The sequence below is a fragment of the Anaerotignum propionicum DSM 1682 genome, from assembly GCF_001561955.1.
Taxonomy (GTDB): domain Bacteria; phylum Bacillota; class Clostridia; order Lachnospirales; family Anaerotignaceae; genus Chakrabartyella; species Chakrabartyella propionicum.
The window spans coordinates 2,479,878-2,595,220 of sequence record NZ_CP014223.1 but is presented as its reverse complement, the minus strand read 5'-3'; the positions used below and the strand labels follow the sequence as shown (position 1 = coordinate 2,595,220).

The 115,343-nt window shown below is 39.0% G+C and carries 107 protein-coding genes, 11 tRNA genes, 7 rRNA genes, 1 other RNA gene, 2 pseudogenes and 1 other annotated feature (1 of these 129 only partly in view); of the genes and pseudogenes, 111 read left to right on the top strand and 17 right to left on the bottom strand.

Annotated features, from left to right (window positions below; translation table 11 throughout):
* A protein-coding gene (gene hflX / locus CPRO_RS12215; protein ID WP_066052277.1) for a GTPase HflX crosses the window boundary here: on the top strand, positions 1 to 1,089 show its 3' portion. It extends 189 nt beyond the left edge of the window; the window shows 1,089 of its 1,278 coding nt (coding positions 190-1,278); the start codon falls outside the window, past its left edge; its stop codon occupies positions 1,087 to 1,089.
* Positions 1,090 to 1,148: 59 nt separating this feature from the next.
* Here hflX and CPRO_RS12210 read toward each other — a convergent pair whose 3' ends face one another.
* Positions 1,149 to 1,388, bottom strand: coding sequence for a hypothetical protein (locus tag CPRO_RS12210; RefSeq protein WP_066052274.1), 240 nt, complete (start codon positions 1,386 to 1,388; stop codon positions 1,149 to 1,151).
* A gap of 225 nt (positions 1,389 to 1,613) precedes the next feature.
* Between CPRO_RS12210 and CPRO_RS12205 the strand changes: the two genes are divergently transcribed.
* The 14 genes from CPRO_RS12205 (at position 1,614) to CPRO_RS12145 (ending at position 15,892) form a co-directional block, all read left to right on the top strand.
* Positions 1,614 to 2,279: an ABC transporter ATP-binding protein gene (locus CPRO_RS12205; protein WP_066054037.1), complete on the top strand. Its 666-nt coding sequence runs from the start codon at positions 1,614 to 1,616 to the stop codon at positions 2,277 to 2,279.
* A complete protein-coding gene (locus CPRO_RS12200) occupies positions 2,279 to 4,375 on the top strand; it encodes a COG1361 S-layer family protein (RefSeq protein WP_066052270.1) in 2,097 nt (698 codons plus the stop codon). Before CPRO_RS12205 ends, CPRO_RS12200 begins: the two co-directional genes overlap by 1 nt.
* Positions 4,372 to 5,703, top strand: coding sequence for an ABC transporter permease (locus CPRO_RS12195; protein ID WP_066052267.1), 1,332 nt, complete (start codon positions 4,372 to 4,374; stop codon positions 5,701 to 5,703). The genes CPRO_RS12200 and CPRO_RS12195 overlap by 4 nt, the downstream gene beginning before the upstream one ends.
* A 154-nt stretch (positions 5,704 to 5,857) precedes the next feature.
* Complete coding sequence (locus tag CPRO_RS12190) at positions 5,858 to 6,514, top strand: PrsW family glutamic-type intramembrane protease (RefSeq protein ID WP_066052265.1); 657 nt, start codon at positions 5,858 to 5,860, stop codon at positions 6,512 to 6,514.
* A 104-nt stretch (positions 6,515 to 6,618) separates the two neighbouring features.
* Positions 6,619 to 7,083: an NUDIX hydrolase gene (locus tag CPRO_RS12185; protein WP_066052263.1), complete on the top strand. Its 465-nt coding sequence runs from the start codon at positions 6,619 to 6,621 to the stop codon at positions 7,081 to 7,083.
* A gap of 14 nt (positions 7,084 to 7,097) precedes the next feature.
* Positions 7,098 to 7,394, top strand: coding sequence for a hypothetical protein (locus CPRO_RS12180; RefSeq protein ID WP_066052258.1), 297 nt, complete (start codon positions 7,098 to 7,100; stop codon positions 7,392 to 7,394).
* Positions 7,395 to 7,519: 125 nt separating this feature from the next.
* Positions 7,520 to 8,548 (top strand): sugar-binding transcriptional regulator, encoded by a 1,029-nt coding sequence (locus tag CPRO_RS12175; RefSeq protein ID WP_066054035.1) that lies wholly within the window; start codon positions 7,520 to 7,522, stop codon positions 8,546 to 8,548.
* A 223-nt stretch (positions 8,549 to 8,771) separates the two neighbouring features.
* Positions 8,772 to 9,965 (top strand): phosphoglycerate kinase, encoded by a 1,194-nt coding sequence (locus CPRO_RS12170; protein ID WP_066052255.1) that lies wholly within the window; start codon positions 8,772 to 8,774, stop codon positions 9,963 to 9,965.
* Between the two features lie 41 nt (positions 9,966 to 10,006).
* A complete protein-coding gene (locus CPRO_RS12165) occupies positions 10,007 to 10,879 on the top strand; it encodes a polysaccharide deacetylase family protein (protein ID WP_066052251.1) in 873 nt (290 codons plus the stop codon).
* A 14-nt stretch (positions 10,880 to 10,893) separates the two neighbouring features.
* Positions 10,894 to 11,643, top strand: a complete 750-nt coding sequence (gene tpiA, locus CPRO_RS12160; RefSeq protein WP_066052249.1) for a triose-phosphate isomerase — start codon at positions 10,894 to 10,896, stop codon at positions 11,641 to 11,643.
* Positions 11,644 to 11,669: 26 nt separating this feature from the next.
* Positions 11,670 to 13,217, top strand: a complete 1,548-nt coding sequence (gene gpmI, locus CPRO_RS12155) for a 2,3-bisphosphoglycerate-independent phosphoglycerate mutase (RefSeq protein WP_066052246.1) — start codon at positions 11,670 to 11,672, stop codon at positions 13,215 to 13,217.
* A gap of 202 nt (positions 13,218 to 13,419) precedes the next feature.
* The gene (gene eno, locus CPRO_RS12150) at positions 13,420 to 14,733 is read left to right on the top strand and encodes a phosphopyruvate hydratase (protein WP_066052244.1); all 1,314 of its coding nucleotides are present in this window, start codon (positions 13,420 to 13,422) and stop codon (positions 14,731 to 14,733) included.
* 185 nt (positions 14,734 to 14,918) lie between these two features.
* Positions 14,919 to 15,065 (top strand): hypothetical protein, encoded by a 147-nt coding sequence (locus CPRO_RS15415; protein WP_157881679.1) that lies wholly within the window; start codon positions 14,919 to 14,921, stop codon positions 15,063 to 15,065.
* 167 nt (positions 15,066 to 15,232) lie between these two features.
* On the top strand, positions 15,233 to 15,892 hold the full coding sequence (locus CPRO_RS12145; RefSeq protein WP_066052241.1) for a hypothetical protein: 660 nt from the start codon (positions 15,233 to 15,235) through the stop codon (positions 15,890 to 15,892).
* 70 nt (positions 15,893 to 15,962) lie between these two features.
* Here the strand turns inward: CPRO_RS12145 and CPRO_RS12140 are convergent, their stop codons facing one another.
* Positions 15,963 to 16,679: a GntR family transcriptional regulator gene (locus tag CPRO_RS12140; protein WP_066052238.1), complete on the bottom strand. Its 717-nt coding sequence runs from the start codon at positions 16,677 to 16,679 to the stop codon at positions 15,963 to 15,965.
* 279 nt (positions 16,680 to 16,958) lie between these two features.
* Between CPRO_RS12140 and spoIVB the strand changes: the two genes are divergently transcribed.
* From spoIVB to xerD, 7 genes are all read left to right on the top strand, one after another.
* Positions 16,959 to 18,224, top strand: a complete 1,266-nt coding sequence (gene spoIVB, locus CPRO_RS12135; RefSeq protein WP_066052235.1) for a SpoIVB peptidase — start codon at positions 16,959 to 16,961, stop codon at positions 18,222 to 18,224.
* Positions 18,225 to 18,665: 441 nt separating this feature from the next.
* Positions 18,666 to 19,478 carry a sporulation initiation factor Spo0A C-terminal domain-containing protein gene (locus CPRO_RS12130; RefSeq protein ID WP_066052233.1) on the top strand — a complete coding sequence of 271 codons (813 nt, stop codon included), beginning with the start codon at positions 18,666 to 18,668 and terminating at the stop codon, positions 19,476 to 19,478.
* Positions 19,479 to 19,786: 308 nt separating this feature from the next.
* Positions 19,787 to 20,719, top strand: coding sequence for a dipeptidase (locus tag CPRO_RS12125; RefSeq protein ID WP_066052230.1), 933 nt, complete (start codon positions 19,787 to 19,789; stop codon positions 20,717 to 20,719).
* A gap of 261 nt (positions 20,720 to 20,980) precedes the next feature.
* A complete protein-coding gene (locus CPRO_RS12120; protein ID WP_066052228.1) occupies positions 20,981 to 22,177 on the top strand; it encodes a pyridoxal phosphate-dependent aminotransferase in 1,197 nt (398 codons plus the stop codon).
* 48 nt (positions 22,178 to 22,225) lie between these two features.
* A complete protein-coding gene (locus CPRO_RS12115; RefSeq protein ID WP_066052225.1) occupies positions 22,226 to 22,756 on the top strand; it encodes an NUDIX hydrolase in 531 nt (176 codons plus the stop codon).
* Positions 22,757 to 22,809: 53 nt separating this feature from the next.
* Positions 22,810 to 23,385, top strand: coding sequence for a stage II sporulation protein M (locus tag CPRO_RS12110; RefSeq protein WP_066052223.1), 576 nt, complete (start codon positions 22,810 to 22,812; stop codon positions 23,383 to 23,385).
* A gap of 153 nt (positions 23,386 to 23,538) precedes the next feature.
* A complete protein-coding gene (gene xerD / locus CPRO_RS12105) occupies positions 23,539 to 24,423 on the top strand; it encodes a site-specific tyrosine recombinase XerD (protein WP_066052221.1) in 885 nt (294 codons plus the stop codon).
* A gap of 134 nt (positions 24,424 to 24,557) precedes the next feature.
* On the opposite strand, the gene CPRO_RS12100 is transcribed toward xerD, so the two are convergent.
* The 3 genes from CPRO_RS12100 to pepT form a co-directional block, all read right to left on the bottom strand.
* A complete protein-coding gene (locus CPRO_RS12100) occupies positions 24,558 to 25,136 on the bottom strand; it encodes a DJ-1/PfpI family protein (protein WP_066052218.1) in 579 nt (192 codons plus the stop codon).
* 320 nt (positions 25,137 to 25,456) lie between these two features.
* Complete coding sequence (tyrS, locus tag CPRO_RS12095) at positions 25,457 to 26,686, bottom strand: tyrosine--tRNA ligase (protein ID WP_066052215.1); 1,230 nt, start codon at positions 26,684 to 26,686, stop codon at positions 25,457 to 25,459.
* A 73-nt stretch (positions 26,687 to 26,759) separates the two neighbouring features.
* Positions 26,760 to 26,982, bottom strand: a binding site (T-box leader).
* 19 nt (positions 26,983 to 27,001) lie between these two features.
* Positions 27,002 to 28,231 carry a peptidase T gene (gene pepT, locus CPRO_RS12090; protein WP_066052212.1) on the bottom strand — a complete coding sequence of 410 codons (1,230 nt, stop codon included), beginning with the start codon at positions 28,229 to 28,231 and terminating at the stop codon, positions 27,002 to 27,004.
* A gap of 429 nt (positions 28,232 to 28,660) precedes the next feature.
* Here pepT and CPRO_RS12085 point away from each other — a divergent pair.
* The 23 genes and pseudogenes from CPRO_RS12085 to CPRO_RS11975 all read left to right on the top strand — a co-directional run bounded on the left by CPRO_RS12085 (position 28,661) and on the right by CPRO_RS11975 (position 42,990).
* Positions 28,661 to 28,746 (top strand) — tRNA-Ser (locus tag CPRO_RS12085).
* A gap of 41 nt (positions 28,747 to 28,787) precedes the next feature.
* Positions 28,788 to 28,878 (top strand) — tRNA-Ser (locus CPRO_RS12080).
* 272 nt (positions 28,879 to 29,150) lie between these two features.
* Positions 29,151 to 30,684: ribosomal RNA gene (locus tag CPRO_RS12075) — 16S ribosomal RNA — on the top strand.
* A 71-nt stretch (positions 30,685 to 30,755) separates the two neighbouring features.
* Positions 30,756 to 30,873: ribosomal RNA gene (gene rrf, locus CPRO_RS12070) — 5S ribosomal RNA — on the top strand.
* A gap of 6 nt (positions 30,874 to 30,879) precedes the next feature.
* Positions 30,880 to 30,953: transfer RNA gene (locus CPRO_RS12065), tRNA-Ile, on the top strand.
* A 25-nt stretch (positions 30,954 to 30,978) separates the two neighbouring features.
* Positions 30,979 to 31,051, top strand: a tRNA-Ala gene (locus CPRO_RS12060).
* A 199-nt stretch (positions 31,052 to 31,250) separates the two neighbouring features.
* Positions 31,251 to 34,148: ribosomal RNA gene (locus CPRO_RS12055) — 23S ribosomal RNA — on the top strand.
* A 215-nt stretch (positions 34,149 to 34,363) separates the two neighbouring features.
* Positions 34,364 to 34,481: ribosomal RNA gene (gene rrf / locus CPRO_RS12050) — 5S ribosomal RNA — on the top strand.
* Together the 16S, 23S and 5S rRNA genes with 11 tRNA genes alongside form the textbook arrangement of a ribosomal RNA operon.
* Before the next feature lie 15 nt (positions 34,482 to 34,496).
* Positions 34,497 to 34,571: transfer RNA gene (locus CPRO_RS12045), tRNA-Pro, on the top strand.
* Between the two features lie 31 nt (positions 34,572 to 34,602).
* A tRNA-His gene (locus CPRO_RS12040) sits at positions 34,603 to 34,676 on the top strand.
* Positions 34,677 to 34,686: 10 nt separating this feature from the next.
* Positions 34,687 to 34,759 (top strand) — tRNA-Lys (locus tag CPRO_RS12035).
* 7 nt (positions 34,760 to 34,766) lie between these two features.
* Positions 34,767 to 34,850 (top strand) — tRNA-Leu (locus CPRO_RS12030).
* A 6-nt stretch (positions 34,851 to 34,856) separates the two neighbouring features.
* Positions 34,857 to 34,928 (top strand) — tRNA-Gly (locus CPRO_RS12025).
* Positions 34,929 to 34,952: 24 nt separating this feature from the next.
* A tRNA-Gln gene (locus tag CPRO_RS12020) sits at positions 34,953 to 35,024 on the top strand.
* A 32-nt stretch (positions 35,025 to 35,056) separates the two neighbouring features.
* A tRNA-Gln gene (locus tag CPRO_RS12015) sits at positions 35,057 to 35,128 on the top strand.
* Between the two features lie 181 nt (positions 35,129 to 35,309).
* Positions 35,310 to 35,726 (top strand): annotated as a pseudogene (gene tnpA, locus CPRO_RS12010) (IS200/IS605 family transposase).
* Between the two features lie 281 nt (positions 35,727 to 36,007).
* Positions 36,008 to 36,454 (top strand): annotated as a pseudogene (tnpA, locus tag CPRO_RS15065) (IS200/IS605 family transposase); the annotation flags it as partial.
* A 372-nt stretch (positions 36,455 to 36,826) separates the two neighbouring features.
* Positions 36,827 to 37,573 (top strand): SDR family NAD(P)-dependent oxidoreductase, encoded by a 747-nt coding sequence (locus tag CPRO_RS12000; RefSeq protein ID WP_066052208.1) that lies wholly within the window; start codon positions 36,827 to 36,829, stop codon positions 37,571 to 37,573.
* Positions 37,574 to 37,620: 47 nt separating this feature from the next.
* Entirely contained in the window at positions 37,621 to 38,649 is a 1,029-nt protein-coding gene (locus tag CPRO_RS11995; RefSeq protein WP_066052206.1) for a TRAP transporter substrate-binding protein, read from the top strand.
* Positions 38,650 to 38,682: 33 nt separating this feature from the next.
* Complete coding sequence (locus tag CPRO_RS11990) at positions 38,683 to 39,192, top strand: TRAP transporter small permease (RefSeq protein WP_066052203.1); 510 nt, start codon at positions 38,683 to 38,685, stop codon at positions 39,190 to 39,192.
* The gene (locus CPRO_RS11985) at positions 39,189 to 40,463 is read left to right on the top strand and encodes a TRAP transporter large permease (RefSeq protein WP_082754354.1); all 1,275 of its coding nucleotides are present in this window, start codon (positions 39,189 to 39,191) and stop codon (positions 40,461 to 40,463) included. The genes CPRO_RS11990 and CPRO_RS11985 overlap by 4 nt, the downstream gene beginning before the upstream one ends.
* A 471-nt stretch (positions 40,464 to 40,934) precedes the next feature.
* Positions 40,935 to 41,291 (top strand): Asp23/Gls24 family envelope stress response protein, encoded by a 357-nt coding sequence (locus CPRO_RS11980; RefSeq protein ID WP_066052200.1) that lies wholly within the window; start codon positions 40,935 to 40,937, stop codon positions 41,289 to 41,291.
* Between the two features lie 19 nt (positions 41,292 to 41,310).
* Positions 41,311 to 42,990, top strand: a complete 1,680-nt coding sequence (locus tag CPRO_RS11975; protein WP_066052198.1) for a DAK2 domain-containing protein — start codon at positions 41,311 to 41,313, stop codon at positions 42,988 to 42,990.
* A gap of 217 nt (positions 42,991 to 43,207) precedes the next feature.
* Here the strand turns inward: CPRO_RS11975 and CPRO_RS11970 are convergent, their stop codons facing one another.
* Positions 43,208 to 43,525: a hypothetical protein gene (locus CPRO_RS11970; RefSeq protein ID WP_066052196.1), complete on the bottom strand. Its 318-nt coding sequence runs from the start codon at positions 43,523 to 43,525 to the stop codon at positions 43,208 to 43,210.
* A 272-nt stretch (positions 43,526 to 43,797) separates the two neighbouring features.
* On the opposite strand from CPRO_RS11970, the gene CPRO_RS15850 reads away from it, so the two are divergent.
* The gene (locus CPRO_RS15850) at positions 43,798 to 44,196 is read left to right on the top strand and encodes a hypothetical protein (RefSeq protein ID WP_236782352.1); all 399 of its coding nucleotides are present in this window, start codon (positions 43,798 to 43,800) and stop codon (positions 44,194 to 44,196) included.
* On the top strand, positions 44,121 to 45,839 hold the full coding sequence (recG, locus tag CPRO_RS11965) for an ATP-dependent DNA helicase RecG (RefSeq protein WP_236782351.1): 1,719 nt from the start codon (positions 44,121 to 44,123) through the stop codon (positions 45,837 to 45,839). Before CPRO_RS15850 ends, recG begins: the two co-directional genes overlap by 76 nt.
* Before the next feature lie 144 nt (positions 45,840 to 45,983).
* On the opposite strand, the gene CPRO_RS11960 is transcribed toward recG, so the two are convergent.
* Both CPRO_RS11960 and CPRO_RS15940 read right to left on the bottom strand, forming a co-directional pair.
* Positions 45,984 to 46,196, bottom strand: a complete 213-nt coding sequence (locus tag CPRO_RS11960) for a cold-shock protein (RefSeq protein WP_066052193.1) — start codon at positions 46,194 to 46,196, stop codon at positions 45,984 to 45,986.
* Between the two features lie 761 nt (positions 46,197 to 46,957).
* A complete protein-coding gene (locus CPRO_RS15940; protein WP_257721880.1) occupies positions 46,958 to 47,089 on the bottom strand; it encodes a hypothetical protein in 132 nt (43 codons plus the stop codon).
* Between the two features lie 584 nt (positions 47,090 to 47,673).
* On the opposite strand from CPRO_RS15940, the gene CPRO_RS11950 reads away from it, so the two are divergent.
* From CPRO_RS11950 to rd, 8 genes are all read left to right on the top strand, one after another.
* Entirely contained in the window at positions 47,674 to 48,534 is an 861-nt protein-coding gene (locus CPRO_RS11950; protein WP_066052185.1) for a radical SAM/SPASM domain-containing protein, read from the top strand.
* 688 nt (positions 48,535 to 49,222) lie between these two features.
* Positions 49,223 to 50,756 (top strand): 16S ribosomal RNA (locus CPRO_RS11945).
* Positions 50,757 to 50,993: 237 nt separating this feature from the next.
* A 23S ribosomal RNA gene (locus CPRO_RS11940) occupies positions 50,994 to 53,891 on the top strand.
* A gap of 215 nt (positions 53,892 to 54,106) precedes the next feature.
* Positions 54,107 to 54,224 (top strand): 5S ribosomal RNA (gene rrf / locus CPRO_RS11935).
* 88 nt (positions 54,225 to 54,312) lie between these two features.
* Positions 54,313 to 54,750, top strand: a complete 438-nt coding sequence (locus tag CPRO_RS11930) for a hypothetical protein (RefSeq protein WP_066052182.1) — start codon at positions 54,313 to 54,315, stop codon at positions 54,748 to 54,750.
* Between the two features lie 499 nt (positions 54,751 to 55,249).
* A complete protein-coding gene (locus tag CPRO_RS11925; RefSeq protein ID WP_066052179.1) occupies positions 55,250 to 56,470 on the top strand; it encodes an FprA family A-type flavoprotein in 1,221 nt (406 codons plus the stop codon).
* Positions 56,471 to 56,660: 190 nt separating this feature from the next.
* Positions 56,661 to 57,479, top strand: coding sequence for a nitroreductase family protein (locus CPRO_RS11920; RefSeq protein ID WP_066052175.1), 819 nt, complete (start codon positions 56,661 to 56,663; stop codon positions 57,477 to 57,479).
* 121 nt (positions 57,480 to 57,600) lie between these two features.
* Entirely contained in the window at positions 57,601 to 57,762 is a 162-nt protein-coding gene (gene rd, locus CPRO_RS11915) for a rubredoxin (RefSeq protein ID WP_066052173.1), read from the top strand.
* 269 nt (positions 57,763 to 58,031) lie between these two features.
* Here rd and CPRO_RS11910 read toward each other — a convergent pair whose 3' ends face one another.
* The 4 genes from CPRO_RS11910 to CPRO_RS11895 form a co-directional block, all read right to left on the bottom strand.
* On the bottom strand, positions 58,032 to 59,096 hold the full coding sequence (locus CPRO_RS11910) for a site-specific integrase (RefSeq protein ID WP_066052170.1): 1,065 nt from the start codon (positions 59,094 to 59,096) through the stop codon (positions 58,032 to 58,034).
* A gap of 464 nt (positions 59,097 to 59,560) precedes the next feature.
* Positions 59,561 to 60,640, bottom strand: a complete 1,080-nt coding sequence (locus CPRO_RS11905) for a hypothetical protein (RefSeq protein ID WP_066052167.1) — start codon at positions 60,638 to 60,640, stop codon at positions 59,561 to 59,563.
* Positions 60,641 to 60,760: 120 nt separating this feature from the next.
* Positions 60,761 to 61,189: an ImmA/IrrE family metallo-endopeptidase gene (locus tag CPRO_RS11900; RefSeq protein WP_066052164.1), complete on the bottom strand. Its 429-nt coding sequence runs from the start codon at positions 61,187 to 61,189 to the stop codon at positions 60,761 to 60,763.
* An 8-nt stretch (positions 61,190 to 61,197) separates the two neighbouring features.
* Positions 61,198 to 61,629, bottom strand: a complete 432-nt coding sequence (locus CPRO_RS11895; protein WP_066052161.1) for a helix-turn-helix domain-containing protein — start codon at positions 61,627 to 61,629, stop codon at positions 61,198 to 61,200.
* A 205-nt stretch (positions 61,630 to 61,834) separates the two neighbouring features.
* On the opposite strand from CPRO_RS11895, the gene CPRO_RS11890 reads away from it, so the two are divergent.
* The 3 genes from CPRO_RS11890 to CPRO_RS11880 all read left to right on the top strand — a co-directional run bounded on the left by CPRO_RS11890 (position 61,835) and on the right by CPRO_RS11880 (position 62,719).
* Positions 61,835 to 62,017: a helix-turn-helix domain-containing protein gene (locus CPRO_RS11890; protein WP_066052158.1), complete on the top strand. Its 183-nt coding sequence runs from the start codon at positions 61,835 to 61,837 to the stop codon at positions 62,015 to 62,017.
* 90 nt (positions 62,018 to 62,107) lie between these two features.
* Positions 62,108 to 62,311: a hypothetical protein gene (locus tag CPRO_RS11885; RefSeq protein WP_066052155.1), complete on the top strand. Its 204-nt coding sequence runs from the start codon at positions 62,108 to 62,110 to the stop codon at positions 62,309 to 62,311.
* Positions 62,312 to 62,362: 51 nt separating this feature from the next.
* Positions 62,363 to 62,719 carry a hypothetical protein gene (locus CPRO_RS11880; RefSeq protein WP_066052152.1) on the top strand — a complete coding sequence of 119 codons (357 nt, stop codon included), beginning with the start codon at positions 62,363 to 62,365 and terminating at the stop codon, positions 62,717 to 62,719.
* On the opposite strand, the gene CPRO_RS11875 is transcribed toward CPRO_RS11880, so the two are convergent.
* The gene (locus tag CPRO_RS11875) at positions 62,720 to 63,100 is read right to left on the bottom strand and encodes a hypothetical protein (protein ID WP_066052149.1); all 381 of its coding nucleotides are present in this window, start codon (positions 63,098 to 63,100) and stop codon (positions 62,720 to 62,722) included.
* A gap of 158 nt (positions 63,101 to 63,258) precedes the next feature.
* Between CPRO_RS11875 and CPRO_RS11870 the strand changes: the two genes are divergently transcribed.
* From CPRO_RS11870 to CPRO_RS11680, 40 genes are all read left to right on the top strand, one after another.
* On the top strand, positions 63,259 to 63,423 hold the full coding sequence (locus CPRO_RS11870; protein WP_159430693.1) for a hypothetical protein: 165 nt from the start codon (positions 63,259 to 63,261) through the stop codon (positions 63,421 to 63,423).
* 12 nt (positions 63,424 to 63,435) lie between these two features.
* On the top strand, positions 63,436 to 63,660 hold the full coding sequence (locus tag CPRO_RS11865) for a hypothetical protein (protein WP_066052143.1): 225 nt from the start codon (positions 63,436 to 63,438) through the stop codon (positions 63,658 to 63,660).
* 38 nt (positions 63,661 to 63,698) lie between these two features.
* Complete coding sequence (locus CPRO_RS15960) at positions 63,699 to 63,986, top strand: AbrB/MazE/SpoVT family DNA-binding domain-containing protein (protein ID WP_066052141.1); 288 nt, start codon at positions 63,699 to 63,701, stop codon at positions 63,984 to 63,986.
* Positions 63,987 to 63,999: 13 nt separating this feature from the next.
* Entirely contained in the window at positions 64,000 to 64,215 is a 216-nt protein-coding gene (locus CPRO_RS11855; RefSeq protein ID WP_066052138.1) for a YdbC family protein, read from the top strand.
* Positions 64,216 to 64,228: 13 nt separating this feature from the next.
* Positions 64,229 to 64,513: a hypothetical protein gene (locus CPRO_RS11850; RefSeq protein WP_066052135.1), complete on the top strand. Its 285-nt coding sequence runs from the start codon at positions 64,229 to 64,231 to the stop codon at positions 64,511 to 64,513.
* Between the two features lie 25 nt (positions 64,514 to 64,538).
* Positions 64,539 to 64,820, top strand: a complete 282-nt coding sequence (locus CPRO_RS11845) for a hypothetical protein (RefSeq protein ID WP_066052132.1) — start codon at positions 64,539 to 64,541, stop codon at positions 64,818 to 64,820.
* A 118-nt stretch (positions 64,821 to 64,938) separates the two neighbouring features.
* The gene (locus tag CPRO_RS15935) at positions 64,939 to 65,067 is read left to right on the top strand and encodes a hypothetical protein (RefSeq protein ID WP_257721879.1); all 129 of its coding nucleotides are present in this window, start codon (positions 64,939 to 64,941) and stop codon (positions 65,065 to 65,067) included.
* Positions 65,068 to 65,152: 85 nt separating this feature from the next.
* A complete protein-coding gene (locus tag CPRO_RS11840; RefSeq protein ID WP_066052130.1) occupies positions 65,153 to 65,710 on the top strand; it encodes a hypothetical protein in 558 nt (185 codons plus the stop codon).
* Positions 65,711 to 65,969: 259 nt separating this feature from the next.
* Positions 65,970 to 66,698 carry a rolling circle replication-associated protein gene (locus CPRO_RS11835; RefSeq protein WP_066052127.1) on the top strand — a complete coding sequence of 243 codons (729 nt, stop codon included), beginning with the start codon at positions 65,970 to 65,972 and terminating at the stop codon, positions 66,696 to 66,698.
* A 181-nt stretch (positions 66,699 to 66,879) separates the two neighbouring features.
* Positions 66,880 to 67,872: a phosphoadenosine phosphosulfate reductase family protein gene (locus CPRO_RS11830; RefSeq protein WP_236782350.1), complete on the top strand. Its 993-nt coding sequence runs from the start codon at positions 66,880 to 66,882 to the stop codon at positions 67,870 to 67,872.
* 23 nt (positions 67,873 to 67,895) lie between these two features.
* The gene (locus tag CPRO_RS11825) at positions 67,896 to 68,426 is read left to right on the top strand and encodes a Holliday junction resolvase RecU (protein WP_066052124.1); all 531 of its coding nucleotides are present in this window, start codon (positions 67,896 to 67,898) and stop codon (positions 68,424 to 68,426) included.
* A gap of 36 nt (positions 68,427 to 68,462) precedes the next feature.
* Entirely contained in the window at positions 68,463 to 68,645 is a 183-nt protein-coding gene (locus CPRO_RS11820) for a hypothetical protein (RefSeq protein ID WP_066052122.1), read from the top strand.
* Positions 68,632 to 69,021: a hypothetical protein gene (locus tag CPRO_RS11815; protein ID WP_066052119.1), complete on the top strand. Its 390-nt coding sequence runs from the start codon at positions 68,632 to 68,634 to the stop codon at positions 69,019 to 69,021. The genes CPRO_RS11820 and CPRO_RS11815 overlap by 14 nt, the downstream gene beginning before the upstream one ends.
* Positions 69,022 to 70,571: 1,550 nt before the next feature.
* Positions 70,572 to 71,069: an HNH endonuclease gene (locus tag CPRO_RS11795; RefSeq protein ID WP_236782349.1), complete on the top strand. Its 498-nt coding sequence runs from the start codon at positions 70,572 to 70,574 to the stop codon at positions 71,067 to 71,069.
* A 101-nt stretch (positions 71,070 to 71,170) separates the two neighbouring features.
* Positions 71,171 to 71,488: a P27 family phage terminase small subunit gene (locus CPRO_RS11790; RefSeq protein WP_066052104.1), complete on the top strand. Its 318-nt coding sequence runs from the start codon at positions 71,171 to 71,173 to the stop codon at positions 71,486 to 71,488.
* Positions 71,475 to 73,151 (top strand): terminase large subunit domain-containing protein, encoded by a 1,677-nt coding sequence (locus CPRO_RS11785; protein WP_236782348.1) that lies wholly within the window; start codon positions 71,475 to 71,477, stop codon positions 73,149 to 73,151. The genes CPRO_RS11790 and CPRO_RS11785 overlap by 14 nt, the downstream gene beginning before the upstream one ends.
* Before the next feature lie 12 nt (positions 73,152 to 73,163).
* Positions 73,164 to 74,351: a phage portal protein gene (locus CPRO_RS11780; protein WP_066052097.1), complete on the top strand. Its 1,188-nt coding sequence runs from the start codon at positions 73,164 to 73,166 to the stop codon at positions 74,349 to 74,351.
* On the top strand, positions 74,329 to 75,090 hold the full coding sequence (locus tag CPRO_RS11775; protein WP_066052094.1) for a head maturation protease, ClpP-related: 762 nt from the start codon (positions 74,329 to 74,331) through the stop codon (positions 75,088 to 75,090). The genes CPRO_RS11780 and CPRO_RS11775 overlap by 23 nt, the downstream gene beginning before the upstream one ends.
* 27 nt (positions 75,091 to 75,117) lie before the next feature.
* Positions 75,118 to 76,404 (top strand): phage major capsid protein, encoded by a 1,287-nt coding sequence (locus CPRO_RS11770; RefSeq protein WP_236782347.1) that lies wholly within the window; start codon positions 75,118 to 75,120, stop codon positions 76,402 to 76,404.
* Positions 76,405 to 76,549: 145 nt separating this feature from the next.
* The gene (locus CPRO_RS11765) at positions 76,550 to 76,855 is read left to right on the top strand and encodes a hypothetical protein (protein WP_066052090.1); all 306 of its coding nucleotides are present in this window, start codon (positions 76,550 to 76,552) and stop codon (positions 76,853 to 76,855) included.
* On the top strand, positions 76,824 to 77,180 hold the full coding sequence (locus tag CPRO_RS11760) for a hypothetical protein (RefSeq protein ID WP_066052087.1): 357 nt from the start codon (positions 76,824 to 76,826) through the stop codon (positions 77,178 to 77,180). Before CPRO_RS11765 ends, CPRO_RS11760 begins: the two co-directional genes overlap by 32 nt.
* Positions 77,167 to 77,520, top strand: a complete 354-nt coding sequence (locus tag CPRO_RS11755) for a hypothetical protein (RefSeq protein WP_066052084.1) — start codon at positions 77,167 to 77,169, stop codon at positions 77,518 to 77,520. Before CPRO_RS11760 ends, CPRO_RS11755 begins: the two co-directional genes overlap by 14 nt.
* A complete protein-coding gene (locus tag CPRO_RS11750; protein ID WP_066052080.1) occupies positions 77,501 to 77,983 on the top strand; it encodes a hypothetical protein in 483 nt (160 codons plus the stop codon). The genes CPRO_RS11755 and CPRO_RS11750 overlap by 20 nt, the downstream gene beginning before the upstream one ends.
* 15 nt (positions 77,984 to 77,998) lie before the next feature.
* On the top strand, positions 77,999 to 78,589 hold the full coding sequence (locus tag CPRO_RS11745) for a major tail protein (RefSeq protein WP_066052076.1): 591 nt from the start codon (positions 77,999 to 78,001) through the stop codon (positions 78,587 to 78,589).
* Between the two features lie 14 nt (positions 78,590 to 78,603).
* On the top strand, positions 78,604 to 78,996 hold the full coding sequence (locus CPRO_RS11740) for a hypothetical protein (RefSeq protein WP_066052073.1): 393 nt from the start codon (positions 78,604 to 78,606) through the stop codon (positions 78,994 to 78,996).
* Between the two features lie 38 nt (positions 78,997 to 79,034).
* Entirely contained in the window at positions 79,035 to 79,166 is a 132-nt protein-coding gene (locus tag CPRO_RS15930; RefSeq protein ID WP_257721876.1) for a hypothetical protein, read from the top strand.
* 117 nt (positions 79,167 to 79,283) lie between these two features.
* Positions 79,284 to 79,370, top strand: coding sequence for a putative holin-like toxin (locus tag CPRO_RS15840; protein ID WP_256150112.1), 87 nt, complete (start codon positions 79,284 to 79,286; stop codon positions 79,368 to 79,370).
* Positions 79,371 to 79,533: 163 nt separating this feature from the next.
* Positions 79,534 to 83,919: a phage tail tape measure protein gene (locus CPRO_RS11735; protein WP_066052071.1), complete on the top strand. Its 4,386-nt coding sequence runs from the start codon at positions 79,534 to 79,536 to the stop codon at positions 83,917 to 83,919.
* Positions 83,920 to 83,921: 2 nt separating this feature from the next.
* Positions 83,922 to 84,629 (top strand): distal tail protein Dit, encoded by a 708-nt coding sequence (locus tag CPRO_RS11730; protein WP_066052067.1) that lies wholly within the window; start codon positions 83,922 to 83,924, stop codon positions 84,627 to 84,629.
* Positions 84,629 to 85,816: a BppU family phage baseplate upper protein gene (locus CPRO_RS11725; RefSeq protein WP_066052064.1), complete on the top strand. Its 1,188-nt coding sequence runs from the start codon at positions 84,629 to 84,631 to the stop codon at positions 85,814 to 85,816. The genes CPRO_RS11730 and CPRO_RS11725 overlap by 1 nt, the downstream gene beginning before the upstream one ends.
* A gap of 2 nt (positions 85,817 to 85,818) precedes the next feature.
* Positions 85,819 to 86,121, top strand: a complete 303-nt coding sequence (locus CPRO_RS11720; protein WP_066051814.1) for a hypothetical protein — start codon at positions 85,819 to 85,821, stop codon at positions 86,119 to 86,121.
* Complete coding sequence (locus tag CPRO_RS15060) at positions 86,118 to 86,255, top strand: XkdX family protein (RefSeq protein ID WP_236782342.1); 138 nt, start codon at positions 86,118 to 86,120, stop codon at positions 86,253 to 86,255. Before CPRO_RS11720 ends, CPRO_RS15060 begins: the two co-directional genes overlap by 4 nt.
* Entirely contained in the window at positions 86,255 to 87,511 is a 1,257-nt protein-coding gene (locus tag CPRO_RS11715) for a phage tail spike protein (RefSeq protein WP_066052061.1), read from the top strand. The genes CPRO_RS15060 and CPRO_RS11715 overlap by 1 nt, the downstream gene beginning before the upstream one ends.
* Positions 87,512 to 87,523: 12 nt before the next feature.
* Entirely contained in the window at positions 87,524 to 87,823 is a 300-nt protein-coding gene (locus tag CPRO_RS11710) for a hypothetical protein (RefSeq protein ID WP_066052058.1), read from the top strand.
* Positions 87,820 to 88,131, top strand: a complete 312-nt coding sequence (locus tag CPRO_RS11705) for a hypothetical protein (protein ID WP_066052055.1) — start codon at positions 87,820 to 87,822, stop codon at positions 88,129 to 88,131. The genes CPRO_RS11710 and CPRO_RS11705 overlap by 4 nt, the downstream gene beginning before the upstream one ends.
* Positions 88,097 to 88,351, top strand: coding sequence for a hypothetical protein (locus CPRO_RS11700; protein WP_066052052.1), 255 nt, complete (start codon positions 88,097 to 88,099; stop codon positions 88,349 to 88,351). The genes CPRO_RS11705 and CPRO_RS11700 overlap by 35 nt, the downstream gene beginning before the upstream one ends.
* Positions 88,351 to 89,064, top strand: coding sequence for a C39 family peptidase (locus tag CPRO_RS11695; protein ID WP_066052049.1), 714 nt, complete (start codon positions 88,351 to 88,353; stop codon positions 89,062 to 89,064). Before CPRO_RS11700 ends, CPRO_RS11695 begins: the two co-directional genes overlap by 1 nt.
* A 98-nt stretch (positions 89,065 to 89,162) precedes the next feature.
* Entirely contained in the window at positions 89,163 to 89,924 is a 762-nt protein-coding gene (locus CPRO_RS11690; protein WP_066052046.1) for a DNA adenine methylase, read from the top strand.
* 275 nt (positions 89,925 to 90,199) lie between these two features.
* Positions 90,200 to 91,390 carry an MrcB family domain-containing protein gene (locus CPRO_RS11685; protein ID WP_066052043.1) on the top strand — a complete coding sequence of 397 codons (1,191 nt, stop codon included), beginning with the start codon at positions 90,200 to 90,202 and terminating at the stop codon, positions 91,388 to 91,390.
* A 110-nt stretch (positions 91,391 to 91,500) separates the two neighbouring features.
* Positions 91,501 to 92,361 (top strand): hypothetical protein, encoded by an 861-nt coding sequence (locus tag CPRO_RS11680; protein WP_066052040.1) that lies wholly within the window; start codon positions 91,501 to 91,503, stop codon positions 92,359 to 92,361.
* A gap of 153 nt (positions 92,362 to 92,514) precedes the next feature.
* Here CPRO_RS11680 and CPRO_RS15625 read toward each other — a convergent pair whose 3' ends face one another.
* On the bottom strand, positions 92,515 to 93,009 hold the full coding sequence (locus CPRO_RS15625; protein WP_236782346.1) for a tyrosine-type recombinase/integrase: 495 nt from the start codon (positions 93,007 to 93,009) through the stop codon (positions 92,515 to 92,517).
* A 149-nt stretch (positions 93,010 to 93,158) separates the two neighbouring features.
* A complete protein-coding gene (locus CPRO_RS15620; RefSeq protein ID WP_072743665.1) occupies positions 93,159 to 93,392 on the bottom strand; it encodes a site-specific integrase in 234 nt (77 codons plus the stop codon).
* 186 nt (positions 93,393 to 93,578) lie between these two features.
* On the opposite strand from CPRO_RS15620, the gene CPRO_RS11670 reads away from it, so the two are divergent.
* From CPRO_RS11670 to CPRO_RS11655, 4 genes are all read left to right on the top strand, one after another.
* Positions 93,579 to 94,757: an SIR2 family protein gene (locus tag CPRO_RS11670; RefSeq protein ID WP_066052037.1), complete on the top strand. Its 1,179-nt coding sequence runs from the start codon at positions 93,579 to 93,581 to the stop codon at positions 94,755 to 94,757.
* Entirely contained in the window at positions 94,750 to 96,606 is a 1,857-nt protein-coding gene (locus CPRO_RS11665) for an ATP-binding protein (RefSeq protein WP_066052034.1), read from the top strand. Before CPRO_RS11670 ends, CPRO_RS11665 begins: the two co-directional genes overlap by 8 nt.
* Before the next feature lie 138 nt (positions 96,607 to 96,744).
* Positions 96,745 to 97,188, top strand: a complete 444-nt coding sequence (locus CPRO_RS11660) for a hypothetical protein (protein WP_066052031.1) — start codon at positions 96,745 to 96,747, stop codon at positions 97,186 to 97,188.
* 74 nt (positions 97,189 to 97,262) lie between these two features.
* Entirely contained in the window at positions 97,263 to 97,907 is a 645-nt protein-coding gene (locus CPRO_RS11655) for an SMI1/KNR4 family protein (protein ID WP_066052028.1), read from the top strand.
* Positions 97,908 to 98,124: 217 nt separating this feature from the next.
* Here the strand turns inward: CPRO_RS11655 and ssrA are convergent.
* Both ssrA and smpB read right to left on the bottom strand, forming a co-directional pair.
* Positions 98,125 to 98,480: a transfer-messenger RNA gene (gene ssrA, locus CPRO_RS11650) on the bottom strand.
* A 25-nt stretch (positions 98,481 to 98,505) separates the two neighbouring features.
* A complete protein-coding gene (gene smpB, locus CPRO_RS11645) occupies positions 98,506 to 98,979 on the bottom strand; it encodes an SsrA-binding protein SmpB (protein ID WP_066052023.1) in 474 nt (157 codons plus the stop codon).
* Between the two features lie 400 nt (positions 98,980 to 99,379).
* On the opposite strand from smpB, the gene CPRO_RS11640 reads away from it, so the two are divergent.
* From CPRO_RS11640 to pyk, 9 genes are all read left to right on the top strand, one after another.
* Positions 99,380 to 100,396, top strand: coding sequence for a copper amine oxidase N-terminal domain-containing protein (locus CPRO_RS11640; protein WP_066052018.1), 1,017 nt, complete (start codon positions 99,380 to 99,382; stop codon positions 100,394 to 100,396).
* Positions 100,397 to 101,062: 666 nt separating this feature from the next.
* Positions 101,063 to 104,590 carry a pyruvate:ferredoxin (flavodoxin) oxidoreductase gene (gene nifJ / locus CPRO_RS11635; RefSeq protein ID WP_066052016.1) on the top strand — a complete coding sequence of 1,176 codons (3,528 nt, stop codon included), beginning with the start codon at positions 101,063 to 101,065 and terminating at the stop codon, positions 104,588 to 104,590.
* Between the two features lie 190 nt (positions 104,591 to 104,780).
* A complete protein-coding gene (locus CPRO_RS11630; protein ID WP_066052013.1) occupies positions 104,781 to 105,962 on the top strand; it encodes an efflux RND transporter periplasmic adaptor subunit in 1,182 nt (393 codons plus the stop codon).
* Between the two features lie 10 nt (positions 105,963 to 105,972).
* Positions 105,973 to 106,668: an ABC transporter ATP-binding protein gene (locus CPRO_RS11625; protein ID WP_066052010.1), complete on the top strand. Its 696-nt coding sequence runs from the start codon at positions 105,973 to 105,975 to the stop codon at positions 106,666 to 106,668.
* Complete coding sequence (locus tag CPRO_RS11620; RefSeq protein ID WP_066052007.1) at positions 106,665 to 107,870, top strand: ABC transporter permease; 1,206 nt, start codon at positions 106,665 to 106,667, stop codon at positions 107,868 to 107,870. The genes CPRO_RS11625 and CPRO_RS11620 overlap by 4 nt, the downstream gene beginning before the upstream one ends.
* Before the next feature lie 405 nt (positions 107,871 to 108,275).
* A complete protein-coding gene (locus CPRO_RS11615; protein WP_242946173.1) occupies positions 108,276 to 111,776 on the top strand; it encodes a DNA polymerase III subunit alpha in 3,501 nt (1,166 codons plus the stop codon).
* A 12-nt stretch (positions 111,777 to 111,788) separates the two neighbouring features.
* Positions 111,789 to 112,031 carry a trp RNA-binding attenuation protein MtrB gene (gene mtrB, locus CPRO_RS11610; protein ID WP_066052004.1) on the top strand — a complete coding sequence of 81 codons (243 nt, stop codon included), beginning with the start codon at positions 111,789 to 111,791 and terminating at the stop codon, positions 112,029 to 112,031.
* A gap of 23 nt (positions 112,032 to 112,054) precedes the next feature.
* Positions 112,055 to 113,035 (top strand): 6-phosphofructokinase, encoded by a 981-nt coding sequence (pfkA, locus tag CPRO_RS11605; protein ID WP_066054021.1) that lies wholly within the window; start codon positions 112,055 to 112,057, stop codon positions 113,033 to 113,035.
* Positions 113,036 to 113,227: 192 nt separating this feature from the next.
* Positions 113,228 to 114,997, top strand: a complete 1,770-nt coding sequence (gene pyk / locus CPRO_RS11600; protein ID WP_066052002.1) for a pyruvate kinase — start codon at positions 113,228 to 113,230, stop codon at positions 114,995 to 114,997.
* Positions 114,998 to 115,343: the final 346 nt, after the last annotated feature.

The window sequence follows — 115,343 nt, the reverse complement described above, 5'->3', positions numbered from 1 at the left end:
CCTGGTCATTACTTAGGCAAGGGCAAAATTGAAGAGCTAAAAATGATGGTGGATGCATACGGCGCATCAGGTGTTGTTTGTGATGATGAGCTTTCACCGGCACAGTTAAAGAATTTGGAAAGATTGCTGGAAACCAAAGTAATGGACAGAACAATCGTAATTTTGGACATTTTTGCAGGAAGAGCAATTTCCGGTGAAGGTAAGATACAAGTTGAGTTAGCACAGCTGAAATATCGTTTATCCCGTTTGACAGGCATGGGTGCTTCTATGTCAAGATTGGGGGGTGGCATTGGCACGAGAGGCCCAGGTGAGAAAAAGCTGGAAACAGACAGACGGTATATCAAAGACCGCATTGCTGAATTAAACAGTGCGGCAAAAGAGATTCAGACTCATCGGGAATTATTGCGAAGCCAAAGAGGAAAAAAAGGGACACCTGTGGTATCCTTGGTTGGCTATACAAATGCGGGAAAGTCTACACTCATTAACAAATTGACAGACGCAGGTGTTTTAGCAGAAGATAAGCTGTTTGCTACTCTTGACACAACTACGAGAAAAGTGGAATTGCCCAATGGTTCTGAAATTTTACTAACGGATACCGTAGGATTTATTCAAAAGCTGCCTCACCATTTGGTACAAGCCTTTCGGGCGACACTAGAGGAGTTAAAATATGCAGATATTCTTCTCCATGTGGTAGATGCATCCAATTCCAACAGACAGGAGCAGATGCAAGTAGTCTATAAAACATTGGAGGACTTGGGGTGTGGAGATACTCCTGTCATAACCGTGTTCAACAAAATGGATAGAGAGGTTGAATTGCCATTGCCAATGGACACAAAAGCGAGGGAAATTGCTCAGGTTTCCGCTTTTACCGGCGACGGGTTAAACGGAATGCTGGGTATGGTTGAAAATCTATTAAAAAGCTTTCGGAAATCTATGGTTGCCTTGGTTCCTTACACAGAAGGGGGGCTCATTGGCTGGGTTCATGGGCGATGTGAAATCATTCGTGAAGAGCATACGCCAGAAGGAGTTTTGTTAGAAGTATATGTAAATGAAGAGTCTGCAAACCGATTAGAGAAATATAAACAATAAATGAATCTCCTGGAATTTAAATTTCCAGGAGATTTTTAACAGAAAAATAGGAACACTTTTTATGTATCTGCGTTTAAAAAGAAAACAGCTTTTTCATAATCCTCTTTCTTTACATAAATTTTGTATTCTATTTGGGCTAATGTGTTTATGTCAAAGCCCCGGGAATTTGCTTGCCAAGTGTTGCCCATGGTGGAGATTGTATATTCAATTTTGTGAGCAGAAAGCAAATTTCGTATTTCTGCTTGCTTTTCTAAAGAATAGGTTATGAATAATTCTTTGCGGTTGAATATCGTAATCATAAGAATTCCCTCCTAATTTCAGGATAGCAGGTAGATGGTGGCAATGCAACCAAAATAACCAAACTGAAACCGTATTTTAAGAAAAATTTAAGCTTTCTGGTTCAATTCTGTAACAAGTATATGTTACCATTAATATTAAAAATCGACATTATTTTTTAATGTAGGGGAGTGTGAAGCTTGAGTCAAAACGTAATTCGAATTAAAAATGTAAAAAAGATTTATCAAATGGGTAAGGAACATATTCAGGCAGTGAACGGCATCAGCTTAAATATCCGACAGGGGGAAGTATGCTGTTTGCTTGGAAAGTCGGGCTCAGGCAAATCCACTTTATTAAATTTGATTGCGGGATTGGAAAAACCCTCTTCCGGTGAAATTATATTTAACAAAAAACATATAGAGCGGATGAATGAGGATCAATTGGCGGATTTTAGGCAGAAATATGTTGGTTTTGTCTTTCAGTCATACAACCTTTTGCCGACACTAACGGCGATGGAGAATGTAACATTACCACTGATTTTTAAGAATGTTCCGTTAAAAGAACGGAATGAGCGGGCAATGGAGATGTTGAAAAATGTAGGTTTGGAAGAAAGAGCCCATCATAAGCCCCATGAAATGAGTGGTGGACAGCAGCAAAGGGTTAGTATTGCCAGAGCATTTATCAATAGCCCTCAAGTGGTATTTGCCGATGAACCAACAGGGAATTTGGATACCCGCACAACATATGAAATGATGGATTTGATTACGGCAATGGCAAAGAAGAATAACCAGACCCTAGTAATTGTAACCCATGATTTGGAGCTGGCAGAGTATGCAGACAGAATTGTTATGCTCTCAGATGGAATTATAGAACGTATTGAGGATAAAACCCAGGTTGAAGGAGAGAAAGAGTGATGAGTAAAAGGTTGTTTCAAAGGGTATTTGCATTGATTATGATGTGTTCCATTGTTCTGGGGCAAACGTCAGTCATATTTGCAGATGATTTTAGCGAAAATGGTTCACCAAAAATCATAGTCGGTGGGGATGCATTGATTGAGGTTGTGGCGGGGCAGGAAAACCGTGCCACCATTCAAGTGAAAAATAAAGGTGGCGCACCGGCTGATAATGTTTATGTCAGCGTGAAGAGAAGCCCTACAGATCCTTTTCGTGTAACGATTCCAGGTGGCGGTGACGTAGGCAGCGTAGGGGCAAACGGATATCAGAATGTAACATTGGTTGTTACTTTTAATGGTGAAGTGAAAGAATCTAGTTATCCCGTTACACTGGATTTTACATACCGAAATGCCAATGACTCCACATTTACCAGCTCGGAAACAATTTATTTAAAAATGAAAGGGTTTGACAATGAACCTAGTTTTAAACTGGATGCCATGACCCTTAGTCCAGATAGTATGTCTCCCGGCAGTAGCGCAAACTTGAGCGGTAAGATTATTAATAACGGCGAAAAAGATTTGCAGGACGTTGATATTAGCTTGGAGAATTTGTCCACAGATAAAATCAGCTTGAGCGGTGGATTTAGCAGTAAGCATTTTGCAAGCATACCCATTGGGGGCAGTGCAAATTTCGCATTTTCACTTGTAGCCAGTGCAGATATGGCGGCAGGCAACTATCCTGTTTCTATTAAACTGAAATACAAAGATAAATTTGGAAAAGCTGTTGAAAAAGCACAGGATTATTATGTGAATGTAGGTGGCGTAGCAGGGCAGAAATCTCAGTTGGAGATTCGAAATATGAAAGAGCCCGGTGGCGTTTACGGTGTAAATCAGAATTTCACAGTCAGCTTTGATTTATATAACAGCGGAAAGATTTCAGCAAAAAATATTGTGGTTAAAGCAGAGCCTGTAGATGCTTCTGCGGTGGTACCCAAATCTGCAAGCGTAAAAACAATTTCTGAGTTAAAAGCAGGCGCAACAACAACCCTTTCCTTTACTTTTGCAGGTACTGCAGCGGCAAAATCACAAAATTATGCAATACAGTTTACAACAGACTATACCTCAGGTGGTACGGCGGTAACTTCCTTTAAGCAGTTTGCAGGGGTAAATGTGAGCAATCCCAGTAAGGATGAGGAAAACGCCAGCAAACCCAAGTTAATTGTAAGCAATTATGAGTGCAATCCATTGATTGTTATGGCAGGGCAAGAGTTTGATTTAAACATGGATATTTTAAATACCCATGCTACAAAAGGCGTTAAAAATATTAAAATGTTTTTAACTTTGGCTGAGGAAACCTCTTCGGACAGTCAAAAATCGGGGAATATTTTTACCCCTGTAAATAGCAGTAATACATTCTATTTTGATGCAATCGGACCAAAGGGCAAGACACAAAAGAAATTAAGATTATATGTAGTTCCTGAAGCTCAGCCCAAGACATACACTTTGACCGTAAACTTTGAATATGAAGATGCTGCTGGCAAGGAATTTACTGCAACGGAATTGCTGGGTATTAACGTAAAGCAGGTTACTGAAATGCAAGTAGATGATTTCGCAATACCTGAAACAGTGGAAATGGGTACACCAGTTGCTGTTTCCTTTGGCTATAACAATACGGGAAAGGTAACACTAAATAACGTAATGGTTAAAGTAGAAGGTGATGTTGAATGCCAAAATAAGAGCACATACATCGGCAACATGGATTCAGGTGCCGGAGAATATTTTGAAACATCATTTACACCCAACACCAGTGGGGAAGTGCCTGTGAGCATTGTGATTTCTTATGAAGATGCAACAGGGGAGCTGAAGGAAGAACGCAGAGATTTTGTATTAAATGTCACAGAACCTATGATGCCTGAAGATGCTGATAATACAAATAACGAGACAGCACCTCTGGATATGAAAAAGGTTATGATTTCTATTTCCATATTAGCACTTTTTGCAATGGGATTATTTATCTTTATTAGACGTCAGAAACAAGAACCCCAAAATACCTTTGCTGAAAGCAAAAACGATTTGGATGATGAGGATGAGGATGACAGAGAGGATATGTCTTTATGAGTACGAAGGACTTATTAGATATGGCTCTTCGTAATTTGCTGAAGCGAAAGCTCCGAACATTCCTAACGGTGCTTGGTGTTGTAATTGGTACGGCTTCCATTGTTGTAATGGTATCCATCGGGATTGGAATGAATGAGAGCTTTGCGCGTCAGCTTGAAAGTTGGGGGAGCCTGCAAGTAATTGATGTATATTCGCCCAATGGCGATGGTGGACGCTATATGCCTGACGATGATGCTGCAAAGGATGCAAAGAAAAATGGTAAGAAGGTAAAATTGGACGCAGTGGCTGTGGAATCTTTTCGCCAAATGGCTGGGGTTGAAGCCGTTTCTCCAATAAAAAATCTTTACCTGATGCTTGGCAGCGGTAAATATGTTGCTGATGCCAATATTATAGGACTTGATCCGGCAGCTATGGAGGCTTTGGGCTATAAAATTGAAAATGGACGGGCTTTAAATGGTGAGGATGTAAAATCCATTGTTGTTGGCGGCGGGGTGGAATTTTATGACCCTAAATTAAACTGGGAAATGAGAATGAATTCGGAACCACCACAGTTAGAATTGGTTGGTGATAAGGTTGAGGTAAGCTATGACTGGAGCTATGGTTCAAAATATGCCGATAAAACCATCAAATCAAATAAATTCGAAGTGGTTGGAACCATGTCTGCTGATGGCAGCAATGGCTGGAGTGTCATTATGCCAATAAAAGAGCTTGAGAAAATTGAGAAGGCACAGCAAGAATGGGAGAAAAAACGGAATGGCTCTTCCGGTGGGAGAGGACAAAAACAACAATCCCATGAGTATGAACAGGTTATGGTTAAGGTAATTGACATTAAAAATGTTCAGGCTGTGCAACAGCAGATTAAGGATATGGGCTATCGGGCTACCAGCTTATCAGATGAATTGGATGCTATGAAAGAAACTACGAAAATGCTCCGTATGGTTTTAGGGGCAATTGGTGCCATTTCATTGGTTGTTGCGGCTATTGGAATTACCAATACCATGGTTATGGCAATTTATGAAAGAACCAGAGAAATTGGTATTATGAAGGTAATCGGGGCTTCTCTTCGGGATATTAAGCTACTGTTCTTAACAGAAGCGGCATTTATCGGATTTGCCGGAGGTATTTTGGGCATTGGTGTAAGCTTTGTAACATCAAAGCTGGTTAACTTTGTAGCCATGCAGCAAGGCAGTGATATGTCATCTTCTATACCCATTTGGTTGTATATTGGTTCCATTGCCTTTGCAACGGTAATTGGTGTTCTTTCAGGATATTTACCTGCACAGCGTGCAATGAAACTAAGTGCATTATCGGCGATTAAAACGGAATAATAAAAATATCTAAAAACAAAAAGCATATAAAAACACACTATTTTTGATTATGAACAAAAAATAGTGTGTTTTTTCATGCAAAAGCTGATATCTCATGATTTTTTGGAAAGACTATGGAGGAAGAATGTCATAACAAAAAGGGATTGAATTTAAGATGTTAATCCAACTGGCTGCTGCACCGGTTTTTTTAGGACTGTTTTATATTTATGTAAGAGATAAATATGAAAAAGAGCCTTGGAGAATGCTCTTTCTTGGATTACTGTACGGTATTTACACGACTGCTGTTATTTATGCAGTAGGATTGGGATTGGAAAAAATTTTCCCCCATGTGGAGTCACCCATCTATACATCCTTTATCAGCTCAGCAGGCGTTGAAGAGGTGACGAAGTATATATTTTTGGTACTTTTAATATGGAGGAATGGTAATTTCAATGAGCCCCTGGATGGAATTGTGTATGGTGTTTTTGTTTCTTTAGGTTTCGCGTGGATTGAAAACATTATATATGTAACGCATCCCGTTATGGGTGGTTATAGCACTGCTTTTTCTAGGGCATTTCTTTCCGTCCCGGGACATGGATTATTTGGTGTGCAAATGGGGTATTATTTAGGGCTGGCTAAATTTTTCCGAGGAAAAAAACATTTTTTGCTTGCTTTTTTCGTTCCGTATTTGGTTCATGCCTTATATAATTATTTTCTGCTTGAGAAATTTTCGTTTTTCTGGATTCCTTTTTGGATATTGGAGGTTTGGTTATGGTGGTCAGCCCTCAGACACATTAAAGAGCTGGTTCGTATTTCACCTTTCCGAGAATAAAATGACACGATTTTACTGTTGGACTTGAAATAAATAGTAAAAAGCGGTATACTGATTAAAACAGAATACTTGGCAGAAAATAACACAATTACGGAGGTCAACCAGTGGTAGAAGCGGTGAGCTGTGGAGGCGTTGTTATTTATAAGTGGAAAATTCTCCTCTTATATAAAAACCAAAATGGCAGATATATGGGTTGGGTATTGCCCAAGGGCACTGTGGAAGAAGGCGAAACCTATCGGCAAACCGCTTTGCGTGAGGTAAAGGAAGAATCCGGTGCCACCGGAGAAATTATTAAATATGTGGGGAAAACCCAATATACTTTTAAAGGCAGTGAGGATACCGTAAACAAAACAGTGCATTGGTATTTGATGAGTGCCAATTCCTTTTTTTGTAAGCCTCAGAGTGAAGAATATTTCGCCGATGCGGGTTTTTATAAATTCCATGAAGCCTATCATCTGTTAAAATTTAATGACGAACGCCAGATTTTAAAAAAAGCATATTATGAGTATAGTGAAATGCGTAAGAATAAGGAATTTCTGAAACGGAAGTTTTCTGAAAAAAAAACGTAAAGGAGTAATGGAGTATGAAAAAATATTTTGAGTTAAAACCCAGTTTTGAAGATTTGAAGGATAAAATCGTAGTGTTACACAAAGAAGATGATGAAAAGAAAACATTGTTTATTGTTTTAGCAGTTCTTGCTGCTGTTTTGGCAGTAGTAGCTTTAGGCGTTGTTTATTTATTGAAAACAAAAATGGATGACGAATATGACGAGGATTGGGACTATGATTGGGACGATCTTGAAGATGAATATTGCAACGAGGATGATTGCTGCTGCACAGATAAAGATGTTGATGATTCCGTAAAGGTAGAGAAAGTATAAAGAAGATGGGGCGGCAGGTGGCCGGTATGGTTTTTACTACTGACTGCGCGCCAGCTCCCTTTTTTTCTTTTGGTTGGGACAAAAAAAATAGGATAGGACAAAAAAAGACCAAAGGAAGGTGTGACATGGAAGACAAACTGCAATTAATTCGTAAAATTGCACCTGATTTGACGGAAGAAATGATCAAAAGGTATCGTGTTTTAAAGACAGTGCGCCTTTTGCAGCCCTGTGGAAGAAGAATGGTAGTGCTTGCACTGGGTATGACAGAAAGAACGGTTCGCAGCGAAATTGAACGGTTCAGTGTGCAAAAGCTGGTTCAGGTTTCAAAGACAGGTATGGTTGTTACAGAAGAAGGCTTGGAAGTTTTAGAGGGATTGGATACAGTTTTTTCTATTATGACAGGATTATCTGTTTTAGAGGAAAAGTTGGCTTTGCTCTTAGGTGTTAAGCGTGTTCTTATTGCACAAGGCGACGCAGATGTCAGCGAGCGTAGCCGTAAGGAGATGGGGCAACTTGCCATGCGGCATCTTTTGGAAAAAACCAATGAGAAAAGCTGCATTGCCATTACCGGTGGTTCATCCATGGAGGATTTGGTGCTTGCGGCACCGGAAATGTCTAAACCTATGGCCAAAATGGTTGTGCCTGCAAGAGGCAGTATAGGCCGTAGAATGGAATTGCAGGCAGATACTTTAGCGGTACAGTTAGCTGAGAAGCTGCAGGCAGAGTATCGACTTTTGCATTTGCCTGATAATTTAAGTGAGACAGCTTTGGAGGAAATGAAAAAGCAGCCTGAAATTTTTGAAACTATACAGGAAATGGATCGGGCGAATATTTTACTTTTGGGCGTTGGCAATGCATTGGATATGGCGGAAAAACGCAGGTTGGATGAAGAGATAATGGCCAATTTAGTAAAACAGGATGCAATTGCAGAAGCCTGCGGATATTATTTTAACCGCAGTGGTGAGGTGCTTTACAGAACCCGTTCTATTGCCATTGATTTTGATCAAATCAGTAAGATGGATGAGGTTATTGTGGTTGCAGGTGGCGAGAAAAAAGCTGAGAGTATTCTAGCTGTAAGCAAAAGTATTCCAAGCGGGATATTTATTACCGACGAAGGTGCTGCGATGAAAATGCTGAGGGTTTTAGAGGCGTAGAACAGTATCAATCATTATTTACTCAGAAATTTTTAAATCATTCTGTTTTAGAGACTTACATAATGAAAACTTTAATAAATGTGGGGTTCTACAACTGAGAGTGGTGCTAATTAATATGCAATTATGGTTTAAAGAGCTCAAAATGAATTGAAAAATGAAGTTTTGGGGAAAAGTATAACATATTTGGTAGAAGCTGTTCTGTAATCAGAAAGGAGTATGAAGAATGTTAAACAAAAAATCGGTTGATGATTTACAGGTAAAGGGGAAAAGGGTTCTGGTCAGATGCGACTTTAATGTCCCATTACAGGATGGGGCAATTACTGATGAAAATAGAATAACTGCCGCTCTCCCTACAATCAAAAAGCTAGTGGAAGATGGCGGAAAAATCATCCTTTGTTCCCATATGGGCAAGCCAAAGGGAGAACCAAAGCCTGAACTTTCCTTGGCACCCGTTGCAAAAAGACTTTCAGAATTGCTGGGGAAAGAGGTTGTTTTTGCAAAAGATGATACGGTAGTAGGTGAGAATGCCAAAAAGGCTGTGTCAGTAATGCAGGAAGGCGACGTAATTTTATTGGAAAATACACGCTATCGTAAGGAAGAAACAAAGAATGAAGAATCTTTCAGTAAAGAACTGGCATCTTTGGCTGATGTTTTTGTAAACGATGCTTTTGGCAGCAGCCATAGAGCACATTGCTCTACTGTAGGGGTAACGGAATTTGTAAAGGAATCTGCAGTTGGGTATTTAATGGAGAAAGAAATTGAGTTTTTGGGAAATGCCGTGAATAATCCCCAGCACCCTTTTGTAGCAATTTTGGGTGGTTCCAAGGTTTCTGATAAAATCAATGTTATTAACAATTTATTGGAAAAAGTGGATACACTAATCATTGGAGGCGGCATGGCATATACCTTTGCTGTAGCCAAGGGCGGCAAGGTTGGAGACTCCTTGCTGGAAGTTGACAAGGTGGGTTACGCAAAGGAAATGATGGAAAAAGCAGAAGAAAAGGGCGTAAAACTATTGCTTCCTGTGGATACTGTAATTACAAAAGAATTCAAGAATGATACAGAATTTAAAACTGTTTCTGCATTGGAAATTCCCGATGGCTGGATGGGCTTGGACATTGGTGAAAAATCAAAAGAACTATTTACAAATGCAATTATGGGAGCAAAGACAGTTATTTGGAATGGACCTATGGGTGTGTTTGAATTCGAAAACTTTGCTGCCGGCACGAAGGCAGTTGCTCAGGCAATGGCGGATATTGATGCAACAACAATCATTGGTGGTGGTGATTCTGCTGCAGCGGTAAATCAGTTGGGCTTTGGGGATAAAATGACCCATATTTCCACAGGCGGCGGTGCATCATTAGAATTTTTGGAAGGAAAGGACTTGCCGGGCGTAGTAGCAGTGCAAGATAAATAAGGCTTGAAATTATGAAACGCAAGGGGAAAATATTCGCAGTGATGGTTTTATTATGCAGTTTGCTTTTTCAGCTGACTGCTTGGGGAAAAACGGTTGTTGCCATGGACTGTGTAGAAGAAGAAGAATTGATTGAACCGGCGGAGAAAATCATTTTCCCGCCGACAGACTATATTCCGGTATTGATGTATCATCATTTTGCAATACGTGATATGGGCGAGGGAAACGGCGTTGTTACCACCCAAGCCGAGTTGAGGGATCAGATTTCTTATTTAAAGAATGCGGGGTATGAAATTATTTCTCTGGAAACTTTGAATGAGCTCCTTCAGCGGGTGGAAAAAGAGAAGGTTCAAAATAGAAAAAAGGAAAAAGATGCGTTTAGCCTTGAATTGGATAAAAAATATATCTGCATCACTATGGATGACGGATATTTGAGTAACTATGAATTGGCTTTTCCTGTTTTCCAAGAATATCGTGTCCCTGCCTCTATCTTTGTTGTAACGGATAGCATTACCAATCAAACCGGATTAAGAAAATTAGACTGGCAGCAAGCTAAGAAAATGGTGGACAGCCGATTGGTTAAAATATATAACCATACAGCCAACCATGTACCTGCGGATATGGAAACGGAAGATGAATTTCTTGACCAAGTGGATAAGGGAGAGCTTGCATTGCATACGTATCTAAGGCAAGATGCCTGCAAGGCTTTGGCGTTTCCTAATGGACATTTTACCATTGAATGTCAAGAAGGCCTGAAAGAAATGGGCTTTGACTTATTATTCACGGTAGAACAAAAGGTTATTACAAAACAAACATCACGCTATGAGATTCCAAGAATTGCCGTGGAGTCCGGGTGGGATGGTGAAACTTTGATGGAAAACATAGAGCGGACGGCGAGAAAAAGCTTTGTGCCGTAAGAGAGGTGAGGTTTATGAGAAAGAAGATTATAGCAGGAAACTGGAAAATGAACAAAACGCCCAAAGAGGCGATTGAATTTTGCAGATTGATGAAGGACAAGGCTGCATCCTCTACAGTTGATGTGGTTTTTTGTGTACCTTTTGTTGATTTATACCCTGTCTTGGAAGAGTTGAAGGGCAGCGGAATTGGTGTAGGTGCCGAAAATATGCATTTTGAGGACAGCGGTGCTTATACAGGAGAGGTTTCTTCCCGTATGCTAAAAGAAATGGGCGTATCCTATGTTGTTTTAGGACACTCCGAACGTCGTCAATATTTTGGTGAGACTGACGAGATGGTAAATAAAAAAGTAAAGAAGGCTTTAGAAGTGGGTATTACTCCGATTATGTGCTGTGGAGAAACCTTGGAGCAAAGGGAAGCGGGAATTACAATAGAATGGATTCGTATGCAGGTGAAATGTGGATTACTTGGTTTGAGTGCTGAAGAGGTTGAAAAAGTTGTAATCGCCTACGAACCTATTTGGGCAATCGGTACTGGCAAGACTGCTTCTTCTCTACAGGCGCAAGAGGTTTGCAAAGCAATTCGCCAAGTTGTAGGTGAAGTTTATGGCCATGCAGTTGCAGAAAAAGTTAGAATTCAATATGGCGGCAGTGTGAGCGGTAAAAATGCTGCTGAATTGTTTGCTATGGCTGATATTGATGGTGGATTGGTTGGCGGTGCCAGCTTAAAAGAAGAGTTTCAGGAAATTGTACACTATCAAAAATAACCAAGGGAGGAAAGCAAGGTGAAAATATGGGAAAGAAAACAACAGTATTGATGATACTGGATGGCTTTGGAATGAATGAAAAAGTCGAAGGAAATGCGATTAAACAGGCAAATACGCCTGTTTTAGACGGTATTTTTAAAAAGTATCCTTTTGTGAAGGGGTATGCCAGTGGTCGTGACGTTGGTTTGCCTGAAGGACAAATGGGAAACTCTGAGGTTGGGCACTTGAATATGGGTGCTGGCCGCATTGTATATCAGGAGTTAACCCGTATTACAAAGGCCATTGAGGATGGAGATTTTTATGAGAATCCCGAGCTGCTTCATGCCATTGAACATTGCAAAAAAAATGCTTCAGCCTTACACTTATTTGGTTTAGTTTCTGATGGTGGTGTTCACAGCCATAACACCCACTTATATGCTTTATTGCGATTGGCGAAAAAGCATGATTTGGAAAAGGTTTATGTGCATGCATTCTTAGATGGAAGAGACACTCCTCCTTCTTCGGGCGCAGATTTTGCCGCCGAATTAGCGGAAAAAATGCGTGAGTTGGAGATTGGTGAATTTGCCACTGTTATGGGACGCTACTATGTCATGGATCGTGACAAACGCTGGGAAAGAGTGCAGGGAGCATATGATGCCATGGTTTTAGGGAAAGGTGTAACTGCCACAGATGCCATTGATGGAATTAAGCAGTCTTACGAAAAAGGTAAGACAGATGAATTTGTGCCACCCACAGTGATTGTGGATGAAAAGGGAATGGCAAAAGGGAAGATTGCAGACCATGATGCAGTTATTTTCTTCAATTTCCGCCCTGATCGGGCAAGGGAAATTACTAGAGCAATCTGTGACCTTGATTTCGACGGATTTAAAAGAGAAAAGGTATTGCAAGATTTGAAGTATGTTTGCTTTACAGAATATGATATTACCATACCTAATAAAGAGGTTGCATTTAAACCTCAAAAATTGACGAATACATTGGGCACATACATTTCATCATTGGGTTTAAAACAATTAAGAACAGCAGAAACAGAAAAGTATGCCCATGTCACCTTCTTTTTTAACGGTGGTGTGGAAGAACCAAATCCCAACGAGGATCGCTGGCTCGTACCTTCCCCAAAGGTTGCAACCTATGATTTACAACCGGAAATGAGTGCATATGAGGTGACGGATGGTTTAGTTAAAGCGATTCGTTCCAATGAATATGACTTAATTATTGTAAATTATGCAAATTCCGACATGGTTGGACATACCGGCATCATTGAGGCTGCTATCAAAGCCGTGGAAGCAGTAGATACATGTGTGGGTAGGGTAATGGAGGCATTATTGGAAACAGGTTCTAATATGTTTTTATGTGCAGACCATGGGAACAGTGACCAAATGATTGATTATGTGACCCAGGAACCTTTTACTGCCCATACTACAAATCCAGTGCCTTTTGTATTAATTAATTATACTGATGGCGTTGGGCTAAGAGAAGGTGGCAGATTGGCAGACATTGCGCCGACCCTATTAGAAATGATGGGCTTGACTATTCCCGAGGAAATGACGGGGAAAAGTTTGTTGATCAGTAAGTGAATATTTAAAATATAAAGGTTTCAATGGAATGCAGAATATTTGTTTTGTCAATTCCATATTAAAGTTCATATTTCAGGTAAAGTTGTTTTTTAATAATATAGTTTCGCCAAGCCTTTAAAAAGGCAAGCAAGATTATAGAAAATGTTGTGAGAACTTACATTTTCTACAAGGCGAATCAAAAAATAGAAGGAGGAAATTACGAATGAAAGGTTTTTTTGAAATTACAGATGTTTATGCAAGAGAGGTTATGGACTCCAGAGGTAACCCTACGATTGAAGTTGAGGTCATTGTTGATGACAGCATTATGGGTCGTGCTGCTGTTCCCAGTGGTGCTTCCACAGGCGCTTTTGAAGCGGTAGAAATGCGTGATGGCGGAGAGAGATTCAATGGTACTGGTGTTCAGAGGGCAGTGGATAATGTAAATGACATTATTGCGGAAGAAATCATTGGCATGAATGCTTTGGATCAAGTTTCTGTAGATAAGGCTATGATTGCTTTGGATGGTACACCCAATAAAGCAAAATTAGGTGCAAACGCAATTCTTGGTGTTTCTATGGCTGTGGCAAAGGCCGCGGCAGAAGCTTTGGATATGCCTCTATATCAGTATTTAGGTGGTTTTAACGCAAAGACCATGCCCGTTCCTATGATGAACATTATGAACGGCGGCAAGCATGCGGACAACACAGTAGATATTCAGGAATTCATGATTATGCCAGTTGGCGCACCTTCCTTCAAGGAAGCCCTTCGTATGTGTGCTGAAATCTACCATATGTTAAAGAAGGTTCTGAAAAACAAAGGTCTTTCTACAGCAGTAGGTGATGAAGGTGGTTTTGCACCTGACCTTCCCACAGCAGATGCTGTAATTGACTTGATTAAAGAAGCTGTCGATGCAACAGGGTACAAATGGGGAGAAGAAATTAAAATTGCTTTAGACCCTGCTATGACAGAATTATATGATGAAAAAGACGGCAAGTATCATTTCCCCGGTGAAAGCAAAATGGCTGGTAAAGAGATTGTTAGAACTTCTGAGGAAATGGTTGATTTCTGGAAGACATTGGCTAACAAATATCCTATTGTTTCCATCGAGGATGGTTTGGCTGAGGAAGATTGGGCAGGCTGGCAGTTATTGACCAAGGAAATGGGCGACAAGGTTCAGTTGGTTGGCGACGACCTCTTTGTTACAAACACAGAACGTTTGCAAAAAGGTATTGAATTGAAGGCAGGAAATGCCATTCTGATTAAAGTAAACCAGATTGGTACTTTGACAGAAACTTTCAATGCAATTCAGTTAGCAAACAGAAATAAAATGACCGCCATTGTTTCCCACAGAAGTGGTGAAACAGAGGATACAACCATTGCGGACATCGTTGTGGCTGTGAATGCGGGACAGATTAAGACAGGTGCGCCTGCAAGAACAGACCGTGTTGCTAAATACAATCAACTTCTGAGAATTGAAGAGGAATTGGACGATGCAGCAGAATACGCAGGTATGGATGCATTCTTTAATATAAAGTAATTTATCAGATAAGAGCAATAAGGCTTTTTATGGTGTGTAATCATAGAAAGCCTTATTTTTTTTGCGATGAGAGATGATAGAAAAGTCGATTATTGTAGAAATCTAGGTGACTAGCCAATTGAGTTGATTGGAATTTGCTATATAATGAAGGAATCAGCAAGCATGTTTCATAGAAAGGAAGAAAAATGGAAGATGAATCTGTTATTCTTATAGTTTTAGGTGTAATAATAGGCCTGTTTGCCAATAAAATTGATAGAATCGCGGGAAATAGTAAGGCCTTATCTTTGTTAAATATAATAATTCTATATGGCGTTTTAAGCAAGGATATATAATCTAACTATGCAGGTAAGTAGAAGGGGGATTTTAAGGAAATACCTGCTGATGAAGTTTCTTTCCGAAAATTTTAAGTCAAAGAAGATGAACAAATCCTAATTTGAGGTATTTTATAAAGAATGAATATTAGATTTAACAGGGCAATTATTTAAAGAGGTGGGTACATATGAAAAGAATAAAAAACTTTATTATTATTGGCTTCATAACAAGTTGTTTCACTGGTTGCACTGCAATTAAGGAAGAAGAAACCTTTGCAGAAACACAAGAAGTGCAAGAAATAACCCTACAAGAAGAGGAGAAAGTAATGGAAAACTACGCTACAGAATTTCCTGACTATGAATTTACAGGGATATTAGATGAGACTGTAGGTGATCGGCATTTTGAATCAGAAATAACACCAGTAAATATTGCCGAGAATTTGGTATTTTGTGACTATTACTATGATATTAAAGGGGAATACGACAAGCTTTCTGGGATATATGGAGATAATGAGGGGCTTAAAATTTCTGCAATTAATGAAAAGAAAAGGTTTGATGAAGGCGCCTACATGCAGGAGTATATTATTCATAGTTTATCCACATTGACAAAGGCGGATTTTAAAAGTTCGGAATATATTGAAAAGCATAGTATCACAAGTGATATCTTAAAATATCAGGTATCTACATTTGCAATTGTTCAAGCAGATATTTCTATGGTATGGTCAGAAGAGGCATTGAAAAGGGGACCACAATTGGAAAATGGGGAATATCGGAGACTTTTTCTTTGTGGGAAAAAATCTGATGAAGATAAATGGAGAATTTACGAAATATACTGGTTTGATGATTAAAAGAGAATAAAAAGGCATCCTCCCAGATGGGATGCCTTTTTGGTTTCTTCAAATAAAGATTGCTTTTCTTTTAAATCTTTTTTTCTTCTGTCTTTGCCAACATGATTTTAAATAAATCCTGCATGTCCATGTTGCCATTTCGCATAATCCACTCAATTGCACCATAAACGGGAGTTAAATGATTGGGGATGAACTCCAACAAAGCTACTTCGTTTTTATCTTTTAGCAGCTGAATAATCTCCAAATGCTGATCAAAGGATGGTTGATGCTTTGACAGGGGCATTTTGGAGAGCATAAAGATTTGAAACATTGCACCGATATTCCAGTTATTCACATAAAGCTTTGTTAGTTGTGAGTTTCCGGCAAGGGTAACAAACAGCGTATGAAAGCGTATTTCAAGTTCTGTTGCCCGATTAAAATTTTGGCTGTCAATACCTGCAAGTTCCACTGCTACTTGTTCCATTTCATCTAAAATTTCCCCAGAATAATCTATATTTTGAATTGCACCTTTCACGGCATAAAGTTCAAACATTTCACGTACTTCAATGATCTCTTTTAGCTGCTGTGGTGAAAAATCTGCAACGATGACACCCCGTCTGGGCAAAGCAATTGCCAGCCCTTGGGCAACTAGACGGTTAATAGCAGAAACAACAGGGGTTCTGCTAATTCCAAGAGAATCAGAGATTTCCTGTGTGGATAATTTTGATCCCGGTGGATATGTGCCATTTTGTATGCGTGCCCGAATTTCGCGAAAAGCGTAGTCTAACAGAGATTCCGCATGCTCCATATAGTGTACCTCTTTCTTTTTGATTTACAAATTCAATTTAAAAAACACTAAATAAAATTCAAAATGATTCTTTTTTATTATAATGCTTGAAATTCACATTGTAAACCCTAGTCATTCATCTTGACGAAAAATGTGCCAGAATGCTTCAATACTTTAAAATTGGGCTTTTGGTTTTTTTGTATTTTATAGGTTGCATAGCAAGGTTTCTGTTTGGTCAAATTAATTGTGAAGCAAAAAAAATTTTTGTTTCAAAATCAGCGGCAGTCGGGAGTGGGACTTATGTGGTTAAAAAAAGAAATAAAGCGCCGTTTATTGATACCTATTGCGGCGGTTCTGATCCCAACACTGCTCTGGTGCAGTGTAAGCTGGCTTCTGCCGAATAATTTGACACTATTAGAGGGCGAGAGAACGGAAATTGCTATGCAACTTCCTATTTCAGCCAAAACAGAGGAAAGCGTTGGCGTTTTGGGTGTTACCACAAAACCATTGGCAGACGCTTTTCATTTGTCTTTAGGTTCCTCCATTTTGGCAAATCCTATTCAGGCAGGAACAACAAAAGTAACCTTTTATTTATGTAATGCGGTGCCCATAAAAACCATAGATGCAACGGTAATACCCAAAACAATGTTAGTGCCCGTTGGCAGAACTGTTGGTGTAAGCCTTGATACAAAAGGTCTTTTAGTTCTGGGGACAGGAGAAGTAAGTGTGAATGGAAATGAAACGGAAGAGCCTTGCAGAGGTCTTTTAAAATCCGGGGATCTCCTGCTAAAAGCAAACGGAAAGGAGCTTATCAATAAAGAAACCTTTATTGATGTGGTTTCTCAAAGCAAAGGGGAAAAAATTGACGTATTACTGGAAAGAAGGGGCGAACAGAAGCATATCTCTTTATCTCCGGTATATAGTCAGACTGAACAGGCGTTTAAATTGGGCGTTTGGGTAAGAGACAGTATCCAAGGCATAGGCACAATAACCTTTTATGACCCAAAAACAAATCAATTTGGTGCATTAGGACACGGCGTTTTTGACGTTGACACCGGAGGATTGATGATTATCAAAAAAGGGACAATTATTTCTTCAGAATTGACGGATATTGTAAAAGGAAAAAAAGGTGAGCCAGGAGAACTGACGGGGATTATTGAGCGTGATAAAGAATTAGGAACGGTGAGAAAAAACACAGAAGTAGGTATCTATGGAACATTAAATCAGCCAGATGAATATAGTGGCACCGCATTGCCCATTGGATTGAGACAAGAGGTAAAATTAGGTAAAGCTGAAATTTTATCCAATATTGAGGGAGAAGATGTAATAAAATATGAAATTGAAATTGAAAGCATTGGAAAAGGAAGCGGCAAGGACATGATGATACGGGTTACAGATAAAAGGCTATTAGAAAAGACAGGTGGAATTGTGCAGGGTATGAGTGGAAGCCCAATAATACAAAATGGTCAACTGATTGGTGCTGTAACCCATGTATTGGTAAATAATCCGGAGCAAGGTTATGGAACGTTTATTGAATCTATGCTTGGGGAAATGAACAAAAAGTAAGTTTTGAAAGGTTTTTAAGAAAGGAGATATTTCTAAAGGAGAGATATCTCCTTTTTGAAACTATCTAGTCTTATTGTATAGAATTATTCCATTTTATAATTTTTTTTCAATTAGTATACCATAAAAACTACAGTAATTATTATGTAGACATCTATATACCACAACAATTATAAGTCATAATGAATAATATTTGTCAAATTTTATACTAAAAAAATATTTCATACTATTTTTCATTTTATTTTTTATTAATTAATACTCAATTGTAATTTTATAGGAATGTTTGGTGGGTAAAGTTTGACAAAAAACTTTGAAAGGTAAAAATCTTGCGAAATGTTCTCGAATACTGACGGATAATTATTTCCATGTTATAATAGTGCTTGCGGGAGAAAGGAAGGGAAGCCTTTTCTGCCGAAAACTTAATTTAAGAATGGGGGAGTCAAAATGAACGAATCAGAAAAGTTAAAGGTAGTTCTTGCAGATAGGGATGGTTTCTATTTGCAAAAACTAAAGCGTTGCTTAGAACGCAAGGGTGATATGACTGTTGTCGGTATGACGGACAGTGGCCCAGCGGTTCTAGAGATGGTTAGAAAGCTAAACGCAGATGTTGTACTCCTGGATATTCTTTTAGGAGATCGTGATGGCTTTTGGGTTTTAGAGAGTCTCAAGAAGCTAGGTAGCGATTGTATTTGTATTTTGATTTCGGCAATGGACAGCGATAAGCTGGTAAGAAGAGCAATTGGATTGGGTGCGGATTATTATATGGCAAAACCCATTCAAGGCGAGCTGTTGCTGGAGCGTATCCACCAGTTAGTAGATGGCGACAACAGAGAAATGCAAGAATCAATTGGAAGCACTAAGGAAGAAGCGTCGATATATGTGATGGAAGGCAGTTATCACAATTTAGAAGCAGATATATCGGCCACACTAAGTCGGATGGGAATTTCTGCAAGTATTAAGGGGTATCACTTTATCAGAAGAGCAATTATGATGGCGGTTGATAATGAAGAAGTTTTAATTGGTATTACAAAAGGATTGTATCCTGATATCGGTAAACTATTCAAAACCTCGGCAAGCAAAGTTGAAAGGGCAATTCGTCATGCAATTGAAAGTGCTTGGAAGAAAAATGGTCAACAGGTGTATTTTGAAGTAGTTGGATATTTGACTCCGGACAAGCCTACAAATGGACAATTTATTGCCGCTTTAACAGAATATTTCCGTATTCGTCAGAATGAGGTTTCTAAAAAAATTAGTTGATGAATATTATTAAAATCAAAGTTTTCATAGAAATTCTCAAAAATAGTTGAAAATTTTCCCTCTTTGCATTTCGCAAAGAGGGTTTTTTGTGAAGAAAAATACGAAATTATATAGCAAGGTTTAATACTTTATACCCTTTAAAATCCTTAAATAAGATTTCATAAAAAGAATTCTTTGATTAAAAATATCTGATGAATGAAAAATAATGTTAGAAATTTAATAAATTCATGGAAAAATATTACAGCGTGGTTCTTTTCTCCGCAAGTCCTACTATAACTATATAGAATAAAAAGAATGGAGATGGGAATGTGGTAGGATATGCAGATGGACATTGTGATACCATTGTGAGGCTCTGGGAGAAAAATCAGGAGTTGTTTTCTAATGACGGGCATATAGACATTGTTCGTTTAAATAAGTTTAGTGCCCCACTGCAATTTTTTGCAATTTGGCTTGATTCTAAATATCATCCAATTTCCATGCGGCAAGCTATGAAGTATATTGAATTTTATTATAGTCAGCTGCAGAAAAACTCTCGAGTAATTGGTCATATCAATAGCTTTACGGATGTGATAAAGAACAGGCTGGAAAATAAGATTAGTGCACTGCTTGCTTTAGAGGGCGGGGAAGCACTTGAGGGAGAAATTTCTGCCATTCATACTTATTATCGTTTGGGTGTTAGATCCATAACATTGACATGGAATCATAGAAATCGACTGGCTGATGGTGTGGCAGAAGAGGAGAGCCGTGGTGGGCTAACAAGGTTTGGACGACAGGTAATTGAAGAGATGGAAGAATTGGGCATGCTTGTTGATGTTTCACATCTATCTGAATCAGGGTTTTCGGATGTTGTAAAATTCGCAAAAAAGCCTTTTATTGCTAGTCACTCCAATGCACGAGCAATTTGTGATATGCCACGAAACCTAAAAGACAATCAATTGCTTAAAATTGCAGAAAAGGGTGGTGTGGTAGGTCTAAATCTGTATTCTCCTTTTATCGTGAAATATGGACAGGGTGGGATTGATGATATTTTAAGCCATATTCAACATATGCTTTCTGTTATGGGAGAAGATTTTATTGCTCTGGGCACTGACTTTGACGGGATTCACAGTACCCCAAAGGAAATAAGCGGTGTACAGGATATGGACTTGTTATTTATAAGTATTGAAAATGAATTTGGAAAAGTGGTGGCAGAAAAAATTTTTTCTGAGAATTTATTGCGTGTTTTGAAGGAAGTGTTGTAAGAAAGTGCAATAAAGCTTGAGGGGATACAAAGAGAATCTTTTTTTATATTTGATATCTAATGATCAGGAGTAAAATAAATAGGGAAAAATATTTATCATTTATTGTAGGAGTAAAATCATTAAATATCTTGCCTTTATTAATGCTTTTTGATAATATGTTTAAGAAGCTATACAAAAATTTTTTTAGAAAAAATGTTGATATTCCTTGATGAAAATTAGGATGTCCCATTATATAAATTACAATTATGAGGTGTAGAATTTATGGAATTATCAAGAAAAGCATTGTGTATCAAACCCTCAAGTACTATGGCTATTTCCTCCAAGGCCGCTCAATTAAAAGCGGAAGGTAAGGATATTGTAACATTTGGTGTAGGTGAACCTGATTTTGATACACCTGAGCATATACGTAAGGCGGGCATTGCTGCCATTGAAAGCGGGCAAACAAGATATACTGCAGCAGCAGGTATACCTGTATTGCGCCAAGCCGTATGTGACAAGCTGAAGAATGATAACGGCTTGGAATATGAACAGGCGCAGATTATCATCAGCAATGGTGCTAAGCACTCCTTGATGAATGTTTTTATGGCTATCTTAAATGACGGAGATGAAGTGATTATTCCTGCGCCATATTGGCTGAGCTATTCGGAAATGGTAAAAATTGCCGGCGGCGAACCTGTTATTATACATACAAAAAAAGAGAATCAGTTTATGATGACCAGAGAGGAATTGGAGCAAGCGTATACTAGGAAAACAAAGGCTGTGGTATTAACCAGCCCATCTAACCCTACTGGTATGGTAACATCTTATGAAGACTTAAAAATGATAGCTGATTTTGCAGTGGAGAAGGACATTTTTGTTATTTCCGATGAAATTTATGAAAAGTTGATTTATGATGAAAACAAAAAACATATCAGTATCGCATCTTTGGGTAAGGAAATCTATGAAAGAACCATTGTGATTAATGGTGTTTCCAAAAGCTATGCCATGACAGGTTGGAGGATCGGTTATGCGGCGGCCCCATTGGAGGTTGCAAAGCTTATGGGTTCTTTACAGTCTCATATGGCATCTAATCCCAATACCATTGCCCAAATGGCAACCTTGACAGCACTGAATGGTTCCCAGGATTGCGTGGAGGAAATGTGCGTTGAATTTAAAAAGAGAAGGGATTATATTTTTGAAAGAGAAGAAGCAATCCCGTTGATTCAGGCTTTAAAACCAGAGGGTGCTTTTTACTTATTTGTCGACGTTTCTCAGACATACGGCAAAAAGCATGACGGTGTGGAAATAAATTCTGCGGCTGACTTTGCCACGATTTTATTAGACAAAAAATTCGTAGCAGTTATTCCATGTGCTGATTTTGGTATGCCTGATTATATCAGACTTTCCTATGCGACCAGCATGGAATTGATTGAAAAAGGTATGGATCGCATTGCAGAAATGATTGAAGAATTGGTTTAAGTTGAAAAAAGCGTTACCTGCTTTTTCCCATAGAAAGGGGTTATTTTCATGAGCTATGAGGTATTGGAAAGTAACGAAACTTACAGAGGAAAAATACTTAGAGTAACAATTGATAAAATTGAGATGCCGGATGGAAATTCGGCTTATCGAGAAACCGTACTTAGAGATAAAAATGCGGCGGCAGTATTGCCTATTATGAATGATGGAAAGTTGCTTTTCGTGCGACAGTATCGCCATGCTTTCGGGGAAACACTTTTGGAAATTCCTGCGGGGGTTTTAAATGACTGTGAGGTATGTGAACTTTGTGTTCTGAGAGAGCTGGAAGAAGAAACAGGTCAAAAAGCCGGCAGGCTGGAGTTTGTTTGTGAATTTTATCCTTCCGTTGGTTTTTGTTCGGAGACAATCTCTCTTTATTTTGCGTATGATTTAACTCAGGGGCAGCAAAAGCTTGATCCCGATGAATTTATTGAGCTGGAAAGTTATACGTTGGATGAGGCCATGGAGATGATTCATTCTGGGCAGATAAAAGACGGAAAAACAATCGCTGCGTTGTTTGCATATAAAAGCAAGCATATTTAACGCAGACGAGCCATATCCTGTTAGCAGAGGATTGCGAGAGGAGGATGGCATTTATGGTAAAACGAAAAACATGGTTAGATAAAAGAGGACAAAAGATAATTTTTATCGTTTGTCTTTCTTTTTTGTTTGGTGTGATGGGTGGCGCAATCGCAGCGAATTTGATGGGCGCCGATGCTAAAACGGAACTATCGGGGGTGGTTCGCAATGCCATTGAAATACAGCAGACAGGCAGCTTTACCGCAACTTTTTGGAAATACCTAAAGTATGATATTATTATTTGGCTTGGAGGATGGCTGCAACTGGGGTTATTTCTATCCGGCATGGCTTTTTTACTTCGTAGCATTTCCCTAGGTTTTGCCTCAGCCATGATGATGGTTACTTATGGCTTTAAGGGAGTATGGAGTGCTATGCTCACACTTTTACCGCAAAATATTGTTTTAATCCCAGCTTATATTTTTATTATGTGTACGGCGATTTATTACCTTTTGACTTGGAATGAGGGAAAGGGCAAAAGAGGACTAAAGCGGGAACGCAGAAGAAAGCAAACGGAGTATTGCTTATTATTCGCTGCCTCCGTTATTCTAATTGCCATTGGAGCTGGGATTGAAGTGGTTTTATACCCGTTATAAACAAAGAAGCGAAGAATATTTGTGTAGTTTTTCAGCAGAAAGAATCCAGTTGGGGAAAAAAATAACGATAATTGGTTTTTTTTACAAAAAATAGTGACAACCCTCTGAAAACTAAGTATAATTAGACATACATGATAAAAAGGGGTCTTGGGCATGGAACGAGCAGTAAATGAATTTGCGAGCTACCTCAGAAATGATAAGCACTCATCTGAGAATACGGTGCTTTCTTACATAAGAGATTTGAGAGGCTTTACCGAATTTATGCGGGTATGTGGTGTGAGTGATGCGTTGATGGTGAATTATACCAACGTCATGTCATACATTTATGAGCTGCAAAGCAAGAAAAAGGCGGGAGCAACTGTATCCAGAAATATTGCTTCAATTCGTGCTTTCTATAATTATCTGATTAGGCAGGGGGCAATAACAGATAATCCGGCGGCGAATTTGGAGTTACCTAAAATTGAAAAGAAGATGCCGGGGATTCTTACATTGGACAAGGTTGAGCAGTTATTGGAGCAACCACAAGGTGTTGATCCAAAAGGAATTCGAGATAAAGCTATGCTAGAGTTGCTTTATGCCACTGGAATTCGAGTTTCAGAGTTGATATCTTTGAAAGTTTCCGATGTAAATTTGCCTTTGGAATATATACGTTGCGGGGTCGAAAGAAAGAGTCGCATTATTCCCATTGGCAGTCAAGCAAAAGCGGCACTGAGAAAGTATATTGAAAAAGGTCGCAGCAGAATGATTCTTGCGGATGACGAGGAGATGCTTTTTGTAAATTGCAACGGAAAACCAATGACAAGACAAGGATTCTGGAAAATTATAAAATGCTATGCGAAAAAAGCTGGCATTGATGAAGAAATTACACCCCATATGTTAAGGCACTCCTTTGCAGCACATTTGATTGAAAATGGTGCAGATTTAAAATCAGTACAGGAAATGTTGGGGCATTCTGATATTTCATCCACTCAAATATATGTAAAGCTAACGAATCAGAAACTAAAGAGTGTTTACGCCAAGGCCCACCCTAGGGCTTAGGTAAAATATAAGGTTTTTAGGAGTGCCGTTTAAACGGCACTCTTTTGAGTTCAATGCAATGTTATGCCAAAGGACAGAAAAAACCTCCATGTCAAAAAACTATGGAGGTTTTGTTTATTAATTTCTATATTAAATCAGATTTCAATTTTTGCACCCATAAGTTTTGCAAATTCAATTAGAATTGCAGAATCTCCAGGCCAAGCAGGTGAAGTAACCAAATTACCGTCAACCACTGCTTTATCAGCATCGACTGCAACATATTCACCACCTGCCATAGTGATATCCGGGCCAACAGCAGGGTACGCTGTTGCTTTTTTCCCTTTTAAAACATTTGCAGCTGCCAATAATTGAGGACCATGGCAGATTGCAGCTACAGGTTTATTTGCTGCGAAGAACTCTTGTACTATTTCAATAACACGAGCATTTAGTCTTAAGTATTCAGGAGAACGGCCGCCAGTGATGAACAGACCTTCGTATTCAGATGTGTTTACTGTATCAAAATTGGCCGTTAAAGCAAAATTATGGCCTCTTTTTTCAGAATAAGTCTGATCGCCTTCAAAATCATGGATTGCTGTGCGTATGATATCACCTGCTTTTTTTTCGGGGCAAACGGCATCCACTTGGTATCCCAAAACCTGCAAGGTTTGAAAAGGGACCATTGTTTCATAATCCTCGGTGTAGTCGCCTGCTAATAGTAACACTTTTTTTGCCATAAAAAATTCCTCCTTTGTTTTATTAGAACAGCATATCGCTGCACATCACGAATAAAAGGACTGTGTTATTAAGAATAGTATAATGCTATCTTATGGAAAAATCAAGAAGTGGGTAGGCTTATTCTGTTGTGGTTTACTAAAAAGTGGTCTGTTTGCGTTGGAAATCAAATTTCAAGACGGAATAAGACGGAGAGTTGAATTTCTCTATGATAAAATATTATGTTAAGGATATAAAATATACTTAAAAAGGAGCTGCCCGTTTTGGCAACTCCTTAAATAAGATAGGTTTGGTATTGAACATTGATGAAACAAGAGAAATGTTATTTTAATACAACATTATGGAAAACTTTTTTTCCTTTTTGCAACAAGAGCTTTCCGTCTGTAAATAAGTTTTCTGTTACTTTAAAATCTACATCTGTAATTGCTTGATCAGCCACTTTAACGCCACCCTGTTGTACGGCACGTCTTCCTTCGGAACGAGAAGGTACAACGCCGGTTGTGGTAAGAAGGGTTAAAATGTCCATACCTTCGGCAAAGTCAGCAGAAGATAATTCTGTTGTAGGAACGGAACCTGCAACCGCACCTTTTCCAAACAGAGCACGTGCTGCCTCTTGCGCTTTTGTAGCCTCTTCTTCACCATGAACAATTTTTGTCAGTTCAAAAGCCAAGACTTCTTTTGCCTGATTGATTTCGCTGCCCGGCAATGCACCCAGTCGGCGTACTTCATCCATAGGGAGGAAGGTAAGCAGAGCCAGGCATTTTTCAACATCCTTATCACCGATATTTCTCCAGTACTGGTAAAAATCATAAGGAGTTGTTTTTTCGGGATCCAACCAAACGGCACCGCCAACGGTCTTGCCCATTTTTACCCCATCGCTGTTTGTGAGGAGCTTAAAGGTCATTCCATAAGCGGGCTTGCCTAATTTGCTGCGAATTAGTCTAACACCTGCAAGAATATTGGACCATTGGTCGCTACCGCCTAGTTGCATGATGCAATTATGGCGGTTGTATAGCTCTAAGAAATCATAGCCTTGCATAATCATATAGTTAAATTCTAAAAAGGAAAGGCCTGCTTCCTTATCCATACGGGTTTTGAAGCAATCAGCAGCCAGCATGCGATTTACGGTAAAATGAACGCCTACATCACGAAGAAATTCAATGTAATTCAAATTTCTCAGCCAGTCTGCATTGTTTACGATGATTGCTTTGTCATTATCAAAATTGATAAAGCGAGATAGTTGCTTTTTAATACATGCCACATTTTGATCAATGGTTTCCACTGTCATCATTTTACGCATATCCGCTTTGCCGGAAGGATCGCCAATCATTCCTGTTCCACCGCCCATTAAGCAAATAGGACGATTGCCGCATTGCTGCATATGAGCCATTGCCATAACGGTAAGAAAGTGGCCTACATGAAGGCTATCTGCAGTGGGATCGATACCAATATAAAATGTAACCCCACCTTTTTGGAAAAGGGCCTTGATCTCATCTTCGTGGGTTAATTGTTCAATAAAACCACGTTCTTTTAAAACTTCATAAGCATTCATTTTCATTCTCCTTATCTTTTCATTTTTCAGGTTTGTTGATTATATTATAGACAAAACAAAAGGGCTCTATCGCCGAAAGGACGAGAGAACCCGTGGTACCACCTTAATTTATGTTTATCAATACAAAAAGACAAACATCTTTCGGCTCTTATAACGGAGAGCAACCGCTGTGCCATTCCCTGCACAAAGCTCATGAGGCGTAATTTACAAATACTGTACTGCAGCTTTTTCACCAAACAAGCTGCTCTCTGCGGCTGTAACCAGTTTTGCCCATATATCTCAATCAACGCTGATATTCAATATGGCGATATTCTATCATAACTTTTTTTTAAAGTCAAGGTTTCTTCCCATCTCAGCAATTTTAATAATAGTTTTTACTGCTTTATTCATAGATGAAACAGGAATAAATTCATAAGGACCATGGAAGTTATGGCCACCTGTAAATAAGTTTGGACATGGCAAGGACATATAGGATAACCTTGCGCCATCAGTACCACCTCTGATTGGACGGATAATTGGCGATACGCCACAGAATTCCATAGCTTCTTTAGCTAAACCTACAATAGACATATGTTCCGCAATACAGGATGACATATTATAGTACTCATCCCGAATTTCTAAACTGATGGCATTGGGATATTGATTTTTCTTTCGATCAACAATCATTTGAAGCATATTTTTGCGGTGCTCAAATGTATTATTATCAAAATCTCTAATGATATAGGTAAGGGTGGCAGAGGAAACAGTGCCTTGGAAGGAGCAAAGATGAAAAAAGCCTTCATATCCGTCTGTTTTTGCTGGAATTTCTTTTTCCGGAAGTAATGCTGCAATTTCAGTTCCCAAAAGGGTTGCATTAATCATAATGTTCTTTGCAGTACCAGGGTGTACATTTTTCCCTGATATATGAATGATAGCTCGGGCAGCGTTAAAGTTTTCGTATTGAAGTTCACCCAACTCTCCGCCATCAACGGTATAGGCGAAATCTGCACCAAAGTCTTCTACACTAAAGTAATCAACACCACGGCCAATTTCTTCATCTGGAGTAAATGCAATTCGAATTTTGCCATGGGGTATTTCTGGATGTCTTTTCAAATAATCCATAGCAGTGAGAATCTCAGCAATACCAGCCTTATCATCAGCACCCAGAAGGGTAGTTCCATCGGATGTGATTAAAGTATCGCCAATATAATTTTGTAGTATGGGAAATTCCTCAGGGGAAATACTAATATTATTTAATGGAATATTTCCTCCATCATATTGTTCTACTATATTAGGCATGATTCCATCCCCTTTTGCATCAGGGCTGGTATCCATGTGAGCGATAAAACCGATTACTGGTGCACCAGGTACAGTTTCGGGCAGTGTAGCCATAACATAGCCATTTTGATCGACGGATATATCTACTAGACCAATTTCTCTGCACTCTTTTACCAAATAATCAGCAAAATGCAGTTGGGTACGTGTGCTGGGATAGGTTGCCGAATTAAAATCTGAAGTTGTATTATGTTTAACGTAAGTTAACAGGCGCTGGGTAACAGTTTTCATGGGATGATTTCCTCCTTGGTAGAAATGCTTGATTACATTTTTCTAAATAAATTTAAATAGAAGATATAATTAATAAAGAAAAAAGATTATTCATTATTATAACCAATTTTTAATGATATAGATTTTTATATTGTAGCATTCATTCAATATAAAAGCCACCCTTATGGGAAGATATTATGTCACGAAATTGACAGATTCCTTGTAAAGTCACAGAATAAACAAAAAAAGATAAAAGTTGTCAAAAAAAATGAAAAATAGGGTTGACAAGAAGATCATTTTAAGATATATTAAGTAGCACCGCCGCTGATGCAAAAACATTTTGAGGCGAAAAAGTGAAAAAAGAGTAGAAAAAGTTCTTGACAATATGGTATCTACATGGATATAATATTAAAGGTTTCGCTGCTCAAGAAAAGCGATGAAAACCCATATGGAGAGATGTCCGAGTGGTTTAAGGAGCTGGTCTTGAAAACCAGTGACTCCGAAAGGGGCCGTGGGTTCGAATCCCACTCTCTCCGTTGCTACAACTTAATAAAGCATTTTTAACTGAGATCATTATGGAGAAGTACCCAAGTGGTTGAAGGGGTTCGCCTGGAAAGCGGATAGGTCGTTAACGCGGCGCGAGGGTTCAAATCCCTCCTTCTCCGCCATTTTAACTCAACGAAAGTAAATTTTGAAAAAAAGGAAAACTTTCGAAAAAAAGTTAAAAAGTGCTTGACAAAAAGAAAGTAATCTGATAAGATAACTTTCGCCGCTGAAAAAGCGGGTTGATCCTTGAAAACTAAACAGTAGAGATACAAACACACAACCCATAGTCAATTCAGCTTTTCCGCTTAGCGGAGAAAGCAAAAGAAGACAAAGAGTTTACCGATTTCGAAAAAATCGGAAAGTAGCCAGACATGAGACTGGCAGGACAAAACTTTAATATAAGAGTTTGATCCTGGCTCAGGATGAACGCTGGCGGCGTGCTTAACACATGCAAGTCGAGCGGAAATATGCAATCGGAGAGCTTCGGCAGGAAGATTACATATTTTAGCGGCGGACGGGTGAGTAACGTGTGGGCAACCTGCCCTGTACTGTGGAATAATCACTGGAAACGGTGACTAATACCGCATGTCATTGCGAGAGGGCATCCTCTTGCAAGAAAAGGATTTATTCGGTACAGGATGGGCCCGCATCTGATTAGCTAGTTGGTGAGATAACAGCCCACCAAGGCAACGATCAGTAGCCGACCTGAGAGGGTGATCGGCCACATTGGGACTGAGACACGGCCCAAACTCCTACGGGAGGCAGCAGTGGGGAATATTGCACAATGGGCGAAAGCCTGATGCAGCAACGCCGCGTGAAGGAAGAAGGGTTTCGGCTCGTAAACTTCTATCAACAGGGACGAAAAAAATGACGGTACCTGAATAAGAAGCCCCGGCTAACTACGTGCCAGCAGCCGCGGTAATACGTAGGGGGCAAGCGTTATCCGGAATTACTGGGTGTAAAGGGAGAGTAGGCGGCATGGTAAGTTAGATGTGAAAGCCCGAGGCTTAACCTCGGGATTGCATTTAAAACTATCAAGCTAGAGTACAGGAGAGGTAAGTGGAATTCCTAGTGTAGCGGTGAAATGCGTAGATATTAGGAAGAACACCAGTGGCGAAGGCGACTTACTGGACTGAAACTGACGCTGAGGCTCGAAAGCGTGGGGAGCGAACAGGATTAGATACCCTGGTAGTCCACGCCGTAAACGATGAGTGCTAGGTGTCGGGGGGGAACCCTCGGTGCCGCAGCTAACGCAATAAGCACTCCACCTGGGGAGTACGATCGCAAGATTGAAACTCAAAGGAATTGACGGGGGCCCGCACAAGCGGTGGAGCATGTGGTTTAATTCGAAGCAACGCGAAGAACCTTACCAAGGCTTGACATCCCTCTGACCGGTGTAGAGATACACCTTCTCTTCGGAGCAGAGGTGACAGGTGGTGCATGGTTGTCGTCAGCTCGTGTCGTGAGATGTTGGGTTAAGTCCCGCAACGAGCGCAACCCCTATTCTTAGTAGCCATCATTCAGTTGGGCACTCTAGGGAGACTGCCGTGGATAACACGGAGGAAGGTGGGGATGACGTCAAATCATCATGCCCCTTATGTCTTGGGCTACACACGTGCTACAATGGCTGGTAACAAAGTGACGCAAAACGGCGACGTCGAGCAAATCACAAAAACCCAGTCCCAGTTCGGATTGTAGTCTGCAACTCGACTACATGAAGCTGGAATCGCTAGTAATCGCGAATCAGAATGTCGCGGTGAATACGTTCCCGGGCCTTGTACACACCGCCCGTCACACCATGGGAGTTGGAAGCACCCGAAGTCGGTGACCTGACCGTAAGGAAGGAGCCGCCGAAGGTGAAGCCAGCGACTGGGGTGAAGTCGTAACAAGGTAGCCGTATCGGAAGGTGCGGCTGGATCACCTCCTTTCTATGGAGTATTGGTTGTTAATGTATACTACTGTTTGGTTTTGAAGGATCAAACCTTCAAACACACAAATCTTCGGTGATGATGCGCTTAGGGGACACACCCGTTCCCATTCCGAACACGACGGTTAAGACCTGAGCGGTCGATGATACTTGGTGGGAAGCTGCCTGGGAAAGTAGATGGTTGCCGAAGTCCTATGGGCTCATAGCTCAGCCGGTTAGAGCGCACGCCTGATAAGCGTGAGGTCGGTGGTTCGAGTCCACTTGAGCCCATTTTGAGTGTGTTATAGTTGAATAAGGGGAATTAGCTCAGCTGGGAGAGCACCTGCCTTGCAAGCAGGGGGTCACGAGTTCGAATCTCGTATTCTCCATTTACCGGCTCCAATGAGTCGGGATGCACCTTGAAAACTGAATACAAGAAAAAAGAGTCAATCGAGAAAAAGTAAAATTTTCTTTATAAATAAAAGTAACAAAGTGTTGGCAGACGATGTCAACAAAACCGTAGTATCGCTACTACGAAACATTCCAAAGAACAAGCTATTGTTTTGAATTTATTCAAAGCAAAAAACTGGTCAAGCAAGAAAGAGCACAAGGAGAATGCCTTGGCACTAGGAGCCGATGAAAGACGTGATAAGCTGCGATAAGCTTCGGGGAGGCGCAAATAGCCATCGATCCGGAGATTTCTGAATGGGGAAACCTACTTGAGCAAACCTCAAGTATCCATACGTAAATACATAGCGTATGGAAGGGAACGCTGTGAACTGAAACATCTAAGTAGCAGCAGGAGGAGAAAGAAAACTCGATTTCCTAAGTAGCGGCGAGCGAAAGGGAAAGAGGCCAAACCGAAGGACCTAGTTCTTCGGGGTTGCGGACTGTATAAGGTATTGGCAAGAGATAGTCGAACTGTTTTGGGAAAGCAGACCAAAGACGGTGAAAGTCCGGTAGACGAAATTTTGAGCCAGCTGACAGAATCCAGAGTACCACGGGACACGAGAAACCCTGTGGGAAGCCGGGGGGACCACCCCCCAAGCCTAAATACTCCCTAGTGACCGATAGTGAAGCAGTACTGTGAAGGAAAGGTGAAAAGAACCCCGGGAGGGGAGTGAAAGAGAACCTGAAACCTTGTGCTTACAAACAGTCAGAGGGCTTTGTGCCTGATGGCGTACTTTTTGTAGAACGGTCCGGCGAGTTACTAATGCTAGCAAGGTTAAGTGGTCAGAAGCCACGGAGCCGAAGGGAAACCAAGTCTGAATAGGGCGTATAGTTAGTATTAGTAGACCCGAAACCGGGTGACCTATCCATGTCCAGGTTGAAGGAGCCGTAAAAGGCTTTGGAGGACCGAACACACATCTGTTGAAAAAGGTGGTGATGAGGTGTGGATAGCGGAGAAATTCCAATCGAACTCGGAGATAGCTGGTTCTCCTCGAAATAGCTTTAGGGCTAGCCTCGAGAGGAGTCTAACGGAGGTAAAGCACTGAACTGACGCGGGGCCCAAAAAGGTTACCAACTCATATCAAACTAAGAATGCCGTAGAGATACCCTCGGGAGTCAGTCTGCGTGAGATAAGTCGCGTGGACAAAAGGGAAAGAGCCCAGACCGACAGCTAAGGTCCCAAAGTACGTGTTAAGTGGAAAAGGATGTGGGATTTCATAGACAACTAGGATGTTGGCTTAGAAGCAGCCACTCATTTAAAGAGTGCGTAATAGCTCACTAGTCGAGAAAACCTGCGCCGAAAATGTAACGGGGCTAAAACACGTCACCGAAGCTACGGATTTCCTACGAAGAGTAGGAAGTGGTAGAGGAGCATCCTGCAAGGATGAAGCCAAAGTGAAAACAATGGTGGACGAAACAGGAGAGAGAATGCCGGAATGAGTAGCGAGATACATGTGAGAAACATGTAGGCCGAATATCTAAGGTTTCCTGAGTAAAGCTAATCTTCTCAGGGTTAGTCGGGGCCTAAGGCGAGGACGAAAGTCGTAGTCGATGGACAACAGGTTGATATTCCTGTACTACGTATAATCAGAACTGTGGGGACGCAGGAGGATAGGAAAACCGGGGAATGGAAATACCCGGCTAAGCACAAAGTCAAGGGAGATAGGCAAATCCGTTTCCTGATGATGAAGTGCGATGGGGACTGAAAAAAAGTAGGGAAGTTTCCGAATCCACACTGCCAAGAAAAGCCGCTATTGTATTATACGTACCCGTACCGTAAACCGACACAGGTAGATGAGGAGAAAATCCACAGGCCGACGGGAGAAGTGTTGTTAAGGAACTCGGCAAAATAACCCCGTAACTTAGGGATAAGGGGAGCCACGAAAGTGGCCGCAGAAAAGAGGCTCAAGCGACTGTTTAGCAAAAACATAGGTCTATGCGAAACCGTAAGGTGATGTATATGGGCTGACACCTGCCCGGTGCTGGAAGGTTAAGAGGAGAGGTTAGCGTAAGCGAAGCTTTGAATTCAAGCCCCAGTAAACGGCGGCCGTAACTATAACGGTCCTAAGGTAGCGAAATTCCTTGTCAGGTAAGTTCTGACCCGCACGAAAGGTGTAACGATTTGAGCACTGTCTCGACAACACGCCCGGTGAAATTGAAGAACCAGTGAAGATACTGGTTACCCGCAACAGGACGGAAAGACCCCATGGAGCTTTACTGCAGCCTGATACTGGGATTCGATGATATATGTACAGGATAGGAGGGAGGCTATGAAGCCAGGACGCTAGTCTTGGTGGAGCCGCCGGTGGGATACCTCTCTTATGTCATTGGATTTCTAACCCATGTCCATTATCTGGATAGGGGACAATGTCAGGCGGGCAGTTTGACTGGGGCGGTCGCCTCCTAAAAGGTAACGGAGGCGCTCGAAGGTCACCTCAGAATGATTGGAAACCATTCAAAGAGTGTAAAGGCAAAAGGTGGCTTGACTGCGACAGCGACGGCTGGAGCAGGTACGAAAGTAGGACTTAGTGATCCGGTGGTAATAAGTGGGAATGCCATCGCTCAACGGATAAAAGCTACCCTGGGGATAACAGGCTTATCTCCCCCAAGAGTTCACATCGACGGGGAGGTTTGGCACCTCGATGTCGGCTCATCGCATCCTGGGGCTGAAGTAGGTCCCAAGGGTTGGGCTGTTCGCCCATTAAAGCGGTACGCGAGCTGGGTTCAGAACGTCGTGAGACAGTTCGGTCCCTATCCGTTGTGGGCGCTGGAAATTTGAGAGGAGCTGTCCTTAGTACGAGAGGACCGGGATGGACGTACCTCTGGTGTACCGGTTGCAGACCAACTGCACAGCCGGGTAGCTATGTATGGAACGGATAAACGCTGAAGGCATCTAAGCGTGAAGCCGCCCTCAAGATAAGATTTCCCATTCTTCGGAAGTAAGGTCCCTTGAAGATAACGAGGTAGATAGGTTGGAGGTGTAAGCATGGTAACATGTTCAGCTGACCAATACTAATAGACCGAGGGCTTGACCAATAAATCGATTGATAAAGGCGAGGTAATTTCTTTTCCTAACGGAAAAGACCGCTATATTTCCTTCGCATCAATCACCTCTTCACACCTTAGGTGTCTGGTCGGTGATTGGTAAACGCTTAGGAAAGCACTAATATTCTTGTATTCAGTTTTGAAGGTGTAGAGATACATCTGATAGGACAAAGAGGAAGCGAGAGCTTGCCAAAGTCCTTGATATTTCTGGTGATGATGCGCTTAGGGGACACACCCGTTCCCATTCCGAACACGTCGGTTAAGACCTAAGCGGTCGATGATACTTGGTGGGAAGCTGCCTGGGAAAGTAGATGGTTGCCAGATTTCAATTTTTGCTTTCGGGGTGTAGCGTAGCTTGGCTAGCGCGCCTGATTTGGGATCAGGAGGTCGCAGGTTCAAATCCTGTCACCCCGAGCCTCGTATCAGTGGAAATTTATTTCTTATGGTGGGTATGGCGCAGGTGGTTAGCGCGCCAGATTGTGGCTCTGGAGGCCGTGGGTTCGAGTCCCACTATCCACCCTTTATTTTCGGGTCACTAGCTCAGTTGGTAGAGCACTGGACTTTTAATCCAGGTGTCTCGGGTTCGAGCCCCGAGTGACTCATGTTTTTGCAGTCGTGGCGGAATTGGCATACGCGCTAGACTAAGGATCTAGTCCGGGTTTCTGGGTAGGGGTTCAAGTCCCCTCGACTGCATAATTTGCGCGAATGGCTCAGTGGTAGAGCATCGCCTTGCCAAGGCGAGGGTCGCGAGTTCGAATCTCGTTTCGCGCTTTTAGCTTTTGCATTATCGTATAGTGGGCTATCGCCAAGCGGTAAGGCACAGGACTTTGACTCCTGCATTCGCTGGTTCGAATCCAGCTAGCCCAGGTTTCAAATAATGCTAAACATAATTTATTTATTGGGGTATCGCCAAGCGGTAAGGCAACGGATTCTGATTCCGTCATTCGCAGGTTCAAATCCTGCTACCCTAGTTTAAAAGCCTGTATACATACAGGCTTTTTTATTGTAGAAAAGAAAACCACGCGTTAGACGCATGGTTCAAAAAAGCCTACGGCGATGAGCAAAAAGGAACTCCCTTCGTTATAATAAATTTGTAGTAAGCCAACTGCAAATTTATTATAACGAAGGGAGTTTTAATATGGGCTTGATGACATAAATAGTTTATCTCATACGGAATGAAATTGCAAATACACATAGTATTTGCACCTAAAAATATAGGAGAAAAATATTCTAATATAAAAAAAGAGAAGAGATAGGGAAAATTTTCAGGACGCTATGTGAGTGGAAGGGAGTGAAGATAATAAAAGCAGAAGTATGTCCAGATCATATATATATTATTAGAAATAGCACAAAGATTGCAATATCAAATTTATGGGGTATCTAAAAGGAAAAAGTAGCACGATGTTGTATGAGCAATTTGGGCAATTGAAATATAAATATAGAAATCAAGAGTTTTGGTGTAAAGGCTATTATGTGGATACTGCAGGAAAGAATGCAGAAAGAATAGCAGAGTATATATCCAATCAACAAAAAGAAGATAAGCTAGGCAAACAATTATGTATTCCATAAGCAAGCCCTTTTAAGGGCCGCAAGCAACTGTATGCATTTGGCGAACTCATATTATGTGTTTACACATACGCAAGAAACAGAGGGCTAGCCCGCATAAGAAAAACCACGCGCTTGACCCGTGGATATTTACTTGTTCTCTTTAGCTGATAAAACCATCTGCTATGAAGGTGGTAGGATGGTTTTTGCTTAAGCTATAAGAAAGAATCCTTCTTAGATAGAATAGATGTAGGTTTGCCGACTACATTAAAATACAAAGGTGGAATCCAAATGGACAGAAGTAGTTAGCACATACAACATGGGAATGTAATATCCCATAGTCTTTGCACCGAAGTATAGAAGCCAAGTCGTATACGGGAAATTAAAAGCAGATATAGGGAAGATATTAAGAGAGTATGGATAGGAAAGGGCGTAGAGATAATGAAGGCTGAAATATGCAATACATGCTAATAAGGATACCACTCAAACATAGTGTAGCTGAGATAATGGGGTATTTAAAGGAAAAAGCTCATTAATAATATTTGATAGACATGCCAACTTGAAATATAAGTATGGGAATCGACATTTTTAGTGTAGAGGATATTTTGTGGATACAGTAGGAAAAAATAGAGGAGTATATAAGAAATCAAATACAAGAAGATTTAACGGCAGATCAAATAACACTAAAGGAGTGCATTACCCGTTTACAGAGAAGCAAGCAATTTTTTTCAATTTTAAACAATCTCTTATAGCCTTTCGGAAGCAGAAATGCATCTGGAAGGTTATTTTATTTATGAGCCTAAGAGTACTTTAAACATTGGATAGTTGTAATGGTATAAAAATTTTAAAATATCTTAAATATATTGAATTCAAATTTTATAAATAGGTGTTCAAAAAGTAAAGTAAATTCTATTCAATTATTATCTACTGTTACGAAATTCGTTTCACAAAAAAATAGCATACTGACGAAAGTTAATTTTATATTCAAATTACATTGACAGAAGTTTTTTTTAATGATAGGTTTATCTCAAGGAAGAATTGAATTCAAATATAATATGATTGTGTACATAATATATTATAATATGTTCAAAAAGTGATATGGAATTAGAATTGGAGGTTACGGAATGGATTTTGCAGGGAGAAATATCATCGTAACAGGTGGTGCAAGCGGCATTGGAAAGGCAATTACAGAAGGTATTGTGGAAGGAAAAGGTCATGCAATTATTGTCGATATGAATATGGAAAACGCAGAGAGAATACGGCATAATTTGGGAGAGAATAATGTTTCATGTTACAAAGTAAATCTTGCGGATCATCAGGAAACCCGGGAGGTATTTAGTCAGATTCTCACAGATTTTGGTCAGATACATGGCTTAGCAAACAATGCCGGAATTGTTAGTACAGTGCCTTTTGAGGAGGTAACCCAAGAAGAGTGGGATAAGGTGGTGGCAATTAATCTTACAAGTGTATATACCACAATTAGCGTTTTGTTCCCAGCAATGAAAGCCAAGAAATATGGCAGAATTGTAAACGTTGCATCTGTTGCAGCAAAAAGAGGCGGTGGATTATTAGGAACAAGTGCTTACGCGGCATCAAAGGCTGGCGTAATTGGACTGACAAAGGCTATTGCTAGGGAAGGAGCATTATTTGGCGTTGCTTGTAACGGAGTATGTCCAAGTTACACAATTACGCCTATGACATCAATTCTGAGCGAAGAAAAAAAGGAGCGTGTCTTAAGCACTATTCCTATGAACCGTGGAGCTGATCCCAAGGAAATTGCTAATGTAATTTTGTTTTATTTATCAGATCTTTCCAGTTTTGCCACAGGTGAAATTAGTGACGTGGATGGTGGGGTAACGATGGATGGCTGAGTATCAGCTTATCATAGTATATTAAAAAATGAGGAGGAGAGTAGTAAATGAAAAAACGTTTATTTGTAAGTTTATTAGCATCAGCAGTAGCCGCATCCTGTTTGGCAGGTTGTGGAGGTGGAACACAAAGTAGCGGTGAAAAAGAGACAGCAACTAGTGGCGGAGAGACATATACTTGGAAGATGGCATTAAACTCAACGGAAGGCGACAATGCATATGATACAGCCGCAGTTTTTGCGGATAAAATTAAGGAGTTAACAGACGGTAGAGTAGAAGTTAAGCTTTATGGAGGAGCGAGTTTAGGATCAACTTCTGAGGTTCTTGAAGGATTAAGCTATGGAGTTGCTGATATTATCTGCGAGTCCGTGGGAACTTTAGCAACGTTTACGCCTTTGGCAAATATTGATGCAATGCCCTACATATACAGTGATTATGACCATTTTATGAAGGTTTGGTATTCCGACTTGGGGCAGGAAATGAAAGATAAGATTGGTGAGGCTTCTGGTTTTAAATTAATGGGGGGAACCTTTAGAGGTCCAAGAATTGTAACGGCGACAAAGGAAATGCATAATGTTTCAGATTTTAAAGGTTTTAAGCTGAGAGCGCCAAATCTTGAGATGTATTTAAAAACTTGGCAGTGGATGGATGCGGCACCAACACCCATGGCCATGAATGAGACATACACAGCATTACAGCAGGGCACTGTTTCTGGACAGGAAAACCCTATGGCTGACTCAATGAACTATGCATTTGATGAAGTATGTAAATACTGGATTAAAACAAATCATGTTTACAGCTGTAATTTGTTTATTATGGATGCAAATTACTTTAACAATTTGCCAGAAGACATTCAGCGTGCAGTAACAGAGGCTGCTGAGTATGCTGGCAAAGAAATCAGTGCAAAACAACTGCAAAAAGAATCGGCGGCAGAAGAAAAGTTAATTGAAAAGGATTGTACCGTAATTGAAGTTGATCTTAATGAATTCAAAGGGCATTTTGACGGTTTTGCCGATAAAAATTTCCCTGATTTAAAAGACTGGGCAGACAGAATTAAAGCAATGGACGACGGTAAGTAAGTTATACAAAGGATAAATAATGAGGTGATTTCTTTGATTAGAACCTATTCGAAGTTTCTGGACAAGCTAGAAACCGTAGAAAAAATATTTTTGGGCATTACTGTTGCCGTTATGATTATTGTAATGGTCTATCAGGTAGTGCTACGATATTGTTTTTCTGCTGCAAACTCGTGGAGTGAGGAGCTGGCAAGGTATCTATTTATCTATGATGTTATGATTGCAGCAGCCATTGCAACAAGGCGGAATAGTCATTTACAAATAGATTTATTGATTAATTTGTTAAAACCAAAGGTAAAAAGTATATTTACAATTATTGCAACATTAGTAGGTATTGTTTTTCTGATGTTTTTGCTCAACTACTCATTAACGCTGTGTCAAACAGCAGCAAATAATATTTCTGCGGGGTTAAAAATTTCTATGTCTATACCTTATGCATGTATGCCAATTGGTATAATCCTTATGATTCTAACTTCGTTTGAAGTAATATTTCAAAATTTGCTACAGATTCAAGAGTTAGGGAAAAGGGAGGTGAATGACCAGTGAATGCCGGTTTGATTGTAATTCTATCTTTGCTTGGACTGTCTTTTTTGGGGATTCCTATATATTTGGCATTGGGCATTGGTACATTGGTTGCCTTAAATGTGGCGGACATGCCTCTCATTGTTTTACCTCAAAAATTATTTGCGGGTATGAATGCCAGCTCCTTATTAGCAATCCCATTCTTCATGTTGGCAGGGAACATTATGTCACGAAGCATCACAGGAAAGCTCATTGATATATCAAATGCTTTAATCGGTTGGATTAAAGGATCTTTGGCAGTGGTTACGGTATTGGCTTCCGCTTTATTTGGGGCAATATCAGGTTCGGGTGTTGCCACGGCATCGGCAGTAGGGGGAACTACCATCCCTGCTATGAAGGAGGAAGGATACCCGCCACATTTTGCGGCAGCAGTATCTGGGATTGCTTCAATTTTAGGACCAATTATACCACCGTCAATTACGCTGATTGTATATGCCAGCATAACAGATTTATCTGTTTCCAAACTTTTTGTAGGCTCTGTAATACCTGGGATATTGCTGGCAGGTGGATTGATTATTTATGCCTTATTTTATGGAATGAAGCATGATTTGCCTGCCCATCCGAAAAAAAAGCCGAAAGAAATTGCACTGACATTAATAGATGGCATCTGGGCATTATTCATGCCTGTAATCATTCTGGGGGGGATTTTCGGAGGTATTTTTACACCAACGGAATCAGCTGCTGTAGCGGTTGTGTATTCCTTGGCCGTGAGTCTTTTCATTTATAAAGATATGAAGCTTAATGAAATTTTTTCTGTTTTTGTAGAGGGTACAATTGCCACATCATCAATCTTGATGTTGGTTGGCCTTTCTAAAGCTTCCAGCTATATTGTTACAACCTCCGGTCTGCCACAACAGGTTTTGGAAGGATTTAGCGCTATCACTTCAAACAAAATTATAATCCTGCTGCTTCTGAATCTGCTGTTCTTAGTTATAGGGATGCTGATGGAGGCAAATGCTGCAATCATTATGATGACACCAATCCTAATGCCTCTGCTTTCTGCTTTTGGAATTGATCCTTTGCAGTTCGGCATTATAATGAGTTTCAATTTATGTATTGGTTTGGTTACGCCTCCAGTAGGAATTTGTTTGTTAATGACAAATCAAATTGCTCGGGCAAGTTTTGTTCAAACTTTAAAGTCAATACTGCCAATGCTATTGCTTTCCATGATGGTGCTATTGCTTGTAACTTTTGTGCCACAGCTTTCTCTGTGGTTGCCAAGCTTGCTTCAATAATTCAGGTGTCACGGTATAATTTTATGTCAGTCAGGATGCTTGTTTTAATACAGCTTTCTGCCAGACTGTACAAAAATGCTTCTTAATACATCAAGTATTTATGAACGCACATTTAGATGGACAGAACTATGACGTATTTCATTTAATTAAACAAAAATCTTTTTTGTAATAGATATTACCCTTCCTAAAATCCTTCTTCATATTTGAAGAGGGATTTTATTTGTTCCTTATCCCTCATAAAGCTTAAAGAATGGAGCTAAATAAGATATACTTTTATACAATTTTTTTGTATGTAATTTTTTTTGTCTATTTAAAGCTGATGATCTGATTTTTTAATCAATAGATGCCTTCAAGAGGAAGTTTTTTAAATATTTCTTTAAAAAGCATAGAAAAAGTGGTATAATAATATCAACTATGCAATCGAAAAAGAAATCCCTGATTTTCATGGATTAGGATAGGAGGCTGGTTAATATGGCAGCGAGATTAGAAAATCAATATGGTGTAATTAGCATTGACCATGAGGTAATTGCAAGAATTGCAGGTTATGCGGCGATAGAGTGCTATGGCATTGTGGGTATGGCAGCAAAAAATATGAAAGACGGCCTAGTTCAGCTTTTGAAGCTGGAAAGTTTAACAAAAGGAATTAAAATGAGTGTGGATCAAAACAAGGTGAGTTTGGATTTGCACATTATTGTAGAATACGGCACCAATATTTCAGCGATCGCAGACAATATCATTAGCACAGTAAAATATTCTGTTGAGGAATATGCAGGGCTTAAGGTGGAAGATGTGAATATCTTTGTTGACGGTGTCAGAGTCGACAACTGAGTATGAGGAGGAACGATCGGTGAGTATTTTGAAGTTGAATGGCCTGCGCTTAAGCAGATTGATTATCGCCGGGGCAAACGAATTAACAGCAAATAAGCAGCTTGTTGACTCGATGAACGTTTTCCCTGTGCCTGATGGGGATACTGGAACAAATATGTCCCTTACCGTTTTGGCGGCAGCAAGAGAGTCAGAAAAGAGCAACTCATTAAGGGTGGATGAAGTCTCTAAGCTGGCTGCAGGTGGTGCATTAAGAGGAGCAAGAGGAAATTCTGGTGTAATTACCTCACAGTTGTTCCGTGGTTTTTCCAAGGGACTAGAAGGATTGGAAGAGGCATGTGTAACAGACTTAGCATTGGCTTTAGATAAGGGTGTTTTAACTGCATATAAAGCAGTTATGAAACCAAAAGAGGGTACTATTTTAACCGTTGCCAGAGCTTGCTCAGAGGCTGGGGCAAAATTGGCATTGGAAACAGACGATATCGAAGTATTTCTCAAAGGAATTATTGCATATGGTCACGAAGTTTTGGCGAAGACACCAGAAATGCTTCCTGTATTAAAGCAGGCTGGCGTGGTTGATGCAGGCGGACGTGGTTTACTCTATATCTTAGAGGGTGCCTTGAAACATATCAATGAAGATGGTCCCATTTCTATAGCGGAACCTACAAAGTCGGAAGCGGTGGATTTTGGTGCATTGGCATCCATCGATAATGTGGATATTACCTTTGGTTATTGCACAGAATTTTTCATCAATATACATCAGGCAGAGGATGCCACGGTTCAGAAGTTGAAGACTTATTTAGGAACCATTGGGGACTCTATCGTATGTGTAAATGATGATGAGGTTATTAAAATTCATGTTCATACTGATCATCCCGGTTTAGCCTTGGAGAAGGCATTGTCTATTGGCAGTTTGAGCGGTTTGAAGATTGAAAATATGCGGGAACAGCATACGAATCACATTGATTTCAACACAAACACCTCTTCTCCTGTGCAAGCGGCAGAAAATAAACAAATAGATAAAAAACCTGAACTTCCCAAAAAGGACATTGGGTTTGTTTCCATATCTGCAGGTGCAGGACTATCCGACATTTTCAGAAACTTAGGTGTGGATATGATTATTGAGGGCGGACAGACAATGAACCCCAGCACAGAAGATATTTTAAATGCAGTTGACCAAATCAATGCAGAAAATATCATCGTATTACCAAACAATAAAAATATTATTTTGGCTGCGGAACAGGCTGTGGATCTTTGTGAAGATAAAAAGCTTTTTGTGGTTCCCACAAGGTCTGTTCCAGAAGGAATTAGTGCCATGTTCTGCAACGCTGAAGGCCTTGGGGCAGAAGAAATGACAGAAGCAATGAAAGAGGCAATTCAGGCTGTTTCAACGGTTTCGGTTACTTATGCAGTAAGGGATACTAATTTTGGTGATAAAGAAATTGCTGAAGGTGACATTCTGGGAATGTTGAATGATGAGATTGTTGTTGTGGCAAAGGATGTTGCAGAAGGAACAAAAGAGGTGCTGAAACAGACCATTACAGATGAAAATGAAATGGTTAGCATTTACTATGGTACCGATGTAACAGCAGAGGATGCACAGGAAATTGCTGATTTTATTACGGAAAGCTATCCTGATTGTGAAGTTGAGATTCAAAGCGGAGCGCAACCTTTATATTACTACATCATTTCTGTTGAATAAAATGAAAAAGACCGCAAAGCCTTTAGTAGGGCTTTGTGGTTTTTTTTATCAAGCACAATTAAAAGGTACTAAACAAAAAAATTAATAATATAATAAATAAAGGGCAGTGCCAATAAGGATGCCCTTCATTGGTTAAACGAAGCGAAATCATAACATTTAATTTTAAAGGAACAACAAAATCAATTGTAAAAAATTCATTATAGGGCAATTAAGATTGTTAATCCTCAAAAGTTATTGAATAATAAAGGACAGTTTGCTTTACACCGCAAGGGCAAACACATCCCAGAAAAATTGTGTCTTCTTGTTCGTAGCAGATATTCCAAAGATATCCAAACACATTAACTAAAAATAAGAAAAAGTTTAGTTGTTCCTCTAACTCATTGGGATGACAATAAGTGAAAACCTTAGCAAACCAAAGTTTGCATGAACCTTGGGAAATATGCCAACCTAGGTTGAATTCCTCTTCTAAAAAAATCCTTTTTTCCTCATCTGTTTTCCCTTCCAGGTATCTTAATAACTCTTCTTTTTGTAACATATTCGCAGCTCCTTATTTAATTATTATATATAATATAATATTCAAGCTAGTATATTTGTGACATTAATTAATGGTTTTATCGAACAAACTTAGTGCTTATAATTAGTTTTTAAAATGGCGGGAATATTTTCCTAGAAAAATCTATGTGTGATGGAGTGAAAATAGGTGAAAAGCTGTTATAAAAACCTTTCCCTCTGCAAATAAAAACACTATAATTGTTACATAACAATTTAGCGGACGTGCCTATGCATTGATGAGAAAGAGGTGATGAAATGGAGTGGACTGATTCTATTTCCTGCTTAAAGGGTATTGGTGAACAACGGGAAAGAAAACTGAATAAACTTGGGGTTTATACGGTTGAAGACCTTATCACTCATTATCCCAGAGACTACAAGGATCGTAGCAGACTGGCGAAAATCAACGAGCTGGAGTTAGATGAGGAAAACACCTTTATTGCCTGCTGTAAGGGAAACGGGGAGACAATGAAACATGGGAGATTTACCCTTACCAGACTTAAGGTTGTGGATGAAACGGGAGAAATTGGTTTGCTATGGTATAATCAACCATATATGAAGACAACTTTGAAACCCAGAGAGTGGTATTTGTTTACTGGGAAATTACAAAAAAATATGGCCGTAAGGAGTTTTCTGTTACTGAATGGGAAGGAATAGGAGAGCATTTTGCAGGTGGGCGTATTATTCCTGTTTATCCTAGTGTGGAGGGAATTTCTCAAAAGATGCTTCGGGGGCTTATGGAAGATGCACTGGGTCTGATGTGTGCGGGTCTGCCTGAGTACATTCCCCATTGGATTCGCAAAGAATATCAACTGGCGGAGCGTAATTTTTCCATACAGGAAATACATTTTCCTAAGACAGAACAAAGTTTCTATGATGCAAGACGCAGGCTGGTTTTTGAAGAACTCTTTTTACTGCAAGGAGCATTGTTTTCATTAAAAGCATTTTTTGAGAAAGAAAAAAATGGAATTCTATTAAAAAAACAGAGGCCTCTAGAGGAATTTCAGCAATATTTGCCCTTTCATTTTACCAATGCCCAAAGGCGGGTATTGAAGGAAATTGAAGAGGATATGTCAACGGGCAAACAGATGAATCGGTTGATACAAGGGGATGTGGGCAGCGGGAAAACGGCAGTAGCTATGGCGGCATCCTACTGGGCGATACAAAACGGGTACCAATCAGTTTTAATGGCACCTACAGAGGTATTGGCCCAGCAGCATTATCAATCTATTTTGTCTGTTTTTGAAGGTTTAGGAATTACAACTGTACTTTTGACAGGTGGGCAAACAGCAAAAGAGAAGAGAAGTGCCTTAGAAAAAATAGCATCGGGAGCGGGGGAAATGATTATTGGTACCCATGCAGTCATTCAAAAGGGAGTGGAATATCATAATTTGGGCTTGGCCATTACCGATGAGCAGCATCGCTTTGGTGTTCGACAGAGGAGTGCTTTAAATCAAAAGGGAGAAGCTCCTCATGTTTTAGTTATGACTGCAACACCCATTCCAAGAACGTTGGCACTTATTTTGTATGGAGATTTGGATGTTTCAATCATTGATGAATTGCCCCCGGGGAGACAAAAAATAGATACCATGGCAGTGACCAGCAGTTATCATGATAGGATATATACATTTATTGATAAGGAAGTGCAACAAGGCAGGCAGGCTTATGTTATTTGCCCCATGATTGAGGAAAATGAAAAGCTTGAGCTGCAATCTGTATTAAATTTTACGGAAGAGTTACAGCAAAAATTGAGTCATTGTATTGTTTCATGCGTTCATGGGAAAATGAAACCCAAGGAAAAGCAGGAGATTATGGAGGCCTTTGCAAAAGGAGAAATTCATGTACTTGTGTCTACCACGGTAATTGAGGTTGGTATCAACGTGCCCAACGCTGTGATTATGTTAATAGAGAATGCTGAGAGGTTTGGTTTGGCGCAGTTGCACCAGTTAAGAGGACGAGTAGGCCGAGGCAGTGAGAAGTCCTATTGCATTTTAGTAAGCGATGCAAAAGCAAAAATTGCAAAACAACGGCTAAAGACTTTGGTGGACTCTCAGGACGGTTTTGTTATTTCTGAAATGGATTTGAAACTGCGAGGGCCTGGAGAATTTTTTGGGACAAGGCAGCATGGGTTGCCGGAATTAAAAATTGCGAATATGTATCAGGACATGCCCATATTGATCGAAGCGCAAAAAGCTGCAATAAAAATGTTGGAGATGGATCCTACATTAAGTTTGGAGATGCATCAAGGAATCAAGGAAAGATTTGCTCAGTTAATGGAAGGCAGGCAATTGGAACTTTAAGACCGAATACTTCTCAAAAAGAAAATAGTATATTTTAAGTCTAAACGAGAAATAGAAATTAATTGCATTGAAGAGGTTTATTGGAGAGCAGTTTTCTTTGAGGGTAGAAAAAAGCCACCCAAATGGGTGGCTTAGGAAGCTTAATTAGTTAGCACAAACGTTGATAGCACGTGTTTTGCGTTTATCCTTAGGATCAGCTTCTGTGTCAAAAGTTACTTTTTGACCTTCGTTTAAGGATTTGAAACCGTTGGACTGGATGGAAGAGAAATGTACAAATACATCATCGCCACCGTTGTCAGGTGTAATAAATCCAAAACCTTTTTCTGCGTTAAACCATTTTACTGTACCGTTATTCATAATCAGTACCTCCTAAAAAAAATTATCTCGGGCATATAATAAAAAAACTCTTAAATTGTAGTCAGATATTAATTATCGGCTAGAATTTAAGAGCGAATAATCATATATACGAAACATTTTTATTGTACGATAAATAAAACGATTTGTCAATAAATAATTATGAATTTAACCCTATATTTCTCAGTAAAATGAATTTATTGTGCGATTGACTATAAAAAGATTTAATTACCAATTATATAATGATAATTTCGAGGAAATTAACTTATGTATCCATACCATAACAAAATAAAACAAAGAATTAAAAATGGAGAGTTGGAAACATATTATTTTTGTGAAAGTTACCCCAAAATTGGAGAGTGTTTAGTTTTGGTTTTTGTAACAGAGCCAGTAACTAGACCAATTCGCCCACATAGATATCACGAGTATTTAAAATTATTAGAACAACAAAACAAAGAGAATTCAAATGAAGTAAACCAGAGAGGTAAATAGCAGAGAAGGGGTAAAAGGTTTCTATGTGTACAAATAAATTTTATAAAGTAATATTTTTATTGAGTCTAAAATTCATTTTAGAAATGGAACAATTTAATAGAAGGAAAGAGTTATAAAAAATAGAAAGGAATAAAAATATAGAGACGAAGTCCTTTTTTTGCAGAACTTTGTCTCTATAACATTTGTGTTTTTATATTTCTTGCATTTCATACAGAGTTAAGTGAGAGAATTATAATTGAATCATTGTAATCATAGGGATAAGAATACCAAGTTTATTTGTATTTTTTGGGTATTTCAGGGAATGGCAATATTTCTTTCCCTTGTTCTAATATTTTTACTTTGTTTTTTCCCTTGGGTTTAAGAAGTTCTTCCCTTGTGTCATATTTCACATCTGCTTTTGCCATAAAATCACCTCGTTATAGTATGAAGAATTTATTGTGTTTTTATTCTTAGGAAAAAGTGTCAGTATAGATATCCAGGGTTCATAATTTGGTAATTGTCTACTTTTATGATATAATAAAATCTGAATCTAGGTTAATTGTTATAGTTAAGTGAATTAAATAATTTTTTATGACAAGTAGATAGATAGTCAATGGTTCCCTTTATTGTCTAACAAGAAGCTTTTGGGTTCCGACAGATAAGGGAAGTCAAATTATGTTTGTTGTAGTTTTATGAAATGAAACAAGTCTCAGAAAAAGCAGTTTATGTTTTAGCTAAATATTTCTTTCTTTTTCTCTTTTCATGTTTGAGAATGACATCAGCTTGAAAAGATCTTCTATATAAAAGAAGATTGGACGATTGGACAAATATAGGATTGATCTAGGCCTGTTATATTAGAGAATGAGATTTAAAAACTGCAAAATATATAGAGATGTAAAAAAGAGATTTTTTGGATATACAAATTAAGAAGTAGCTAAAATTTCTTTTAAGTTCAAAGAATACCACAAAAAATATTTTATTTATGTGAATTAATGAAAGTGAAAAACTTATGAATAATTTTTCTCGCGTCTACATTGAAATTACGAATATGTGCAATCTATCATGTAGTTTTTGCATTGGCAACGTTCGTCCTCCACGGTTTATGAGTACTGATGAATTTGCACATGTTATTCAGCAAGTAAAGCCATTTACGAAACATATTTATCTGCACATACTGGGTGAACCACTGTTACATCCGCAATTGGAAGAACTTTTGTCTGTTGCTTATCGCTTTGACATGCATGTAAACATTACAACGAATGGTACGCTGTTGGCGAAATGTCAAGAGATACTATTGAATGCACCTGTATTGCGGAAAGTAAGTGTATCATTGCACAGCATGGAGCCGGGTAGTCCATATTGCAATGAGGACTATCTTCGGGATGTGGCATTGTTTGTTACAGCTGCAACGGAAAAGGGGATATTCTGCGAGTTGAGAATGTGGAATCTGGGATCCGAAGACATTGATAATGTTGCTATTTTTACTCCCTTGTGCAGTCTATTGGGATTGGGTCATACCGCACAAGAAGAGGCGAGAAGTAAAATTTGCGAAAGCGGCAACACTACCCTAGCGCCCCGCCTTTTCCTCGGAAAGGCTGCTCGATTTACATGGCCCAGTATGGATGAGGTCCCCACGGAACAACCTATATTCTGTCATGGGTTAAGAAGCCAGATAGGTGTGTTAAGTGATGGCACAGTAGTGCCGTGCTGTTTGGATAGCCGAGGTGATATTGCACTGGGCAATATTTTTCATGCGCCCCTTGCTGAAATTTTATCGGGTGAACGTGCTCGGGCGCTCTATGATGGTTTTTCAGTAAGGCAGCCGAGTGAAGAGCTTTGTCGTCGTTGTGGATATGCAAAACGTTTTTAGCAAGTAAATTGCGTAAGTACTATTGTTATTTCTATATATAAGTGCGTGAATACTGTAGAAACTGTCGAAAGGTAATAACCTCTAAATAAATTTGATTCATATTATTTATCTCGCGTAGTCAAACTAGATGTGATATGTTGGGAGGCTTCTTTATGGAAAGTTTTTTACATGCTTTTTTTATACTTTTTTATATTATATTAGTAGTTTTCTTTATAAGATTTCTGGTTTTTATTTCTGAGGCAAATAGGATTTTATAATTTTATAAATAAGTACATACAGATTTTATTGAAGAAGTGGAATAAGTAAATTTAAAAAAGAACAAAAAAAGACTTTTTTTGCTTGACAGAATAGAAAGGGCATGTTATTATATGATTCCTTGCTGAACAGCTTGGTATTTTAAATATTTTTTAGGCAGTAAGATTTTTATCCATATGATAAAAAAATGCGACAAAAAAGTTTAAAAAAATTGAAAAAAGTATTTGACAAGATTGAATAAATCTGATAAGATAAACTTCGCTGCTGAAACAGCGACTTGATCCTTGAAAACTAAACAGTAGAGATACAAACACACAACCCATAGTCAATTCAGCTTTTCCGCTTAGCGGAGAAAGCAAAAGAAGACAAAGAGTTTACCGATTTCGAAAAAATCGGAAAGTAAGCCAGACATGAGACTGGCAGGACAAAACTTTAATATAAGAGTTTGATCCTGGCTCAGGATGAACGCTGGCGGCGTGCTTAACACATGCAAGTCGAGCGGAAATATGCAATCGGAGAGCTTCGGCAGGAAGATTACATATTTTAGCGGCGGACGGGTGAGTAACGTGTGGGCAACCTGCCCTGTACTGTGGAATAATCACTGGAAACGGTGACTAATACCGCATGTCATTGCGAGAGGGCATCCTCTTGCAAGAAAAGGATTTATTCGGTACAGGATGGGCCCGCATCTGATTAGCTAGTTGGTGAGATAACAGCCCACCAAGGCAACGATCAGTAGCCGACCTGAGAGGGTGATCGGCCACATTGGGACTGAGACACGGCCCAAACTCCTACGGGAGGCAGCAGTGGGGAATATTGCACAATGGGCGAAAGCCTGATGCAGCAACGCCGCGTGAAGGAAGAAGGGTTTCGGCTCGTAAACTTCTATCAACAGGGACGAAAAAAATGACGGTACCTGAATAAGAAGCCCCGGCTAACTACGTGCCAGCAGCCGCGGTAATACGTAGGGGGCAAGCGTTATCCGGAATTACTGGGTGTAAAGGGAGAGTAGGCGGCATGGTAAGTTAGATGTGAAAGCCCGAGGCTTAACCTCGGGATTGCATTTAAAACTATCAAGCTAGAGTACAGGAGAGGTAAGTGGAATTCCTAGTGTAGCGGTGAAATGCGTAGATATTAGGAAGAACACCAGTGGCGAAGGCGACTTACTGGACTGAAACTGACGCTGAGGCTCGAAAGCGTGGGGAGCGAACAGGATTAGATACCCTGGTAGTCCACGCCGTAAACGATGAGTGCTAGGTGTCGGGGGGGAACCCTCGGTGCCGCAGCTAACGCAATAAGCACTCCACCTGGGGAGTACGATCGCAAGATTGAAACTCAAAGGAATTGACGGGGGCCCGCACAAGCGGTGGAGCATGTGGTTTAATTCGAAGCAACGCGAAGAACCTTACCAAGGCTTGACATCCCTCTGACCGGTGTAGAGATACACCTTCTCTTCGGAGCAGAGGTGACAGGTGGTGCATGGTTGTCGTCAGCTCGTGTCGTGAGATGTTGGGTTAAGTCCCGCAACGAGCGCAACCCCTATTCTTAGTAGCCATCATTCAGTTGGGCACTCTAGGGAGACTGCCGTGGATAACACGGAGGAAGGTGGGGATGACGTCAAATCATCATGCCCCTTATGTCTTGGGCTACACACGTGCTACAATGGCTGGTAACAAAGTGACGCAAAACGGCGACGTCGAGCAAATCACAAAAACCCAGTCCCAGTTCGGATTGTAGTCTGCAACTCGACTACATGAAGCTGGAATCGCTAGTAATCGCGAATCAGAATGTCGCGGTGAATACGTTCCCGGGCCTTGTACACACCGCCCGTCACACCATGGGAGTTGGAAGCACCCGAAGTCGGTGACCTGACCGTAAGGAAGGAGCCGCCGAAGGTGAAGCCAGCGACTGGGGTGAAGTCGTAACAAGGTAGCCGTATCGGAAGGTGCGGCTGGATCACCTCCTTTCTATGGAGTATTGGTTGTTAATGTATACTACTGTTTGGTTTTGAAGGATCAAACCTTCAATGCTGCACCTTGAAAACTGAATACAAGAAAAAAGAGTCAATCGAGAAAAAGTAAAATTTTCTTTAGAAATAAAAGTAATAAACGTTGGCAGACGATGCCAACAAAACCGTAGTATCGCTACTACGAAACATTCCAAAGAACAAGCTATTGTTTTGAATTTATTCAAAGCAAAAAACTGGTCAAGCAAGAAAGAGCACAAGGAGAATGCCTTGGCACTAGGAGCCGATGAAAGACGTGATAAGCTGCGATAAGCTTCGGGGAGGCGCAAATAGCCATCGATCCGGAGATTTCTGAATGGGGAAACCTACTTGAGCAAACCTCAAGTATCCATACGTAAATACATAGCGTATGGAAGGGAACGCTGTGAACTGAAACATCTAAGTAGCAGCAGGAGGAGAAAGAAAACTCGATTTCCTAAGTAGCGGCGAGCGAAAGGGAAAGAGGCCAAACCGAAGGACCTAGTTCTTCGGGGTTGCGGACTGTATAAGGTATTGGCAAGAGATAGTCGAACTGTTTTGGGAAAGCAGACCAAAGACGGTGAAAGTCCAGTAGACGAAATTTTGAGCCAGCTGACAGAATCCAGAGTACCACGGGACACGAGAAACCCTGTGGGAAGCCGGGGGGACCACCCCCCAAGCCTAAATACTCCCTAGTGACCGATAGTGAAGCAGTACTGTGAAGGAAAGGTGAAAAGAACCCCGGGAGGGGAGTGAAAGAGAACCTGAAACCTTGTGCTTACAAACAGTCAGAGGGCTTTGTGCCTGATGGCGTACTTTTTGTAGAACGGTCCGGCGAGTTACTAATGCTAGCAAGGTTAAGTGGTCAGAAGCCACGGAGCCGAAGGGAAACCAAGTCTGAATAGGGCGTATAGTTAGTATTAGTAGACCCGAAACCGGGTGACCTATCCATGTCCAGGTTGAAGGAGCCGTAAAAGGCTTTGGAGGACCGAACACACATCTGTTGAAAAAGGTGGTGATGAGGTGTGGATAGCGGAGAAATTCCAATCGAACTCGGAGATAGCTGGTTCTCCTCGAAATAGCTTTAGGGCTAGCCTCGAGAGGAGTCTAACGGAGGTAAAGCACTGAACTGACGCGGGGCCCAAAAAGGTTACCAACTCATATCAAACTAAGAATGCCGTAGAGATACCCTCGGGAGTCAGTCTGCGTGAGATAAGTCGCGTGGACAAAAGGGAAAGAGCCCAGACCGACAGCTAAGGTCCCAAAGTACGTGTTAAGTGGAAAAGGATGTGGGATTTCATAGACAACTAGGATGTTGGCTTAGAAGCAGCCACTCATTTAAAGAGTGCGTAATAGCTCACTAGTCGAGAAAACCTGCGCCGAAAATGTAACGGGGCTAAAACACGTCACCGAAGCTACGGATTTCCTACGAAGAGTAGGAAGTGGTAGAGGAGCATCCTGCAAGGACGAAGCCAAAGTGAAAACAATGGTGGACGAAACAGGAGAGAGAATGCCGGAATGAGTAGCGAGATACATGTGAGAAACATGTAGGCCGAATATCTAAGGTTTCCTGAGTAAAGCTAATCTTCTCAGGGTTAGTCGGGGCCTAAGGCGAGGACGAAAGTCGTAGTCGATGGACAACAGGTTGATATTCCTGTACTACGTATAATCAGAACTGTGGGGACGCAGGAGGATAGGAAAACCGGGGAATGGAAATACCCGGCTAAGCACAAAGTCAAGGGAGATAGGCAAATCCGTTTTCTGATGATGAAGTGCGATGGGGACTGAAAAAAAGTAGGGAAGTTTCCGAATCCACACTGCCAAGAAAAGCCGCTATTGTATTATACGTACCCGTACCGTAAACCGACACAGGTAGATGAGGAGAAAATCCACAGGCCGACGGGAGAAGTGTTGTTAAGGAACTCGGCAAAATAACCCCGTAACTTAGGGATAAGGGGAGCCACGAAAGTGGCCGCAGAAAAGAGGCTCAAGCGACTGTTTAGCAAAAACATAGGTCTATGCGAAACCGTAAGGTGATGTATATGGGCTGACACCTGCCCGGTGCTGGAAGGTTAAGAGGAGAGGTTAGCGTAAGCGAAGCTTTGAATTCAAGCCCCAGTAAACGGCGGCCGTAACTATAACGGTCCTAAGGTAGCGAAATTCCTTGTCAGGTAAGTTCTGACCCGCACGAAAGGTGTAACGATTTGAGCACTGTCTCGACAACACGCCCGGTGAAATTGAAGAACCAGTGAAGATACTGGTTACCCGCAACAGGACGGAAAGACCCCATGGAGCTTTACTGCAGCCTGATACTGGGATTCGATGATATATGTACAGGATAGGAGGGAGGCTATGAAGCCAGGACGCTAGTCTTGGTGGAGCCGCCGGTGGGATACCTCTCTTATGTCATTGGATTTCTAACCCATGTCCATTATCTGGATAGGGGACAATGTCAGGCGGGCAGTTTGACTGGGGCGGTCGCCTCCTAAAAGGTAACGGAGGCGCTCGAAGGTCACCTCAGAATGATTGGAAACCATTCAAAGAGTGTAAAGGCAAAAGGTGGCTTGACTGCGACAGCGACGGCTGGAGCAGGTACGAAAGTAGGACTTAGTGATCCGGTGGTAATAAGTGGGAATGCCATCGCTCAACGGATAAAAGCTACCCTGGGGATAACAGGCTTATCTCCCCCAAGAGTTCACATCGACGGGGAGGTTTGGCACCTCGATGTCGGCTCATCGCATCCTGGGGCTGAAGTAGGTCCCAAGGGTTGGGCTGTTCGCCCATTAAAGCGGTACGCGAGCTGGGTTCAGAACGTCGTGAGACAGTTCGGTCCCTATCCGTTGTGGGCGCTGGAAATTTGAGAGGAGCTGTCCTTAGTACGAGAGGACCGGGATGGACGTACCTCTGGTGTACCGGTTGCAGACCAACTGCACAGCCGGGTAGCTATGTATGGAACGGATAAACGCTGAAGGCATCTAAGCGTGAAGCCGCCCTCAAGATAAGATTTCCCATTCTTCGGAAGTAAGGTCCCTTGAAGATAACGAGGTAGATAGGTTGGAGGTGTAAGCATGGTAACATGTTCAGCTGACCAATACTAATAGACCGAGGGCTTGACCAATAAATCGATTGATAAAGGCGAGGTAATTTCTTTTCCTAACGGAAAAGACCGCTATATTTCCTTCGCATCAATCACCTCTTTACACCTTAGGTGTCTGGTCGGTGATTGGTAAACGCTTAGGAAAGCACTAATATTCTTGTATTCAGTTTTGAAGGTGTAGAGATACATCTGAAAGGACAAAGAGGAAGTGAAAGCTTGCCAAAGTCCTTGATATTTCTGGTGATGATGCGCTTAGGGGACACACCCGTTCCCATTCCGAACACGTCGGTTAAGACCTAAGCGGTCGATGATACTTGGTGGGAAGCTGCCTGGGAAAGTAGATGGTTGCCAGAATTCAATTTCGAAAAGAACTGCTGAGGCAGTTCTTTTTTTATATTTTAAAATTTTCTAATTGAACATAAGACGGTAATATGAATCTTACATGTTTGATTTAATTAGTAAAAAGAAAAGCCCTCGGAACAACCAAAATAAAGGTTATTGCGAGGGTTTCTTTAATAAGAAAAAGAAATGCCAGGGTACACGCTTAAAAAGTAACAATATTGAAAATGACGATATGTTATCTATTGATGAAAGAGTGATAAAAATTGCAAAGATAAAAGCGTCAAGTTATAGTAATAATTATACTCTTGTGATTAAGTCAGAGGTTTTTGCCGTACTGATGGACAACATGTATCTATTTAAATCACAAGTTATTCAGTATATCCAAGATATCGATTTAGCAGTTCATGTTGCGTTAGAAACAGAAGAAACTTTACAGGGCTTAGTGGGACATAGCTTAATTTCAAACGATTTACAAGCTGAAGAAAACACTGGGTCATTGAAAGATATTGAGAAAGAAGTAGATAAACCCAAAAGGTAGTGTTGTAAAAACAGATAGAAGAGACATCAGAAAATCCAGTATACTGAAAAAACATCAGAGGAGCCTAACGAAGACGTTCAGTATCACATAATAAAAAATAAGGGCATGGGAGGCCTCAGAGGAAAACACTATTTATGAACTCATGCTAAAGCAACAAAAAAACAAGAAAAGCAAGGATTTGACCTATAAATGGAATAAATAGGATTAACAAGTAGACTTGAATTGAAAACTTCTCAAAATGACTAATGTAAGAGTTATTTAGAGGGTTTTTCCTATATAATGTTATATTTATAAAAAAAGTTGTGCTGCTCATTGAAGAGGGAGTTGTTCTTCTATTGCAGGTATATAAACTACACTGAGTAAGATTAAAATATAATCAAACAAGCTGTTAATTTTGCTTAAATACAACAATTATTGGAAAGTATATTAACAAACTCATCTTTTTGGTTTATTATAAGTACAAATAATTGGATTATTAAAATGGAAAGGAGCGTGACATATGTATTGTTTGAAAAAAATAACAGATGATTTGATTTGGGTAGGAGGAAATGACCGACGTTTGGCAATGTTTGAAGGGGTATATTCTGTGCCGGATGGAGTTTCTTATAATTCCTATCTGATGATGGATGAAAAAACAGTTCTTTTTGATACTGTAGACAAGGCAGTAAGCAAAGTTTTTTTCGAAAATTTAACTGAGGTGTTGGGAGAAAGACCTTTGGATTATTTGGTGGTCCATCACATGGAGCCTGACCATTCTTTTACATTGGAAGAGGTGGTACTTCGTTATCCGAATCTAAAGATTATCTGTAATTCTAAGATTGTAACAATAATTAAGCAATTTTTTGACTTTGATATTGATTCCCGTGCCATTATTGTGAAAGAAGGAGAGGAACTCTCCACAGGCAAGCATCAGCTGAAATTTTATATGGCTCCTATGGTACATTGGCCTGAAGTAATGATGACGTATGATACTACCGATGGTATTTTATTTTCTGCGGATGCTTTTGGTTGTTTTGGGGCGTTAAATGGTGCTATTTTTGCCGATGAGGTGGATTTTCAGCAGAATTATATGGAGGAAGCAAGGCGATATTATTCTAACATCATTGGGAAATACGGTTCTCAGGTTCAGGCAGTTTTAAAGAAAATAGTTCCTTTAGAAATTCGCTTATTATGTCCGTTACATGGGTTTGTTTGGAGAAAAGATATTGAAATATACCTAGAAAAGTATGATAGATGGAGTAGCTATACCCCAGAAGAAGAGGGTGTGGTCATTGCATATGCTTCTATCTATGGCAATACAGAAAATGCAGCAGAAATACTTGCATCTCGTTTGTGGGATAGAGGGATTAAGGCGATTATGTTTGATGTATCAGTTACCCATGCATCGGATATTATAACTGCAGCATTTCGTTACAGCCATTTGGTATTTGCCTCGACTACCTATAACAATGGGATTTTTGTTAGTATGGAAGCACTGATATTTGATATTGTTGCACATAATCTGCAAAATCGTACGATAGCGGTAATAGAGAATGGATCATGGGCACCTAACAGTGGTAAGTTAATCCGAACTGAGTTAGAAAAATGTAAGAATATGAATATTTTAGAGAATAAGCTAAGTATTAAGTCAACTTTGAAAAAAAATCAATTATCAGAAATTGATGCAATGGTTGATACTATAGCGGAGACTTTGTTACAAAAAGCGAGAAAGTCTTCATGATTTGGTGTAATGATTTTTTATTTATTACTGCTGGATAAATTTTTAAATCTTCATTCTCATCTTTAATTTTATTTTGTTAGCAAATATAAATGAAAGCAAATTACTAAATTTCTTGTAAAAAAATGCTATATATGGTATATTAAAAGCAGAATTTAACATATTCTAAAATATGAGATGGGGAGGGCTGGATTTGAATTATCAAACGCTTATTCTAAACACAAAGTCTGTAAGAGACTTTAAAAAGGATGTTGTAAAAAATGCAGATCTAAAAATAATTAAGGATTATGCAAACGATTGTAAAAGGCTGGTTTCTTCTATTGATTTGGAAGTTAGAATTATGTCAAACAGTGAGGTGTATCTTACCTTAGATGGAATTGCAGGATACAAAGGGCATATGGTCGAGGCACCATCTTATATCGTGCTGTTATCTTCAGTGTCAGATGGTTACATTCAAAATGCCGGATATATTGGACAAGAATTGATTTTCAAAGCTACAGAAATTGGCGTAGATTCTTGCTGGGTTACGTTTACGGATAGTAAAGCAGTAAAAGAAAAGTTGAATCTGGTTTCTGAAAAAGAAGTTGTTGGAATTATCGCATTAGGCTTTGAAGATAATAAAGCAAAAGCTGTAAAAACTACTCTAAATTCTGCTTATAGACTTGGTTTGGATGAAATTGTTTATTTGAACGAATGGGGTAAAGGTGCGGACAATACCACTTTGGAAGAAAGAGGTATTTTGGATGCTTTTGCATTTGCAAGATTAGCCCCATCTGCTTGGAATAAACAGCCTTGGAGATTTTTAATTCATGGGGAAAATGTCATCTTGGCAGTGAAAAAAGGGGAAGAAATTTATTCTTATGAGGAAAAAATTGCGGCAGGCGTTATTATGCTATACTTCCAAGCAATTATTGACAGCACACTGTTTCGCTTAAACTGGCATTTGGAAGAACCAGCAATTTCTGGTGGAATTCCTGGTGATTTTAAAGTGGTTGGTTATTGTAATTTATAATTTTCTTTGAATAGTGAAATTTCTTCAATGGGAATTATCTCAAAGAGAATTTTAGATTTAATAAAAGCCAATATCCAAAATGGATTGGTAAATTTAATGTTTGAGAAGGAGATGATATCATATGAAAAAGTATGAATGTACAGTTTGTGGTTATATTTATGATCCTGCAATTGGAGATCCTGACCACGGCATTGCTCCAGGCACACCCTTTGAAAGCTTGCCTGAAAATTGGGAGTGTCCCTTATGTGGTGTTGGGAAATCAGAGTTTGAAGTAAAAGAGTAATTTATATTATAAAATAGTATTTTATAGCCCTAGGTGTATTTTAATTTGCCTGGGGCTATTTTTTGTGAAGAAAAAATATGTCATGAGTCTGTTAAGGAGCGCTAAAAAAGTATTTTTAGGCACAAAAGAACCCTGGAATTAGCCTATATAGGGGTAATTCCAGGGTTCTTTTAATGGAGATGAGGGGAATCGAACCCCAAAATCGGTCGTTACAAATGGCGGAAAATCAACGTTTCTTAACCTCGTGACATATTTTGTGACATGGGTTTTTAGCGATAACTTTTGTCCCCTCCAAATGCATTATTTAGATACTCATTTATAACGTCCGTAACTTCAATGTCTTTTTCACTCATGATGTGCTGATATACTCTTTTCAACATGTCATCGGTGGCGTGTCCCATTCGCCTTACTGCATATTTACTAGGCACATTATTGGCCAACATCATAGAAGCATAGTAGTGTCTTAAAGAATGAAAATTATACCTTGTTACCCCTGAACTTTCAAGCAGCCTATTATATGCGCTGGAAATTGCAGAGGGAGTCATACCGGTAAGGCTATCCTCTTTACTTTTGTCTTTCGTTGCATCCAGAATGGTAGGATAAATATATTCAGGTATAGAAAGTGTGCGTTTTCCTGAATTTGTTTTTGTACCCTTTGTAACCCATTCCTTGTTTTCACTCTGGACGACAGCAGAATTGATGGAAAGCGTTTTTTTCTTCTTGTTGACATCTCCCACGGTTAATCCTGATATCTCACTTCGTCTTAAGCCCATCCCCGATGCTAGCATGACAGGAAGTAAAATTCTATATCCCTTTGCGGCATCCATTAACATTTTTATTTCATCGGCTTCAGGTATTTCTATCTCTGACGATCGTTTCGCCGGTAGGGAAACACGATACACAAAATCCGGTGCATAATAGTAGATAGATGCACTCAGTAATCCGGACATATTACGTAGTGTTTTAGGAGAAACTTGCGTAGACATTTTATTGAAATATCTTTGGAGAATATCATTGTTTAATTTTGCAATAGTAATATCTATCTCACTAAATGCTCTTTTTTCAAGAGAAACATAACCAACAATTGTGGAAGGCGATAGAATATTTCTTTTTGCATCAATATAACCACTTATCGCTTCTTTGACGGTCAAGTTTGCAGGGTTTCTTCTGCGGGTTTTGTTTAGGGCATATTCTGCAGCTCGAAACTCTGCTTCTTTTTTGGTGGGAGCAGTAAAACGTTGGTAGACTGATTTTTCTTTTCCGTCAACGGTTTCCGTATGGCTATACACACGGCAAGTCCAGGAACCGGACGGCAATTTCTTAGCTGTTGCCATAAAAAATAAGACCTCCTTTATTTATTTTGGTATGGTAAATAAAGCGGTCCTGTGATACAATTAGCTTGTTTGGGGCGATTGTACCACGGTGCGACCGCTTGTCCCTCACTTCGTTGGTAGCGGAGTGGGGGATTTTTAATTAAAAAAGAAAACAAACGTAGCGTTGAAAATTTTATATAGAAATTTTTGGAAAAACAATTAGAAAAACTATTGATTTTTTTCAAACTGCCACATATAATTTAGTATTATTAGGAGGGGTGAAAATGAAAAAGTGGTTATTAAAACATCATAAATGCATTGATATTTTAAGTAGCTTTATTATTTTACTTTCTCTAAGTGTATTGACTAGCGCTGGTATTTGTTGGTTATATCAGCTAGTATTTACTGAGAAAATAACTCCCATATTAGCTCTTATAATTTTGATTTGCACTTGTAAGTTTGCTTTTGACAAAAAACGAGTACAATTATTCAATATCTTCCTTCACAGGATTTTCAATTTCGTCCGTTAACTGTACTTGAGGTATCTGCAGGTTTAGTGAAGAAGATAGTTTCAATATTTTTTCTTGGTGTTCATATTCTAGTTTGATTTTTTCTAACTCTCTTCCCCGTAGTCCTGGGGATTCTGAAGAAACTGAGAAATGAGGTAATCCATTTTCATCAAGTTTAAAGTCCATAGATGTTTTTCCACCATTAATTAAGTGGTTTAGAGAAAACATAGCAGTTCCCAAAACTAAACTTAATCCTCCAGCTCCTGCTATCAATTCAATAATACCTGCACTGTGGATATTTAATTTCATCGTTAGATCATCTAAATTACAATTTGCGTCGGCACGTTTAAGCTCATTCTCTATTAAATCTACCAATTGCTTTAGTTCTGAAAAAGATATGCTTTTCTCATCTGTGCCTGCTCTAATTATTGCATGAAGTTTTCCTTCGCTAGAATAAATATCATATAAGTTTCTATTGATATAGGGTGCGTATTCTTTTACATCAGAAACTGCATGCTGTGAGCCGAGAGCCTTTAATAGATAGATATCTGCATTTCTTTTCGAAATTGTTTTTAACCATTTTACACTTCTCCGTTTTGCGTATGGACATAGGTTCATTTCTGTGTCTGGATCGTTATCTAGGTATTTTTTAATATAGGAAGAGTCCTCAAAGACATCACTTGTAATTATACCAATCGAATAATTTTCTGAATTAACATCAGGTATTACCACAACGTCGTTTAAAGTAAATTCTTTAATAAAGCGTTTGATTTTATTATAAATGCCAGTTATCTCGCCTTTTTTTTTCTTCGTATCAGTAACATTTTCATTATCTGGATCTAAAGCTAAATTTTGCTTGATCATCGCTTTGACAGTGTTAATTTTGGTTGAGTTAAAGTCGCTTATCGAGATGAAATCCCATCCAATGGCTATATAATCATGCAAGACAAAATCTTGATAAAACTTGCCACTGCTAGTTCGAACAAACCAGTAATTTCTATCGCCAACTTCTTGTATATTGAATATGTCGCTTATTTTTTTTGGTGCAATCTCCATTATAGTGCCTCCCCTTAATTTGACAAAATATACCATGTTGTCTATAATAATATTAAGGGTTTGTTCTTCCGACAAATCTGTTTTTTCCTTTACAGTATTGGTAGTACTGTAAGGGATTTTTTATTCTTTTAATCTCAATTCAATTAATGCTGGTTCAATTCCGAATATTTCAGATAATTGTCCAACGGTCTTATCTTCATACTCCTCTAATTCTTTATCATCAATTAATAAGTCAACAGCAAAGCGGTTTGCTTCTCTTTCAATTTTTGATGTAAGGAGAAATGTTTTATTCCTAATAAAATAGCAATTCATTTTTCGGTGAAGAATGGCATGGCCTAGCTCATGAGCCATAACTAGCATCCTGTCCCTGTATTCAAGATTTTTGTTTATAAAAATGCATCTGTGATTTTTCATAAATAGGTAGCAGCCAGAGCATTTATCAAAGTTATCAAATATCACTTCAATGTTTAAAAATTCAGCAATTTCAAATGGGTTAGAAGTTCCAAATTTTCTTTTGTAGTAGCCAGCAATTTGTTTGATACTCTTCAATAATCCACCTACTTCTTATCTTTGTTCTTATTAGGGTTGTATTTTTCCTTGTTTATTCTTTTCAGTCTTTTTAGCATCATTTCAATGCTATCAAGAACCAATTCCACTTCGGCCTCTTCAATATCTTCACCGTCAAAGCTAGCGGGACCATCACTTTTGCTAGTTAATTTTTTTCTGATAGCTTCCATATCTTTAGCAATGTCTTTTTTGTCTCGGTCAGTTAAAGCAAATTTTTCTGCCTGATTAGATTCTTCACCGTTCATCAAATAATCCACTGTTACTCCAAGGTGGCTTGCGATTGCTAATAGTCTGTCGTCTGGAAAAGATCCTTTTTTAAGTTGACCAATGTATCCGTTTGCAAATCCTAAATCTTTTTCAAGTTTGGATATTGGTATTTTCCTCTCTTTACATATCGCTTTAACACGTTCAACGCTATTCATAGAGCAACCTCCAAAAAAATAGGTAAAAACCTAAAAATGTAGTTGACAAAATAGAGAATACCCTATATAATCGGATTAAGAATTAGGCAATTACCTAATTTAATTCGAGGATAGTCTCAAATAGTCTGTGGTGGTTTTATTTTAGATTATTCTCTAATAATTGTCAATATATTTTTAGTTTTTTATCTAAAAAGGAGGTGTTTTTTTGTTAGAAAAAATCAAGGAATGGTGTAAAGCAAATAATACTCCGGTATCAGTACTTGAAAAAATGTGCGGTTTAGGTAACGGTACTATTAGTGGTTGGGAAAAGTCAACTCCAAGAGTTGACAGCCTGATGGCTGTGTCTAAAATTACAGGATTAAGTATAGATGAGCTAATTAGGAAGTGAAATGGAAGCTGGTTTGATGGATAATTTGAAAAATAGCCGATTATTTCGGTGTATCTGTTACATATTTTTTAGGGGAATAGGGGGTAAGAAATGGGCAACGAAGAAAAAGCAATAATGGAGCGGGCAAAGCAGATATCACTAGAAAGAGAATTGAGAAAAGAAAAGCACCTCGTTATATGTAAAATAGCAGACGAGGTGTATGAAAAATGTTTACATCAGAATTTAAATTGTGAAGATGTTGAGGAGCTTTGCCGGCTTCTTCTGACAAGAGCTAAAAGATGCCCTATCTGCTAAAAATAAAATTTTTACAATAGCAATTCCATGAGAACAGAAAGGAGTGTGGGAATGGAGATTATAGGAACACCAAAAGAGATAGAAGAATTCTCCAGAAAAAGAGAAAAAATTAAGACTGTGAAAGAATCAGAAATACAAGATAGAAGTCAAAAAATAGCATTAAGAATCTTAAATGAAGAACGTGAAAGAGCTAGTGAGGCTATATCATCAGAAAAATGGAAAGTAAATATAAATCCAGATTGCTATATAGCAAAAGAAATTATATATCAAACAGCGATGCTACATAAATTGGACAGGAATATGAATATGATGGTCTCAGAATTTAATAGTTTGTATACCAAAATGCTCATGTTAAATAAGGAGATGAAAGAAATAAAAAAAGAGGCAGAGAACTGCCCCGTGAAGTAATCAATTATCAGTATTAGTTGTATTGAAAATTGAATCTTCAAATGTTTCTTTGAATTTAAGAAAGTAATGATTTACCTGTTGATAACGTTGCATGTTTGTAAACTGCTGAATAATCTCATTTGCAAAAAGATCGAACGAGGTAAATACTTCCTTCATATCGTTAGTGTAGTAGATTTCATCAAAATGTGTGAAGCACAGACATTTCGCTGCTACCATACTTGATGTTGCTTTGTTTAGATAAGCTAAAGCACCGATTTTTTTATTATCTTCTTTCTCGGAAATTAAATCGTGAGCTTGTTTAGCATCAAAGTAGGATAGTTGCACCATGTTTGATATTTCCTTTAACAAAGTTTTTAGGTTTACTACTTGATAGGTATCCATAGGCTTTCCTCCTTTCTTTATCACTTGGCATTGCAGTGCCTATAAAGAAAGCATAACACGAAATTACATAATATTCTATACACTGTCTGTTTATGACGATTGGTTGTGAGCACAAAAGGAAAAATAAAAATCTTGTAAAGATGAGAAAGGAATTTTTAATGGACAAAAAAGAATTGCTTCAAAAGTATTACGATATGGAAATGAACAATGTATTTGCTTATAGCTCAAATTATCTTATGAGTAGCCCCAAGAAGGGTTACGAAAGAGAATGGTGCGAGGCGAATGAAAGAGCAATTCTCTTGCTTGAGCTAATCAGAGAGTAGGAGGTGTAAGTATTGAAAAAGCAAAAGGTAGATAAACGACTACCAGCGTTAATAAAGGCGGCTATGTTTGAGAACGGAATTAGCCGGGATGAAATGGCGGTTTATTTACATGTTTCGGTTTCAACGTATAACCGCCGAATGAATCATTATCCAGAGGAATTTACAGTTAATAATTTGCGGGTGTTTAAGGATAAGTTAAAGCTTGATCCTCACGTACTGGCAGAGGCGATGTTGTAAAAAGTTGATTTCTTATGACATATAGAAAGGATGAAATTATGAAAGCTACAGGAATTACAAGAAAAGTGGACGAGCTTGGGAGGATTGTTTTGCCTATAGAGCTTAGAAGAAATTTGGGAATTGGCATTGGAGATACTTTAGAAATTTTTACAGAAGATGATACCATCATACTGAAGCGGTATGACGCTGTTGATGATTTGCTTACTATGGCTAGCCGCCTGAAGGATAGAGTAGTTTTTGAGGATTGCGGCAAAATGAAACCTATTTTACTTAAGAAAATAGAAGAGATAGAAAAAATCATGAAGTCTGGAAAAGAAAAAAAATAAGGAGGAAATACATATGCCAGCAAAAGAGTTTGAAATTTCAAAAACATTCGGGGTTATTTCAGAGGGAGATTTTCAAAAAGAGGTTAATCTAATTAGCTGGAACGGCAGAAAAGAGAAGATTGACATTCGTGGGTGGAATGATACCCATACAAAATGCGGTAAGGGTATTGTCTTAACTACAAATGAGGCAAAAGCTCTCAGAGAAATATTAAATTGTATGGAGCTATAAGGAGGCGGGGACTATGGCAAGATCAGAAGTAAGCCAACCGCCTAAAGCTTCGGTTTTTGACAATATGACTCGTGCCAAGGCAGAGGCTTATGGATTAAAGATTGGTGCAAAAGTAAGACAGTACAAAGTCAGTCAAGACGTGCAGAACAAAGGGAAATATAAAATGCGGGAAGGTACCGTGGTGCAATTATTAAATCATGGTTTCGTGGTTCAGCTTCCTACCCATAAAACGTTCTTTCGGTATAACCTTCTGCGGAGACGAGAGCAGGGGGAGCGGGTTGAAATCTGTAAGGTATGAGTATCCTAAGAAAGGAGGAAAGGCAATGGGACCAAGGGAGGTATTAGAAGTAGAGAGGATATTTGATTTAAGACAACGTAAGCAAAAGCGTATAAAGAAATTACAAAAGCGTAGGCGTAGTAAGTGCATTCTATCGGAACTACTCAAAAGTATTTTTATTTTGATTGTAGCAGTAATCTCAGCAACATTTTTTGAATCCCTTTCAAAATCGGCACCGGAAAAAGCCCTCCTAATTTTTGAGTGCTGTGCTATTGTACTGGTTATTGTTTTGGTTGGGCTTTGGCTGGACAAGCCATGGAGGAGATAATGAGGAATTTATGCAATAAAAAAGGCACTGGGAAACCCAGCACCAACGACAAATTTATTATAGCATAAATTCATTTTTCAAACAAGAGATTTTAATATTCAATACATAGGAGGTTTATATGAGTAAATTTAGTGTTTGCCCCATTTGTGGAGCGTCCTTAGACCATGGGGAAACCTGTGATTGTAATGGTGATTATAATAAGGAAGAAACACAGAATGTTTGTGTTATGGAAGAACAAAAAGAATAGGTAAAAAATGTGCCCCTCTCTTGCAGTGTCAAGGGTGGGGCAAGGTTTTAAATAAAATAGCGAGATGGGTTTGTGAGGTGAAAATATGAAGTTTTCTAAAATTACATCACTGGCAAAAAGAAATAAGACGGCGGTATTGATGAAGGATGATGATGGTCAACAATGGTTGAGTATCGGCAGCGCTGTCTATCGGTTGGAAAACATGCCTGTATTGGATGAGAATACCGTTTTAACAGTAATGGGGATATCGGATGATAAAAGGCAAAAGTGGCTTGCAAGGTGTGAAGAGGAATCTTCACGGATACTGAAAAATGATTTACCTGATGAGGTGGAGGTAACCGCAGAGGATGCAGGGATTACCGTCATTTATGGGGGAAGTTTGCTCACGCCAATATACACATTTGATGGTGTTATTTGGATTAATACAGAACTAATGGCGCCGACCGTGAAAAAGGAAGTTGGTTACATACGATATTTTATTAGAAAAAGTGGCGGTGCAAGAGCCATTGCAGTGAAAGATGGGATGGTGCTGTCTGCTGTAATTATGGAGTATAGGCAAGGGGGAACTGACCTTTATGAAGCCTTAGATACATTAGCCGACCGATGCAGAGCTGAGGCAAGGCGTGACGCTGCAGAAAAATGAAGCGGGACAAATAGGTAAATTGAATAAAGAAAATGCCCCTCTCCTATAGGCGTAGGAAGAGGGGCGGGGCTTTTGATAAACCCAAGATATAGTACTTATATTATACAACATAGTACTTTGTTTCACAAGTGTTTTGGGTTGCTTTCCATGAAAAAGCCTGTTTCTAAAACCTAGGACTTTAGGGGCAGAGTTGCCCTTTAACTCCTCGATAATAAGATTAACATTAGGGCTATGGTTATTTATAGAAAGGGGTAAAGCAATGCCAAGATATAGAAAACATATATGGGCAGGAGACGTATATGAGTGTGAGGAGTATTACTCCCCAAGAGCCATTGGAAAAAAATATAACAGAGGACAAAATGAACTACTGACTTCGGAAGAACAGAAAGAACGAAATTTGAAATTAGCTAGAAGGAAATTATCCAGATTGATAAATGCGAATTTCAGGCTGGGGGATTTGTTTATTACTCTTACATATCGTAAACGATTATCCAGAGAAGAAATCAAAAGGGAGCTGCGGAACTTTTTGAGCCGCTTGAGACGGTGGAGAAAGAAAAAAGGTCTTTCGTCTGTGAAATACATCGTTGTGACAGAATCGGAAAGTGGTCGTGAGCATCATCATCTTTTGGTAAATGCCATGGATATTACCCTTAAGGAATTAACGGAGCTGTGGGGAAACGGAAGAGTTATGATTTCCCAATTAGAGCCAGGCGGAGATTATACAGGTCTGGCCAGATACATAACCAAGGAAAATATAAAAGAGTATGAAAAAAGATGGACCACAAGTAGAAACTTGGTACAACCAAAAGTTGTTGTAAAAAAAATAAATTCAGCTAACCCGAAAAAGAAGCCCAAACCTCCCAAGGGGTATCTGGTTGTGGAAAGCAGTGAATACTTTTCAGAGGAAATTGGCCCTATAAGATATTTAAAAGCGATTAGATTAGGCGGTGATGATTATGGAACGGGAAAAGAGAAAACCGAATTGTGAGAAATGCTTGTGTCGGAGGTGTTTCAGTAGCGAAGATGGTACTTGCATGAATTGTGAAAGGTGCAAGGAAAACGGAGGTACCAATAAGGTTTGGTGTTTGATGGATTGTGATTTTATTGGGAGGGAGTAAACGGAATTAGCATATAACTTAGTTTCAAGTCCAAGGAAAAGAGGGATTAGTTTGGATGAAGCCAAAAGAACGATGCAAGAATTAAAACAAATGCAATCCCTCCCAATGCATTTAAAACTGGGAATGACACGCCAGAGAATTAGAGAATGGGTAGACGGTTATGGACCAAACGGTGTATATATTTCATTTTCAGGTGGAAAAGACAGCACAGTCTTATTACATATAGTCAGAGAAATGTATCCGGATATTGAAGCGGTTTTCGTAAATACCGGACTAGAATATCCGGAAATAAAAGAGTTTGTAAAAGCTTTCGATAATGTAACAATTTTAAGGCCTGATATGAGTTTTAGGCAGGTCATTGAAAAGTACGGTTACCCTGTGATCAGCAAAGAAGTATCAAAGTGTGTTTACTATGCACGCAGAACAAATGATCCTGAAAATGTTTATGTGAAAAAACTTTGTGGTGAACTGGAATTTGAGGGCAAGAAATCACAATACAATCAAAGCAAGTGGTACTTTTTATTGGATGCACCGTTTGGTGTAAGTAATCTGTGTTGTGATGTTATGAAGAAAAGGCCGCTACATAAATTTTATAGAAAAACTGGTAAGGTGCCAATCACAGGGCAAATGGCAGATGAAAGTAAGTTAAGAACGCAAAAGTGGATTAATGGCGGCTGTAATTTGTATGATTCAAAATTTCCTATCAGTAACCCAATGTCATTATGGGTTGAGAATGATGTGCTTGAATACATAGTGAAAAATGATATCCAAATTTCATCTGTATATGGGGAAGTGATTCCCGATTGTGAAATGGATGGACAAATGTGGTTGGATGGATATGTTCCGCCAAAGTATCGTACAACAGGAGTTAGTCGTACAGGATGCATGTTCTGTATGTTTGGTGACCACTTGGAGCAAGAACCTAACCGCTTTCAAAGAATGAAAATAACCCATCCGCCTGTTTATCGTTATTGTTTAAAATCTTGGAATGAAGGTGGGTTGGGAATGAAACCAGTGTTGGACTATGTAGGAATCAAATACTAGATATGAGAAAGGTGGGATAAGTAATGGCTTACAATCAGCAAGCTGCGAAGCGGCAACACCAAAACGCAACGAATAATGCTCTAGGGCATTTATTTGAAATTGCAATTCTGGCGGGGTGCAATACATACAGAGAAAACGGTCGGGCAGATATTAATAAAACACCTGAACCTTTTCGGGTTTTGAATAAAAGCAATGATGGAATGTTTATGGGGAGGTTTACAGCTCATGCCCAACCAGATTTTCAAGGAACCCTTGACAATGGACGGTCTATCGTATTTGAAGCAAAGACCACAACTTCCGACCGGATGAATCGAGACGTGCTAACGACAGACCAACAAAAGGCTTTAGAAAGCCATATGAATTTGGGTGCAGTAGCGGCAGTATGCGTTGGGCTTGAAGATGAGTTTTTCTTCATCCCTTGGAAGATCTGGCGGGATATGAAAGAGAATTATGGACGTAAGTATATTACTGCAAATGATGTTGAGGAATACCAGGTTAAGTTTAATGGATCTGTTTTGTTTTTGGATTATTGCAATAAGTTGCAAGAAGGGTGAGAATCAAGACGAGATAACTTTAAAAGGGGGTGCAGAATGAAAGCAACAGTGAAAAACAAAAAGTATAGAGCTTGCCAAATATTTAATTGCGACCATATGCGGGGAAATATCTGCTGTACGGATTGCATTAACAAAGCGAAATGTAAAAACCATTGCTTAAACAATCCACAGCGATGTGGACAAGTTAAAGGAGAGGTGGTGGACGATGAAGAAAGATAGAGATTTAAAAATGCAAAATTATAATATTTCTACTTACCGCTATCGGGAGTTAAAATATTTTTGCAAGCAATATCGGGAAAAGCAGTCTCAGTTACGTTCTATTACAGAGCTTTCTTCACCGGGCTTTGACAGTAATGGAGGAGGAAACAAAATATCTGACAGGACGGGGAATACAGCACTTAGGCGGCTGCAACTTGAAAAGGAGTTAGAGATCATAGAACAGTCGGCAATGGAAGCGGGGAGTGAGTTTTATCCGTACATACTAAGTAATGTGGTGGATGGGGTGAGGTATGAACATTTGGAAGTACCAATGAGCAGAAGAGCTTTTTTCAGAATGAAATTAAAATTCTTTGGGATTTTATCCACAAAAAAATAAAGTTGGCACCAAATGTATTTACTTCTGAGTTATTATGGTAGCATACATATTTGGCCAATACTTACTAGGTTGTCCGGACATTTCTTGTTTTAATTGTAAAAATATGGTATAATAATATGCGATTATAAAGGAGTGGGGATATGCTAGAAAAGGTCTTATGGTTAAATTTTGTTAAAAGGGTAGGTACAAAGAAATGAAATATCAAACAAAGAAAATTATTTTTTAAATAGTATATATAATTTTATATACAAAAAGTACTATTTGATAACATGACTGAAATATTGCTTATAACTTCTTTTTTGTTTTCTGCTCTAGCAATGTTATTGTTAAAAAAATAAATTGAAACCACTTCGATAACTGGTTTATGCCGTTACAATGGTCGAAGAATGGCATCACGTTTTGTGTGAAGTGTGTTTAACTGGGGGTAGGGTCATGCATGCTGAAGAGGTCGTATGGTAGAGCAGTTATTATGTTGTATTTGTTATCTATTGTTATTTTCTCTATTGCATATTTTAGCGATAGAAGCAGCTGGATACATGGATACACTGGTTATATGATAGGATACGGTTTTCAAGGTGTTGCAATATTTATCAGAGATAAGTATTTAAAATGTCCACATTGCGGATATAGTGGTGTTCCACTACAATGGTCGAAGAATGATACCAAGTATTGTAAAAAGTGTGGGAAACCATTTGAGTATGATAGATAGATATGTGATTCAGGATAACTGGGAGTGGGGACGTGCTAAAAAGGTCGTATGCTAGAGTATATATCGTGATGAGTTCTATAGCTTTTGTTATGTTTATAATTATTTCTTTTATGCATCGTGGATCTACATTATGGGAAATTCTTTTATGGACAGATTGTGGACTTTGGGGTGTTTCGTTTATCATTAAGCTTAAGTACCTTAGATGCCCGTATTGTAAAAAGTTAACAGTTGTGCCGCAGTGGTCAAAGAATGGAACGCGGAAGTGCAGTAATTGTTATAAGGTATTTGAATACGACAAATAGATATATGATTAAAGAAACCTGGGGGATGGAAATGTGCTGAAAAGACCATATGCAAGAGCATATATTGTGTTGTACTATTTAGTTATTGTTATTTTTTGCATTACTTTTTTTATTGAAGGGCAATCTGTATTACGAGAAATTCTCTCGTGGACGTTGCCGGTTCTTTGGATTGCTGTGCTTATTATTAGACTTAAATATCTTAGATGCCCATATTGTAGAAAGTTAACTGTTGAGCCGCAGTGGTCAGAGAGTGGAACACAGGAATGCATTAATTGTGGAAAAGTGTTTGAGTATGATAAATAGATATGTGAATGTTTGGGGCAGTCCTTAATCAATTTAAGTTAGGGGGAATCTTATGCTAAGTAGAAATAAAGCTAGAATGTGTATTGTTGTTGATATCTTGGCTGTTTTTTGTTTGATAATTCCACGTGTTTTGTATGCTGGTTCACCAGAAATTTATTTGTTCTGGGCTTATACGGCAGTGGGGCTTACGGTTATTATATTAATTATTAGTTTAATTTATCAAAGATGTCCCAATTGTGGAAAAGGTACTGCACCACTCCAATGGTGGAAGAACGGAACCAAGCATTGCAAAAAGTGTGGCAAACCATTTGTGTATGATAAATAGATATTTGATTAAGGATACCTATGGGTGTCCTTTTTTATTGCAAGAAAGAGGGGAAGCAATGAAGAGGTTGACTGAATTAATTGCGTTGATTCGAAGCGGCGATGTACATAAGTTTTATACTTCGCCCGAATGGAGAAGAAAAAGGCGGGAGATCTTTGAACGAGACCATTTTGAATGCCAAGTATGCAAAAATAAATATAAGAGATACACGAAGGCAACAACAGTACATCATGTGAAAGAGTTGAGGCAGTTTCCTTTGCTATGCTTAAGCAGTTATTACACAAATGAAAGTGGGAGGAAAGAACGAAACCTTATCAGCGTGTGCAAGTATTGCCATGAAACAGAATGCCATCCGGAGCGGATGGGAAAGTACGAAAAAAAGAAGCCGTTGACCGAGGAAAAATGGTGATACCCCCGGTCGAAAAAAACGCAGTTTAAGATTTTCGTTGTTACTCAGGTGGGTCGAGACAATTCAGAAATATTCATTTCACACGTGAGGGGGGTGGGGGTATGAAGCAAATTACAAGAAAAGGACTGGAAAAAGATCTGGTCGACCAGCTAGAGCGGAATGGCTCGTTAGGCAAATATTATCTTGATTTAGTGCGGGATTATCTAGAATTGTGGGATACAAAAAATGCATTGTTAGCAGATATAAAAGGCAGAGGTGTAACGGTAAAATATAATAATGGAGGAGGCCAAGCGGGCATAAAAAAGAACGAAAGTGTGGAACAATTATTGAAAGTTAATAAACAAATGCTATGTATTTTGGATTATTTAGCGCTAAAACCATCTTGTCAGGTGGGTGATGATACTGATGAAGAGATGTAGAAAAAAATCCTATCACCCCTATATTGATGATTACATTGACGGTGTGTACAGCGGTGAAATTATTGTCGGGGATGAAATATTTATGGCCCTGGGCATTGTTGAAGAAGGGTTAAATAAACCCAATGTGTTTATTGACGTGGACAAGATAAACAAGGCTGTAGAATTAACAGAAAAATATTTTGAGTTACAGCTCTTTGATTGGGAGCTTTTTTTATTTGCATTGATTCACTGCTATAATTTGGACAATGACACTGTTGTTTTTGATGAATATATCATCATGATGGGCAGAGGAAACGGTAAAAATGGATTTATTTCTCCAGTGAGCTGGTACCTAAGCACCCACTATCATGGTGTAAAAGGATACAACATAGAAATCATAGCAAATTCAGAGGACCAAGCAGAAACTTCTTTCAATGATATTTATGATGTGTTGGAGCGGCATTGGAAAAAGCTTAAAAAGTTTTTTTACAAAAGCAAAGAACTAATCAGGAATTTAAAGACTGGCTCCGTGATCAAATATCATACCTCCAATGCCAGGACAAAAGATGGTAAACGTTCTGCGTGCCTGATTTTTGATGAGATCCACGAGTACATGAGTTATGAGATTATCAACGTTTTTACCAGTGGTTTTGGTAAGCGCAAACATTCTCGTATTTTTAAAATCACAACAAACGGTCATGTGAGGGAGGGGGTTTTGGATAATGAATTGAGAGTATGTTATGACATTTTGAATGGTGTAATACAGAATTCCAAAACCCTTCCTTTGCTTTATAAAATTAATGATGAAAAAGAAATATACAATCCGAAAATGTGGCACAAAGCAAATCCTTCTTTGAAATATTTGCCTATTTTGCAAGACACCATGGAAAAAGAGTTTGGGAAGATGAAATATTCCGAAGAAATCAAGACGGAGTTTTATACAAAAAGAATGAATTTCCCCAGATCCAATCGGGAGTTGGCAGTAACAGACTTTGAGGAAAATGTTATTCCAACCAATAGGCCGTTGCCGGATATGTCCGGTTGGAGCTGTACTGTTGGGATTGACTATGCTGCCATTAACGACTTGGCAAGTGTAAATTTTCATTTCACGAAAGGCGAGGAAAGGTATGATATCAATCATTCATGGTTGTGTTTAAATTCCAAAGATTTAGACAGGATTCAGGCACCATGGAAGGCCTGGGCAGATGAGGAACTTTTGACACTTGTGGATGATGTTACCATTCACCCAAGGCTATTATGTGATTATATCGCAACAATGGCGCAGAAATATAATATCAAGCTGATCTTATTGGATAACAACAAATATGCTCTTGTAGCAAGCGAATTAAGAAAAATTGGGTTTGATGCAAAAGAGTATAAAAATGTTAAATTGGTAAGGCCGAATGATATATACAAGGTGCAGAAGGTCATAGATGATGTTTTTATCCGTCATTTGTTTACCTGGGGTGACAACCCTCCATTGCGGTGGGCGGTAAATAACACAAAATTAATATCAGCAGGAAAAAGCAAAGGAGAAGAAACGGGAAATTTCTATTATGGAAAAATTGAACCGAAAAGCAGAAAAACGGATCCATTTATGGCTGTAGTGCACTCCATGATTGGGGAAGAAGAACTGGAAGAGGCTGCTTGCAGCTTTGATGATATACCAGTCATTACTTGTTAAGGGGGTGATAAGTTGGGCTTTTTAGAATGGCTAAGTAGTAAAGTGGGTGGGGGAAAAAGTGTTTCTATTTCCGGTGATGAAATAGACGATATTTTGCAAGAGTATACCTCCACTATTTGCATCAGGGAAGCGGCGTTTTGGACGGCTGCCAATATTCTGGCCAATGCCTTAAGCAAGTGCGAGTTTAAAACCTATGTGAAGGGGGAAGAAAAAAAGGGCAGTGAGTATTATTTGTGGAATTACGAACCAAATAAGAATCAAAATTCAAGCGTATTTTTACACAAATTAATTGCAAAACTGTGCAGAGATAATGAGTGTCTTGTAATTTGTATAGGGGAACAATTGCTGGTTGCGGATAGTTACACAAAAAATGAAAAGGTTTTATTTGAAAATACGTTCACGGAGGTAACTGTGGGCGATTTTTCATTTCAAAAGACTTTTTATCAGTCAGACGTTTTGTTTTTTGAATTAAATAATAAAAACATGCGGCAGGTGGTTAATGATTTATATGGCGAGTATGAAAAACTGATTCAGTACAGCATAAGTGCCTATCAAAAATCAAGGGGAAGAAAATTCCTATTTGAGTATGATACGTTGCCCGTTGCCGGAAGTGAAGAAAGAAAGAATTTTGATGATTTGATAAAGAATAAGTTTAAAAAATTTATTGAATCGGATAATGCGGTTCTACCCTTGGGCAAAGGTCAAAAAGTGGATGAAACCGCTCAAAAAACCTATGCGGCTGAAACCACTAGGGATATCAGAGCAATGATTGATGATATTTCTGATTTTACTGCCAAGGGCTTTGGTATTCATCCATCTCTTTTGCGTGGGGATGTGCAAGGTACCAAGGATGCACTAGACTTCACACTAACATTTGCTGTGGATCCTTTGGTGGATATGATACAGGAGGAAATCATTCGCAAGCGTTATGGGTTTAAAGCATTTTCGGAAGGGACGTATCTGAAAATTGATACACGTGTCATTAAGCATATTGATTTGTTTAGTATTTCTACGTCCATTGATAAATTAATTGGCTCGGGTGTTTTCTGCGTGAATGATATTTTGCAATTATGCGGTGAAAATCCCATAGATGAACCTTGGGCAAAACAGCACTTCATTACAAAAAATTATGAGTTGGTAGAGGATGCCTTGCGGGCAATGAAGGGAGGTGAGAAAAATGAGGACAATTTGGAAACTTGAACAATCTGTATCGCCGGATACTCTGGAAATGTATATCTATGAAAGCATTAGGCCTGATAGTTATGACTGGTGGAATGACGAGGTGATTACAAGCGAAACATCGGCAAATCATTTCAGGGAAGAACTTGCAAAATACCCAAATGCAAAGTTTATCAATCTATATGTCAATAGTTATGGCGGAGATGTGAAAGAGGCTATGGGTATTCATAGCCAATTAAAAAGACATCAAGCCTGTGTTACCGGTTATGTGGACGGGTTTGCAGCTTCGGCGGCATCCTACATATTAACGGCCTGTGACAAAGTAGTAATGGCCAGCCCCACCATGCAAATGTTGCACGATATGTGGAATATGTCTATAGGCAATGCCAGAGAACATCGTAAAAATGCCGAGGATTTAGACGCTATCATGAAAGGCAATCGTCAAGCTTACTTGGATAAGTCTAACGGTAAATTAAACGAGGAGCAGCTTATAGAAATTATGGCGGCTGAAACGTGGTTGACTGCCACCCAGTGCTTTGAGTATGGTCTATGTGATGAAATCGGGGAGCGGCAAGTGGATATGGCAAAAGCGGCGGAAGCACTGAAAGAGAGTCATGAGGCATTGCAACGAAAAAACTTGGAGCTGGTTGCAAAATTAAAGCAGTTGGCCACACCACCCAAGGAACCAACCCCACAGCCTCCGGCGGAACCACAACAGAATAGATTACAAAAGTTTATGACATCCGTAAAAGGATGTTAATTTTATTTCTAGAGAGGAAGAGATTACATGAAAAAAATGAAAATGAAAATGGATTTACAGTTTTTTGCTATGAAAAGTCTTGATCTAATTCAGGAGGAAAGGAACGTCATTTTGCAAAGAATGAACTCGGCAATTACAGAGGATAACCCTGAGCAGTTTAACCAAGCCTTTAAGGACTTGGCCAACAATGTTCAGGAAGCGGTTATGCAGGAATATGAGCAAGCGGTGCAGGGTGCAGATTCGTGTATTTTAGCCCAAAGGGGTGTAAGACAGCTTACCAGTCAAGAAAATGTATACTATCAAAAGGTCATTGATGCTATGAAGTCCGTGGATCCAAAGCAAGCAATTACTTTGATTGATGATGTGATGCCCACCACTGTTATTGATGAAATCTTTACATATTTGCAGGAGAATCATCCCTTGTTGAATGAGGTGGATTTTCAGAACACGGGAGCGGTTACAAAGTGGCTTCTTTCTGCCACATCCGGCACCGCAGGGTGGGGTGAATTGTGTGGAGAAATTGTGGATGAATTGTCTGCAACCTTCTCTATTTTGGAATTGGGCAGCACAAAACTTTCTGCGTATATTCCCGTATGCAATGCCATGCTCGATTTAGGTCCCGCATGGTTGGATCGTTATGTGAGAACAGTTCTGGCCGAGGCCATCGCCGTTGGTTTGGAAACTGCTATCGTGGATGGGGATGGGAATGAAAAACCCTTGGGCATGACAAGGGCATTAAGCGGTGCAGTGGATGGTGTGCACCCCCATAAAACAGCGGTGGCAATTACAAAGTTGGATGCACCTACCTATGGTGGTTTGCTGGATACGTTATCCAAGGCACCAAATAATAAAAGACGTCCCATTCCCTCTGTACTTTTGGTGGTAAATCCTACAGACTATTTCACAAAAGTTTTCCCTGCTACTACGGTAAGAGCAACAGATGGGACTTTTAGAAGTGATGTATTTCCTTATCCAACAAAAACAATTCAGTCTACAGCGGTGCCTGTGGGGCGGGCGGTGATTGGCTTGGGTAAGCAATACTTCATGGGTCTAGGAACAGGGAAAGGGGGAAAGATTGAGCATTCCGACCATGCAATGTTTAAAGAAGATAAAAGATTATACCGTGCAAAACTGTATGGCAATGGTAGGCCAAAAGACGAAAACGCCTTTGTTTATCTGAATATTGAAGATTTAGAAAACTACGTGCTGGAGGTAAAGGTAACCAGTACATCGGAGCTTAGACAGACAAATGAGGTAATCACTAACGGTGAGGGTGGTACTTCCCAAGGTGAAGGTGAACCTGAAAACCCTTAATGGCGACGCTTAGCACATCCACCCGCAATACCGAGGGTATGAACAAAACGGAACTGTTGGAATATGCGGAATCCCTCGGTATTACCGGGCTAAGTAGTCGCAATTTAAAAGGAGATATTTTGGCAGCCATAGAGGCGGTGACAGGATGATGGAAGAATTATTAGAGGCTGTGAAAAATTATCTTGATATTACATGGGATGATGCTGATACCAATAAAAAAATAAAAGGTATCGTAACACGAGGCATGGAGTATCTGAATCATGCAGCGGGTGGGAAACAAGATTATGAAAAGGAGGGGCAAGCCAGAGCCCTCCTTTTTGAGTATGCTATGTATGTTAATAGCGGTGCCTTAAATGAGTTCCAACAGAATTACCTTCATGAATTGATGATGCTGCAAATCCATCAGGAGGTGAAGAATTATGAAGCAGAAAAAAATGCAGATGTACAATGATGGTGTGATCACAATATACACAGTAGGAAATATCGCAGAACCGGGTAATATGCCCAAAGAGGGTATTGTGGAAAAAGTGCGTCTAAGATTTCGGCGGCGGACTATAGGCCACACACGGTTTCATGAATCTTTGCAGCAGAATATTAAGATAGATGAAATTGTGAGATGCCCTTATCGGACTGAGGTAAGTGCTCAAGATAAAGCGGTTTTTCTGGGTAGCAAAGAGAAATATGAAGTAAAAAAGGTTGTTTACATAGAAAATACCAAACCTAAGGAAATGGAATTATTACTGGAAAGGGTGGAGAGCAACTATGACAATGATTGAGTTGAGGGATACTCTGCTTACCATTACTGAAAGTATTTTTCACTACAAACCCCTAAAGCCCGGCAATAAATATATTGTTTGGAGCGAAATCAGCCAAAGTGGCGCAAGACACGCTGATAATAAGACCACGCATCAGGCTATCCGCTGTGCAGTACATTTCTTCACCAAGGATGAATTTGATCATGATTTCTTCAGGATCCAAAGAAAGTTCGATGATGCAGAAATTTCATGGAGGTTAAATTCTGTGCAGTATGAAGAGGATACTGGGTTTATTCACTATGAGTGGTATGTGGATGTAGATTATGAGTGGGGTGAGGATGATGGCCAAGATTGCTTTTAAGGGCACGAATGAATTTATGTTAATGCTATCCAGAATGGAAGCAAATACGCAAGCAATTGCTGAAAAGGCTGTTTATGAAGCGGCAGGATTGGTAGCGGATGAAATCAGAAATAATCTAGAAGCTCTGCCGGAGGATAAATTCAGAATGTTGGGAGCAGGGGAGCAATTTATGGGTGTGCCAAGGGTTCAAAAACAGGACTTATTGGATTCCTTGGGAATAGCACCCATTGGAGAAGAAAGTCCAGGAATCTACGGTACAAAAATTGGATTTGATGGTTATGGCAGTTATCCAACGCAAAAATATCCCAACGGACTTCCCAACCAACTTTTGGCACGTTCCATAGAGAGTGGATCCAGCGTAAGGAACGCAACACCCTTTGTGGAGCCGGCTGTCCAGGGGAAGAAAAATGAAGCAATTCGCAAGATGCAAGAAGTGATTGAGCGAGAGTGTAAAAAAGTATAAAGGAGTGTTGAAATTATGGCAAAGATTGGTTTGAGTTATCCCTATGTTGCAAAATATAATGCCACAGAGGATGGGGTTGTTACATATACCCAAGGACAAGTATTGGCAAAGGCGGTTGAAATGTCCACTTCCATTGAAGCGGGAAAGGATAATAATCTTTATGCTGATAATGGCGTTGCTGAAACAGACAGCACCTTTGGTGGTGGAGAGTTATCCGTGACAACGGATGATTTAATGCAAGAATCGAGTGCATTAATTATGGGTATTACACCAAAAAAACTCGCAATTGGTGAGGAAACCGTTAATGAATTGATCTATGATGATAATATGAATCCCCCCTACTTAGGGTTTGGGTTTATTATCAAAAAGAAGAAAGATGGTGCTCCAAAATGGCGAGCACTGGTGTTTACAAAGATTAAATTTTCTATCTTTGATGAGGCTGCTACTACACAAGGAGGTACCATTGAATGGCAAACCTCTGAAATTGCCGCAACGATTATGCGTGACGAAAGTGCAAATCATGCATGGAAGAGGGAAGCAACTTTTGACACAGAGGGTGAGGCTAGAGCCTATATTAAGGCTATCCTTGGTGAGAAATCTGCATAAGGGGAGGTATTTAGATGAAAAATGAAAGCGTTAGAATGATTGAGCGGGAGGTGGGGGGTAAAACCTACCCCCTTGCTTTTTCCCTGCAAGCTTATGCAGAGTGCCATGCAAAGTTTGGAGAACTGAAACATACAACTACTGCCATGGATATGGATATAACGCCGGATGCAATCCATAACATTATGTGGTTATTTTTCCTACTCAATGAATGGGGAGTCAAGTATAAACGCCTATTGTTTGGGGAAGAAGGGAATTTGTTGTCACGAGAGGTGGCGGAGGCTTCCATGGGGCCTTATGAATGTACGGAGATGAAAATTGCGGTTATGGAGGCAATTGCGATTGGTTTAAAAAGAGAGGTAGAAGTAGAGGCAGATACAAAAAACGCAGAAACCACGCAGACGAATTAACGCTTGCGTGGTTTCTCTATTACGGCAGGTTTTTTAATATGCAGACTTATGAAGTAATGGCTACGCCTATCGGACTTTTGAGTGATTTGATTGCTTGTCATCAAATCAGCCAAGGCGCAAAAATGAAAGAGATTGTCACGGATGATGATTTGATTCCGGATTTGTTATAATCTTTCAAAGTGGATATTCATAAGTTGAATGGTTTTGAAAAATATGGTAAAATGAAGAAATGGAAACCGTGTTGGGTAGTTGACCTCCAATTTTAACTAAGGATTGGGGGTGGTGCTATGGGTACATATGAAGTATTTATGATAATGCTTACATTTGGCTTATTTTTGATAGCACTTCTCTCTTACATAGATAAGAGAAAATAAAAAAGCTACCCACATAACTTTGGCCGGTTAGGGTAGCTTTGCTCTACTGAGGTCAACCACCTAGTGGCGGTTTCCTACTTAGTTCTATTATAGCATATGATTTAGATTTGTAAAGCATCCTTAAAGGGTGCTTTTTTCATGTTTATTTTTAGGAGGTGAATTTATGTCTTATGATATTGGCCCTCGTATATCAATTGCGGGTGAAGCTGAATTTCGGGAATCTGTTAAGAAAATTAATAGCGAAATGAAAGCACTGAATGCCGAAATGAAAAGTGTGACTTCGGCTTATGATGAAAATGACAAGAGCGCAAGTAAGCTAAAAGACCAATCTATGGTTTTAACAAAACAGATTGAGAATCAAAAAGGAAAGATGTCTCTCCTTACCCAGCAATATGAGAAGCAAAAGGCAAAGTTAGATGTGTTAGAAAAAGCACTAAAAGATGCCAATGCTCGATTTGGAGAGGGATCCAAGGAAGCCACTAAGGCGCAGGTGGCGTACAATAAGCAAGCCAATACTTTAAATGCTATCTCTGCCAACATTCACACGGTTACAAGCAATTTGAATAGAATGAATGCAGAAATGGGAAATATTAAATCTGCTAGGCTTCAACAATTAGCAGATGATGCAAAAGACGCTGGTGAACATTTAGAAAGTGCAGGAAGAAAAATGACGGTACTTTCTGCAGCGATTACAGCGGGTGCGGCATACTCTGCTAAAGCCTTAATTGACTATGAAAGCGCATTTGCCGGAGTAGAAAAAACGGTAGACGGAACCGTGGAAGAGTTGGGAAAGATTTCTGATGGAATCAGAGTAATGTCAAAGGATATCCCTGCTACTGCAAATGACATCGCCAGCGTAGCGGAACAGGCTGGACAGCTTGGTATTGAAAAAGAAAATGTACTATCTTTTACAAAAGTAATGATTGACTTAGGTGAGAGTACAAACTTATCTGCAAATCAAGCGGCGGATAGCTTGGCCAGATTGGCGAATATTACAGGGCTTGATCCTGCCAATTATGAGCGGTTAGGGTCTACCATCGTTGAGCTGGGAAACAATGCCGCTACCACTGAATCAGAAATTGTGGAAATGTCCTCGAGGTTGGCGGCGGCGGGGGATTTGGTTGGATTCACAGAACCACAGATATTGGCTATTGCTACGACAATCTCTTCCCTTGGCATTGAAGCGGAAGCCGGAGGCAGTGCCATTTCTAAGTTGGTAAAGCAGTTTGAAGTTATGGTCGCAACAGGTTCTGAAGGATTAGGGGATTTTGCTAAGGTTGCAAATTTAACGGCGGAGCAGTTTTCTGCAATATGGAAACATGATCCCTCGAAGGCATTGGCGGCGTTTATCGATGGATTAGGACAGATTAAGCGTTCCGGTGGCAGTGTTGTTGCAACCCTAGATGATTTGGGCATTACAGAAATTCGTCTGTCTAATGCGGTGGCGGCAATGGCCACATCCAACGGACTTTTAACAAAAAATCTGGATATGGCAAATCAGGCGTGGATTGATAATACCGCTCTGGCTACAGAAGCAGAAAAACGCTATGCGACCACAGCCAGTCAGATTCAAATTGCAAAGAATACCTTAAATGATATTGCTATTACCATGGGTAGTGAGTTCTTACCAATGGTGAATAACGCAATAGAGGGCGTTGAAAATTTGGGTAAATGGTTCTCTAACCTGAATGAAACGGAAAAAGAAAACATTATCAAGATATTAGCCATTACTGCAGCCATTGGCCCTATGATGACTTTAACCGGAAAAGCGGCAATTGGGATTAGCGCTTTATCCACTGCGGTTTCTGCCTATCGAACAGCAACAGCGGCAGGAACTGCGGCAACGGTTGCATTTACCACAGCATTAAACATAACCCCCATTGGTTTGGCTGCCACCGCCATTGCAGCCTTGGCCAGTGTGATTGCGGGATCCTTTATTGCAAATATGCTGACAGGTAAGGAAGCGGCGGAGGAATTCAAAGACAGTGTTACTGCTATCGGTGAAGAATACAGCGAAACCATGAAAACCATTCAAGGGGATTCAGAGAATCGCATGTATGATTTGACCACGGCGGAAAGCGCCATTGCCAGATTTCAGGAGCTAAATGCTATCACCGAGAAAACCGCAGGGCAACAGGCGGAACTGGCAACCAGGGCGGAAGAAATCAATACTTTGTTGGGGGAACAGGTCTTAATTCTTGACAGTGAAAGTGGTAGTTATATTGTCCTTGCTGATAATATGGAGGCCTACATAGAAAAGTTACGGCAAGAGGAGGAAATGAAACGCCTGATTGCCGAACAGCAAGCGGAACAAAAAAAGATTCAGGATACAAAGGCAATGATTGAAGAAGCGGACGCCCTGATTGCGGCAAATGCCAAAGAGATTGCTTCATTGCGTGAGGTTGGGGATAGCACCTATGCTTTGGAACAAAAGAATCTGGAGCTTCGAAATTCTAAGATTGCCTTAAGCAAAGAAATAGAATCTTCTCAAGGTAAATATGACGCCTTGCAACGGCAGATTGATAAAACAGGGGAAGCCATTAGCGCAGTTGCTGCGCAAGCACAAAACAATAAAGTTGCCTTTGAACAATTAAGCAATGCCACCAATGCAGTAAATGCAAGCGTAGATTTGGCAACCAATGCCCTAAAAGAACAGGCAGAAGCAGGAGAAATCTCCCATGCAACAGCGGCAAAATTGATTGATGCCGGATATGGAATGGCCCTTGCCGTTGATGAAGAAACAGGAGCAATCACCATCAATGAACAGGCCTATAAAGACTTAATCGAGCAGAAAATACAAAATCAAATTGCGGATTTGGAAGCTCAAAAAACAAGTCTTGTGGACAAATTGAATAAAGAATCGGGAGCGGCAGTGGATGCTGCAGGAAGCTTTACAGCTCTTGCCTTTTCCAAAGCTATGGCCAATGAAGCGGATACCGCTAGTTTGGCAAGTGTAGAAGCCCAGATTAATAGTTTAAAAAACTTGCAGAAAAATCTTGGGGCGGTTTCTTCAAAGACCACGGCCGCATCTAAGTCTACGACTAAGGCCGCAAGAAGCAGTAAACAGGCTGTTGATAAAAATGTGGAAGCCTATAAAAACGCCCGCAAGGAACTTGAGTATTTACGAGATACCGGAGTTATGGAAGAAAAGAAATTCTATAACCAGCTGCAAGGCGTTCAAAAAAAGTATCTCAAGGAAACCAGCGATGAATGGAAAAGTGTTAATGTTGAGCTTTACAAATGGAAACAAAAACAGGCGGAGGAATTGGAAAAAGAAGCGGAAAAAGCCGCTAAAAATTTAGAGGATTCCTACAAATCAATGAGCGAAGCAATATCAAAAAGATATGAAAATGGGTTCATTGACTTAAAAACCTATATTACCAATACGAAAAAAGAGAGAGACAAGTATTTACAGGGAAATAAAGAAGCTTGGGTGGGTTCTACTCAGGAAATGTTTGACGAGGTAATTTCCATTTACAATGATATTGTATCAGAGCAACAGAAAATGGCTGACAATTTGGCGGATTATGGAGAGTTATTCTCTCGAGACGATGATGGCAAGGTTCAGCTTGAAAATATTGAAAAACAGATTGATGCATTAGAAAAGTATGAAAAGGCTCTGGACGATTTAAAAGGAAAGGGCATTTCCGATGGGTTACTCAATGAAATTGCTGGAATGGGCGTTGAGGATGGGGCGGACGTCGCACAAAAGCTTCTTGGTAAAAGTGATGCTTCTTTTCAAAAATATATCGAAGATTGGGAAGAGAAACAGCAAAAGGCTCAGGAAATTGCAGATAAGTTTTATAAAGATCAGAAAGATGATCTGAAAACCAACTATTTAGATGAGTTGATATCTGATCTCAATGGTTTGGAAACAGAGGCATATGATGCGGGTAAGAATATTGCGGAAAACGTGACCAAAGGAATTGTGGATGGGGGAGGCTATCAAAGCCAAGGCCAAGGAGATGAAAAAGCCCCCAAAGGAAAGAGTGAAGGGGGAAGCGGCGACGGAATGAAAGCAGTCCTCGCAAAATGGGAAGCTGACCAGGCTTTGATTCAAGAGCAGATGCAAACTTACACGGATATGTTGATTGAGAAAATCAGTGTATTAGAGGATGCGTCCATTGAAATAGGCTATCAAAGTATGTTAGGTATGGCAAAGGGCATTGAGCAGGGGGAATCAGAAGTTGTAAAGGCAATTACAAGAACTGTGAGAGCTGCTATCGAAGCGGCTAGGGATGAATTGGATATCCATTCACCTTCCCGTGAGTTTGAAGAGATTGGCGATTATTCTGTGGATGGATATATCAAACCATGGAAAGGCCGTGCTGCAGATGTAGAGCAATCCATACGTGATACCCTAAGAGCTGGGGTGGATATTGCTAGGCAACAGATTACCAATACCTCAAGTGCCACTACAATCAACGAGGGCGATTTAGTTTTACAGATTGCAAATGTAAATAATGGGAGTGATCGGGATGTATCAGACCTCTGGCGAGTAGGTGAGTTCATGAGAAAGCAGCGCAGTTCGGCAAGAGGAGGGAAATAATCATGCAGCCTTATTTCACATTTAAAGGGATAAGAAGCACTGACATGGGTATTATCGTGACAAAGGTTCCTCCTATCACGAAACCGGAGCGAACGGTTTCAGAAATCAAGATTCCGGGAAGAAACGGTGTACTACATAACGACGAAGGGACCTATCTAAATTATACAAAAGAAGTGGAGTGTGCCATTAAAAACAAGAGGAAAGATGTACCTCAGTATGCGGAAAAAATCAATGCGTGGCTGGATGGGTATGGAGAAATTATTTTTTCCAATGAACCGGATAAAAGCTATCGTGTCATGGTGAAAAATCAAATGGATATGAACGGAGTTTTAAATAGTTTCTCGAAATTCCTGATACAATTTGATACCTTTCCTTTTAAATATGCTGTGAATGCTTTCGCAGATCATTTTATTCTGACTACACCCAAGACCATTACCAACAATGGAAATGTTTATGCAGAACCAACTATCACGGTTTATGGGAATGGCAACATCATTTTAACCGTAAACGGCACGAATTATGGATTGAATGGTATAAATGGCAGTGTAACCATTAATAGTGAGATGATGGAAGTTTATAAAGACGTCACTAATGCAAACAACAAATACTCTGCTTTGGATTTTCCTCGGTTTCAGGTAGGGGAAAATAGTATCAGTTGGACAGGAAGTGTCACAAAAATAGAAGTGGAACCGAAATGGAGGTGGTTATAATGGCTCAAGTTTATGACAAGGTTATTGTTGATGTGAAAGTAAAGAGAGATAGCATTATTACGGCTGTGCAGAACGACTCTAACAGCCGTTTTTTAGATGTTTATTTGAAGGACAACGGATTGCCTATTAATCTATCAGGTCATGAGGTACGACTTTATTGTAGGAAGCCCGAGGACGGTGGCGAGATTTACAATAACGGTGTGATTACGGAGGCGGCTAACGGCAGGTGTCAATTCCCTCTAACAGACCAGACCCTTGCAAAAGTGGGATATGTGGAAGCACAGATTATTATTTACTACCAAAACGTACAAATTTTGCAAACCATGGAGTTTAAAATACATGTAGTTAAAAGTTTGTTTTCCAAAAATGCAGTACAAAGTAGTAACGAATATGGCGCATTGGTGGTGCTATATCAAAACCTTTACGAAGCCCATGACTTAATGACTACCATGGTGCAAAATATCGGTGTTCCTGGGGAGATTGCGAATCAGCTTACCATTGATACCATGTGGGATGCTTGGGAGTATCTATGCAACTATGTTTCCGAGGATTTAACCACACTGCTACAGAATGCAATCAATAACAACTCTGTGGATGGGGTTGTGCAGAGGTTAGGAAATACTGCGGATACAGGGGCAACGGCAACGACGGGGACGGTAATGGGGAAGCTGAACGCATTAACAGATTTTAACTTGAATTATCAAATGATTCAGAGAGTAAAAAGCAGTGCTGTTACAACAATTCCTGCACCGGTAGCCAGCGGTACCCAAGGAACGGTTAGTTTTGGTATTGAGTTTGATACGCCTGTTCCATTGGATTATATAAAAATAAATATCTTAAGTGTTCCCAGTGGTTATGGTGACAGGTCTGGAATTACAGGAAATATCAGGCTTACTTATTATGATAATACAACACAAGTAATCAGCTTGGTTTATAGTAATTGGAATTACACTTATTATTTATATCTGGGTGCGGTTTTTGGCTTTGCTTATCATATGTATGGCTCAAGTGCTTTATCGGGAGCATTGATAACGGCTTCTGTACCCAACTTTAAGACTGCTTACATAAAAAAAGTAGAGGCATTGAATTGGTATCACAGGAATGCCATTACTGACCCACCCATTACAGGAACATGTAATGTAAGAGTAGATGTTTACTACAATGAGATGACAAAAGTGAGGGGATAACCATGCGATATTATGCAGTTTTGAAGGAGGATTCTATTTGTGCAGAAATAAGAGGGGTGCATGAAGAGATAGAACTTCACAATTATATTTCTTTGGACAACGAGGATATATCTATTTTAGGAAAACGGTATAACAATGGTGAATGGGAAGAAGTTGAACTACAAGATTCCATTCCCAAATCCACAGAGGATGAAATCCTACAAGCTGAAATGCTATTAAATCAGCAGATGATTCTAAGCAAACAGACAGAGATTGATATGACATTAGCCGAATTATTGCTGAATCAACAGGGGGTGGTGAGATGATTTATAAAATTGTAAAGCGGTATTTTGATTCTCAGATTTATTCTGCTGAGAATGTAGGCATGTTCGTAAAAAGTGGCAAAATCACAGCAGAGCAGTTTGCAGAAATCACAGGGCAGGAGTATGAGGTGGTTTAATGATTACCATACATGAAAAGAATAGCACAACATTTGATACTTTGGGCTTGGGGGCGTTGCTTCCGAGCCTTTGTACTGTAAAAGAGGAATTAAACGGATTGTATGAGCTGGAAATGGAACACCCTTATGATGAGTGGGGGAAATGGGAGGACATTGAAAAGGAGCGAATTCTTGTTGCATCCACACCCTGTGGAAAACAGCCCTTTCGCATTTATCACATCAAACCAGATATGAATGGAATTCAAGTAAATGCCCGACATATCTTTTATGATTTGCTGGACAATCTCTGTTTAAATATCAGCGTTTCAGGCACAGCGCAAAATGTGCTAAATGGTATCAAAAATGCCTTTGCCTATTCCATGCCTTTTGCTTTTACAACCAATATGTCGGGGACTGGTTCGGTCTCTGCAAGCAAAGTAAACCCCATTGCCGCATTGCTCAGTGATGATGAAGATGCAAGCAGTTTTGTGAAGGTCTTTGGCGGGGAAATCCTGCGGGATGGCTTCAATGTTTCTATGAAAACTTCTATTGGTCAGGATCGGGGCGTTGCCATTCGGTACGGCAAAAATCTTGTAGGACTTGAAATTAGCGAAGATATATCAGAGGTGGCCACTAGAATTTACGCCTATGGAAAAGATGGGGTTGCAATGTCGGGCGGGTATCGGGATAGTCCATACATTAATAGTTACCTTTACCCGAAGATCCATGTATTCGAGGATAGCAGTTTAGCCTATTATGAATTACCTGATGCAGTACAAAATTTATTTGCTGAGGGATGCGATTTGCCCAAAGTGAATATAAAGGCCAATTTCCAGATGCTTACCCAAACAGAGGAATACAAGGAGTATGCTGTTTTGGAAGAAGTTCAGCTGGGGGATGTGGTGACGGTTTCTAATGTCAAAATGGGATTCCACAAAAAAGCGAAAGTCATTTCCTATAAATGGGATTGCTTACTTGAACAATACAATGAGGTGGAATTGGGAGACTTTGTAGCTGACTTGACATCCTCCGTAACCAGCGGGGAAAAGAGTTTTTTAACAGCTGTAAGTGCATCTACTGAGGTAAAACAAGTATTTAATTTAGTAAATGGAGTTGCTACTATAACAAGTCAGGGTCTTTATATCTGTATAGATACCAATTCCATAGATACGGCAACAAAGATATATCACTTTGGCAGCAGTGGGTTAAGGTTTAGCAGCAATGGGATAAACGGTACCTATAAAACGATTTTAGATACAAATGGCAACAGAGTATAAGGGGGCAAACTTATGAATCAGGATGAAATTTCAGAAAAGCTAATTGAGGTTGACCAGCGGAGCAAAAGCAATAAATACAGGTTGGATTCCATGGAGAAACGCCAGGACAATTTGGAACAGCTCACCAACGCTTTTTCTGTGATGCAAAAAGAACAGGAGTACATAAAAGAGGACGTGGGAGAGATTAAAGCTGATGTAAAGTCTCTGGCCGAGAAACCCGCAAAGCGTTGGGAGAGCATTGTGGAGCGGGTAATTACTGTTGTGGTAGGTGCGGTGGTTGGGTATTTCCTTTCAGGGGGGAGGTTGCCTTGAAGGAAAAACGCAGGCGTCTGCGGATTAATGATGATACCATGACAACCATTGTGGTGTTGTCTTTGCTTTTCTGTGTAGCGGTGGTGGTAGCGGGTATGGTTTTAGCTTTCTTCGGAGTGGACGTTTCTGCCATTGTAGGGAATGCCCTAACGGTATTTGGTACGGAATTAGGTATTTGTGGCGTTATGACTATATTTAACCGCTGGGCAGATAGGCAGGACAAGCAAGCGGAGAAACGGCAGGAAAGAAGAATGAGACGGGAGGAAGCGGAGAATGAACGAAAACGAAACGAACAAAGCGCAGGGTAAGTTACAACAAGGGGCAGCAATCTTAAGGGAAAGCACAAAGGTAACCATTCAGAATCTTTTGACTGTGAAATCCATCGTTACAATATTGCTGACGGCAGTATTCTCCTATTTGGCCATTGTTGGCCGGATTAGTGGAGAGCAGTTTTTAACTATTTTCAGCGTGGTGATTGCCTTTTACTTTGGTACCCAGTATCAGAAAAATAACGGAGGTGAGGAATAATGAAACCAATTTTGTATATGCAGAATGATCCGAAATGGGCAAGTCATGATTATTCTGCACCGGGAGAAAAGACCACGATTAAGGCGGAGGGGTGTGGTATTACTTGTGCGGCGATGGTCATTGCAACCCTGGCCGACAAGACTGTTACTCCCATTACTACGGCGGAATGGTCCAAGAAACATGGATATAAAGCAAAAGGGCAGGGTACATATTATTCCTATTTCAAACCCCAGGGAGCGGCGTATGGCATTGATATTACCATGCTAAACAGTGCAAATATTTATGGTTCTCCTGCTTCTAAGTATCACGAGTTGGCAAGGGAGGCAATTGAGCGGGGCGATTTGGTTATCACTTGCATGGGCAAGGGGAATTGGACAACCAGCGGCCACTATGTGTTGTGGTACGGTTTGGAAGGAGGAAAGGTACAAATCAATGATCCCTGGTCCAATAAGTCGGCACAGATAAATGCAGATTACAATTTGTTCAAAAGTCAGGTGAAATTTTATTGGGTGGTAAAGGTACCGGATGAATTTAAGGAGGATGAGAATATGAAAAGATATAACACATTAAATGAAGTACCAAGCTGGGCAAAACCTATGGTCAAAGATATGCAGGATACCGGTTGTTTTTCTGACAAAAACAAGATGGATCTCTCTGATGATATGCTTCGTGCCATGGCTTTGGTCACACGGTATTTAGATAAAAAGAAATAAGAAGATAAGATTTATAGTTTTAGAAAGTCAAGCCCCTCTTTTTGAGGGGCACTATAAAAGAACATGAGTATAGAAGTGAAAAAAATATAGGAGGTAGAATGGATAGTTTTATTGCATGGGTAGGCGGAAAGAAATTATTAAGAAAGGAAATCGTGAATAGATTTCCGGAAGAAGGCGTTAAGAAATATGTGGAAGTATTCGGCGGCGCCGGATGGGTATTATTCTATAAAGATAAACACGCAGAAAAAGAGGTTTATAATGACGTAAATTCTGAATTGGTGAATTTGTTTCGTAATGTAAAATATCATCCAGAAGCAGTGGCAAAAGAGCTTGAGCTAACAGTTAGTTCAAGAGAAATATTTGAAAAATTCAAGGCGGCAGATGTTGGTCAAATGACGGAGATCCAGAGAGCGGCCAGATATTTATATTTGATAAAATTGTCTTATGGTGCCACGGTACGTTCCTTTGGGTGTAGAGCTAGAAATACTATTGATATGGATGCTTTACTGCAGGTAAAAAGACGGCTTGATGGTGTACTAATTGAAAATAAAAGTTTTGCAAAGCTGATTACTGCCCAGGACGGAGTGGGGACTCTCTTTTATTGTGATCCACCCTATCATAATACGGAAAAATATTATGATACAGGCGAGGATAGTTTTGGGGAAGAAATGCATATTTTATTGAGGGATACACTAAGAGGCATTAAAGGGAATTTTGTTTTATCATATAATGATGATGAATTTATCATAGAGATTTATAAGGATTTTGTAATTGAAGAAGTTGAGCGGTCTCATAATTTAAAAATGGCAATGGGTGATTTGGGTAGTAGATACAAAGAGTTAATTATCAGAAACTTCTGATTAAATATATGTTTAAGGGGAACTAAAAAGCAGTTCTACGATGAACTGTATTGATTATGATCTTATAATAATAATAAAGGATAGAACGCGTAAAATGCTATAATTGGTGATATTAAAGCCGATTGTAGCATTTTTTTGTATTTGTGGAAATATTTTGAATAATGAGTTATAATAATTTTAAAATAATTTGGCGTTTAAAAGTTAAAGTTAAATTCGTGTTTTAGCAATTATACGAAGTTCCAGATATCAAATTTTTTCATTAGGGAGGATATCGCTTGAAAGATATACTTGAAAAGGTTCTTCAGAATTACAGTAATGAATCAAGGAATAATCTTGAAAAAAACCCACTTGCAAACTATATTCGTAATGACATACCTAAAAATATATTGTCAGAATTACAACTTAATAGTAATCAATTTAAAATTACTGCATCACCGGGTAATGGAAATTGGGCTGCAGTACCTTGGATTGGTATATTTGATATAGATATTACTAACACAGCAACCAAAGGGTATGATGTTGTGTACCTTTTCAAAGCCGATATGAGTGGAGTTTATCTTTCATTAAATCAAGGATGGACATATTTTAGAGAAACATTTAAAGCTAAAGAGGGTAAGTTGAATATTCAAAAAGTAGCGACTATATGGCAAAAAATATTGGCAACAACCCTAAATGACTTTACCTTTGACCCAATTGATTTAAAAGCCCAAGGTAAACATTCAGACCTACCTCGAGGATATGAATTAGGTCATATTTGCGGTAAATATTATGATGCTCATGCGTTACCCTGTAACCAAGTTTTAGTAGATGACTTAAGAAAAATGTTGTCTGTTTACCGTGAGCTTAAAGGCAGAATGCATAATTGTTCGACAGAGAAAACAAACAATTACATTTTGGCTGGGGCCCAAGCAGATGTTTTTTATATTGATGACCGTAATGATGAACTGAATAGAGTAATTATTAATCCAGTTAGTTTTTCACTTACACTGCAGAAACCTCCGAATGTTTTACAGAAAAATGGACCGTATTGTTGTGATGGTCGTAAGGTAAATCACATTAATAAGCAGATTCACGACATGAAAATTGGGTTGGCCGGCGAGAAAATGGTTATTGAATATGAAAAGAAACGACTAACCGATGAGGGGCGAGTTGACTTGATAAAAAGTATTGAACATACTTCTCAAAAGATAGGTGATGGAACGGGTTATGACATTGTATCTTTTGATAAAAATGGAAATAAAAGATACATAGAAGTCAAAACAACTTCTGGTGACAAAGATACCCCGTTTCTTATTTCAGACAATGAAGTTCAATTTTCAATTTTAAATAGTGAGAGCTATAGTCTATACAGGGTTTACAATTTTAACGCCAAAGCAAATGCGGGATTGCTTTACATTATAAATGGTGATCTAAGAAAAACATTTCGGTTCAAAGCAACAAATTATATCTCAAGTGAATTTATTTAAACTGAAGTATGAAAAGGAATGGATAAGTTTCCCATTATATTTTTTTGATTATATTCACAGTAGCGAAAAAATTTAATACTTATATAAATTTTAAAAAGGAGAAGTAGCTAATGAAATCTGTAGGAGATAAAATGGAATTGCAAGACATTAAGGAAATATTAGATAAACTTGAAAAGGTTAACGGACAAAAGGCTACAAAAGATATTATTAAAATTATATTTACAATTGCAGTATCATTTATTACTGTAATTATTACGGCGCTAATTTGTTTGGTAATTTATAAAAATAGTTTATCAACCGAAAGTGTTTTGTCAATTTTATTAGCATTCTTTTCAATATTTATATCAATCTTTTTTTATTTTAAAGCTGATGAGACAAGTAATAAATTCTACGATAGTTCCTATAATTTTATGAAAGACCAATCTAATGTTCTCGGTAGGATTGAAGAGCGATTTGGGGAAAAGTTTGAAAGCTTAATTTCTAGATTTGATCATTTGGAGACAAAGAAAATTTCCACTGAAGAAAAAATAGATGTTACACAGGATGAAATCAGCATGACCTTAAATGAAGCAATCGCACAATTATCACAAGAGAATGAAATAACGAAAGAGAAACTAGAAACTTATAAAACTCGATTAGAGCAAAAGAACAGTGAATATAAAAAATTAAGAAATGATTTAAGTGAAATAAAAAGTGAGTCTCAAAATATGAGATCATATATTTTTATGAATAACTTCAGTGAAAATTTAGAAAAATTTATGTTGTCATTGTCACCTAAAGACATAAAATATTTTCTAAATAACGACAAATTGCAAAACACAAACAGAACTTATCGTTATGCTTTAGAATATGGATTGTGCGATGAAGATGGAATTGTCGTTCCAGAAATCAAAAAGTATATACAAAGAAAACTACTTAATCGAAGTAATTATAGAAATATAAGTGACAATTATTACAATAGATTTAGCTAAACATTATGTTTTTAAATGGAGATAGTTTTACTTAATGAGGAATAATGTAGTTGCAGTATTAGTAAAGTGAACTTCCGATTTTGCTTAAGCCATGCTGCTCAAGTGAACATCATGGCCAAAGGGTTGGCATTTACAGCCGTTTGTAACTGACGCTCATCCACATGAAGTGTAAATTTCCGCAGTAGCGATGCTTTCGTGCCCAAGAATTTGTTGAAGAGATCGGATATCTACATGCCCATATTTGTACATAAGTGTGGCAGCAGTGTGGCGCAGTTTGTGTGTGGACAAACCTTTTGGGTTGATACCGGCAGCAACAATATGCTTCTTTACGACGTTTTGTATGGAACGTGTTGTGAGCCTGCCTTTATTCCTAGAGATAAACAAAGCATTATTGTCAATTTGTAATGTACTACGAATTGCAAGCCATTTTGATAGAGAATGTTTTGCTGCTGGGGTCAAAAATATTTTTCTCTCTTTGTTTCCTTTGCCAATAATGGAAATTATATCGGATTCAACTTGTTCTATATTTAATGAAGCTAACTCGGACAAGCGAAGAGCACAGTTTAGAAAGATGGTAATAATGCAATCGTCACGAGCGGAGCAAGACTTAGCTTGAATTAGTAGACGAACAGATTCCTCTAATGTCAAAACCCGTGCACTCCGCTTTGGTAGCTTTGGTGTTTCTAATTCTTCGGTAATGTTATTGTCAAGCAAGTGTGCCTTTGTTTTGAGGTACTTCCAGAACTGACGGATGGAAACAATTTTTCGGTATCTGGTACCAGGAGCTGTATTTAACGTCACTTGGCAATAAGCCAAGAAGGCATAAATATCGGCGAGTTGTATGGATTCGATGAATTCCAAGATTGCAAAGCTAAAGTCGGGGCAGATAAGTCCTTTTGAATTTGCAATAACCGAAAGAATTGCAGCAGATCTAATCGGTATTCCGAAATAGTATTTTGGCTTCGGCCTTTGACGGTTATCAGGTAGGCAAGATATTGTTCTACGATGGTGCAAGTTTTGTTTGATTGCATGATTATCACTCCTTGGTTGAAGTCTTGACAATATTCAAAAGAAATAGACACAGTTGTACCATAATTGGTAGCATGGTTAGCGGTATTTTAGAGAAAGTATGCGGGATTTCAGCAAAGCTAGGTTTTGTTTATAATGCTATGCTTTTTAAGTAAGTGTGTTCTAATAAAAGAGGTGCGGAGGAACTAATGGCAAAAGTTAAAATTATTAATTCAAAGGAATTTAAGAGCGAATTTAAGAAAATGATTGAATCTAGTAACATTAATTTGTTATTGGGAGCTGGATTTGCACATGGTATTGTTGATACGTTGGGTGATACGGAAAAAATTTTAGAAGTAATTAATAAAAATAATAGGGATGATAAATATACTGTAATTGAAGCTTTTATATTTTGGAAGTTTTTCGAAAAATCTATTTATCCTTTATGCCATAAGATTAATGAACTTAATATAAAAAATCAAATCGAATTTATAAGGCTTTGGAGGAATATTTTAAACGCAAGGGAGTCAGCTGTTATTAATAAGCAGGCGAATATTTTTACAACTAATTATGATGTTGTATTAGAATATGCTTTAGAAAGTAACTTTATTGATTATAATGATGGATTTAAGGGAAGAATAAATCCATATTTTTCAACTGCTAATTTTAATAGACTTTATTTTGAAAGAGCAATATTTACAAATAGAAGTGTAGAAGTACCAATATTTAATTTAATGAAGTTACATGGATCAGTGACTTGGAAAATTGAAGAAGGAAAACAAAGAAGAATTGTTTATAATGAATACATAAAGAGCATTGAGGTTTTTTATACTTGTTTTTGTAAATTATTTACGGATTTTACAGAAACAGAAGAGAAAATTTTAGGTGTTGATGATTGGTGTAAATGTGATGAAAAGGTTTTAGATGAAATTTTACCTGAAAAATTTGATGGAATTAAAGACACATATATTGATTTCGTAAAAAATTTCAAAGATAGTTTTAAAATTGTAAACCCAACAAAACAAAAATTCAGCGATACTTTGATGGATAAGAATTATTATGAGTTAATGAGAATTTATAGTAATGAGCTTGAGAAAAATAATACTGTGTTGATAACACAAGGATTTTCATTTGAAGATGAGCACATTCAAGAAATAACAATGAGGGCATTGGGTAATCCGTCGTTAATGGTAATAATATTTGCATTTAGAAAAGATGATATTGATAATTATTGCGAGAAGTTTGAAAAATTTCAAAATGTTTGGGTTGTAAAGACGGATAAGCCAAGTGAAGATGAGATTAAGGGTGGTAAAAGAGAACATTTATTGGATTTACCATTTCTGAACAAAGAGTTAGAGGATTTATTTGGAGAATTTAAAGATGAATGAAAATATTTTGAAAATAGGAGAAGTAATAGAGGTAAAAGGACAAAAAGTAAGAGCAAAAGTGTATCAAGACAAGAACACGTCTACCCTTAATTATAAAGGAAAAATAATAAAGAATATATCTGTTGGCAGCTTTGTAAAAATAAGAAAAAATTTTTTAGATATAATCGGTAAAGTTGAAGGAGAATATGTTAACGATAAAACGGTTAAAGAAGAGTATGCAGAAAAAAATAATTCAATTAATAGGGTTATTGAAATTAGCATAGTTGGTAGAATTGAAGATATAGGAACATTTAAAAGAGGACTTTCGGAATTACCGTTAATTTCAAATTATGTATATATTTTAAAAGATAGTGAAGTTCAGAAAATATTTTCATTTGTTTCTGAAAATGCTCCGGTTATTGAACTTGGGGATATTAGTGCTTATGAGCAATATAAATTATTACTTGGAGTACAGTCGTTATTTGGAAGTCATATTGGGATTTTTGGAAATACAGGAAGTGGAAAATCTAATACATTAGCTAAAATATATACGGAATTATTTAATATGTATGGTGAAATAGAAGCTTTCAAAAAAAATAGTAAATTTGTTCTGATAGATTTTAACGGAGAATATGCTGAAACCATTACTGAAAACAAGAATGTGATATTATTATCTACTAGGGAAAAGAAAGATACATATAATCTTGATGAAAGTGATATTCAAGATTTGGAGTTTTGGTCAATTATACTAGAAGCGACAGAAAAGACACAACAACCTTTTTTAAAAAGAGCGATAAACCAATATAAATATTTAATTAGACATTCAGTTAATGCAACCAATACAAATAATGTAATTCAAGAAAAAACAATTGAATTAGTACAGGGTTTGTTTGATTTTGGATATAAATATAATTCTGTAAAAAGATATTATGAAGAAATAATAAATGTTAGTTATCATGACATAGATGAACCAAGAGATGCCTTTTTCAACAATATAACGTTTAATGCTACAACTGGAAGTTGGTATAACATAGGTTTATTTGGGACTAAAGAATATAGAAATACAGAGGAAGAGTTTAAGGAAAATCCAGCTTTTATTAAATTAATAGAGAAATTGAAGTTAGATGAATGTAAAATTCATATAGGGGATAAAGCAGACTATTGGGCTATCTTTGAATTTGCTATGAAGTATCAATATGTGTATGATGTTCAGAGAGGTTATGTAAACGAAGAGCATATTGCCCCAATAATTAGAAGATTGGATACTAGATTAGATGACATGAATAAGGTTTTCTCAATAAATGAAAATAATAATAACCCCAATAATATAAGTATTGTGTCATTGATTGATGTCAATATTTATATGAGAAAAATTGTTCCTATGCTTATTTGTAAAAAAGAATATGATAAGCACAAAAAACAAAACTTACATAGAAGAAATAAGGCGTTATATATTATTGTTGATGAAGCTCATAATATTTTATCAAAAGAATCGGAAAGAGAAAGTAGTGCATGGAAAGATTACCGAATAGAAGTTTTTGAAGAAATAATAAAAGAAGGTAGAAAGTTTGGAGTTTTTCTTACAATTGCTAGTCAAAGGCCATCTGATATCTCAGACACTATAATATCACAGTTACATAATTATTTTTTGCATAGATTAGTGAACAGTGAAGATATTAAAGCAATTGGAAAAACGGTGTCATTTTTAGATGCAGCATCTTTTGAAATGATTCCAATTTTACAACAAGGAGCTTGTGTAGTTACTGGTACTGCTTGTAATTTTCCAGTAATAGTTCAAGTTGATATTTTGAATGATAAAAAACGACCAAAGAGCAATACAATAGATTTGCATGCATCCTGGACAGAATAATTATAATAATAACACTCTAGTTCAATTGCCCATTATGTTTATACTGGACAAGCCAAAAGTTCTTACAATTTGAATATAGATATAGCAAAAGCATGCAGTTACAAGTGTTTATTTTATATTATTAATGAGGTATAAAAAATGGGAAAGAGAAAGCTTTATAAGAATGACAGGTCAATAAGGCTAAGAGATAATAACTATTCGGAGCAACTTCCTTCACTAGATTTAAGTGCTTTTCCTCTCATAGATGATTTCCAGATCACTTTGATAGGACGAGGTAATTTGGGTATGCATCTCTATTATTTTAGCCAAAGTTTAAATAGAAAGATAGCTTCGTTTCCATGGTGGGATAATGCTGATAAAGATATTAGCATAATGTGTATATCTGATATTCCTTTAGGCACACTTAGAAACCCTTTTATCGATGGCGAACAGTCTTGGCAAATACTTATTTGGGAAAAGAGGGACTATGTTTATATCATGCAAGGGGATGATCCCTGTTGTACGGAATTTCATATATGGTTTAGAGTCCGGAAAGAAAAGTATTTAGCTGAATGGGATAAAATGATAAATAATTTCAAGTAGATTTAGATTTGGATTATAATTGAAAAAGTAAGAATAGAAAGGCTAATAGTAAATTCTAAAGGAGCGCAAAAAGTATGGATTATCAATGGATAGAGTGTCAATTAAATAAATTGGTTGATGTGTATAGAGAATTATATGATAAGGTGGAATTAGAAATTGGAGAACCTGCTACAAAAGATGAAATTTTAAGATTGGAAAATGAAATTGGCATGGAACTTCCAATGCAGCTAAAAAATTTTTTTCTTAATTTTTCTGGATATTGTGATTTTTGTGTTTTTTTGTCTAAACAAAAAGATTCTCAGGGGGAGGACGAATTTCCTTATATGAGCTTTACAATTTCTACTGATGGAGTCATACATGCAGAAAATAATCGAAAAGATTGGCAAGAGGAATGTTTTCCAGACAATAATAATTCTTATGATAAAGTTTGGCATAATAAGTTGGGAATTATATATAACGAAGGCGACGTTATAGCATTGGACATTGGGATAGATAAGATTAATCCACCGGTTGTATACCTTAGCCATGACGGTTGTAAAGGACATGGATACATATTAGGTAAAGACTTCAATACTTTTTTCGAGGCTTTTTTGAAAATTGGGGCGTGCGGTAGCGATGATTGTTTAATGATTCCGTATTGTGATAACCGATACTCTGGTATTAATCCGAATTGTAGAAACGCTATAGAATATCGAAAACGTATTGGTTTGACAATATAGGCATACATATAACATACAAAATAAAAACAACCCCTTATAAAAGAGGTTGTTTTACTGTTTTCGTGACATATTTCGTGACATATTTGTGCTTTTTTAAGCCATTTTTTATGTCACGGAGCAACTATTTGTATCACAGAACACATTTAATAAAATGCTTCAAAACGCTGATATTTCAACGTTTTCCCCGGTTTCTAGGCTTTGTTTAATACCTAGAAAAGAATGGAGATGAGGGGAATCGAACCCCTGTCCGAAAACCCATCCATAAGAACTTCTCCCATCACAGTCAGTCTTTTAACATTCCCTTAGAATATCGCCGATTGACAGGCTATATCCCTTGGTAGCTTCATAAGTCTTTTTACGCCGCAAAGCTTAAGCGAAAAAGTGCCTCGCCTAGTCGACGCCGGGATCTTTGACAGCGAGTGATCAAAGGCCGACGGCTGCCGCAATTAGGCAGCGATTGCTAAATTATTATTGTCTTTTCTTTTTAAAAGTTTCCGGCTTGATGACGCAGTTAACCGGCCTGCGGATGGCTATCCCTATTTTCAAGACTCCCGTCGAAACCATTACATCCCCGTATTATAAATAAGTTTAATACTGATTATAAGGTTAGATTGCGTATCTTAAATTCTTTTTCGGCCTGACGCTTTTGATCATTTTTTGAGATGGTTTCTCTTTTATCATATAGCTTTTTACCCTTTGCTAAAGCTATATCAATTTTAACCAGACTACGGTCAAGATATACCTTAAGAGGTACAATGGTATATCCTGCTATTTGACTTTCTTGCGAAATCTTTCGTATTTGATTTTTATGAAGTAAAAGACGTCTTACCCGCAGAGGATCTTTATTAAAAATATTTCCCTGCTCATATGGGCTGATATGCATATTGTAAATAAAAGCCTCTTCATTTTCAATGCGAATGAAGCTTTCCTTTAAGCTGCATTTGCCGGCACGCAGACTTTTTACCTCTGTACCAACCAAAGAAATACCAGCTTGAAATACTTCTTCAATAAAGTAATCATGGTATGCTTTTTTATTTTGAGCAATAAGCTTTGTACCGTTTCCCTTAGCCATAAAAAAACCTGCTCTCTCCCTCGAATCAATACTTGTGTGAGAAATCTCTCAAAAGTATGATATCATATATTTGTGAAAAAGGCAAATGACAATCATATTACAAAATTTAGTAATCATGGAAATTTTGTGTCATTTTTCATTTAAATATACAGGATTATAACATTTCTTAAAAGATTTTTAAAATTCTTTCTTTTTATCCGAAAAAGAAATATAATAATTCGAGTGTAACTTCATGTTACCCTATAAAATTAAATTTTAAAATTATTTTTGCGGGTAGGTGTAAAATGAAATGTACAGAAAAAAATCTGCTTGCGTAATTAATAATGATCAGAGTAAAAATTGATTAACATTTAAATAGGAAGAGTGTTTGAATTAATATGAGAGGGAATGAAGAAAAATTATGTATATGAAAAAGACTGCTGTTATTATATGCGTTTCCGCTGCGATGATATGCGGCGCAATAAGACTTTCCATGCGTCTTACTGAGGCAAAGGAGCTGGAGATGGAGGTCTCGAAGCCCCAACAAGACATTGCAGCCCAAGAACAAACAAAGATTTATAATGGGGGGGAGAATATGCCCCTATATTACGATGAAGAGGATATACTGCTTTTGCCCATAAGAAATGTAGCACAAGGACTAGGTGGAACTGTTACTTGGGAAAAGACAACAAAAAGTGTCGCCGTAACGTACAAAGGAAAGAAGCTTTTATTTGAGGCAGGCAATAGCAGTGCCCAAATGTGTGGATACCATATCACTCTACATACGCCGCCACAGTCGATAAATGGATGCCTTTATGGGGAAGCATCTATTCTTTCTGATTTCTTTTCTACTGAAGTTCGATGGGACAGTGCTAAGAAACAGATTTCTCTTAAATCCAAAGAAGGGGTTATTCCTATTATTGCATCTGATTTCTTAGTTGGAAAAAGTCAAGGGAAAGAGTACAGTTTAGAAATTCCCGTCATTATGGGTTTAAATGATGGTAGTTATGAAAAAGGATTGAATAAAGAGATTATGCAGGAGATACAAGGCTTAGTTGATGAATTTATGCTGGGCGATGGGGACGGTAACTTTCATCTTCAGCTGGAAAAAGGTTTGGTGAACGGGGATTTTCTTTCTCTTTGCTGGAGTGGTAAAAAAGATGAGCAAACTATTTATAAAACTATAAATATTGACTTAAGGGAACAAAAAACCAAACTTTTAACGGATATGCTTACAGAAAAGGGTATTGCTAATGTGAAGGCTCAGGTGCCCTTTGCAGAGAACCAACTTTTTTATATAACTGAACAAAAAGAACTTGCTTTGATTGATTCTGGGAAACAGGAACAGGCTGTCGTATTATTTCCCGGGAATGGAGACGTATTAAAAGGGCAATGGCAAACAAAATATGCGGATTTCATATCTGCATCAGCAATGTAGAACGAATTTTTATTTATTAATTCTTCCTATAAGTTGTTTTTATAGAAAATAGTATGGAAATAAGAATTGTAGAAATATAAGCCAAATATTAAACAGTTAAGTATTAAACTACAAAAAATGTTAATAAACCTAAAAAAGCGACAATTATTAATAGTATAGAATTCAAAATTAAATATTTATAGTTCAAAATTTTTAAAATTATAAGATTGAATCAATTAGTTTTATAAATGAAAAAAATAAAAAAATATTATTGACATTACATTATCAATCTAATGTTAATTCGACGTTTTCATTGTTGTTATTACAGAAAACAAAAAAGCCTTGTCCGACAGAAAAAAGGCGCCATTTCTTCACTTTTTTGGAAAAATGCATAAATAAATTTTTTTTTGGTAGAAAGTATTAAGCAAAGACGCCAAAAAACCTTTTGTTAGAAACATAACGCTGAAAATTATTTTAATAGTTGAAAAGACAAAGGTTTGATTGTATAATGAACGAGTAAAAAAACAACCGTTTTTATGGAATTGGAGATTGATAATTGTCTGACAATCACTGTGACAAATATCTGCCATTTTTAAATGAAACGGAGGGAACTTGTTCTGAGAACGGCAGACTGGTTTTCCAAGACAAAAACAGACTATATTTATAATTTGTAAGGAGGAAGTACGAATGTCTAAAGTAATGAAAACAATGGACGGTAACGAAGCTGCTGCATACGCTTCCTATGCGTTTACTGAAGTAGCTGGCATTTTCCCCATCACACCATCTTCTCCAATGGCTGAAAAAACAGACGATTGGGCAGCAAATGGCAAAAAGAATCTTTTTGGCCAGACTGTAAAGGTTGTAGAAATGCAATCTGAAGCAGGCGCTTCCGGTACTGTACACGGCTCTTTGGCAGCAGGTGCGTTGACAACAACATACACTGCATCTCAGGGTTTGTTGTTAATGATTCCAAATATGTACAAAATCTCCGGTGAATTGCTTCCCGGCGTATTCCATGTAACAGCTCGTGCTTTGGCTGCACAGGCATTATCCATCTTCGGTGATCACTCCGACGTTATGGCTTGCCGTCAGACAGGTTTTGCGATGCTTGCATCCAACAGCGTTCAGGAAGTTATGGATTTGGGTTGCGTTGCTCATTTGGCTGCAATCAAAGGCAGAGTTCCTTTCTTGCATTTCTTTGATGGTTTTAGAACCAGCCATGAAATTCAGAAAATCGAATGTGTTGATTATGATGAATTGGCAAAAATCGTTGATATGGATGCTGTAAATACATTCAAGAGAAACGCTTTAAACCCTGAGCATCCTGTTATCAGAGGTACAGCACAGAATCCTGATATTTACTTCCAGGCTCGTGAAGCAGCAAATAAATTCTATGATGCACTTCCTGCAGTTGTAGAAGAATATTTGGGCGAGATCAACAGAATTACAGGCAGAGATTACAAATTATTCAACTACTATGGCGCTCCCGATGCGGACAGAGTTATTGTAGCTATGGGTTCTGCTTGTGAAGCAATTGAAGAAACAATTGATTACATGACAGCAAAAGGCGAAAAAGTTGGTTTGGTTAAGGTTCACCTGTTCAGACCTTTCGTTGCTGCAAAGATGTTAGAAGTTCTTCCTAAGACAGTTAAGAAAATCGCTGTTTTGGATAGAACAAAAGAACCCGGCTCTCAGGGCGAACCTTTATACATGGATGTTTGTACAGCAATGTTTGAAGCAGATCAAGCTCCCGTTGTTGTTGGCGGACGTTACGGTTTAGGTTCCAAGGACGTTACACCTGCACAGTTTATCGCTGTTTATGCAAACCTAACACAGGATAAACCTAAGAACCACTTCACAATTGGTATCAATGACGACGTGACAGGCCACTCCTTAGAAGTTGGCAAGGAAATCAGCGTAACAGAAGGCGACGGCACAATCAGCTGCAAATTCTGGGGTCTTGGTGCTGACGGTACCGTTGGTGCAAACAAAAACTCCATCAAGATTATTGGTGACCATACAGACATGTATGCTCAGGCATATTTCAGCTATGACTCCAAAAAATCCGGTGGTATTACACAATCTCACTTACGTTTTGGTAAAAAGCCTATTCGTTCTACATACTTAGTTAAGACAGCTGATTTTGTAGCTTGCCATAAGCAGGAATATGTAAATCTGTATGATATGGTTACAGAATTGAATGATGGTGGTACATTCTTATTGAATACCGAATGGACAAAGGAAGAATTAAATGAAAAGCTTCCTGCAAAATTAAAAAGACAGCTGGCAGAAAAGAATGCGAAATTCTATATTATTGATGGTACTGCAATTGCAAAGGAAATTGGTTTGGGTAACAGAGTAAATACTGTTCTTCAGTCTTCTTTCTTCAAGCTTGCAAACATCATTCCTATTGAACAAGCTGTTGAATACATGAAGAGCGCAATCAAGAAGTCCTACGGTAAGAAGGGCGATACAATCCTGAACATGAACTACGCCGCTGTTGATAAAGGTGTAGAAGGTATGGTTAAGGTTGAAATTCCTGCTGATTGGGCAAATGCTGTTGATGCTGATGCGAAAGAAGCAAGAAAAGCAACAGAATTCGTTAAGAATATCGTTCAACCTATGAATGCGCAGGAAGGCGATAATCTGCCTGTTTCCGCTTTCTCCGGCAGAGAAGATGGCACATTCCCTTGTGGTACATCTGCTTATGAAAAACGCGGTGTTGCAGTTGATGTTCCTCAATGGATTCCTGAAAACTGTATCCAGTGTAACCAGTGCTCTTTTGTATGTCCTCATGCTACAATCAGACCTGTATTGGTTACTGATGCGGAATTGGCAAAGGCTCCTGCAGGCTTTACAGCAGTTGCTGCTAAGGGCGCAGGCTTTGGGGAATTGAAATACAGAATGCAGGTTTCTCCTTTGGATTGTATGGGTTGCGGCAGCTGTGCTGTAGTTTGCCCTGCTCCTAAGAAAGCTTTGGTGATGCAGCCTATGGCTACACAGGAAGCTGAAATTGCAAACTGGGATTTTGCAATTGAAGAAGTATCCCCTAAGGCAAACCCTATGGGCAAAGAGTCTGTAAAGGGCAGCCAGTTTGAACAGCCTCTGCTTGAGTTCTCCGGTGCTTGTGCAGGTTGTGGTGAAACACCTTATGCAAAATTGATTACACAGTTATTTGGTGATAGAATGTATGTTGCAAATGCAACAGGCTGCTCCTCTATCTGGGGTGGTTCCGCACCTTCTATGCCATATACAACAAATAAAGATGGCCGTGGTCCTGCTTGGGCAAACTCTCTGTTTGAAGACAATGCGGAGTTTGGTTTGGGTATGGCAACAGCAGTTAAGCAGATGAGAGAAGGTATCAAGAGCAGACTTGAAACTTTGAAATCTTTGGATGCTTCCTTCGCAGCAGTTGCTGATGAATGGATTGCAACAATGAAAGATGGCGAAAAGTCTAGAGTTGCTTCTGACGCTTTGATTTCTGCATTGGAAGCTTACAAGGGCGCTGATGCAGAAGTTAAGACAATCATTGCTTATGTGCTTGAAAACAAAGACCAGTTGGTTAAGAAATCTCAGTGGATCTTTGGTGGTGACGGTTGGGCGTACGATATCGGTTACGGCGGTTTAGATCATGTATTGGCTTCTGGCGAAGACGTTAACGTTTTCGTATTTGATACCGAAGTTTACTCCAACACTGGCGGTCAGGCTTCCAAGGCTACACCTGTTGGTGCAGTTGCGCAGTTTGCTGCATCAGGTAAGAGAATTAAAAAGAAAGACCTTGGTATGATGGCTATGAGCTATGGTTATGTATATGTTGCTCAGGTTGCTATGGGCGCTGATAAGAACCAGGTAGTTAAGGCTATGCTGGAAGCTGAAAAATACGATGGACCTTCCTTGATTATTGCTTACGCTCCTTGTATCAACCATGGTATGAAGGGTGGTATGAGCGGTGCTCAGCCTGAGATCAAGCGTGCAGTAGAAGCTGGTTACTGGCACATGTACAGATTCAATCCTACTATGAAAGAAGAAGGAAAGAATCCGTTTACATTGGATTCCAAAGAACCTACAGCAAGCTTCAAGGACTTCTTGTTAAGCGAAGTTCGTTACAGCTCCTTGCAGAGAACATTCCCTGAAGCAGCAGAGGCTCTCTTCGTGGAATCTGAGAAAAATGCAAAAGAAAGACTGGAAAACTACAAGAGATTGGCAAACCAGTAATTCTAAAATAGGTTAATTTTAGCGGGAAGCTTTGCTTCCCGTTTTTTTATGTAGAAATCATAAAATCAGAGAATAGCACTCATATATTGGAAAATTTTATAAATTAAAAGAATATTAAGAAATATTGAGAGACTTCTTAGAATTTATCTTCTATAATAAAGGACATAAGAAAAACTGAGGAGGCAATTACATGGCTTTATCTAAAAAGAAGAAAATACTAATAGCTGTTGCAGGCTTAATTGTAGTAGCAGTGGGCGCAAAGGTTGCTTTTGGAGGAAATAAAACCCCCGAAGGCACAATGGTTAGTACCTCTCTTGTAGAGAAACAGGATGTAGAAGAGGTATTAAAGTTAAAAGCAGTTTTAGAAGGCACAGAAAGTACGGAAGTAGTATCAAAATTACGCTATGAAGTAAAGGAACTATTGGTTAAAGAAGGCGACAAGGTAAAAAAAGGTCAGTTACTGGCTGTTTTAGATAGTTCTGAGCTTGTGAAGCAGATGAGTTTAAGTAAAGGGGAATTATCTTTATTGCAAATGCAGCAAAATGAAACACTGGAAAAAAGACAGGATGAATATGACAAGTTGAAAAAAGATTATGACAATGTGAAGGCATTGTTAGATGTTGATGCTGCTAGCCAAAGTGAAGTGGATGAAGCGAAAAGAAAGCTAGATGAGGTTTCTGCGAAAAATGGTGTAGCTGTTTTAACAGATTCAGAAAAACAAACATTAGAAAATATGAGTCGAAAGATAAGTGTTGAAGCGGATACATTAAAGGATTGTAGAATCACCAGTATGATTGACGGTACCATTACCCGTGTGAATACAAAGGTTGGACGATTTGCCAATGATACAGAGAATGACAAGCCAATGTTTGTAATTGAGAATATAGATAAATTGCAAATGAAGGTTTTAGTAAAAGAGACGGATATTGCCAAAATTAAGCTTGGACAGAAGGTAGATATCACAGCAGATATTTTAAATGGGGAAAATGTAGAGGGTGTTGTATCACGTATCTCTCCTACAGGGGAAAATAAGGATGCAAACTCCACGGAAAGAGTAGTACCTGTTTACATAGATGTTATTGGCACAAATGATAAGTTGATTGCAGGTATTACTGCTAAGGCCACTATCCATATTGCAAAGTCGGAGCAGGTTTTAACTGTTCCTTATGAGGCTGTAAGTGAGCTTGAGGATGGTTCTACTGTTGTTTATACTGTAAAAGAAGATAATACAATTCATATCATACCTGTAAAAATTGGGTTAGAGACAGATCTGCTGATTGAAGTTCAGGGAGATGGATTAACCGAAGGACAGCAGATTGTTCTGAGCCCCAGCCTTGCGCTGACGGAAGGAATGACCGTTATCCCTCAGTAGGAGGTGCAGGATGAAGGAAGTAATTAAAATCGAAGAATTAAACAAGATTTATGATACAGGTGCGATTCAAGTACATGCACTGCAAAATGTTTCCCTCACTATTGAAGAGGGGGAGTATGTAGCAATTATGGGGCAATCCGGTTCGGGTAAATCCACCCTTATGAATATTTTAGGTTGCATGGACAGAAATTTTCAGGGAACCTATTTATTAGATGGCATTCCTATTGTAAAGCAAAGTGAAGATGAGCTTTCAACAATTCGAAATAAAAAAATTGGTTTTGTGTTTCAGGCGTTCCAGTTAATTCCTAGAACATCAGCCTTGAAAAATGTAGAAATTCCTATGATATACGGAGGTATGAAAGCCGAGGCGAGAAGAGCAAAGGCGGAGAGTTTGTTACATAAGGTTGGACTGGAAGGCCGTGTGCATCATTTGCCAAACGAGCTTTCAGGTGGACAGAAGCAAAGAGTTGCCATTGCCAGAGCATTGGCCAATGATCCTGCATTGATTCTTGCGGATGAACCAACAGGTAACTTGGACAGCCGGTCGTCCCATGAAATTATGGGTTTTTTCACAAAGCTGAACGATGAGGGTGCAACGGTTGTTGTAGTTACCCATGAAGAAGATATTGCCCAGTGCACAAAGCGGATAATCCGTTTCCAAGACGGGCAGATTGTGAGCGATGAAAAGGTGGTGAAGGAGGGGTGATATTCGAAAATATCAAATTGGCAATGTTCTCTATTCGTGCCAATAAAATGCGTTCCTTTTTGACCATGCTGGGCATGATTATTGGTATTAGCTCGGTTATTGCCATCGTTTCGTTGGGGGATACCATGCGTAGCGTTGTAGCAGGTGAATATGAAAACTTTGGTTCCGGTTTGGTTGTTGCATACATTGATTCTCCTGATGGTTATTACTCAATGGAGCAGATGTTTACAAAGGATGATGCGGATCAGTTGATGGATGCCATGGATGGAAAAGTAACCTGCGTTGGTTTTCGAAGCTCAACAAGAGCTGATGTAAAAGCAGGAAGAAAAAAAGAGATGGTTACCTTAAATGGTTTGGCAGAAAACCCTACCGTCATAAAAAATCCGAAAATTGTATATGGGCGTATGCTAAACAATAAAGATATTATAGGCAAGAAAAAGTTTGTTGTGTTGGATAAGACAACTGCGGCTAATCTTTTTGGTCAGGAAAATGTTGTGGGAAAATCATTGAAAACTACCATAAATAATCAGGCAGAAGAGCTTTTGATTATAGGTGTATTTGAAAATACCGATTCTGCACTTATGAAGTTAATGCAGGGTGGTTCATTTGCCAATGCATATATTCCTGAAAGCATTCTGGTAAGTCCCGATGAAGGGCAGTGGGGACTTTCTTTCTGGATGTCACAAGACTATGATATGACTCAGTTGCAAAATGAGATACGTGCGTATATTGCCCGAATGAAAAATCAACCTATTGAAAATGTGACCTGTTACTCCGCAAAGGAAGAGATGAAAAGCGTAGATGGTGTACTTAGTTCTCTTTCTGCGGTGGTTGGTGCCATTGCAGCCATTTCACTGGTTGTTGGTGGTATTGGAATTATGAATATCATGCTGGTTTCCGTAACGGAGAGAACAAGAGAGATCGGTATCAGAAAAGCCCTTGGTGCAAGGACAAAGGATATTATGATTCAGTTTTTGATTGAAGCTGCTGCAATTTCTGCGGCGGGCGGTATTATTGGTACCATTTTAGGAATCTCTATTGTTGCAATTGGTGGTATGATAGTGGGGGTCGGAGTTGTTGTTAAGCCTACAGTGGTATTGATAGCAGTTGTCTTTTCTGCTGTTGTAGGTTTGGGCTTTGGTTTGTACCCTGCCAACAAAGCGGCGAAAAAAGATCCAGTTGAAGCTTTGAGATATGAATAATAGGACTTTAAAACAGTGTGCAAATCGTACACTGTTTTTTTGTGAGATTTTTAATCATAATAAATTAGAACAAGATTTTCTTATAAAAAATGCATTTTGAATAGATCTGAAGTTAAACAATCAGTACAAGGATGCGAATGCTCTAAAAATTTTTGATTTAGCCAAGGAGATTTTACATAAAATGAATACTTATTTTTAAGGCGTATGTGGCAAAGAATAAATATTATCTTAGGAAAATTTAAAAGGTACTATGAAATGTATGTTTGATTGGTGATTCCTTATAATTTTACTATATGGGACAGTTTATAGCCAGTTGGGACAAGTTTATATTTTCTCTTTTTTCTGGAAAGAAAATATGATATAATATAACATAATTTGCAAAGATTGCATTATGGGAGGTGCAAAATGGAGTTTAAAGAAAATATGAGTGAAATAAAACCCTTTGTGCACCTGCACGTTCATACAGAATATAGCCTTTTAGACGGTTCTGCTAAGATAAAGGAATTGGTTCTTCGAGCAAAAGAACTAGGTATGGACAGCATTGCCATAACAGATCACGGTGCCATGTATGGAGCCGTAGAATTTTATAAGGCGGCATTAGAGTCAGGCATAAAACCCATTATTGGTTGCGAGGTTTATGTAGCCCCGGAGTCCCGACTTATGAAGGATGCAAAAAACGGTGGCAATTATCATCTTGTGCTTTTGGCTGAGAATGACGAGGGCTATCAGAATTTAATAAAGCTGGTTTCTTATGGATTTATAGATGGTTTTTATTATAAACCACGTATTGATAAGGAGCTTTTGCGAAAGCACCATAAGGGACTGATTGCTTCCAGTGCTTGTTTGGCAGGAGAAGTGGCCAGAAATATTATTAATGTTTCCTATGAAAAAGCAAAGGAAGCAGCATTGGAGTATTTAGATATTTTTGGTGAAGGAAACTTCTTTCTTGAGTTGCAAGACCACGGTATGCGGGAGCAAAAGCAAGTGAATATGGCTTTGGTTCGCATGAGTGAGGAAACAGGCATTCCTCTTATTGCTACAAATGATAGTCATTATATTTATAAAGAGGATGCAGAGCCTCATGATATTTTGCTATGCATTCAAACGGCAAAAACGATTTTGGATGAAGATCGTATGCGTTATGAAGGCGGGCAGTTTTATGTAAAAAGCCCTGAAGAGATGTACGATTTATTTTCCTATGCCCCTGAAGCGTTGGAGAATACAGCAAAGATTGCAGAAAGATGCAATGTTTCCTTTCAATTTCACGAACTTAAATTACCGCAGTTTGATGTGCCCCAAGGAAAAACAGCCAATCAATACCTAAGAGAGGTTTGTGAGTCAGGGTTTCGAGAAAAATATCCTGAAGGCAAAAAAGAATGGAAAGAAAGATTGGAATATGAACTTTCTACCATAGAAAATATGGGGTATGTGGATTATTTCCTGATTGTATGGGATTTTATTAAATATGCCAAGGACAACGGAATCATTGTTGGACCAGGAAGAGGTTCTGCGGCGGGGAGTATGGTTTCTTATTGTTTATCCATTACTACCATTGACCCATTAAAATATGACTTGATTTTTGAACGATTTTTGAATCCTGAACGTGTCAGTATGCCTGATATTGATATCGATTTTTGTTATGAGCGACGGCAAGAAGTGATAGACTATGTAATCCGTAAATATGGGGAGGATCATGTCGCCCAAATTATCACATTTGGAACTATGGCGGCTAGAGCGGCAATTAAGGACGTAGGCCGTGCTTTGGCTATGCCTTATGCCGATGTGGATCGTATTTCCAAAATGATACCTACGGAGCTGGGAATTACCATTAAAAAAGCCCTAGCTATGAATCCTGACCTACAAAAGGCATATGAAACAGAGGAAGACACCCATCGTTTGATTGACACCTCCTTGCGTTTGGAAGGACTGCCAAGGCATTCTTCCACCCATGCTGCGGGGGTTGTGATTTGTAAAAAACCTGTTGTGGAATATGTGCCATTGAGTGCAAATGAAGGCCAGGTAAATACTCAGTACACCATGACCCTTTTAGAAGAGCTGGGCATTCTAAAAATGGATTTCCTGGGTCTCAGAACCCTTACAGTGATTCAAAATGCTGTGCAGGAAGTGGAACGTATTCACGAGATAAAGATTAATATAGACAATATCCCTGATGACGATGAGGCGGTCTACCAGCTTATCAGTCAGGGGAAAACAGAGGGTGTTTTTCAGCTGGAAAGTGCAGGGATGAAGCAGTTTATGCGGGAGCTTCAGCCAAAGAGGCTGGAGGATTTGATTGCAGGAATTTCATTATATCGCCCGGGTCCTATGGATTTTATTCCGAAATATGTGAAGGGTAAAAATAACCCTGAAAATATTCAATATACCCATAAAAGTCTTGAGCCTATATTAAAAAATACCTATGGCTGCATTGTTTATCAAGAGCAGGTTATGCAGATCGTGCGGGACTTGGCGGGCTACAGCCTTGGGCGAAGCGATTTGGTACGGCGTGCCATGAGTAAGAAAAAAGCATCAGTAATGGCAGAGGAGAGAAAAAATTTCGTTTATGGCGTTGGGGATGAAGTTCCCGGATGTGTGAAAAATGGAATACCAGCGGAGGTTGCGGAAAAAATCTTTGACGAGATGACAGACTTTGCTAAGTATGCCTTTAATAAGAGCCATGCAGCTTGCTATGCCGTTGTTGGATATCAAACAGCATGGTTAAAGGCTCATTATCCTGTAGAATTTATGGCGGCTTTAATGACCAGTGTTATGGATAACGCAGGCAAAGTTTCAAGCTATATTGAAGAATGCAAAAAAATGGGCATTGCTTTACTGCCTCCTGACATTAACGAGGGGTATGCGCATTTTTCTGTTTCCGATGGAAAAATAAGATTTGGACTTGCCGCCATTAAAAATGTAGGTCGGGGTGTTGTCAATGCTTTGGTTGCCGAGCGTGACAGGGAAGGTTTATTTCAGTCCATGACTGAATTCTGTAACCGTATGGAAACAGGTGAAATGAATAAGAGAAGTTTTGAAAGCCTGATTAAAGCGGGTGCAATGGATTCCTTAGGTGGTGCCAGAAGTCAATATATGGCGATTTACAAAAGTATTTTGGATGGAATTGGTCAGGCTAGAAAGAATAATATTGAAGGACAATTAAATTTGTTTGAATTAGATATGGGTGAAGGAAACTATCAGATGCAAGACGATTTGCCCAATGTGGCTGAGTTTGTACCCAGAGATAAGCTGGCCATGGAAAAAGAGGTTTTGGGTATTTATGTAAGTGGACATCCATTGGCGGAATATGAAGATAGATTAAGAAGAAAAATAAGCCATAGCAGTATTGATTTTTTGCCTAGGGAAGAAGAGGAAGAACGCCAACAAATCCCAGATGAAACCAAGGTGATTGTTGGTGGTATGATTGCTAGTGTTTCGGTGAAATATACAAGAAACAATGATAAAATGGCTTTTCTGACCCTTGAAGATTTTCAAGGCACAATGGAGATTGTTGTATTCCCAAAAGTATATCAACAATATTCTGAGCTTTTATTAGAAGAAGCAGTCATTTTAGTGAAAGGTCGTTCAAACGTATCGGCTGATGGAGAGGCAAAGGTAATTGCATCTCAAATGCAGATCTTACATTTGGAGGAGACAAAGCCAGCGGAGAATGAGAAAACCACTGCCTCGGTATGGCTGAAAATTGCACAGAATAGAGAGGTTCCTTTACAGCAGATAACGGCGATCTTAGGCCGTTATCGTGGAGAAATACCTGTTTATATTTATCAAGAAAGTACAAAGGAAAAAAGAAAAGCGGATAAAAAAAATTGGGTGGATGGTTCCTTTGATTTGCAGGAGGAGTTAAAGCTTCTACTAGGTGAGGGTAATGTGGTGATGAAGGACGGTTAGGAGGGATTGCGTATGAATGAAAAGAACATGGAAAATACGCCATATATATGCGTGAAAGCCTTAGAAAAGGGCGTAAGTATTATTGGAGTAACCCGCGGCGAGGTTACAAAAATTCATCATACGGAAAAACTTGACAAGGGTGAGGTTTTAATTGCCCAGTTCACCACGAATACGTCTGCCATTAAAATAAGAGGTGAGGCGGAGATTTATACCCAATTTGGGGTGATTCAGTCAGAAAATTTTGAGAAGGAATAATTTTGGGATTGGAGGAAAATGTGATGGAGCAGAAAAAGATTCGCAAAATTGGTGTATTGACCAGCGGGGGGGATGCTCCCGGTATGAACGCTGCGATCCGTGCAGTTGTAAGAACAGCACTCTTTCATGATATTCAGGTGATTGGCATTCGCAAAGGTTATAACGGACTCTTAAATGGCGAAATCAAGGAGATGTACAGCAAGGATGTATCTAATGTAATGAACTTAGGCGGTACTATTTTGCATACGGCGCGCTGCCCTGAAATGATGACTCAAGAAGGACTGAATAAAGCCGCAGCAATATACAAAATTTTAGGTTTAGATGCTTTGGTAGTTATTGGTGGGGATGGCTCTTACAGAGGCATGGCAGAGCTGGCAAAGCTTGGTGTAAACTGCATTGGGATTCCAGCAACCATTGATTTGGATATGAACAGCACGGAATATTCCATTGGTTTTGATACAGCTGTAAATACCGGAATGGATGCTTTAAACAAGTTGAGAGATACATCCAGTTCCCACGAGCGCTGTTCTGTGGTTGAAGTTATGGGTCGTGATGCCGGGTATATCGCGGTATGGTGCGGTATGGTTGGCGGTGCCGAAGATGTAATGTTTCCAGAGGCGAAGGGTGTTATCGATAGCCAAAAGGTGATTCAGCAAATTTTGGAGAACAGAAGCATTGGTAAAAGGCACAATTTAATTGTGGTTGCAGAAGGTGTTGGTGGTACCCAGAAACTGGCTAAGGATATTCAGGATATCACGGGCATTCAGACCAGAGCGACCATACTAGGTCATTTGCAAAGAGGCGGTAGCCCCACAGCAATTGACCGTATGCATGCTTCCATGATGGGTTATCACGCCGTAAAGGCCATTTTGGAAGGGAAAGAGAATCAAGTTATTTGCTTTAACAAGGGGAAATATGAAATTATAGGTCTTGAGGAATCTTTGGGGATGGAGAAAACTTTAGATCAGGATATATATAACGTAATTAAAATTCTTGCTATATAATTAAAATTCTTGCTTGTCTATTTTATCGGTTCATCAAGAGAAATTGGAAAGCGATGAATGGAGGGGATATATTTCCTCTGGGATAAATGAAAAAAGAACCCACTGTAAAGGAATTTGCAGACAAAGGGTTCTTTTATCCAAGGATTTTAATTGTTTTATATTATTAATTGTACAGAAAGAGGAGGTACTGCAATGCGCAGGACAAAAATTGTATGCACACTGGGGCCGGCAACGGATAGTGTTGAGATTATGAAAAGTTTAATTCAAAATGGGTTAGACGCCGCTCGTGTGAATTTTTCTCATGGGACTTATGAATCTCATGGGGAGATGATTAAAAAACTAAAGCAGGCTAGAGAGGAATTGGGTGTACCCATTCCCTTGATACTGGACACAAAAGGCCCTGAAATCAGAATTAAAACCTTTGCCGAGGGTAAAATTATTCTGGAGCAGGGAGACAAATTTACGCTTACCACGGAGGATATAGAAGGAACCAAAGAAAAGGTATCTGTAACCTATTTAGATTTGCCTAAAGATGTGCAGGTTGGTTCTCGTATCCTAATTGATGACGGTTTGATTGAGCTTAAGGTTGATCGCATCGTAGGACCTGAGGTGCAATGTTCCGTTATAAACGGTGGCAAGGTTGGTTCCAAAAAAGGTGTAAATCTGCCAGGAATAAGAGTGAATTTGCCTGCTTTAACAGAGAAAGACATAGAAGACTTAAAATTCGGTATTAAAAACGGATTTGATATAGTAGCAGCATCCTTTATTCGCTCTGCTGCCGATGTGACAAGAATTAGAAGAGTGTTGGAGAAAAATGGCGGCGACGGTATCCATATTATTGCAAAAATTGAGAACCAAGAAGGCGTGGATAATATTGATGAAATTTTAGAGGTTTCTGATGGTATTATGGTTGCCAGAGGTGACTTGGGTGTGGAAATTCACCCTGAAGAAGTACCCTTGGTTCAAAAGCAACTGATTGCAAAGGCAAACCAGCGTAGTAAACCGGTTATCACTGCTACACAAATGCTGGAAAGCATGGTGAATAGCCCAAGACCTACTCGAGCAGAAGCAAATGATGTTGCCAATGCTATTTTTGACGGAAGTGATTCCATTATGCTTTCTGGGGAAACCGCAGCGGGAAATTATCCCCTTGAAGCAGTCGCAACCATGGCTCGTATTGCAGAAAAAACAGAAAGCAGTATTAATTACAGTAAGTTACTAACCAGACAGCCAGATGGTGTAACTACGAATATCACCAATGCCATTAGCTTTGCAGCTTGCAGTACTGCGGCTGAATTGAACACTGCGTGTATATGTACCATTACACAATCGGGCTTCACAGCCAGAATGATATCCAAACATAGACCTGTTTGCCCTATTGTTGCGGCAACGATGGCAGAACGGGTTTGGCGTCAGCTTAATCTGGTATGGGGCTGTAAACCAATGTTGCATAAAGATAAGCTTCCACAGGGAAGAGTTTTCGACACCGGTATGAATATCATTCAAGCCAGCGGATTGGTGAAAAACGGTGATACCGTTGTAATGGCACTTGGTATGCCATTAGGCGTAAGCGGCGCTACCAACACCCTTCGAGTTGACATTGTAGGGGATGTGCTGTGCAAAGGAATTGGTGTGGGAAACAAAAAGGCCAGCGGCAGAGCAAGAGTTATTAAGGTTCGGGAAGATATAGAGCGCAACTTTCAAAAGGGTGATATCTTAGTTGCAACTTCTACGGATAATGATTTTATGCCATATATTCAAAAGGCATCTGCGATTATTGTTGGACCTTTAGACCATAGTGAAAACTGCCATGCGGAGATTGCAGGAAGAGCATTGAATATTCCCGTAATTATTTGTAATGCAAAGGTTACAGATTTTATTCCTTGTGATGCTTTGATTTCAGTTGATGCGGCAACAGGTTTTGTGTATGCAGGATTGCCTGGAGACAAACAAAAAGATTGATAGTGAAATGAAGGTCGTACCTATTTGGTATGACCTTTTTCATGAAAAAGAATATGATAAATGGGGAGAGTAAAAACAGTCGAAATTGAAAAGCATTCAAATGATGTAAAAAATGATTCTTTCCCTTGGTTGCAAAGTGACAGTAGTGCAGAATAAGTATTGGAAAATAATATACCAAGATTTATTTATCTGTTTTTGCTACAATTAATAAGTTGGTATGTTTTTTTAATTAGATGCCAGATATTCGTATAAATCCTCTATAGTTAAAGAAAATGAAAGAGTTTTTTATTGTGTTTTATTAAGATTTTTGATATAGTAAGAATGATGTAACGAAACGGAAAGTAGC

What these genes read in the sequence shown, in the direction of transcription:
- CPRO_RS12210 (WP_066052274.1), bottom strand. Translation starts at nt 1,388, where the DNA reads ATGATTACGATATTCAACCGCAAAGAATTATTCATAACCTATTCTTTA.
- CPRO_RS12205 (WP_066054037.1), top strand. Translation starts at nt 1,614, where the DNA reads ATGGGTAAGGAACATATTCAGGCAGTGAACGGCATCAGCTTAAATATC.
- CPRO_RS12200 (WP_066052270.1), top strand. Translation starts at nt 2,279, where the DNA reads ATGAGTAAAAGGTTGTTTCAAAGGGTATTTGCATTGATTATGATGTGT.
- CPRO_RS12195 (WP_066052267.1), top strand. Translation starts at nt 4,372, where the DNA reads ATGAGTACGAAGGACTTATTAGATATGGCTCTTCGTAATTTGCTGAAG.
- CPRO_RS12190 (WP_066052265.1), top strand. Translation starts at nt 5,858, where the DNA reads ATGTTAATCCAACTGGCTGCTGCACCGGTTTTTTTAGGACTGTTTTAT.
- CPRO_RS12180 (WP_066052258.1), top strand. Translation starts at nt 7,098, where the DNA reads ATGAAAAAATATTTTGAGTTAAAACCCAGTTTTGAAGATTTGAAGGAT.
- CPRO_RS12175 (WP_066054035.1), top strand. Translation starts at nt 7,520, where the DNA reads ATGGAAGACAAACTGCAATTAATTCGTAAAATTGCACCTGATTTGACG.
- CPRO_RS12170 (WP_066052255.1), top strand. Translation starts at nt 8,772, where the DNA reads ATGTTAAACAAAAAATCGGTTGATGATTTACAGGTAAAGGGGAAAAGG.
- CPRO_RS12165 (WP_066052251.1), top strand. Translation starts at nt 10,007, where the DNA reads ATGGTTTTATTATGCAGTTTGCTTTTTCAGCTGACTGCTTGGGGAAAA.
- tpiA (WP_066052249.1), top strand. Translation starts at nt 10,894, where the DNA reads ATGAGAAAGAAGATTATAGCAGGAAACTGGAAAATGAACAAAACGCCC.
- gpmI (WP_066052246.1), top strand. Translation starts at nt 11,670, where the DNA reads ATGGGAAAGAAAACAACAGTATTGATGATACTGGATGGCTTTGGAATG.
- eno (WP_066052244.1), top strand. Translation starts at nt 13,420, where the DNA reads ATGAAAGGTTTTTTTGAAATTACAGATGTTTATGCAAGAGAGGTTATG.
- CPRO_RS15415 (WP_157881679.1), top strand. Translation starts at nt 14,919, where the DNA reads ATGGAAGATGAATCTGTTATTCTTATAGTTTTAGGTGTAATAATAGGC.
- CPRO_RS12145 (WP_066052241.1), top strand. Translation starts at nt 15,233, where the DNA reads ATGAAAAGAATAAAAAACTTTATTATTATTGGCTTCATAACAAGTTGT.
- CPRO_RS12140 (WP_066052238.1), bottom strand. Translation starts at nt 16,679, where the DNA reads ATGGAGCATGCGGAATCTCTGTTAGACTACGCTTTTCGCGAAATTCGG.
- spoIVB (WP_066052235.1), top strand. Translation starts at nt 16,959, where the DNA reads ATGTGGTTAAAAAAAGAAATAAAGCGCCGTTTATTGATACCTATTGCG.
- CPRO_RS12130 (WP_066052233.1), top strand. Translation starts at nt 18,666, where the DNA reads ATGAACGAATCAGAAAAGTTAAAGGTAGTTCTTGCAGATAGGGATGGT.
- CPRO_RS12120 (WP_066052228.1), top strand. Translation starts at nt 20,981, where the DNA reads ATGGAATTATCAAGAAAAGCATTGTGTATCAAACCCTCAAGTACTATG.
- CPRO_RS12115 (WP_066052225.1), top strand. Translation starts at nt 22,226, where the DNA reads ATGAGCTATGAGGTATTGGAAAGTAACGAAACTTACAGAGGAAAAATA.
- CPRO_RS12110 (WP_066052223.1), top strand. Translation starts at nt 22,810, where the DNA reads ATGGTAAAACGAAAAACATGGTTAGATAAAAGAGGACAAAAGATAATT.
- xerD (WP_066052221.1), top strand. Translation starts at nt 23,539, where the DNA reads ATGGAACGAGCAGTAAATGAATTTGCGAGCTACCTCAGAAATGATAAG.
- CPRO_RS12100 (WP_066052218.1), bottom strand. Translation starts at nt 25,136, where the DNA reads ATGGCAAAAAAAGTGTTACTATTAGCAGGCGACTACACCGAGGATTAT.
- tyrS (WP_066052215.1), bottom strand. Translation starts at nt 26,686, where the DNA reads ATGAATGCTTATGAAGTTTTAAAAGAACGTGGTTTTATTGAACAATTA.
- pepT (WP_066052212.1), bottom strand. Translation starts at nt 28,231, where the DNA reads ATGAAAACTGTTACCCAGCGCCTGTTAACTTACGTTAAACATAATACA.
- CPRO_RS12000 (WP_066052208.1), top strand. Translation starts at nt 36,827, where the DNA reads ATGGATTTTGCAGGGAGAAATATCATCGTAACAGGTGGTGCAAGCGGC.
- CPRO_RS11995 (WP_066052206.1), top strand. Translation starts at nt 37,621, where the DNA reads ATGAAAAAACGTTTATTTGTAAGTTTATTAGCATCAGCAGTAGCCGCA.
- CPRO_RS11980 (WP_066052200.1), top strand. Translation starts at nt 40,935, where the DNA reads ATGGCAGCGAGATTAGAAAATCAATATGGTGTAATTAGCATTGACCAT.
- CPRO_RS11970 (WP_066052196.1), bottom strand. Translation starts at nt 43,525, where the DNA reads ATGTTACAAAAAGAAGAGTTATTAAGATACCTGGAAGGGAAAACAGAT.
- CPRO_RS15850 (WP_236782352.1), top strand. Translation starts at nt 43,798, where the DNA reads ATGGAGTGGACTGATTCTATTTCCTGCTTAAAGGGTATTGGTGAACAA.
- CPRO_RS11960 (WP_066052193.1), bottom strand. Translation starts at nt 46,196, where the DNA reads ATGAATAACGGTACAGTAAAATGGTTTAACGCAGAAAAAGGTTTTGGA.
- CPRO_RS15940 (WP_257721880.1), bottom strand. Translation starts at nt 47,089, where the DNA reads ATGGCAAAAGCAGATGTGAAATATGACACAAGGGAAGAACTTCTTAAA.
- CPRO_RS11950 (WP_066052185.1), top strand. Translation starts at nt 47,674, where the DNA reads ATGAATAATTTTTCTCGCGTCTACATTGAAATTACGAATATGTGCAAT.
- CPRO_RS11930 (WP_066052182.1), top strand. Translation starts at nt 54,313, where the DNA reads ATGTTTGATTTAATTAGTAAAAAGAAAAGCCCTCGGAACAACCAAAAT.
- CPRO_RS11925 (WP_066052179.1), top strand. Translation starts at nt 55,250, where the DNA reads ATGTATTGTTTGAAAAAAATAACAGATGATTTGATTTGGGTAGGAGGA.
- rd (WP_066052173.1), top strand. Translation starts at nt 57,601, where the DNA reads ATGAAAAAGTATGAATGTACAGTTTGTGGTTATATTTATGATCCTGCA.
- CPRO_RS11910 (WP_066052170.1), bottom strand. Translation starts at nt 59,096, where the DNA reads ATGGCAACAGCTAAGAAATTGCCGTCCGGTTCCTGGACTTGCCGTGTG.
- CPRO_RS11905 (WP_066052167.1), bottom strand. Translation starts at nt 60,640, where the DNA reads ATGGAGATTGCACCAAAAAAAATAAGCGACATATTCAATATACAAGAA.
- CPRO_RS11895 (WP_066052161.1), bottom strand. Translation starts at nt 61,629, where the DNA reads ATGAATAGCGTTGAACGTGTTAAAGCGATATGTAAAGAGAGGAAAATA.
- CPRO_RS11885 (WP_066052155.1), top strand. Translation starts at nt 62,108, where the DNA reads ATGGGCAACGAAGAAAAAGCAATAATGGAGCGGGCAAAGCAGATATCA.
- CPRO_RS11880 (WP_066052152.1), top strand. Translation starts at nt 62,363, where the DNA reads ATGGAGATTATAGGAACACCAAAAGAGATAGAAGAATTCTCCAGAAAA.
- CPRO_RS11875 (WP_066052149.1), bottom strand. Translation starts at nt 63,100, where the DNA reads ATGGATACCTATCAAGTAGTAAACCTAAAAACTTTGTTAAAGGAAATA.
- CPRO_RS11870 (WP_159430693.1), top strand. Translation starts at nt 63,259, where the DNA reads ATGGACAAAAAAGAATTGCTTCAAAAGTATTACGATATGGAAATGAAC.
- CPRO_RS15960 (WP_066052141.1), top strand. Translation starts at nt 63,699, where the DNA reads ATGAAAGCTACAGGAATTACAAGAAAAGTGGACGAGCTTGGGAGGATT.
- CPRO_RS11855 (WP_066052138.1), top strand. Translation starts at nt 64,000, where the DNA reads ATGCCAGCAAAAGAGTTTGAAATTTCAAAAACATTCGGGGTTATTTCA.
- CPRO_RS11850 (WP_066052135.1), top strand. Translation starts at nt 64,229, where the DNA reads ATGGCAAGATCAGAAGTAAGCCAACCGCCTAAAGCTTCGGTTTTTGAC.
- CPRO_RS11845 (WP_066052132.1), top strand. Translation starts at nt 64,539, where the DNA reads ATGGGACCAAGGGAGGTATTAGAAGTAGAGAGGATATTTGATTTAAGA.
- CPRO_RS15935 (WP_257721879.1), top strand. Translation starts at nt 64,939, where the DNA reads ATGAGTAAATTTAGTGTTTGCCCCATTTGTGGAGCGTCCTTAGACCAT.
- CPRO_RS11840 (WP_066052130.1), top strand. Translation starts at nt 65,153, where the DNA reads ATGAAGTTTTCTAAAATTACATCACTGGCAAAAAGAAATAAGACGGCG.
- CPRO_RS11835 (WP_066052127.1), top strand. Translation starts at nt 65,970, where the DNA reads ATGCCAAGATATAGAAAACATATATGGGCAGGAGACGTATATGAGTGT.
- CPRO_RS11825 (WP_066052124.1), top strand. Translation starts at nt 67,896, where the DNA reads ATGGCTTACAATCAGCAAGCTGCGAAGCGGCAACACCAAAACGCAACG.
- CPRO_RS11820 (WP_066052122.1), top strand. Translation starts at nt 68,463, where the DNA reads ATGAAAGCAACAGTGAAAAACAAAAAGTATAGAGCTTGCCAAATATTT.
- CPRO_RS11815 (WP_066052119.1), top strand. Translation starts at nt 68,632, where the DNA reads ATGAAGAAAGATAGAGATTTAAAAATGCAAAATTATAATATTTCTACT.
- CPRO_RS11790 (WP_066052104.1), top strand. Translation starts at nt 71,171, where the DNA reads ATGAAGCAAATTACAAGAAAAGGACTGGAAAAAGATCTGGTCGACCAG.
- CPRO_RS11785 (WP_236782348.1), top strand. Translation starts at nt 71,475, where the DNA reads ATGAAGAGATGTAGAAAAAAATCCTATCACCCCTATATTGATGATTAC.
- CPRO_RS11775 (WP_066052094.1), top strand. Translation starts at nt 74,329, where the DNA reads ATGAGGACAATTTGGAAACTTGAACAATCTGTATCGCCGGATACTCTG.
- CPRO_RS11770 (WP_236782347.1), top strand. Translation starts at nt 75,118, where the DNA reads ATGAAAAAAATGAAAATGAAAATGGATTTACAGTTTTTTGCTATGAAA.
- CPRO_RS11765 (WP_066052090.1), top strand. Translation starts at nt 76,550, where the DNA reads ATGATGGAAGAATTATTAGAGGCTGTGAAAAATTATCTTGATATTACA.
- CPRO_RS11760 (WP_066052087.1), top strand. Translation starts at nt 76,824, where the DNA reads ATGAAGCAGAAAAAAATGCAGATGTACAATGATGGTGTGATCACAATA.
- CPRO_RS11755 (WP_066052084.1), top strand. Translation starts at nt 77,167, where the DNA reads ATGACAATGATTGAGTTGAGGGATACTCTGCTTACCATTACTGAAAGT.
- CPRO_RS11750 (WP_066052080.1), top strand. Translation starts at nt 77,501, where the DNA reads ATGGCCAAGATTGCTTTTAAGGGCACGAATGAATTTATGTTAATGCTA.
- CPRO_RS11745 (WP_066052076.1), top strand. Translation starts at nt 77,999, where the DNA reads ATGGCAAAGATTGGTTTGAGTTATCCCTATGTTGCAAAATATAATGCC.
- CPRO_RS11740 (WP_066052073.1), top strand. Translation starts at nt 78,604, where the DNA reads ATGAAAAATGAAAGCGTTAGAATGATTGAGCGGGAGGTGGGGGGTAAA.
- CPRO_RS15930 (WP_257721876.1), top strand. Translation starts at nt 79,035, where the DNA reads ATGCAGACTTATGAAGTAATGGCTACGCCTATCGGACTTTTGAGTGAT.
- CPRO_RS15840 (WP_256150112.1), top strand. Translation starts at nt 79,284, where the DNA reads ATGGGTACATATGAAGTATTTATGATAATGCTTACATTTGGCTTATTT.
- CPRO_RS11735 (WP_066052071.1), top strand. Translation starts at nt 79,534, where the DNA reads ATGTCTTATGATATTGGCCCTCGTATATCAATTGCGGGTGAAGCTGAA.
- CPRO_RS11730 (WP_066052067.1), top strand. Translation starts at nt 83,922, where the DNA reads ATGCAGCCTTATTTCACATTTAAAGGGATAAGAAGCACTGACATGGGT.
- CPRO_RS11725 (WP_066052064.1), top strand. Translation starts at nt 84,629, where the DNA reads ATGGCTCAAGTTTATGACAAGGTTATTGTTGATGTGAAAGTAAAGAGA.
- CPRO_RS11720 (WP_066051814.1), top strand. Translation starts at nt 85,819, where the DNA reads ATGCGATATTATGCAGTTTTGAAGGAGGATTCTATTTGTGCAGAAATA.
- CPRO_RS15060 (WP_236782342.1), top strand. Translation starts at nt 86,118, where the DNA reads ATGATTTATAAAATTGTAAAGCGGTATTTTGATTCTCAGATTTATTCT.
- CPRO_RS11715 (WP_066052061.1), top strand. Translation starts at nt 86,255, where the DNA reads ATGATTACCATACATGAAAAGAATAGCACAACATTTGATACTTTGGGC.
- CPRO_RS11710 (WP_066052058.1), top strand. Translation starts at nt 87,524, where the DNA reads ATGAATCAGGATGAAATTTCAGAAAAGCTAATTGAGGTTGACCAGCGG.
- CPRO_RS11700 (WP_066052052.1), top strand. Translation starts at nt 88,097, where the DNA reads ATGAACGAAAACGAAACGAACAAAGCGCAGGGTAAGTTACAACAAGGG.
- CPRO_RS11695 (WP_066052049.1), top strand. Translation starts at nt 88,351, where the DNA reads ATGAAACCAATTTTGTATATGCAGAATGATCCGAAATGGGCAAGTCAT.
- CPRO_RS11690 (WP_066052046.1), top strand. Translation starts at nt 89,163, where the DNA reads ATGGATAGTTTTATTGCATGGGTAGGCGGAAAGAAATTATTAAGAAAG.
- CPRO_RS11680 (WP_066052040.1), top strand. Translation starts at nt 91,501, where the DNA reads ATGAAATCTGTAGGAGATAAAATGGAATTGCAAGACATTAAGGAAATA.
- CPRO_RS15620 (WP_072743665.1), bottom strand. Translation starts at nt 93,392, where the DNA reads ATGCAATCAAACAAAACTTGCACCATCGTAGAACAATATCTTGCCTAC.
- CPRO_RS11670 (WP_066052037.1), top strand. Translation starts at nt 93,579, where the DNA reads ATGGCAAAAGTTAAAATTATTAATTCAAAGGAATTTAAGAGCGAATTT.
- CPRO_RS11665 (WP_066052034.1), top strand. Translation starts at nt 94,750, where the DNA reads ATGAATGAAAATATTTTGAAAATAGGAGAAGTAATAGAGGTAAAAGGA.
- CPRO_RS11660 (WP_066052031.1), top strand. Translation starts at nt 96,745, where the DNA reads ATGGGAAAGAGAAAGCTTTATAAGAATGACAGGTCAATAAGGCTAAGA.
- CPRO_RS11655 (WP_066052028.1), top strand. Translation starts at nt 97,263, where the DNA reads ATGGATTATCAATGGATAGAGTGTCAATTAAATAAATTGGTTGATGTG.
- smpB (WP_066052023.1), bottom strand. Translation starts at nt 98,979, where the DNA reads ATGGCTAAGGGAAACGGTACAAAGCTTATTGCTCAAAATAAAAAAGCA.
- CPRO_RS11640 (WP_066052018.1), top strand. Translation starts at nt 99,380, where the DNA reads ATGTATATGAAAAAGACTGCTGTTATTATATGCGTTTCCGCTGCGATG.
- nifJ (WP_066052016.1), top strand. Translation starts at nt 101,063, where the DNA reads ATGTCTAAAGTAATGAAAACAATGGACGGTAACGAAGCTGCTGCATAC.
- CPRO_RS11630 (WP_066052013.1), top strand. Translation starts at nt 104,781, where the DNA reads ATGGCTTTATCTAAAAAGAAGAAAATACTAATAGCTGTTGCAGGCTTA.
- CPRO_RS11625 (WP_066052010.1), top strand. Translation starts at nt 105,973, where the DNA reads ATGAAGGAAGTAATTAAAATCGAAGAATTAAACAAGATTTATGATACA.
- CPRO_RS11615 (WP_242946173.1), top strand. Translation starts at nt 108,276, where the DNA reads ATGGAGTTTAAAGAAAATATGAGTGAAATAAAACCCTTTGTGCACCTG.
- mtrB (WP_066052004.1), top strand. Translation starts at nt 111,789, where the DNA reads ATGAATGAAAAGAACATGGAAAATACGCCATATATATGCGTGAAAGCC.
- pfkA (WP_066054021.1), top strand. Translation starts at nt 112,055, where the DNA reads ATGGAGCAGAAAAAGATTCGCAAAATTGGTGTATTGACCAGCGGGGGG.
- pyk (WP_066052002.1), top strand. Translation starts at nt 113,228, where the DNA reads ATGCGCAGGACAAAAATTGTATGCACACTGGGGCCGGCAACGGATAGT.